Here is a 113,194-nt window from a genome sequence, read left to right as displayed (position 1 = left end):
GGATGCCAAGGCCCACCGCCAGCGACGTCAGGTACTCCCGGCTGCCGATGTCTTTGCCGTGCTCGAAGTGGTCACTGAGCAGCCGCTCCTTGGCGGCGTCCTGCGTGCCGTGCGCGGCAGCGAGGTGGATCAGGCGGTGTGCCGTAAAGCTGTTGGCCACCACCACAGAATCGAAGCGGTAGTCCAGCCCTTCGCCCCTCGCTTCACGGGCTACGTGGTCGAACATCTGTGAAACCTGCTGCGGCGGCATGCCCTTGCGGGTGCTCAGGTAGTCCAGCTCGGTTCCGTCATAGTGTTCAGGAAGGGTTGGGTCGAGCTGGTAGCTCCGCCAGGCCACCTCCACCGCATCCCGGTGCGGAAACGCGGCCAGGGCGGCTTCAAAGCGGCGCTTGCCGATGTAACACCACGGGCACGCGACGTCGGACCAGATCTCAATCTTCATACCTCCGACAACCCGGAGCCGCGCGGCGGCATTCCGGGGCGCGCTGTTAGGTACCTCACGGTAGGGCTTGTGTTGCGGCCCCTGATAGGGCGATAGTCGGATCAAAGGTTAAGCAAACGCCCTCGGAGATCTTGTTCCGAATCGCCATGCGGACTAAAGAACGGGTCCGCTGGAAGTGCCAGGACAACTGGGGATCCCGGCCTGTCGTCCTCATGGAGGCCAGGAATGCGTATAGGACTTGTTGCTGGACCCTGGATCCCGATTCCACCCGTGACCTACGGGGGGATCGAACGGGTCGTGGACAGCCTGGCCCGGGGTTTGGTGGCTGCAGGCCATGAAGTGCTGCTGGCAGCACCCTCGGAGAGTACGTGCCCTGTGCCGATCGTGCCGGGAATGCGGGCGGCAGTGCCCCATGAGATGGGTTCCACGACGTCGGAACTCAGCCACGTGGTCAGGGCCTACGAAGGCCTGGGGGACGTTGACATCATCCACGACCACACGATGGCAGGGCCCCTGTACGTGCATTCGCCCCGGGGAACCCCAGTGGTTACCACCATCCATGGCCCGCTGAACGCGAACGCCGTGGACATTTACCGGGCCATCGCACGGCGGGCAGCCGTTATTGCGATTTCCCGGGACCAGGCTTCGCATGCTCCCGACGTGCCGGTCACCAGGGTTATCCATCACGGCATGGATGTCTCCCCGGTGCCGGTGGGCAGCGGCACCGGCGGGTACTTGTGCTTTGTGGGGCGGTCCTGCCCAGACAAGGGGCTGCTGGAGGCCATCATGGTTGCCCGCGAGGCCGGCCTGCCCCTGCGGATCGCCGTGAAGATGCGCGAACACGACGAAGTCCGGTACTTCCACGAGGTTATTGAGCCTTTGCTTGGACCCAACGAGGATTTCGTGGGCGAAGTGGACGACGCAACGAAGTACCGGTTGATGGGCGGAGCGCTTGCCTTCCTGAACCCCATCCAGTGGTCCGAGCCGTTCGGGCTGGTGATGATCGAGGCACTGGCCACCGGCACTCCGGTCATCGGGACAAGGATTGGCTCCGCCCCGGAAATAATCGAGCACGGACGCACGGGCTTCCTCGGCAAGACCGGCGACCTGGCCGGTTTCGTCGGGGCCGCCGCCGGGCTGAGCAGGGCAGCCTGCCGCAAGGCTGTAGTGGACCAGTTCAGCGTCGAGCGCATGGTGGACCAGCACATCCGCCTATTCAGGGAACTGATTGAAAGCAGACCGGCCGGAGGGGTTCCGCATACTGCGCACGTGCACCAGAATCTTTAAGGGCCGGCGGTCCTCCCGTCCCCGGCAGTATCCCTGAAGGAAGGAGCCCTTCCATGACCGCGTGGAACGAAGATACCGAGGCAGGCGCTGCCGAGTCCGGTTCGGTGACGGTACTGGAGGGATCCTCGTTCTGCATTTCAGCGGGGACCGGGGACATCAGTTCCGACGGCGGCACGAACGGCGCGTTCTTCCAGGACACCCGCATCATTTCCCATTGGGTGCTGCGGGTTAACGGCGCGTTGCGGGAGCCGCTCTCGGCCCAGCGGCCCAAACCCTTCGAAGCCACGTTTGTTGGCAGGGCGAAGTGGCCGGACGGGCGGTTCGACAGCCCACTGGTGGTCCGGCAGGTCCGCCACATAGGGCCGGGCCTGCAGGATGACATCACGCTGGAAAACTACTCGGCGGAACCGGTGGAATGCGAGATTGAACTCCTTGTCGCCGCCGACCAGGCCGACCTGTTCGACGTCAAGGGCGGGCGGATTCCCGCTACCCACGAGACCACCCGGTCTGTCCAGGATGGCCAGCTCGTCATCGAAAACGTCCGTGACGGGCACCAGCGCGGAACGGCGGTCCGCGCCCGCGGAGCGGAGGTCAGCCTGGACGGGCTGCGCTTCCGGGCAACCATCCCGGCCCGCGGCAATTGGGCCACCAGCGTCATCGTGGTACCCCTGATAAACGGCCAGGCGCCCGCCGAGGCTTTCACCGAAACCGGGATTCCGCATCACCGGGAAGGCGTCCGCCGGCACCGCCACTGGGAACAGAACGTTCCGCTGATCACCGTTGCGGACGCCAACCTGCAGGCCACCCTGAACCGCAGCCAAAGCGACCTGGGATCGCTGCGGATCTTTGATCCTCATCATCCCGAACGGGCAGCCGTGGCGGCAGGTGCGCCATGGTTCATGGCCCTGTTCGGACGGGACTCCATCCTGGCCTCCTACATGAGCCTCATGGTGGATCCGAAACTGGCCGCCGGTACCCTGCAGACCCTGGCAGGCCTGCAGGGGACAAAGGTGGACCCTGACTCGGAGGAGGAGCCCGGCCGCATCCCGCACGAGGTGCGGCTTGGCGTGACCGCGGGCCTGGCCGTGGGCGGAACCGCCTACTACGGGACCGCGGATGCAACCCCGCTGTTCGCCGCCCTCGTGGGCGAGCTCAGCCGGTGGGGATTGTCCAAGGACATAGTCCAGCCGCTGCTGCCGCACGTGGACCGCGCACTGGAGTGGATCGACCAGTACGGGGACCGCGACGGCGACGGTTTCGTGGAGTACCTTCGGCCCAACACCCATGGCCTGGTCAACCAGGGATGGAAGGATTCGTGGGACGGCATCAACTTCGCGGACGGAACAATGGCCGAGGCGCCGATTGCCCTGTGTGAGGTGCAGGCCTACGTTTACTTGGCCTTCGTGGGCCGGTCCCTGCTGGCCCACTGGGATGGCGACCGGGACCTGGAGAGCCACTGGGCCAAGCGCGCCGAGGACCTGAAAGCGGCGTTCAACGAGAAGTTCTGGCTCCCGGAGAAGGGCTACTTCGCCGTGGCGCTGGACAAGGACAAGCGGCCGGTGGACGCCTGTACCTCGAACATGGGGCACTGCCTGTGGATGGGCATCGTGGACGAGGACAAGGCACCGTCCGTCGTGGAGCACCTGATGTCACCGCAGATGTTCACGGGCTGGGGGATCCGCACCCTGGGTTCCGACATGGGCGCCTACAACCCCGTCAGTTATCACAACGGTTCCGTGTGGCCCCATGATTCGGCCCTGGTTGCCACCGGGCTGATGCGCTACGGGTTCGTGGAGGAGGCCCGGCTGCTTGCCACCGGCATCCTGGAAGCCGCCGACCACTTCGACGGCCGCCTGCCGGAGCTCTTCTGCGGCTTTGACCGGGGCGAGTTTGAGGGGCCCGTGCCCTACCCCACTGCATGCTCGCCCCAGGCCTGGGCTGCGGCGGCGCCCATACAGCTGATCCGCGCCCTGCTCCGGTTCGACCCCGTGTACACCCGAGGAGTAGTCCACCTGGCGCCCATCCTGCCTGAGGATATGGGCGATTTCCAGGCCGCGAACGTACTGCTCGACACCTCCCGGATCACCATCAGGGCCCACGGCACCGGCGGCAGCATCGACGGACTGCCGCCGGGCCTCAAGATGCTCGCCGAACCCCGGCCGCACCTGGCCTACCCGCCGAAGGTTTATCCGGCCTGAGGCACCCCGCAGGGTAGGACCAGGCAGGGAAGGGCCAGTCAGGGAAGGGCCCGCTCCAGGACGAAATCGTGCTCCACCGTGCTGCCCAGGCTGAAGGACTTGGTTCCCACCTTCCGGAAGCCGGATTTCTCGTAGAACCGGATGGCCCGGGCGTTCTGGCTGTTGACTCCCAGCCAGATGCCCCGGCCGCCCGTTTCCGCCGCCGCATGGAGGCTCGCCTGCATCAGCTCCGCGGCGGCTCCCAGGCCATGGTGTTCCGGGTGCACGTAGCACTTGCTCAGCTCTACCGACGGCAGGATTCCGAGCGCGGAAACGACGTCGGGGTCAACAGCTGGCCGGTTCACCAGCAGGCTGTAGCCACGCAGCCCGCCGGCACCGTCGATCACCAGGATGGTGGTGTCCGGATCGGCCAGGTATTCGCGGAAGTGCCGTTCGCTGAGCTTGTTCGCAAGGTGCGCCGCGATGTCATCCGGTGAGGCCGACGGCGGGCACGCCAAGGGAAAGGTGACGGCCGCCAGCTCAGCCAGCGCACCGGCGTCGTCCGCTGCTGCCTTGCGGATTGAAGAGGTCATGCAGGGATTTTACGTCCCCACCTTCCGAGTTACTGCTGGAAGGCGGCGTCGAAGGAGGTGTTCGACGGCGGGAAGTCGAACTTCTTGAGGGCGGCGAGGGCTTCCGGGGCGCCGTGCAGGCGGTCCATGCCGGCGTCCTCCCACTCCACGGAGATGGGGCCCTCGTAGCCGATCGCGGACAGCGCCCGGAAGGACGCCTCCCACGGGACGTCGCCACGGCCGGCGGACACGAAGTCCCAGCCGCGGCGGGGGTCGCCCCAGGGCAGGTGCGAGCCCATGACGGTGTTCCGCCCCGTCTGGCGGATCTTGGTGTCCTTGCAGTCCACGTGGTAGATCCGGTCCTTGAAGTCCCAGATGAAGGAGACGGGATCGATGCCTTGCCACATCATGTGGGACGGGTCCCAGTTCAGGCCGAACGCTTCGCGGTGGCCGATCGCTTCGAGGGTGCGGACGGTGGTCCAGTAGTCGTAGGCGATTTCGGAGGGATGGACCTCGTGGGCGAAGCGGACGCCGCATTCGTCGAAGACGTCCAGGATGGGGTTCCAGCGGTCCGCGAAGTCCTGGTAGCCGGCGTCGATGACCTTTTCCGGGACCGGCGGGAACATGGCCACGTACTGCCAGATGGAGGAGCCGGTGAAGCCGACCACCGTGTCCACGCCGAGTGCCTTGGCAAGCCGTGCGGTGTGCTGCATCTCCTCGGCGGCGCGCTGGCGGACGCCTTCGGGGTCGCCGTCGCCCCAGACCTTGGGCCCGACGATGGCCTGGTGGCGGAAGTCGATGGGGTCATCGCACACGGCCTGCCCCTTGAGGTGGTTGGAAATGGCCCAGACCTTGAGGTTGTACTTCTCCAGCAGGGCAAGCTTGGACTCGACGTAGCCGGGCTCGTCCCAGCGCCAGGCGTCCAGGTGGTCGCCGGAGACGGCGATCTCCAGGCCGTCGTAGCCCCAGCCGGAGGCGAGCCTGGCAACTTCCTCGAGCGGCAGGTCGGCCCACTGGCCGGTGAACAGGGTAAACGGGCGGGGCATGTCAGGCTCCTTGGGATTCGGCGGCCGGGTTGGCGGGGGCAAGCTGGATGAGGCTGCTCTTCGAAGCGGCGGACTGTTCCACGGCGTCCAGGATGCGCTGGACCGCCAGCCCGTCTTCGAACGACGGCGACGGCGCGGTTCCTGAGCTGACCGCCAGCAGGAAGTCGCGGACCTCGTGCGTGAACGTGTGCTCCCAGCCGATGATGTGGCCCTGCGGCCACCACGCATCAAGGTAGGGGTGCTCCGGTTCCGTGACGACGATCCGCCGGAACCCCTGCTCCCGGGCGGGGGCGGTGGCGTCCAGGAACTGGAGTTCGTTGAGGTTTTCGAGGTCGAAGCGGAGGGCTCCCTTGTCACCGAAAACCTCGAGCTGCAGGGAGTTCTTCCGGCCGGTGGCCACCCTGGATGCCTCCACGGAGGCGATCGCCCCGGAGGCGAGGGACAGCGTTGCCCAGGCGGCGTCGTCGACCGTTACGTCCTCCAGCCCGCTTGCGGGACCACTTTCCGCCGGGCGCCGGTTGACGAAGGTGTGGGTCCGGCCCGAGACCTCCGTGACCCGGTCCCCGAGCAGGAACAGGACCTGGTCGATGGCGTGCGACGCGATGTCACCGAGGGCCCCGGAGCCCGCGGTTTCCTTCTTCAGCCGCCAGGACATGGGCGCCTGGTCATCTGCGAGCCAGTCCTGCAGGTAGGCGGCGCGGACGTGCCTGACCGTTCCTATCCTGCCCTCGGCTATGAGCTCCTTGGCCAGGGCGAGGGCCGGGACCCTACGGTAGTTGAACCCCACCATCGACTGCACGCCCCGGGCCCTGGCGGCGCCGGCGGCAGCGGTCATGGCCTCAGCCTCGGCCATTGTGTTGGCCAGCGGCTTTTCCAGCAGCACGTGCTTGCCGGCAGCCAGGGCGGCGATGGCGATTTCCGCGTGCATCCAGCCGGGTGCGCAGACGTCGATGATGTGGATGTCGTCCCGGTCCAGGACGGTGCGCCAGTCCGTGGCGGTCTCTGCCCACCCGTACTTCGCGGCGGCCTCCGCAACTGCTGCGGCATCCCGGCCCACCAGGACCTTCTGCTCGAACGCGGGGACGTCGAAGTAGCTGGCCACGTTCCGCCACGCGTTGGAGTGCGCCTTGCCCATGAAGGCGTAGCCAATCATTGCCACGCCCAGCGGTGTGGCGGTGCCTGCGTCCGCGCTCATGCGGTGTCCCCGAGGGTTAGGGTTTCCGGTGCCCAGTCTTCGGGGAGGGGTGCCGACGCCGGTGCGGAGCTTGCCACGTCCACGAATGTTCCTGAATCCATGGACTCCGAGATGGAGACCATCGCATCGAGCACGTGGTAAGCCAGGTCGCCGGTGGCGCGGTGGGGGACACCGGCGCGGAGCGAGCGCGCCATGTCCAGGACGCCCATGCCGCGGCCGTTCGCGGGCCCGGTGGCCGGGATGGTGGTCCAGTCCTCGTCGCCTGCCCGCCAGAGCTTGACGTCGCCGTCGAAGTTGTTGGGGTCCGGCAGGGAAAGGGTGGCCTCGGTACCGGTGATCTCCACGAAGCCCATCCTGGTGCGGGGGGACTCAAAGGAGAAGACGCTGTGGGAGGATGCTCCGCCCTCAAACTGGGCCATCGCTGAGACGTGGGTGGGGACTTCCACCGTGAATTCCTCCCCGGCCTTGGGGCCGGAACCGATGACGCGGACGTCCTTGGCCTTGGACCCGACCGCGACCACCTTGCGGATGGAGCCGAACGCCTGGACCAGGGTTGTGAGGTAGTAGGGGCCCATGTCGAACAGCGGGCCCGCCCCGTACTGGAACAGGAACGCGGGGTTGGGGTGCCAGGACTCCGGTCCGGGCGTCTGGAATGTGGTCATGGCCGCCAGCGGGGTGCCGATGTCGCCGCGCTGGATCAGGCGCAGGGCGGTCTGGAGGCCGGCGCCGAGGAAGGTGTCTGGGGCGCAGCCCAGGCGGATGCCTGCGGAGTCAGCGGTTTTGAGGAGCCCCAGGCCTGATTCGCGGTCAAGGGAGAACGGCTTCTCGGTCCAGACGTGCTTGCCTGCGTTAACGGCTGCAGTGGCCACCTCGACGTGGGCTGCCGGGATGGTCAGGTTGACGATGATTTCAACGTCGGGGTGGTGCAGTGCCTTCTCCACACCGCCCCACTCGGCGATTCCGTATTCCTTGGCCCGGGCTTCGGCGGCTTCCTCGAAGAGATCCGCGATCACGTGGACCTTGAGGTCGGGGAAGGTGGTGAGGTTGTCCAGGTACTGCTTGCTGATGTTGCCCGCGCCGATGACGCCGACGCCAACCGGGCCTTTTGCCATGGAGGGGGTGCTCATGCCTGGGCTCCTTCGGTGTTTGCGGCGGCGTTGTTTGTGGTGCTCCCGGCGGCGTTGAGGAAAGCGAGGCTCTCGGCGATGCCCTCGAAGATGTCTCCGGCGTAGTCGTCGAATTCCACCACGCCCACCTCCAGGGAGGTGGCGGCGGCAATGACGTCCAGGACCGGAACCCGGCCCTTGCCTGCAGGCAGCTGCGCTTTGGTGTCCGTGGTGAGGGGCCCGTCCTTGATGTGGATCAGCTTCACCCGGTCACCGAGCCTGGTGAGGATATCCACGGGGTCCTGCCCGCCGACGGACACCCAGTAGGTGTCGACTTCAAGGACCAGTTCCGGATCGAGCAGGCCGGCGAAGTATTCCAGGGCAGTCCGGCCGTCGATGGTGGACTCCAGCTCCCACTGGTGGTTGTGGTAGCCAACGCGGATGCCGTATTCGGCGCCCTTTTTGGCGGCCCCATTCAGCGCCGCTGCCGTGGCCTGGATGTCCTCCGCAGTTTGCCAGCGGTCGGCGGCGATGAACGGATCGATCACGGTGGTGATGCCCAGGTCCCTGGCTGCCGCGAAGATCTGGTCCTGGTCCTGGCTGAGCAGCGGTGCGTGGCCGGAGGGGGCGGTCAGCCCGTTTTCCTTCAGGGCTGCGCCAAGTTCCTTTGCCGTGGCCACGAAATTGTAGGGCTCCACCTGGGTGAAGCCGATCTCGGCGACCCTGCGGATGGTGCCTTCCAGGTCCTCCTGGATGGCGTCCCGCAGGGTGTAGAGCTGTATTGAGTAGGACAAGTTGTCTCCCGGTTGCTTGGCCACGATGGCAAGTGCTGTGATGCAGGTCTACCTGCAAAGCTAGGAGCACTTTTGCCGAACGTCAAGCAAAAGTTGCTGCCGTGACATAAATAAGTAGATCTGCTATCCATGTCCTATGAACAAGACAACCGCCCGGCAGGTTCCCGCGGAGCCCCAGGCGTTGCCGGGACGCGCCGGCGACATTTTCCAGCTGCTGCGGGACGGCAAGGCCCGCACCCGCGCCGAGCTGGCCGGAACCACGGGCCTGGCCAGGTCGACCGTTGCGGCCCGGATTGACGCCCTCATCTCTTCCGGACTGGTCGGTCCGGCCGGTGAGGCAACCTCCAGCGGCGGCAGGCCGCCGTCGCGCTTTGCCTTCAACCCGGCCGCCCGGGTGGTGCTCGCCGTCGACGTAGGGGCCACGCACGTGGCGCTGGCCGTCACGGACCTGGGCGGCTCTGTGCTGGCTGAACGGCGGATGGACCAGCAGGTGGCGGACGGGCCGGAGAAGGTGCTGGGGCTGGTGGTGCGCGAGGCAGCGAAACTGCTGGCGTCGGCATCCCGGGGCGTGGCGGACCTTGCAGGCGTGGGAATCGGGCTTCCCGGGCCCGTGGAGCATGACACGGGGCGCCCCGTAAAACCGCCCATCATGCCCGGCTGGGACGGGTTCGACGTGGTCCGGTTCGTCCAGCGCTCGCTGCCGGTCCCCGTGCTGGTGGACAATGACGTCAACATCATGGCCCTGGGTGAACGAACCGCCCATTGGCCGGACCACGACAACTTCATCTTCGTGAAAGTGGCCACCGGCATCGGCGCGGGCATCATCAGCAGCGGCGAGCTGCAGCGCGGCGCCAACGGCACCGCCGGCGACCTTGGCCATGTCCGCGTCCCCCGCGGTGACGACGTCCTGTGCCGCTGCGGAAACCACGGCTGCCTTGAAGCCCTCGCCTCGGGACCCGCGATCGCCGCAGCCCTGCGCGGCGAGGGGCTGGAGGCGGCGAAGGGCGCGGATGTGGTCCGGCTTGTGGCCCACGGGAACCAGCAGGCAATCCAGGCCGTGCGCCAGGCAGGCCGGGACGTGGGCGATGTGCTCGCCACCGTGGTGAACCTCCTAAACCCCTCGGTCATTGTGATCGGAGGAAGCATCGGGGAATCGGGTGAGCACCTGGTGGCCGGCGTCCGGGAGGTGGTCTACCGGCGCTCGCTGCCCCTTGCCACGTCGCAGCTGCGGGTGGGGCTGTCCCATGCCGGGGACAAGGCCGCCATCCTCGGGGCCAGCCAGCTGGTGACCCGGCATGTCCTTTCCCCGGCAGTTATCGAGGCAACCCTTGCCGGGAATGCCGTGGCGGGCTGAACCCCGCTACGGCGTGATGGTCCGGACAGGCTCGCCGGCCAGCCAGGCGGTGACGTCCTCAAAAGCCCCGCCGTAGAACTGCCGGTAGCTTTCCCGCGTGACGTAGCCAAGGTGCGGGGAGAGCACCGTATTGGGTGTGGTGAGGAGCGGGTGGCCCGCCTGCAGCGGTTCCTGGTCGAACACGTCCAGCGCCGCACCGCGGATCCAGCCCTCGCTGAGGGCCTTCAGCAGTGCGTCCTGGTTGACCAGCGGGCCCCGTGCGGTATTGACCAGGATGCCTTCGGGTCCCAGCAGCCGCAGTTCCTGCTCACCCACGATGTTTTCCGAGCGTGCCGAGAGCCGCAGGTGGAGTGTGGCGACGTCAGACTGGCGGAAAAGTTCGTCCTTGGACACCAGGCGTGCGCCAACCTCCTTGGCTGCTTCAGCCGTGAGGTTCTGGCTCCACGCCAGCACCTCCATCCCGAAGGCCTGCCCGTAGGCCGCGATCCGGCGCCCAATCTTGCCAAGCCCCACCACTCCGAGGGTCTTTCCTGCCAGCTCGAAGCCCACCGACGTCTGCCAGGTGCCGGCGCGCAGGGAGTTCTCCTCGGCCGTCAGGTTCCTGGCGATGGCCAGAAGGAGCGCCCACGTCAGCTCGGGGGCCGCGGTGGGTGAACCAGGGGTGCCGCACACGGTGATGCCCTGTTCGACGGCGGCAGCAACATCGATGGAGGCATTCGCCATGCCGGTGGTCACCAGCAGCTGGAGGCCGGGAAGTTTTTCAAGGACCTCGCGCGGAAAGGCCGTCCGTTCGCGCATGGCAACCACCATGGTGACATCCGCCAGCGCGGCCACCAGGGCCTCGGGCGAGGCAAAAGGTTCGCGGTAGGTAACAACACGTACCCCCTCCGCTTCGAGGGCTGCCCAGTCGGCAAAACCATGGGCTACATCCTGGTAGTCATCAAGGATGGCGAGGCGGTGCTGCATGGCGTTGTCCTTCGTCCCGGATCTCTCTGGCGTGAAGTTCATCGTAAGGCAGCGGGTCCCGCGGGGCCGCCTGAAACGGCGGAACCGCCGCGCGTGATAGCAATGGGAGTGATGAAACCACCCCCAGACCGGTCCTTCGCCCCGTGAGCGGCCGGATCCTCGCCCGGATTCCCGCCAGCTGGATCCTGCTGGCCTGCATCGGCCTGCTCGCCCTCAACCTTCGGGGTCCGTTTGTCGCCGTGGCCCCGGTGGTGGACCTGATGCAGGCCGAGCTCAACTTCACCCCGGTGCTGCTGGGGCTGCTGACCAGCATCCCGGTTCTCTGCTTCTCCCTTGCCGCGCCACTGGCGTCCTTGGCAGCCAGGAAGTTCGGCGCCGAGTTCGCGGTGACGCTGACCATCCTGGGAGTGCTGGCCGGCGTCCTGGTGCGTTCCGCGGGAGGGCCCGTCCTGGTGGTGGCCGGCACGGTTGTGATCGGGCTGGCCATCACGGTGGGCAACATCGCGGTGCCCCTGATTATCCGCCGCGACTTTGCGCCGGCCCGGCAGGGGACCGCGATGGGCATCTACACGGCAGCCCTCAACATCGGCTCGTTCCTGACATCGGTGGCCACCGCACCGCTGGCCAGCATGGCGGGGTGGAGGTTCGCACTGGGATCCGTGGCGGTCCTGGCGGTGGCCGCGGTGGTGATCTGGATCCTGGCGGTAGGTCCGCGAAGCGCGTTTGTGGTCTCGCCCGAAAGCACTGCCGACAGCAGCCTTGCGCCGGTCCGGGGTTCGCGCTGGATTACTGCGGGGCTGACGGCCGGCTTCGCCGGGCAGGCGTTTTCCTATTACGGGGTAACGGCATGGCTGCCCAGCTACCTCAACGACGAGCTGGGAATGTCCGCGTCCGAGGCCGGCGCGGCTTCCTCCATCTTCCAGATCCTCGCCATTGTGGGCGGCCTCGGGGTGCCGTTTGCCGCGAAGTACATGAGCACGACGGCGGTGGCAGTCACCTTGGGTGCCTTGTGGATCATGGTGCCCGGCGGGCTGCTGCTGGCCCCCGGGTTCTGGTGGCTGTGGTCCACTGCCGGCGGTATTGCCCAGGGCGGCGGCATAACCCTCATTTTCATCGCCATCATCCGGCTGGCACGGGACCAGGCTTCGGCAGGACGCATGTCCGCTGTCGTCCAGGGGTCCGGTTATGCGATCGGCGCGGCTGCTCCTCCGCTGCTGGGCTACCTCCACGGGGTGTCCGGCGCCTGGACGGTGCCGCTGCTGGCGATCCTCGTGTCCGTCCTGGCGTTTTTCCTCGGCACCACCCTTTCCGTGCGGCAGGTGCCGAAGGGGCGCTGAGCCAGGCGCCGCCGTCGTACGTCCCTCCCCGCGGACACGCGAAATGGCACTTGGCGGCAATAGTTTCCCAAAACACTGCCATCAAATGCCATCTCGCGGGGAAGGTGCTCCGCCGCCGGGCCGGCCCTCCGGATTTCGGAGGTGCCTGTTGCGAAAGGGCGTGCCGGCCCGGCGAACGGAATTCTGGTTATGCGGCGGCGAGTTCCTCGACCGTGGCCTTCTCGCGGGCTTCGGTCAGGTACCGCGCATAGGCGGGAAGGGTGAGGAAGGACGGGAAGTCCTGGGCCATGGTGACCTCCTCGAAGATGTCGCGGGCGTCTTCGAAGCGGTCGCCGTCGAAGCGTTCCAGCCGCGCGAATTCCTCGTCCAGGAGTTCCTCGATCCAGTGGTGGGTGACGATTTCGCCGCGGTCCGTGATGGCGCTGGCGAACATCCACTGCCACAGTTGCGAGCGGGAGATCTCGGCGGTGGCGGCGTCCTCCATGAGGTTGTGGATGGCCACCGCGCCGTTGCCGCGGAGCCAGGATTCGATGTAGCGGATGCCGACTTCGATGTTGTTCCGGATGCCCTGTTCGGTGATGGTGCCTTCGGTGGCGGCCACGTTGATCAGGGCGCGGTCATCCGGGATCACCTCGTCCCGGGTGCGGTCCAACTGGTTGGGCTTGCTGCCCAGGATGGAGTCGAACACCTCGCGGCAGACCGGCACCAGGTCCGGGTGTGCCACCCAGGAGCCGTCGAAGCCGTCGTTGGCCTCGCGGGTCTTGTCCGCACGGACCTTCTCCAGCGCGTTGGTGTTGGCGGCTTCATCCTTGCGGTTGGGGACGGCTGCGGCCATGCCGCCGATGGCCATGGCGCCCCGCCTGTGGCAGGCGCGGACCAGCTGTTCGGTGTAGGCGCGCATGAACGGTTGGGTCATGGTCACCTGGCTGCGGTCCGGCAGGACGAAACGCGGGCCGCGGGTGCGGAAGTTCTTGATCAGCGAGAAGATGTAGTCCCAGCGGCCGGCGTTCAGGCCCGCTGCGTGGTCCCGCAGTTCGTAGAGGATCTCTTCCATTTCGAAGGCCGCGGTGATGGTCTCGATCAGCACCGTGGCGCGGATGGTGCCCTGCGGGATGCCGAGCAGGTCCTGGGCCAGGATGAAGATGTCGTTCCACAGGCGTGCTTCGAGGTGGTTCTCGATCTTCGGCAGGTAGAAGTACGGGCCCTTGCCCTGGGCCAGGAGGCGGCGGGCGTTGTGGAAGAAGAACAGGCCGAAGTCCACGATGCCGCCGGCGATCGGTTCGCCGTCGATCAGCATGTGCTTCTCCGGCAGGTGCCAGCCGCGGGGGCGGACCACGATGGTGGGCAGGTCACCGGCCGGGCGGAGTTTGTATTCCTTGCCCTCGGGGGAGGTGAAGTCGATGCGCCGCTCCAGGGCGTCGGTGAGGTTCAGCTGTCCCTTGATGACGTTGCGCCACGTCGGAGTGGAGGAGTCTTCCATGTCCGCGAGCCACACCTTGGCCCCGGAGTTCAGGGCGTTGATGGTCATCTTCTTGTCCACCGGCCCGGTGATCTCCACGCGGCGGTCCTCCAGCCCCGGGGCCGGGGGAGCGACACGCCAGGACGGATCGTTGCGGATGTGTTCCGTTTCGCGGAGGAACCGGGGATCCTGTCCGGCAGCGATCTCAGCCCGCCGCGTCCGGCGTGCCTGCAGCAGCTCCTGCCGCCGCGCCGCCGTCGTCCGGTGCAGCTTTGCTATGAAAGCCAGGGCATCCGGGGTGAGTACCTCGTCCTGCCGGCAAATCGGCTGCGCGGTCATGGTGATGCCATTGATGGTGAAGCTGTCAGTAAAGCTGTTCATTTCAGTCTCCTTAAAGACGAAAGGGGAGTTCGACGGCGGCACTTGCCTGAGTGGGTGGGGCCGGAAAGGGACGTCCTCCGCGTGCTATTCCCCATCCCCGTCGTAGGACCTCGCATAGCTCGGTCGACGGCGGGGACAGGGCCCCTTTTACGCACGCTTCCGGATGTCCCTTCCCGGCCTGGTGGCGGTCACACTGAGGTGAGTGCCGCCGTCGTGCCCTTCGGTGAGTCAAGCCAACAATTCACCTTGGGCGGGAAGGTTTTAGTGGAACTGGCCCTCTTCGGTCGATCCGACCAGTGCGAGGGTGGATGCGTTCGGGTTGAGCGCGGTGGCGATGTCGTCGAAGTAGCCGGTGCCGACTTCGCGCTGGTGCTTGGTTGCGGTGTAGCCGCGGGATTCGGAGGCGAATTCCTTCTCCTGGAGTTCGACGTAGGCGCTCATGCCTTCCCGGGCGTAGCCGTGGGCGAGATCGAACATCGAGTAGTTCAGGGCGTGGAAGCCGGCCAGGGTGATGAACTGGAACGTGAAGCCCATGGCGCCAAGTTCACGCTGGAACTTCGCGATGGTGGCGTCGTCCAGGTGCTTGCGCCAGTTGAACGACGGCGAGCAGTTGTAGGAGAGCATCTGGTCCGGGAACTCGGCCTTGACGGCTTCGGCGAACTTGCGGGCGAGTTCGAGGTCCGGGGTGCCCGTTTCCATCCAGATGAGGTCGGAGTACGGGGCGTAGGCCTTGGCGCGGGCGATGCAGGGTTCGATGCCGTTGCGGACCTTGTAGAAGCCTTCGGCGGTGCGCTCGCCAGTGATGAATTCCTGGTCCCGCTCGTCGACGTCGGAGGTGATCAGCGTGGCTGCCTCGGCGTCGGTGCGGGCGATGACGACGGACGGGGTACCGGCGACGTCGGCCGCGAGGCGTGCCGCGTTCAGGGTCCGGACGTGCTGCTGGGTGGGGATAAGGACCTTGCCGCCAAGGTGGCCGCACTTCTTCTCGGACGCGAGCTGGTCCTCCCAGTGAACGCCTGAGGCGCCGGCCTGGATCATGGACTTCATGAGCTCGTAGGCGTTGAGCGGCCCGCCGAAGCCTGCCTCGGCGTCGGCAACAATCGGGACCATCCAGTCCTCGACGGTCTGGATGCCTTCGGAGAACTCGATCTGGTCCGCCCGGAGGAGGGCGTTGTTGATGCGGCGGACCACCGTGGGAACGGAGTTGGCGGGGTAAAGGGACTGGTCCGGGTACGTGTGGCCGGAGTTGTTGGCGTCCGCGGCGACCTGCCAGCCGGAAAGGTAGATGGCACGGAGTCCGGCTTTGACCTGCTGCACGGCCTGGTTGCCGGTCAGGGCGCCCAGGGCGTTGGTGTAGCCGCCGGTCTTGTGCTCTTCGGTCAGCTGCTTCCACAGCTTCTCCGCACCACGGCGGGCCAGGGTGTGCTCTTCGGAGACGCGGCCGCGGAGGCGGACGACGTCGGAAGCCTTGTAGTCCCGGGTCACACCTTCCCAGCGGGGGTTGGCGGCCCACTCGAGCTCCAGGGCGGCGGCCTGCTCTGCGGGCGTCTGCTGGGTGGGCTCAAATGCTGCAGTCATCGTTGATCTCCTTGATTGAGCTCCGGAATCGGTAGGCGGGAACTGCGCCTTTGCAGTTCCCGCCGGCTTCCCGGTGCGGTGTTTCTTTCCGTGATCACTACTTTTCAGCACTTTCAAGCACCTTTCTAGAGAAAAAGTATGGAAAGAAATGTATTTCTTCACGTATCCTTCAGAAATGACGCCTGGAAGCTGGAACAGAGAAGTCTCGCCGCAAGCACCCTCCGCCGCGTCCGCTGGTTTGGACGTCATCAGCCTCGGCCGGCGGGTCAGGCATCTGCGCAAGCAGGCTGGACTGACCCTCGATGACCTCAGCGCCGCCGTCGGTACGGCGCCCAGCCAGCTGAGCCTGATCGAGAACGGAAAGCGGGAACCCAAGCTGGGGCTGCTTCAGCACCTGGCCTCCGCGCTCAACGTCACCATCGACCAGCTTCTTGGTGCCGAACCGCCCAGCCGACGCGCCGCCCTGGAGATCGAGCTGGAACGCTACCAGCGCAGCCCGCTGTACGAGACGCTGGACTTGCCGAAAATCCGCATCAGTTCGCGGCTTCCGCTGGATGTGCTGGAGGCCCAGGTGGGCCTGCTGCACGAGCTGGAACGCAAGATGAACGAGCAGGTGGCCACCCCTGAGGAAGCCCGCCGGGCGAATGGCGAACTGCGGGCCATGATGCGCGAGCGCGGCAACTATTTCCCGGAGTACGAGGCCGAGGCGCAGAAGGTCCTCAAAGCCGTGGGCTACACCACCGGTCCGCTCAGCCAGCACGTCATCGCGGACATCGCCGAGAACCTTGGATTCACGCTCCACCACGTGGGTGACCTGCCGCATTCAACGCGGTCCGTGACCGACCTGAAGAACCACAGAATTTACCTCACCCAGAACCAGCGGACGGACCACGACCCCCGGTCGGTGCTGTTGCAGGCGCTGGGCCACTACGTCCTGGGCCATGAAACCCCGAAGAATTACGGCGACTTCCTGGCCCAGCGCGTGGCAACGAACTATTTTGCCGCCGCGCTCCTGCTCCCCGAGCAGGCCACCATGGAATTCCTGCACAAGGCCAAGGCCGCCAAGGAAATCGCGGTGGAGGACATCCGCGATGCTTTTGCCGTGTCCTACGAAACGGCCGCCCACCGGTTTACCAACCTGGCCACCCAGCACCTGGGCATCACCACGCACTTCCAGAAGACCCACCAGAGCGGGATCATCTACAAGGCCTACGAGAACGACGGCGTGGCGTTCCCCCAGGACCACACCGGCGCCATCGAGGGCCAGCCGTCATGCAAGGCGTGGACGTCCAGGGCAGTGTTCGACGTCCCGGACAAATTCAGTGCCTACAGCCAGTACACCGACACGCCCTCGGGGACATACTGGTGCACCGCCCGCACCGAACGCTCCGCCACCGGGGAGTTTTCGCTGAGCATCGGGGTCCCGTACCAGCACGTGAAATGGTTCCGGGGGCGGGAGACGACTGCAAGGGCCAAGTCCACCTGCCCGGATCCAAACTGCTGCAAGCGACCGCCGGCCGAGCTTGCGTCGCACTGGGCCGGCAATGCGTGGCCTTCCGCGCGTGCCCACTCGCACCTGCTGGCCGCAATGCCGCCCGGGGCATTCCCCGGCGTGGACGAGACCGAGGTGTACAGCTTCCTTCAGGCGCACTCGGGGAGCTAGCCAGCGGGGGCAGCATTGACGACGTTAGCCGTCTCCGCGCCGCCGGGTGCCGAGCGCATGTCCAGGCAGATGATGTCCGTCAGGATGCCGTTTACTGCCCGGTACGATTCCGGCTTGCCGGACCACCGGCCGGAATCGTGGAGAAAGCGCAGGAACGTCGTCAGCGAATAGGTGGCCACGATGCCTTCATAGACGGTATGGATGATGAGGGACGCCAATCTTGCTGCGACCTCGGCCGGGTCGAGGGCAGTGATGGAACGCTTTTCACCAAACTCAGGGTAGAAGCGGAAGAAGAGCTTCAGGCTCGCCAGCACCTCTTCCACGTCTGTGCTGAAGGGGCGCTGGATGTACCAGCAGATGAAGGCCGGGGCCAGGGTTTCCAACTCCCGGACGTTGCCCGATGAAGGGGTGGCCACTTGCGGTGCGGAGGCTTTGAAAGGGTCTCCTGGTTGGTTCCGCACATGGTTCGTTCGTCCCGCCCGTCGGCGCTGGTTCCTGCCCACAGTGATCCTCGCTTCCTTCCTGCTCTCCTGGTCCCCCAAACAGTAGGGAGGAAACTCTCAGCCCTGCGACAGCCTGAAGCGCGTATGTGGATAAGAAGCCGAAACCTGACCCAATGCCTGCCCGCTTGTGGTGGGCTTTCCCGCAACGCGCGCTCACTTTCCAGACGAAAGTGATGGGGCGTTGGCGGATACGCGGCGGGAAGTGATGGGGCTTGGGTCAGCCCTGCAGCGCCCGGTACGCGTCCGCTGCCGCCGGGTGCAGGGGGACTCCGACGGTATTGATGAGGCTTTCTGCGCCGAGGAACTGCACGCCCAGGCTGGACTGGGGGATCAGCTCGGCGGCGGAGTGCACCAGCAACTGCACCCGTCCGCTCCACGGTGGCGTTGTCCAGGTCCCTGCGGCACAGGAGCAGGTTGGGCGCACCCACCGTCCACACGGCCGGCACCCCCGGGTAGCTTCCCTCGGGGATAAGGACGCAGTCGTAGATGCCGCCGTACCGCCGCCGCAGTTCCGGCAGCAGGCCGGACAGGTCCAGGAAGGCCAGCGCGACGTCCTGTTGGGCTGCGGCGATGGCTGCGGTGGGGACTCCGCCGGACCAGAACGGGGCATCCACCCTTTCCGTTTTGAGGGCGGCAATCCCATCATTCAGGCCAGGGTTTTCGACGACGGCCGTTCCACCCGGAGGCGCAGCGCCACCTGCTGAGGTAGCCCGCGCTAAGTGAGAGAGCGTCCGGCGGCGAGGGCGTTCCGCGGGCGGGAGACCGAATCGAGCGCAAAGCGTGATCTTGCCCGCATGGTCCTCCGCCGTCGTCGCTGTTTCACTGGGAGGAGGCGGGTTCCCGCCCGCGGCATGCCGGGGAGGCAACAGAGATGTTTCGTTTTCAGCGGATGATCGCGTGGGGTGCCTTGATGGGACTGGCAGGGTGCGCGGCGCCAGGCCCGTCCCCGGCCCCGGAGCTCCTCACGGCCGACGGCGTCGAGCGGGTCTATGTGGACCGGGAGGAGTACGCCGCTGAACTGCGCTCCTTCCGGGCTTCCGCGCTCTTCCTCGGCGAAGCATTGCTGGCCGACGGCGGCGACGGCGCAAACGGGAACGTAGTGTCCTCGCCCGGGAGCCTCCTAATTGCCCTCGCCATGCTCCGTGCAGGTGCCACCGGTAAGACCGCTGCCGAGATGGACAACATCCTGCAATTTCCTCCCGAGACGCGCGATGAGGCCATGAACGCGGTCCTCCGCTCGCTCGAAAGGTTCGACGGTGACCCCGGTGCGGTGGATGAGGAGAACCCGCCGCAGAAGCCGGTCATGCACTCGGCCAACGGCCTGTTTGTAGATACAGACGTGCCTACCGGACAGCCCTTCCTGGATACCCTGGCCCGGCATTATGGGACCGGCGTTTATCCCGTGGATTTCAGTGATGAGGGTGCAACGAAGCCCGCCATTGATGCCTGGGTGAACAGGAACACCGGTGGCAGGATCAAGGAAGCCCCGGCGGAGTACGACCCCAACAACACTTTCAGCCTGCTCAACTCGTTGTACTTCGCCTCTGCCTGGAGCGCACCGTTCGATCCGAACGCCACCTCTGACCTGCCCTTCACAACAGCGGTTGGCGAGGAAATCATCGTGCCCGCCATGCACAACGAACTCAGGATGAAATATGCGGAAGGCGCCGGCTGGCAGGGTGTGGATCTTCCTTATGCCGACGGTTTCGTCATGCGGCTGGTCCTGCCCGAAGAGGAGTCCGCTCCCGCTGGCAGTCCCGTCTCTGCGGCCTTCGACGTGGCGAAACTTACCGAATTCGCGGACACGTTTGATACCGCCCGGCCCGCGTCAGTCCAAATCCAGCTGCCGCGCTGGGACCACAAGTCCAGTTTTGACCTCCGCAAGGTCTTCGAGGCGCTGGGACTGGAGAACATGCTCGGCACCACGGATGACTTCAACAACATCCAGCCGCAGATGATGATCACACAGGCCGCCCAGGCGGCCAACATCACTGTGGCCGAAAAGGGCACCATCGCCGCCGCGGTGACCCAGATCAACGGCGAGGCCACCAGCGCTCCGCCGGAGCCCGAGCGGACCAGCGCGTTCGACAGGCCGTTCCACTACCAGATCGTCCACGTTGAAACTGGGCTGCCGCTGTTCATGGGAACTGTAACCGACCCCAGGTGAATGAACGTCCCGCGATCGGCCGGCGTTGTCCCCGGCCGTCAGAGGCTCCATCAGCTAATGCACGAAATGACGGAACCCTCCTGCACTCAGTGCAGGAGGGTTCCGGAAAAACGCACATTAGCTGAGAGAGCGTCCGGTGCTGGGTGGCGGGTTAGCGGGCGCCGCCCTGCCATAGCGCATCAAAGGGAGCACCGGACGCGACGCGGTTGCGGATTCCCGCGGTGACAAAGTCCTTGGCTGTGCGGGCTGCGTCGAGCGGAGATGCCCCCTTGGCGAGTTCCGCGGTCACTGCGGCAGCCAGCGAGCAGCCGGCGCCGGAGACAGCCGCCTCGCCCACCTTGGGCGCGCTCAGGACTTCCAGGGTTTCGCCGTCGTAGAACACGTCGACGGCGTCCGGGCCTTCCAGCCGCACCCCGCCCTTGGCGAGTACGGCTGCCCCACTGATCTCGTGGATGCGGATGGCGGCGGCCTTGAGGGACTCGACATCGGTGATTTCCAGGCCCGACAGCGACTCGGCTTCGAAGTGGTTGGGCGTGACAAAGGTGGCCAGCGGCAGGATCTGAGCTTTGAGGGCCTGGTCCGTATCCAGCGCATGCCCGGGCTCCTGGCCCTTGCAGATCAGGACCGGATCCAGGACCACGTTGCCAAAACTGTTGGCTTCCAGCGCACCAGCCACGGTGGCGATCGTGGCGGGGCTGCCCAGCATCCCGATTTTGACGGTGTCCAGCACCGGCCGTCCGGGCACGGACTTCCCGTCTAGGGCCGGCCCGTAAGCGGCCGTGGTGGCTTCCAGCTGGTCCGCGATGACCTGCTGGTCCACGGGGACAAACCGGTGGTTCCAGTTGTCGTTCGGGTCGAACGAGACGATGCAGGTCAGGTTGGCGATGCCAAAGACGCCCAGCTCCTGGAACGTCTTCAGGTCGGCCTGGGCGCCGGCGCCGCCGGTGGCTTCGGACCCTGCAATGGTCAGGACAACTGCCGGAGCAGCAGCGGACTGTGGTGCGTCAACGGAAACGGAAGTCATGGCACCATCCTGCCATCCGCCGTCGAACGCCCGCTTTGTGGGGCCGTACAGCATCTGGACGTGCTGCTGGTCAGGATTCCAAGGCCGGCTGGCTGTGCGGCCGGCTCACCTGGCTTTGGCGATCTGCTGGAGCGCGCGGCCCAGTTCTGGCTGGCTGTAGACGAAGCCCGCGTCCAGCAGCTTCTCCGGCTGGACCCAGCGGCTCTTCAGGACCAGTTCCGTCTCTGTCCGGATCAGTACGGCACCGAGCCGCAGCAGCCAGGCGGGAGTGGGGATGCCGAACCGGGCCCCGTAGGCACGGCGGACCATGCGCATCAGTTCGCGGTTTGTCACCACATCCGGCGAAGCCACGTTCACCGGCCCGGTGATGTCCTTCCGCGCATGCAGGAAACGGACACACCGGTACAGATCCTCCACATGGATCCAGCTGAATTTCTGCGTGCCTGGCCCCATCCGGCCGCCCAAGCCCAGCCGGGCCAGGTTGGCGAACGGCCGCAGCGCGCCGCCTCCGCGGCCTAGGACGATGGCGATCCGCAGCGGAATCTTGCGTGTCCCCGGCGTCACGGCGGCGTCGAGTTCCGCTTCCCAGGCACGGGCAACGTCCACGGAGAATCCCGTTCCGGGTTCGCCGTCACCTTCCGACTGCGGGCGGTCGACGGCGTTGCGGTAGATGGTGCCGGTGCTCGCATTGAGCCAGGTGGACGGCGGCTGCCGGCAGAGTGCGATGGCACGGCCAAGTGCCGCCGTGGTGGAAACGCGGGACTCCAGTATGGCGGCCTTGTTCCGGTCGTTGTAGCGGCAGGAGACTGAGCGTCCGGCGAGGTTGACGAGAAGTTCCGCGCCGTCCAGCACGCGGGCAAGGCGGACGTCGTCGTCACCCCACGCGGCCGACGGTGCGCCCTTGGAACCTCTGCGGCTAATGGTGCGCACGGTCCAGCCGTCCTTCTCGAACCGCGCCCGAAAGTACCTTCCGATGAAACCGGAGGCTCCCGCCAGTACCACCGTTCTGGTGCCGCTCATTTTTCCCCCAATGTGTTTGTTTCGGTTTAGCTGCGGATGCTGCGGCTCAGGCTCAGGAAGTCGTCCAGGATCCTGCCCACGCCCGGCATCCGCACCAGTGAGAGTCCCCGTGTGATCAGCGGGACGGCGCCATCCACCAGCCGCCTGGTCCGCTGCTGCCCTTCGGACGTGTCGTATACCCAGAAGAGGGTGACGGCCATATAACAAAGCCACAGCAGCTCCGGAAGATCGGACCTGAGCTTTTTAGGTGCCGGAGGCTTCGCTGCCTCAACTGCCGTGCGGAAGATGGCCAGCGACGCCTCGCGGGCCGCCGTTGAACCGGCGGCGAAAGGATTTACCGGGGACGTCGGGCGGATGGCCGTAGCTATGAAGTCGCCGCCAAACCGGTGGTAGGGGGCCATGGCGTCCAGGCCTGTATGGAGGGTGGCCTTGAGCCTGCCGGTGAGGTCGACAGCATCCTCGAGCGCTTCGGCGGCCCTGGCCGCATGATCCGCCTGTACCTGCAGATACAGCTCCTGCACCAGGTCATCCTTTGATGCGAAGTAGTAATAGGCGTTGCCCACCGAGACGCCCGCCTCGGCTGCGATGGCCCGCATGGTGGTCTTGGCGAAGCCGATCTCCCGGAACATCCGCAGGGCGACGCCGGCCACCAGCTGACGCGTCTGCTCGCTCTTTACAGTCATGGACTTCCCTCGAATTTGAACGTGTTCAAGAAAAGTACCACAGATTTGAACACGTTCAGATTGAGTTCATCAGGGTGGCCGCACGGCACCCGCTCCCGCAGTGGGAGAATTGGGGGACAGTGCTAATACAGCCGGTGTCCCCGCTCTTCGGGCACCGAGCGAACCACTACGAACGGACCCCGCCATGACCTCAACTCCAGGCCACCACGCCCTGCCCCAGAAACCTTCAGTTCCGGACCGCCCACGGTTCGCCTCGATCGGCTCCCCGTACTTCGGCATCATGCTGGCCGTCATGGCGGTTGTGCTGATCCTGTCCAACATCGGGGCGTCCAAGGGAGTGGCCATCGGGCCGATCATCACCGACGGAGGGTTCTTCCTCTTCCCGCTGGCCTACATCCTGGGCGACGTCATCAGCGAGGTCTACGGATTCAAGGTGGCACGCAAAGCCATCCTCACCACCTTCGGGCTGTCCGTCTTCGCATCGCTCTGCTACTGGGCGATCATTGCCCTCCCCGGCTTCGATGACGAGTTCGGAATCTCCAAGCAGGCCGCCCTGGAGGGCGCGCTCGGCCCGGTTCCGCAGATTGTGCTGGCATCGCTGCTGGCCTTCCTGGCCGGGCAGACCATCAACTCCTGGATCATGGTGCGGATGAAGGCACGCTCCGGCGAGAAGTCCCTGTGGGCCCGCATCATGGGTTCCTCGGTGGCCGGCGAGTTCGTGGACACGCTGATCTTCTGCAGCATCGCCGCCTCGGTGATCGGAATAACGGATGCCGCGACGTTTGTGAACTACGTGGTGGTGGGCTTCGTGTACAAGACCCTGGTGGAGTTCATCCTGGTCCCGGTGACGTCGCTGGTGATCCGGTGGGTGAAGAAGCGCGAACCGAGCTACGGGGTCCCGACGGCAGCGGTGACGAACGCAGCTTAGCCGCCGCCCTTGAGCGTCCCGTCGAGCAGGGCCCGCAGTTCCCGGAAGTGCCGTTCCGTCGCCTCCTCGTGGAAGGCTGACGTGTCAGCCATTGAGTAGCCATGGGATGCGCCGCTGTAGACCTGGTTGGATGACGCAAGGCCCGCCGCATCGAGGGCCTTACCCAGCCGGGCGACGGCGTCGGGGCCCATGCTGTGGTCATGGTCGGCGTGGCCGAACACGAACCGCGCCTTCGCCCTGCCCAGCCCCAGGTGCGGGCTGTCCGGCTCGTCTGTTGCCAGCCCTCCGCCGTGGAATCCGCCACAGGCTGCCATCACTTCCGGGTGTGCCGTGGCGGTGCGCACCGCGAGTCTGGCGCCCATGCAATAGCCAAAGGCGCCGATCGGACCCGGCGCAACGCCGTCGAGCGTTTCGAGGGCCGCCACCCAGGCATCGATGTCCGGCAGCGCCTTGTCCGTGGTGAGGCGGCCCACCCGGGGAAAGGCCGCCTTGCCGGCCGCCTGCCTGCCCTCCGGCGTGGTCATGTCCCCGTGCGGTGCCAGCTCCGCCGCTGTCCCTTCGCGGTAGAAGACGTTAGGGGCCAGGACCACATAGCCCCAGTCGGCAACGCGCTGGGCCATGTCCCCGATGCGCGGCCGAAGGCCAAAGGCGTCCATGTACAGGATGACGCCGGGGAACGGGCCGGTGCCCGTGGACGGGCGCGCCACCAGGGCCTCGGCAGTGCCTTCAGCGGCAGGGATCTCGATCAGCATCGGGTCAGGATACCGGAACAGCTGACGACGGCGGTCCCTTGGCGGCGCGCCGACGCCTGCCTGCCCGTGCGGCCGCTTGCCTGCGCCGGGCAGGCTACGAGTAGTACTGCCCCAGCGTCTCGGCCTTGAAGTCGAAGAACGTCCCGTCCTCGATGGCCAGGCGGGCGTCGTCCACCATCTTCACCACGAACCGTTCGTTGTGGATGGAGATCAGCGTGGCGGAAAGCATCTCCTTTGCCTTGAAAAGGTGGTGGATGTAGGCCCGCGAGTAGTTGGTGCAGGCGTAGCAGTCGCAGCCGTCCTGCAGCGGGCCGAAATCGCGCTTGTACCTGGCCCCGGAGAGGTTGAATCGTCCTTGCGGCGTATAGAAGGCGGAGTTCCGGGCCACCCGCGTGGGGGAGACGCAGTCAAAGGTGTCCGCGCCGTTCTCGATGGCCGTGAAGATGTCGTCCGGTTCGGAGATGCCCAGCAGGTGGCGCGGCTTGTCCTCGGGCAGTTCCTCGTTGCACCAGCGGACAATGGCGCCCAGATTCTCCTTCTCAAGTGCCCCGCCGATGCCGAACCCGTCGAACGGCATCGCGCCCAGGTCCCGGCACGCCTTGCGGCGCAGGTCCTCGTACTGCGCGCCCTGGATCACGCCGAACAGGGCCTGGTACGGCTTCCCAATCCGGGACGACGTCAGCCGGAAGTGCTCCTCGAGGCACCTCAGCGCCCACAGGCGGGTGCGCTCTAGCGATTCCTCCTGGTACCTGCGGGAGTTCTGGAGGGTGGTCAGCTCATCGAAAGCGAACATGATGTCCGCCCCGATCTGGTGCTGCACCTGCATGGAAATTTCGGGGGAGAACCGGTGCCGGTCGCCGTTGAGGTGGCTCTTGAACCACACGCCGTCGTCGTCAATGTGGGCCAGGCGTTCCTTCCCGGGGGCGACGGCGTCATCCGGGCCGGGGGCGCCCGCGGCAGTAACGGTGTTCATGTCGATGACCTTCTTGAAACCCGAGCCCAGGCTCATCACCTGGAATCCGCCGGAGTCCGTGAAGGTGGGCCCGGACCAGTTCATAAAGGCGCCCAGGCCGCCTGCCTCGTCCAGGATGTCAGCGCCCGGCTGCAGGTACAGGTGGTAGGCGTTGGCCAGCACAGCCTGCGCGCCGAGGTCCGCTACGGCCTCGGGCAGCACCGCCTTGACGGTGGCTTTGGTCCCGACGGCGATGAACGCCGGGGTCTGGATCTCACCGTGGGGCGTGGAGATGGTGCCGGTCCGTCCCAGGAACTGGCCGCCGTTGGAGGCAATCTGGGCAGCGGATGGCGGGCAGTTATCACCGAGGCGGGTACCAACCCGGAAGGAGAATTCCGACTGCCGGTCCGCTGCGGCGCCGGCCGCAGTCCACGGGGCCGCTTCCGTCGGGGCAGTTTGAGCCGGGGCGGCGGCAGGGAAGGGAGCTGGGGCAGGGTTGGCTGGCACCGTACAAGTGTGCCAGCATTCCGCCCCGTCCCGGCAACCGCCCGGCAACCGCTCGGCTACCGGCCCGGTCAGCTGACCGGTTCGGACGCGGGGTAGTTCTCAGCCCGCCAGCCATCCCAGGAGGAGCGTACCGATTCGAGCCTTGCGGCGCCCAGGTCGTAGGTGGAAACGATGACCAGGGAGCCTTCACCTTCCGCGCGCACGTCCTTGATCGCGGGATGGTCGGCCACCACCAGGAGTCCCTCCCCATGCTCGGCATAGTTGTGGACAGTGAGCCCCACCTGGTGGCTGGTCCGGTACCAGACCTTGCCGCTGATCTCCTCGCCGGTCCCCAGCTTCACCTGGTAGTTTTCGCCGGGCGCCGGGAGATCGGAAAGCCCAAGCTTTTCGATCGCGGAGCCCTGCCCCTCCGTGAGGTGCAGGAACAGGGTGTGGCGTTTGCCGTGCGGATGGCGTTCCAAGGCAAACCGGAGCTGCTGGAGGAACGTGAGCCATCCCTGGGTGATGTCCTCGTCCCAGGCAGCCCACTCGGAATCGTGGTCCAGCGCCCCCCGGGTCACGCTGACCTGCGTTCCGTTGGGCACGGGTTTCAACTCAAAGACGTCCCCGCCATGGACCGTAAGGCTGGTGTGGTCAGGCGACTCCTGGACATCGCCGGAGAAGTAGATCTCCTTGATCTCGGAGTCCAGGTCCTCTGCCTGCCAGCCATGCCATTGGGCTACCTTGGACGGTTCACGCAGCATGGTCCAGACCTGCGGCGCGTCGGCGTTGATCACTACGCTGAGATTGTTCGTCATAGCCCCGAATGTACAACTCCGGCCCGGCGCCGGGTAGGGGCCAAATTACCTGACCGGCCACCAAGCCATCGGGGAGGCCCGGAGTCAGGCGCGGACGGCCTCAAGCTCGTTGCTGATGCGCCGCTCCAGCTCGACCATCCCGATGGTTTCGGAGCCGCCGTGGGCACGCAAAAACAGCAGGGATTCCAGCCGCAGCAGCCGCCATTCGCGCTCGGCGTCATGGTTGGAGTTGTCGATGGAGCGGAAGATTTCCTTGTCGTACAGGTTGGGCTCATTGAGTGAGCGCTGCCGTACCTTGGCAGCCATCCTGGCCTTGAACGGGTCCGTTTCCTGGTTTTCCGGGGTCCGGATCAGCTTCTCGTACACCTCGGCCCGCTCCGGCTGGCCGTTCTGGCGGCAGATGTAGCTGGAGAGCGCCAGGGATGCCTCCACGGATGCCCAGCGGCCGGGGTTCCCGTCGAAGGGGAGGACGTTGAGGAGGTCCGCCACCGCCAGCGAGCCATCGGCGTCCTTGAGGGTGATGAACAGTTCGTGGGCGAGATCGCTCAGGTCCTTCAGGCAGCTGCCGGACTTGAAATTGACGCCCTTCGCCAGGCGGTCGGAGAGCAGCAGGACGCCCATCGCGTCAGGGTGGGCTTCCGCGGCAGCCTCCACCACGGATTCCGGGGTTCCCTGCGGGGCGGGAATCAGTGCCAGGTCCTCTTCGCTGGGTCCGCTGAGGGCAGGCGGGACCGGCGGGAGGGGAGGCACGACGACGGCGGGAGCGGGGGCAGCGGCCGCCGGCTCTTCGCGGAGCTGCCTGGGCCGCGCCTTCCCTGAGCCCTGCCCAGTCTCCTGCCCAGGGCGGGCTGCACGCGGAAGCTGGGTGACGGCGTCGGGGTTTCCGTCCACAACGGTCACCGTGGTGCCCACGGCGATGCGCAGGGTTCCGCCGCCGGTAAGGCTGGCGAGCACCAGTGCGGGCGCTCCGAAGTCGTCCCGCTCAAGCTCAACCTGATGGACTTCCGCCGTCCGCCCGCCGTCGGGCAGGACTATGTGGGTGCCGGTGGTCAGAGATCCAGCCTGCTGTTCAAGATGGTGCCTGGCGGCTGGTGTTTCGGTCATGGGAGTCCTTAGGTTCTCTTGCGGTCCGCCCTACAGTCTACAAAGGCGGGCGCCTAAAATCGGGGACCCCCAGGTTCCGCGGTATGTGTCAGAAGCCAACGCCGGCGAAGGCCAGCGCCTGGCGGATGAGGCTGCCGCGGCCGCCCACGAACTCCATCTGGACGCCGGGGCTGAGGACTTCCTCGGGGGTCATCCAGGTCAGCTCCAGGGCATCCTGGCGGGGCTCGCATTCGCCCGTTACCGGGATGACGTAGGCCAGGGCCACGGCGTGTTGCCGTTCGTCCGTGAAGCCGGTCTGGGACGGCGCCGGGAAGTATTCCGCAACGGTGAAGGGGACCGGGCTGATGGGCAGCTGCGGGAATGCCAGGGGTCCCAGGTCCTTTTCCATGTGCCGCAGCAGGGCAGCGCGGATGGTTTCGCGGTAGATGACGCGGCCCGAGACCAGCGAACGGACCATGGTTCCGTCCTCGTCCGCCTGGAGCAGGGTTCCTACCTCGTTGACGAAGCCCAGCGGGTCCAGCCTGACCGGCACAGCCTCCACGTAGACCATGGGCAGCCGCCCGCGTGCCTCAAAGAGGTCTTCTTCGGAGAGCCAGCCGGGATTCGGGTCAGGGGTGCGCACGTTCATGGTTAAGTTCTACCCCATGGGACGCTGCGTGACGGGTGGGACTCAGCTGCCGGCGGAATGCGTCGGTTCTTGCGGTCTCTCTGTCATGGGTGCCGCTGCGAGATCCAGAGCGTCGCCGGCACGTGCGCGGCTGCCCCCGCACCGGCATCGGGGTTGGCAACGTGGAGGGTGCGCGCGAAGGCTTCCTCCGTGATGCCGGCCTGGATGCCTGCCGAGGCGAGCCGTTCCCGCAAAGGCTCCAGCCCGCCGTCGTACTCAAATCCCAGGCCGGAACGCGGCGTTCCCGAGGCCGGGCGGACCATCAGGACGCCGCCGTTCTTGGCGGTGAAGTCGGCGGTGTCGTCCTGGTCCGGAACCGGGCGCGGCCGCGCGCCCACCTGGTGCAGGGTGCGGGAGGCGGACGCAGGATCCTCCGTGAACCAGACCCCGACGACGGCCAGGGCAGGATCGGCGTCGGCGCACTGGGCGGCATGGGCGGCTTTGTCCGCAAGGAAGCTGAAACCGTCGGGCGCCGTGATCCGGCAGGATTCGCCATGGTCCGCGGTGACCAGTTCGGCCGGCGCAGCCCCGTCCGCTTCAGCGGCCAGGTTGGTCCGCCGGGCGAACTCCGCCAGGTCTCCCACCTCCACCGCCAGGGCTGTGCTGCCGTCCTGGGCACCCTCGGGAACCGCGTGGAGGGCCAGGCGTCCCGAGCCTGCGTCGAAAACCTGCCAACCGGCGTCGTCCTCGGTCCGGACCATGCCCAGGGCGGTGAGGAGCCGGTCCCAGGAATCCATCCTGGACGTGAAATGGAGGGGGCGCACACGGAGCATCGGTTTTTCCTTAATCCTCGGTAGCCAGGACCTTTAGGCCCATGATGCCACGCCACTGGCCCTTGTGGAGAGGGGCTGCAGTGATGCCCAGGTGCGGGGGCAGAATAGGGTCATGGCCGTTGAACTTGAGGAGTTGCTGCTGCCGGACGCGGCGGCGTGGCGCAGCTGGCTGGAGACCAACCACAGCACCAGCCCGGGGGTGTGGCTGGTGCTGCACAAGAAGGGCGGAAACGCCACGGAACTGGATTACGCCGCGGCGCTGGATGAGGCCCTGTGCTTCGGCTGGATCGATGGCCAGGCGCGCCGCCGCGATGAGCAGACGTCGTTCCAGCGGATGACGCCCCGCCGTCCCAGGAGCCCGTGGTCTGCGAGGAACGTGGGCCATGTGGCGCGGCTGGACGCGGCAGGCCGGATGACCGACGCCGGATGGGCGGCCGTGAACAAGGCGAAAGCCGACGGCCGCTGGGACAATGCGTATGGCGGCCAGGCGGTGGCCGAAGTTCCAGCGGATCTGGCCGCTGCCGTCGCCGCGGTTCCCGCCGCCCAGGCGATGTTCGATGTCCTCACGGGGACAAACCGGTTCGCGATGATCTACCGGGTCAACTCCGCCGTGCGGCCCGCTACGCGCGAGAAGAGGATTGCCGAATTCGTGGCGATGCTGGCGCGCGGGGAATCGCTGTATCCGCAGAAGAAGCGTCCGGAGGGCCTGGGCTGACCGCACGGGGGATCCGGGAATCTGTGCCCGGTTGGGTTCCTGCCGGCATGCCTGTAAAATTGACGGTTCACTTGCGCTGGTGCCGTTCCCCTGCTGGGGAGCGGCACTTGTGCGTTCAGCGACGGATCGAAAACCATGCCCCGAAAAATCCTCGGACCCGTACCTCCTGCCCTTAAACGCCGGCCCCTGATCTGGGTGGGTGCCGCCCTGGCCGCTGCCCTGGTCCTGGTGGTTTCTCTGGTGCTCGCCGGCAATGCCCGGACAGGCCCCGCGGCCGTTGCCGGCCGCGTTCTGGACAGTGTTGCGTCCGCGCAGGAAACGGCCAGGGACGCCACCGGCAGCTATGCGACGCTGTGGCTGGAAGGCGGCGACGCCACACTCACGGACCGTGGGCGTGCGCTCGATGCTGAGGGCGCGGAAGATGTGCGGAGCATTGAATGCGGCGGGGGCTGGCTGGCGGGAGCACGCGTGGACGGCAAGGTTTTCCTGCGAAGCAGCGCGGCCGCGGACACGGTTGCGGATGCTGCAGCGGCGCGTCTTCCGGACTGCGTCAGCACCGAGGCACGCGATGCCCTGCTGGCTGACCTCGGCGTGGACAGGACGTGGCCCGAGCCAGGAGCGGACCGCTTTTTGGCGCCGGCGGGCGAGTACCGCCCGGCCTACCACCTCACCCCGGAACAGCGCTGGATGAACGATCCCCAGAAGCCCTTCTTCCTGGACGGCCGGTGGCACTACTACTACCTGTACAACGCCGACTATCCGGAAGGGAACGGCACCGAGTGGTTCCACGCCACCAGCACCGACCTGGTCAACTGGAAAAACGAGGGCGTGGCCATTGAGAAGTTCCGCAACGGGCTCGGCGACATCGAGACCGGCACAGCAGTGGTGGACACGGAGGGCACCGCCGGATTCGGCAAGGGAGCCGTAATCGCGGTCCTCACCCAGCAGGACGACGGAGTCCAGCGGCAATCACTGTTCTACTCCACGGACAACGGCCACAGCTTCCAGAACTACGATCAGAATCCGGTGATGGACAACCCTGGCGAAGAGCACTGGCGTGATCCCCGCATCGTCCGCGACGACGCCAACAACCAGTGGCTGATGCTGCTGGCCGAAGGCCACAAGATCGGCTTCTACACCTCCCCGGACCTCAAGGACTGGACCTACGTTTCCGCTTTTGAGCGCGAGGGGCTGGGCATCCTTGAATGCCCGGACTTCTTCCAGCTGGACGTCGACGGGGACCCGTCCAAACGGACGTGGGTGCTGGCCGCCAGTGCCAACGGTTCCGGTGAAGGCCGCACCACGGGGCTGGCGTACTGGACGGGAAGCTGGGACGGGAAGAACTTTGCGCCGGATGCCGGAGACCACCAGTGGCTCGACGGCGGAACGGACTTCTACGCCGCCGTCACCTGGGATGACCCGCGCCTGACGGACGGGCAGCGGAAGGCTTCGCGGCACGCCATCGGCTGGATGAACAACTGGGCGTACGCCCGGGAACTGCCCACCGGGGAGTGGTTCGGGGCGGCTTCCGTGGTGCGTGACATCCGGCTGGTGACCGACGGCGGGCGTCCGGTTTTGGTCTCGGCGCCCACCCCTGCGCTGGAGTCACTTGAGGGCAATCCGGAACAGATCCCCGTGGGCACCGTCCGGGAAGGTGCGGGACAGGAGCTGCCCGTTCCGGACAGCGGCGCGTACAAGGTGGACCTGGAACTGGAAAAACCCGCATCCGGCAGCGGCGAAGCCCGTATTCTCCTGCAAAGCGGCGGCAAGGCCTACGCCACTGTGGGCTACGACTTCACATCCGGGCAGGCTTTTGTGGTCCGGGACGGTGACACTGTGGCGCAGGCCGCGGGGGGCCCGGCGGAGGGGTACCGGAAGGTAAGTTCGGTTAAGGGCAGCACCGGCGGGGACACGGTTCGGCTGACCGCCTACATTGACCGGTCGTCGGTGGAAGTGTTCGTGGACGGCGGCCGCGGGACGCTGACGTCGTTGGTCTTCCCGCTGGCGGGGGCCAAGGAGGTCCGGCTTGCGGCGTCAGGCGCTGCTGTCAGCGTCAGGAGCGGCGCCATCACGCCGCTGGCTGCCATCCGCTGATCTGAAAGTTCCCGCGCTGCCCTGCTGTCCAGGAATCGAGCCTGTTCAGGAATCGAGCGGGAAAGCCACGCCTTCGCCTACCACGCGCAGGCACAGCTCCATGCCCGGCCGGGCGATGGACGCGTTCCAGTGCCGGATGGTGATGATCTCGCCGCCGCCGGGGTAGCGGTGGTCGGGGCTGGCGGCCAGCTGCGGCGGGACCGATAGCTTCAGCCGGACGGTGGTTTCCGGGCCAAAGTAGTCCGTGTCCACCACCACCCCGCGGATGGCGGCGTCCTCGGCAATCCGGATCTGCTCCGGCCTCAGCATCAGCTGCACCCGGCCCTGCGCCGGCGGCCTGCGGACGGGGATTGCCCCCAGTGAGCAGGTGGCCAAGGACCCCTCAAGCCAGGCATCCAGGATGACGGCGTCGCCAAGGAACTCCGCCGTGGCACGGTCAGCGGGGCGGGTGTACACCACGAACGGGTTGCCGATCTGGGCGAGCTTGCCGCCGCGCATAACGGCCACCTGGTCTGCGAAGGACAGTGCCTCGGCCTGGTCGTGGGTGACCAGGATGGTGGTGACCCCTGCCTCGTTCAGGACCTTGGCTACGGCACGGCGGGTAGCCACCCTGAGCCCCGCATCCAGTGCGGAGAAAGGTTCATCAAGGAGCATCAGTTCCGGCTCGCGCGCCAGGGCCCGCGCCAGGGCAACCCGCTGCTGCTGGCCGCCGGAGAGCTGGTGCGGGCGGCGCTTGGCCATGGCCGGGTCCAGGGACACCATCTCCAGCAGTTCGCTGATCCGTGCCGCCACTGCCCGCCGGCCGCCCGGCAGGCGGTCCTGGTCCAGTCCGAACGCGATGTTCTGCCCCACGCTCAGGTGCGGGAACAATGCGCCGTCCTGTGCCACGTACCCAATGTGCCGTTTGTGCGCCGGCACCCACACGCCGTCGCCCGCCACCTTGGTGCCGTTCAGAGCGATGCTCCCTGTGTCTGGATGCTCAAAACCGGCAATCAGCCGCAGCAGGGTGGTCTTGCCCGATCCGGAGGGTCCCACAATGGCTGTGGTTCCGCCCCTGGCCACGGAAAGGTTGACGCCCTTCAGGACGGCCTGGTTGCCGAAGTTCTTCGTGACGTCGGTGATTTCCAGGTGGCTGTTCGTGGTGGGTGCCACGGACGGGGCCACCCGGGGCTCCGGCAACCTGGAAGGGGCTTGTTCTGTCACTGTCCGGCTACTTTCTTGGACTGCTGGAAGAGAAGGTACGTCATGGGGGCGGAGAGCAGGATCATCAGCAGCGCATAGGGCGCAGCGCCGGCGTAGTCGATTTCGCTGCTCTTGCTCCAGAACTCGGTGGCAAGGGTGCGCGTCCCGTTGGGGGACAGCAGCAAGGTGGCGGTGAGTTCGTTGGCGATGGCCAGGAACACCAGCGCCGCACCGCCTGCGGCTGCCGGCGCCGTCAGCCGCAGTGTCACCCGGATAAAGGACACCAGCGGCGGCTTGCCCAGCGCCTGCGCCGCTTCGTCCAGTTCCTTGGGTGCCTGTGCCAGGCCGGCCCGGAGGTTGACCAGGGCGCGGGGCAGGAACAGCAGCACGTAGGCCGCCACCAGCACCCCGGCGCTCTGGTAGATGCCCGGAACCACCCGGATGCTCACCGTGACGAAAGCCAGGCCCACCACAATGCCGGGCAGCGAGCTGGTGATGTAGTTGGAGAGCTCCAGCGACTTGCTGAACCAGCCGGGATGGCGGACAGCGAGGTAGGCCATGGGGAACGCCACCACGGTGGTGGCAAGGGCGCCCGCCAGGCCGTAGCCGAGTGTTGTGAGCAGGGCCGGGAGGAATTCGTCCCCGGCCCAGGCGGCCGTTCCGCCGGAAGCCACCCAGCGCAGCACGAAGAACAGGGGCAGGCCGAAGGCCAGCGCCGTGAGCGCCAGCAGGAACAGCTGGGCAGGAAGCTGGTACACGTGCAGCGGCAGGCGCAGCGCCCTGGCCTGGGCTCCGGGGCCGATGCGTGCGTACCGCGCGGTCCCGCGGCTCCGGACTTCAGCCAGCAGCAGGAGCAGGCAGAAAAACACCAGCACGCTGGCCAGCATGTTCCCGGCCGCACCGTTGAAGGTCGACTGGTACTGGACCATGATCGCCGTGGTAAAGGTATCGAAGCGGATCATCGCGAACGCCCCGTACTCGGCCAGCAGGTGCAGGGCCACCAGGAGCGCGCCGCCGGTCATGGCGATGCGGAGCTGGGGGAGGACCACCCGGAAGAAGGTACGCCAGGCGCCGAGGCCCAGCGCGGCCGCGGACTGCTCAATGGCCGGGTCCAGCCGGCTCAGGGCGGCAGCGGCCGGAATGTAGACCAGCGGGAAGTAGGAGAGCGTGGCGATCAGCACGCCGGAGCCCAGGCCGCCAAGGGACGGAATGGCGGAAACCCAGGCGTAGCTGTTGACGAACGCCGGGATGGCCAGCGGTGCAGCCAGCAATACCGCCCAGATGCGTGCACCCCGCAGCGTTGTGCGTTCCACGAGCCAGGCGCCTGCAACTCCCAGGACCAGGCACAGCGGGACGGTGAAAACCATCAGCAGGACGGTGTTCAGCAGCAGTTCGGCCACGCGCGGCCGGAAGACGAGTTCGACGGCGGTGTCCCAGCCGGTTGCCACGGTCATGTAGGCCACGTAGCCCAGCGGGACCAGCGAAAACAGGGCAATCAGCACTGCCAGGGCGGACACCGCAGAAACGCCGAAAGGCGGGCGGGGGCTGCTGCCCCGGCCCGCCGTCGTCGTGCTCCCCCGTGGGGGAGCCGATAGATCAGGTGTCACGAAATCAGAGGAGTCCTGCCGAGGTCATCAGTTCGGTGACCTTCTCCGAGTTCAGCTTGGCAGGATCCACGGTGGGCGCCTGCAGCTCTGCGATGGGAACGAGCTTCTCGTTCGCGGGAACGTCGGAGGCGATGGCGTATTCGAAGGAGGTGCCGTCCTTCAGGATTTCCTGGCCCTTCGTGCCGGTGACGTACTTCAGGAACTCCTGGGCCGCAGCCTGGTTCTTGGAGGTCTTCAGGACGCCGCCGCCGGAAACGGACACGAACGCACCCGGATCCTGGTTCTTGAAGTAGTACGGGGTGACGTTGTTGGAGTTCTCGCCGGTCTTGGCCTGGTCGCCGTAGTAGTAGTAGTGGTAGATCAGCGCGGCATCAACTTCGCCGGCGTTGACTGCCTTCATGGCGGTGCTGTTGCCCTTGTAGGCCTTGAAGTTCTCCTTCATGCCCTTCAGCCATTCCTCCGTGGCGGCCTCGCCCTTGAGTTCCAGGAGCGCCGAGACGATGGCCTGGAAGTCGGCGCCGGACGGGGATGCAGCCCACTTGCCCTTCCACTCCGGGTTGGCCAGGTCCAGCATGGACTTGGGCAGCTGGTCTTCGGTCAGCTTGTTCTTGTCATACACCAGGACGGTGGAGCGGGCAGCGATGCCGGTCCACTTGCCGGTGGACGGGCGGAACTCTTCGGGGACCTGCGTGATGGTGGCTTCGTCCACGTCCGCAAACAGGCCGGCGTTCTCCACCTGGGTCATGGCCGGGGAGTTCTCCGTCAGGAACACGTCAGCCGGGGACGCCTCGCCTTCCTGGATGATCTGGTTGGAAAGCTCGGTGTCCGAGCCCTGCCGCATGGTCACCTTGATGCCGGTCTCGGCCGTGAAGCCGTCGATCCATTCCTTGGTCAGGCTCTCGTGCTGGGCGTTGTACACAGTGATTTCACCGTTGTCCGCACCAGCGGAGGCGGCGGACGAGCCTGTGGCTGCGGGGGTGGTGCTGCCGCCGCAGGCGGTCAGTCCAAGTGCTGCGGTGGCGGCGAGCGCGATGCCGGCCAGGGCGCTGTTGCGGATCTTCATTGAGGGACTGCTTTCTGGGGAAACGTCGGGCGGACGGGGTCCTGGTGGGCCTGGGGGAAGGATGCCCACGCTTGGAACTGTAGGGTAGGCAAACCTAAGCAACAAACCGGAAACCGCTTTAAGTGACAAGAGTCACAACAATTACAAAACTATTGCGTGCCCTAATTACCGGCAATGCAGGGCAGGGTGGCCGCAGCCTCCAGGACCATCCACGCCTGCAGCTGGGTGGAAAGTTCGACGACGGTCCCCGGGGGGTACGTTTCGCCCGCCGTTTTCGCGGCGTGCTGGGAGAAGATGATGGCGCCGTGGTGCTTTCCCGCGCCTTCACCGGCCTGCACCGTGCGCTTCCCGGACCAGAAAGCCCCCGCCGTTTCCGTCACCAGCCGGGCGGCGGTGGCGCGGGTCTGCGCAGGAAGCCTGCTGTCCGTGGCAGCCAGGGCAAGGTAGCGGCACAGGATTCCCGTGAACAGGCCGCCGTCGCCCGAACCCTCGCAGCGCAGCACCCGGCTCCCGCCGCTGGCCACCCGGGCGGATGGGCCGCCGTCGGCCGTGTTTGCCGGTGAGGGAGCCTGTGGCTGCCCCGCGGGGGATGGGACTGTGAGCAGCCGGTCCACCGCATCCACCACCACGGCTGCCCTGGCAAGGTCCGCTTCCCCACCCATTTCCAGGAGGGCGCCCAGCACCGGGCCCTGGTTGTAGGTGTAGACCGCGCGTTCCACCAGCACTTCCCCGGCCGGGCCAAGCCGGGCGCCGTCAAGGTACAGGCCCTGGGCCGGGTCGAAAAGGGTGGCATCCAGCCAGTCCAGCAGGGCCCTGGCCTTCTCCGGCTTGCCGGTCCGGGCAAAGTGGAGCGCTATGGGCGCCGAGGCCGGGGTGTTCTTGAAATCCCGTTTCTTGCTCCAGAAGGCACCGCCGTTCAGGTCACCGGTGCAGGCGGCCTCGAACTGCAGGGTGAGGGACCTGCGGACGCGGGCGTTGCGCCGGCGGCCGCGCCTGCGTGCCTCCCCGGCGAGGGTGTCGAGCCGGTGGGTAGCCAGTGCGAGCCAGGCCATGTCGTCGTAATAGTTATTGACGAACGTAAAGGCGTTGCGCAGGCGGATTCCGGCCACCAGGCGGGATGCCAGCCGCCCGGCGCTCGGGTGGCCGGGGCCGTTGAACCTGGCAGCCGGCGTAGCGCCGTTGTCCAGTTCCCGCCGTCCCGCATCAACCAGGCAGTCGACATAATGCGCCTGCCACCAGTAGTGCCACGGGCCCGCCAGGGCTCCCTTGGGGTCCTGGCGCCAGGCGGGAGAGGGCCACTGCACGGCACCCAGATGGGTGCCCGGCAGGAAAAACAGCCTACGGCCAAAGAGTGCGGTCACTGACCGTGCGGCCTGGTTGGCCCGGTCATCCCGGCGTACAGGGTCCTGGAGGGCGGGGGCAGGGTCCGGGCGGGTCATGGATTCCACCCTAACGCGTGCCTCCAGGCCGGTCCGGAACGGCTGCTGGTGCGGGCCTTCCGTATTTCAGTTAACATTCACTAACTAATACCGGGCGGCCCCAGGCTGCTGCGGGACCGCATCAAGGAGGATGTATGGACGTCAAAGGCGCTGTTGCACTGGTGACCGGGGGAGCCTCCGGCTTGGGGGCGGCAACTGCCCGGCGGCTGTTCCACGATGGCGCTTCGGTGGTGCTGGTCGACCTCCCGTCTTCCGGCGGGGCGGCGCTGGCAGAAGAGCTCAATGCGTCCAGCGGCGCTTCGGGGCGGTCCGCCGTCTTTTCCCCCGCAGACGTGACGAACGAAGCCGAGGTGCAGGCCGCCGTCGGCACCGCCGCCAGCCTGGGACCGCTGCGCATCGTGGTGAACTGCGCCGGGATCGCCACTCCCGGAAAGGTCCTGGGCCGGGACGGCGTGCTTCCCCTTGAAGCATTCAGCCGCGTCATCCAGGTGAACCTGATCGGCACCTTCAACGTCCTGCGGCTGGCGGCGGCCGCGATGGTTGAGACGGAGCCGGCCGTCACGGAACTGGGCGGCCCGGAACGCGGCGTGATCGTCAACACCGCCTCCGTTGCCGCCTTCGAGGGGCAGATCGGCCAGCCCGCCTATGCTGCCTCCAAAGGTGCCGTGGCGGCCATGACCCTGCCAATCGCACGCGAACTGGCCCGCTCGCTGGTGCGGGTGGTCACCATCGCCCCCGGCATCTTTGAAACGCCCATGATGGCAGGACTGCCGCAGGACGCCCAGGATTCCCTGGGCGCACAGGTGCCCCATCCCTCGCGCCTGGGCAAACCGGACGAGTACGCCGCCCTGGTGGCACACATCGTGGACAACACCATGCTGAACGGGGAGACCATCCGCCTGGACGGGGCCATCCGGATGGGACCGAAATGACTGAGAGAACTGCGCCTCAAACGGCCGGGCCTGAAATGACGCCGGACAGCATGCCGGACCTGCCCTCCGCGGACTTCTTCGACTTTGAATCCCTGCTGGACCGGAAGGAACGGGACAAGCTGGCCGAGCTGCGGGAATTCCTGGCGGCGGAGATCGCCCCTTACGCGGGAGACTGGTGGAACAAGGCCGAATTCCCGGCGCACATCCTGCCCAAGCTGGCTGCCCTGGAGCTGAGCACTCCCGCTGAGCGCGGCTACAGCCACCTGTTCGCCGGCCTGGTCATCGCCGAGATGACGCGCGTGGACACCTCGATCGCCACGTTTTTCATGGTCCACCACGATCTGTTCGTCCAGTCGCTGTACGACTTCGGCAGTGAGGACCAGAAGCGGCGGCTGCTGGCCGACGCCTCCAGCCTGCGCATCACCGGTGCGTTCGCACTCACCGAACCGAATCACGGTTCGGACGTCGCCGGCGGGATGGAGACTCGGGCGCGGCGGATCTCGTCGGCCACCGGCGAGCCGGACGACGACGGCGATGCCTGGGTGCTGAACGGGGCAAAGCGGTGGATCGGCAACGGGACGTTCTGCGACTACATGCTGGTGTGGGCCCGCGACGAGGCTGACGGGTCCGTGCGCGGGTTCATCGTGGACGCCACCCTGCCGGGAATCAGCCGGACCCGGATCGAAAACAAGATCGCACTGCGGACGGTGCAGAACGCGGATATTGTCCTGGCGGACGTGCGTGTGGCCGAAGCTGACCGGTTCGCGGACATCAGCAGCTTCGCGGACACCAGGGAGCTGCTGCGGGGTTCGCGGATCATGGTGGCCTGGCAGGCCGTGGGCCAGCAGCTTGCCGCCTTCGACGTCGCCCGGCAGTACGCCGTGGAGCGGCGGCAGTTCGGCCGACCCCTGGCCCAGTTCCAGCTCATCCAGCAGCAGCTGGTGACCATGCTGGGCAACGCCGTGGCCGGCATGGGAATGATGGCCGGACTGGCCCGGCTGCAGGATGAAGGCGCCGCGGACATGCCGCAGGTGGCACTCGCGAAGTCGTACGTGAGCGCACGGATGCGTGAGACGGTGGCCCTGGGCCGGTCCATCCTGGGCGGCAACGGCATTGTCACCGACTACCGGATGGCCAAGATCTTCTCCGACGCCGAAGCCATCTACACGTACGAAGGGTCTTTCGAGATCAACACCCTGATCGCGGGCCGGGCTGTCACGGGTATCTCAGCCATCACCTGACTCAGCCAATCAGCTCAATCAGATGCGGGCAGCTTTTCCCCTGCCTCCACCCTCACATCCAGTGAGTTGTTCTTCACGGGCATGGGGCACGTGCCGTAGGGGGTGAAGGCGCTGGGATAGTTGATGGCCCGGTTGAAATCCAGGACCACGGAATGGTCCGGCCGGGGGCGGGGCACGGCCAGCTTCCGCCAGTCATCCGTGCTGTCCCCGTTGGTCTCGTCATGGAACGTGACGGTCAGTGCTCCGAGCTTCTCCTCTTCCGCCTGCAGCCGGAACTCGTGGCCGCTGCCCGGGACCCGGAACACCACCTCACCAACGGTCCGGTGGACGCCGTCCACCAGGGGGTTGGCGGTGGCGATGGGAACGTCCACGGGTTCGGGATACGGCTCGAACCGGCCCGTCACTTCCCACTCCGGCTTGTATCCGTAGGTGGGGACGCCGGTGAATTCCGTGAGCACCGGCGAGGCCGAGTCCCGCGTCCGGATGGCGTAGCGCCCGGCGCGCATGGCCAGTTCCACCACCACCTGGTCCCCGCCGGGGCCGCCGAACTGCACCCACATCAGGGACTCCTCGTCGGCGAGGGCCGCCGTGATTGTCCCGGCTACAGCTTCGCCTGTCTCCACCAGGGACAGCCCGTCGGCGGGCACTGCGGTGAGTGACGCCGTCGTGCCATCCGTTGACCAGAGGCCGGGTGCCAGTTCGACGGCGGCGGGAGAGTCCTCCAGCCACTGGAACGAGGTGAGGGTGAGCCAGCCGTGGCGGGCGGCGAGGGCCTGGGTGCGGTTATCGCGGAAGCGCTGCCAGCGCTCCACCTTGGCGGCCGGGACGGTAGTCATGGTTCCTTCCGAACGTTCGGGTTGCCCCGGCTACAACCGCATCGCGCCGGAGTTCATTCCAGCGCTTGCCTTGTCCGGGCCGGGGAGTACCCTCGGAACCAGCAGGACAGGTTGCTTCGCGGACCCCGCACCTGCTTTTCACACTACTTTCAAGCTGTCTGCTTTCCAGAGGGGGAGGCCATGAAGATTGCGGTGCTTGGCACAGGCATGGTGGGGCGGACCCTCGCGGGTGCGTTCACCGCGCTGGGGCATGCTGCGGAAATTGGAACCAGGGATCCGGGCGCCACGTCCGCCAGGACCGGGCCGGACATGATGGGTGCGCCTGCTTTCAGCGAATGGCACGCGGCGAACCGCCACATCCCGCTGACGACTTTCGCCGAGGCCACGGAGGCCGCTGAGCTGGTGGTAAACGCCACCAACGGCGCGGGAACGCTGGAGGCACTGGGCTCGGCCGGGGCAGCGAGGCTTGCCGGCAAAGTGCTGATGGACGTCTCCAACCCCCTGGATTTCTCCCAGGGCATGCCGCCCGTGCTCAACCCCGTGAACACGGACAGCCTCGCCGAGAGAATCCAGCGGGCTTTCCCCGGCGCCCTGGTTGTAAAAACCCTCAACACGATGAATGCCGGGCTGATGGTGGACCCACGCCGGCTCGCGGACGGTGACCATTCCGTCTTCCTGTCGGGGGATGATCCGGACGCAAAGTCGGTGGTCAAGGGCCTGCTGGAGGAGCTGGGCCACCGCGATGTGATCGACCTTGGGGACATCACCACGGCCCGCGGCGCCGAGATGCTGCTGCCGCTCTGGCTGCGCCTCTACGCCGCCCTGGGCACGCCTGATTTCAATATCAAGGTGGTCCGCGCGGTTGAATAGGTGCCGTGGACATACTTGCTGGAGTAAGCACCGAGTGGCTCAGGGCCCTGACGTGGATCACGGCCGCAGCCGCCGGGCTGGCTGTCCTGCTGTGGTGGCGGCGGCTTGACCTGGCGGCGCTGGCCGCCGTCGAGGCCTTCCTGGCCGCGAGCCTGGGCGCGGGAATCTATGTCCTGAACCACCTGGGTGACGGACGGTGGGGAGGTGACCAGCAGGCAAAGCTGAGCCCGCCGCCGCTCTCTGATGCCCCGATGGTAGGGACGTTCCTGGAACCGCTGGAGGGCATGCTGGGCGGCGTGACCGATGGCATCAACGAGTTTGGGGACTTCCGCTCTGCCCTGCCGGTGGCACTGGACTTCTTTGCCGCCGCAGGCTGGGCGCTGGCCTTTTCCGTGCCCGTGGCGATGGTTGCCCTGGCGGCCGCCGCCAAGGCTGCCCGGCAACGCAAGGCAGAATTCGCCGTGTATCAAGCGGACGTTGAACAGCTCCGGAACGAGCTGGAACACCTTAAGCGCCACGTAGGTTACCCGGTGCGCGACATTATCTGAGACGGATTCCCCCGAGGCGCCGCACTGCGGGTAGCATCTTTAGCTAGTTACGTGGCTCACAGTATCCAGCGCAGTGTACGAGCCAAGTCCGAACCCTCGAAAGATAGTTTCCATGGCTCACACTGCAACGAATCCCGAAACCGATCTTGCCTCCGAACTGAGGGCAGACGTCCGCCGCGTGTCCACCCTGCTGGGTGAATCGCTCGTCCGCCAGCACGGTCCTGAACTCCTTGACCTGGTGGAACAGGTCCGCCTCCTCACCAAGGAATCCAAGGAAGCCGCCCGCGGCGGCGCCGATGCCACCGGCCCGTGGAGCGCGCACGACGTCGTCGCCCAGGTCCGCGAACTCCTGGGCTCCCTGCCCATCGAACAGGCCACCGACCTGGTCCGTGCCTTTGCCTTCTACTTCCACCTCGCCAACGCGGCGGAACAGGTGCACCGGGTGCGCGGCCTGCGGACCCGCGCCGAAAAAGACGGCTGGCTGGCCAAGACAGTAGCGGACATCGCGGAGCAGGCGGGCTCCGGTGTCCTGCAGGAAGTGGTCAACGGGCTGGACGTCCGTCCCATTTTCACCGCGCATCCCACCGAAGCCTCCCGCCGTTCGGTGCTGGACAAGATCCGCAAGCTCTCCGACGTGCTGGCCCAGCCCAGCGCCGAGGGCACCACCGCACGGCGCAGCCAGGACCGGCAGCTGGCCGAAATCATCGACCAGATGTGGCAGACCGACGAACTCCGCCAGGTCCGGCCCACCCCCGTGGACGAGGCCCGCAACGCGATCTACTACCTGAGCAGCATCCTCACCGATGCGATGCCGGAGATGCTCACGGAACTCTCGGAACTGCTCGGCGAGCACGGAGTCACCCTTGCCTCGCAGGAAGCTCCCATCCGCTTCGGCTCCTGGATCGGCGGTGACCGGGACGGCAACCCCAACGTGACCGCGGCAGTCACCCGCGAGATCCTGCAGATCCAGAACCAGCATGCCGTCCGCATCAGCATCGGGATGATCGATGAACTGATCTCCATCCTTTCCAACTCCACCTCGCTGGCCGGCGCCGACCAGGAGCTGCTGGACTCCATCGACGCGGACCTGAAGAAACTCCCCGGGCTGGACAAGCGTGTCCTGGAGCTCAACGCCCAGGAGCCGTACCGGCTGAAGCTCACCTGCGTCAAAGCCAAACTGATCAACACGGGCAAGCGCGTGGCGGCAAACTCCAACCACGAGCACGGCCGCGACTACAGCGGCACCGGCGAACTCCTTGCGGACCTCGAACTCGTGGAACTTTCGCTCCGGAACCACTCGGCGTCGCTGGCTGCCGACGGGGCGCTGGCCCGGGTCCGGCGCGCCATTGCCTCGTTCGGACTCCACCTGGCCACCCTGGATATCCGCGAACACGCTGACCACCACCATGACGCCGTCGGCCAGCTGATGGACCGGCTGGGCGGGCCGGGCGTGCGGTACGCGGAACTCAGCCGCGGGCAGCGGCTGGAGGTGCTCGGCTCCGAGCTCGCTTCCCGCCGGCCGCTGTCCGGACACCCCATCAAGCTCGACGGCGCCGCCGACGGCACGTACGACGTCTTCCGTGAGATTCGCCGCGCCCTCCGTGCGTACGGCCCGGATGTCATCGAGACCTACATCATCTCCATGACCCGCGGCGCCGATGACGTGCTCGCTGCCGCGGTCCTGGCCCGTGAAGCCGGCCTGGTGAACCTCTTCGGGGAGAAGCCCTACGCCAAGATCGGGTTCGCGCCGCTGCTGGAGACCGTGGAGGAGCTGCGGGCCTCGGCCGAAATCGTGGACCAGCTGCTGTCCGATCCGTCCTACCGCGAGCTTGTGCGCCTCCGCGGCGACGTGCAGGAAGTCATGCTGGGCTACTCGGATTCCAACAAGGAATCCGGTGTGATGACCAGCCAGTGGGAGATCCACAAAACCCAGCGGAAGCTGCGCGACATCGCCGCCAAGCACGGTGTGCGCGTTCGCCTGTTCCACGGCCGTGGCGGCTCCGTGGGCCGCGGCGGCGGGCCCACCTACGACGCCATCCTGGCCCAGCCCAACGGCGTCCTGGAAGGTGAAATCAAGTTCACCGAGCAGGGCGAGGTCATCTCGGACAAGTACTCGCTGCCCGAACTTGCCCGCGAAAACCTGGAACTGTCCCTGGCTGCCGTGCTGCAGGGTTCGGCCCTGCACCGCGATCCGCGCACCTCGGCCGACCAGCGGGAACGGTACGGGCACGTCATGGAGACGATCTCCGACGCCGCTTTCGAGAGGTACCGGAAGCTCATCGATGATCCGGACCTGCCTGCCTACTTCATGGCCTCCACCCCGGTGGAGCAGCTGGGCTCGCTGAACATCGGCTCCCGCCCGTCAAAGCGCCCGGACTCCGGCGCAGGGCTTGGCGGGCTCCGCGCCATCCCGTGGGTGTTCGGCTGGACCCAGTCACGCCAGATCGTGCCCGGCTGGTTCGGCGTCGGTTCCGGTCTCAAGGCTGCCCGCGAGGCAGGCAACGCCGCCCAGCTGGTGGAGATGTGGGAGAACTGGCACTTCTTCCGGTCGGTGCTCTCCAACGTGGAAATGACCCTGGCCAAGACTGACCTGGACATCGCCGGGTACTACGTCTCAACCCTGGTCCCGGAAGAGCTGCACCACATCTTCCGCGCCATCCGCGAGGAATACGAGCTGACCGTGGCCGAGGTCCAGAAGCTGACCGGCGAGAACCTGCTCCTGGACGCCCAGCCCACGCTCAAGCGCTCGCTGGAAATCCGGGACCAGTACCTGGACCCCATCAGCTACCTCCAGGTTGAGCTGCTCCGCCGTGTCCGGGCGGAAGCTGCCGAAGCCGCTGAAAAAGCGGACGGCATCACCGGCGCAGAGATCGACGAACGCCTGCAGCGCGCCATGCTCATCACCGTCAATGGTGTGGCGGCAGGCCTCCGCAACACCGGCTAACCCCGGACGCTCTCTCACTTAATGCCGGTTTTCCACTGACGCTCTATCACCCGTGAGAGAGCGTCAGTGGATTTCCCGCCTTAAGTGAGAGAGGGTTTCAGGCCTTGGGGTGCGGGGAAGCAGCCGGGATAGGCTGGAGGGCATGCCTTCCTTCCAGACCCGACTGAAAATTACCGGGCTGCGGCCGGGCAACCCGCCCGAAGCCGTCATGGACACCGCGGTGGAAGCCTTGGGGACCCGCCACCACGTGGAGGCCCATCAGCTGCAGCTTGCCGGGGGAGTGCCGCAGCTGAACCTGCGCTTCCTTGTGGACGCGACCGAATACAGCGGCGAGAACCGGCAGGCGCGGGATTCGGCAGCCATGATGCGTGACGCCGTCGAACGTGTTGCGCTGACCGGGGCTCTGACCGTGCTGCGCCGCAGCCGCGGCCGGTGGACTCCGGTCTAGCCGGCGGGGCTTGATCCGGCGCTTCAGGCCTCCGGAGCCAGCGGGCCGGGTTCGTCCACGGGGGACGGATTCCCACGCCGGCGCGTGGCAATAACGCCGACGACGGCCCCCACCACCAGGCCGAGCAGCACCCCGATGAGGGAGCTTGCCCAGAAGGGCAGCCCGGTGGCCGAGCCCGTGAAGTAGCCCAGGCCCACCAGCCAGCACGCCCACAGCACCGCCCCGATCCCGGCGCATAGGCTGAAACCGCGGACGGCTACATTGGCGATGCCCGCCGCGGCGGAGGTGGCAAGGCGGCCGCCCGGGATGAACCTGGCGCCGATGATGGTCCCATATGTGGAGGACCGGCCGGCCCTGGCAATGGCGTCGTGGATCCCGCGGTGGACCTTGCGGCCCCAGGCCCAGCGGTCCAGTACGTGGCTCAACCGCCGCCGGAAGAGCTGGAAAACCACCATGTCGCCGATCCAGGACGCCACGGCGGCAAGGAACACCACCAGGAACACGTTGGTCCGGCCGTCCGCAGAGAGCGCCCCGCCGGTGATCACCACCATTTCCGACGGGACCAGGGGGAAGATGGCGTCGCCGAGGACCACGGGGATGATCCAAAAATAGATCGCCGCCCCCCAGCTCTCAGCGCTGCCGAAGTCCATGGCCACAAGGTACCGCAGATTTGGCCGGCCCTGCCCCTACCTTTCGGACTTCAGTGAACGGCTAAGGTGCTGCCCCGCCAGGAAGTACCAGTAGGGCCAAGCGACCCATGCGGCTGCTCCCGCACCGACTCCTGCGCCGCCGATACCGTAGCGGATCCAGCGTGGAAGCTGCTCCGCCCAGGTCAGGCCGGCCACCGGCAGCGCCACCAGCAGGGTGCCTCCGATCGCCTGTCCCAGGCGGCCGAGGTTCCGCGGGCAGGCGCCGGAGGCCAGGAGCGCCCGGTGTGCCAGCAGGAACCACCCTGCCTGGACGGTCATTGCCGCAACCGAGATAACCGTGGAGCTCTTGAAGCCGAGTTTTTTGATTACCAGCAGGAACGAGCTTGCGGATCCGGCCGCGCAGGAAGCAGTGACCACCCATAAGGCCGCCTCCGAGGTCCGCGTCCTCGGCAGCCTTCGGTGCACCTGCAGGATCACGGGGACGGCCGCAAGGTTGAATAAGGAACCTGTGGCATCGTTGATGGTGCCGAAGACGTAGGGGCCGTTGCGGGGTACTTCCACCGCAAACATGGCACCGAGGGTGGCTGCCCCCACTGCGCCGAGGCCTGCGGCGGCATAGGCGGCCCTGGCGGCGGTGCGGTCGCCTGGGATCCAGATCAGTGCGTCCATGACGGTTCCTTGCCTTGCCCCAGCTACCCCTCAGGATAGTCCTGCCCGGGCCGCCCAACCAGGGGGCGCAAGGGTCAGGGCCGGGCCCGGCGCGCCTCGCTGAGGTCCAGCCCGCTGCGGTACTCCACGGGCTTGCCGCTCATGGGATCCACGAACCGGATGCCGCGGGCCAGGAGCTGGAGGGGCCGGGTGTAGTCGTCCGGAGCCTTGTCCAGCAGGTCCGGGTAGAAGGCATCGTTGACGATGCCCAGGCCCAGCGACGCCATGTGCACCCGCAGCTGGTGCGTCTTGCCGGTGTGCGGCTCGAGCCGGTACCGGGCGAGCCGGCCGGGACTGCCCGGTGCCGCGGCAGGGGTGCCGGCGGCACCCGAAGGAGCGCCGGCGTCGAACGTTTCCAGCCGCTCGATCCGCGTTTCCGCGTTCGGTTCGCCGTCAATGACTTCGGCGAGCAGGTAGCTGCGCGACTTGGTCATCCTGTTGCGGACCACCACGGGAAAGTCGACGGCGGGATAACCGTCCGCGGGGCCGGCGGCGGACACGCACTCGTATTCCTTCTGCACCTGGCGCTTTTCGAAGAGCACCTGGTACCTGCCGCGGGTCCGGGGATTGGTGGAAAACAGCAGGACGCCGGCCGTCATCCGGTCCAGCCGGTGCATGGGAATCAGGTCCGGAAGCTCCAGCTGGTTGCGCAGCCGGACGAGCGCGGACTCCTGGATGTAGGTGCCGCCGGGGGTGGTGGGCAGGAAGTGCGGCTTGTCCACCACCAGCAGGTGTTCGTCCTGGTGGAGGATGGTGATGTCCACCGGAATCCGGGTCTCCGGCGGGAGGCTGCGGTAGTACCAGATGAACGTGTGGTCCTGGAGCGGCGTGGTGCGGTCCAGGGGTACCCCGCCCTCGCCAACAATCTCGCCGGCGTCGAACCTGTCCTCGATGCCCTGCGGGTCGATGTGCCCCCAGCGGTGCATCATGTAGTCCATCGCGGTGTCCCACGGGCCCTCTCCGGGAAGGCGCAGGCGCGTGGCATTGACGCCGTCGCGCACGGGGAGGGGGGATTGCATCACCGGACCATTCTACCGGCGGGTCCTGCTGGCTCCGGCGACGCCCCCGCGCTCTAAAGTCGCCGGAACCGACGATAAAAAAGTTCTTGACAATAAAAATTGTCGGTAGCGATACTTGAAGCATGTTGGAGATAGCGGTCATCGAGGACCCCGCAGCGGCCGAGGCGTCGCTGGACCCGATCCGTACCCGGATCCTTCGCGAACTGGTGCAGCCGGGCTCGGCAACCCAGCTCGCCGTGAGGCTGGGCCTGCCGCGGCAGAAGGTCAACTACCACCTCAAGGCCCTGGAAAAGCACGGCCTGGTGGTGCTTGTGGAGGAGCGTCGCAAGGGCAACATGACCGAACGCGTCCTCCAGGCCAGTGCGTCGTCCTACCTGATCTCACCACAGGCGCTGGCTTCGGTGTCCCCGGATCCGGGCTGCTTTTCCAGCCATTTTTCGGCATTCTGGCTGCTGGCCCTTGCAGGCCGGATGGTCCAGGAGATGGGAAAGCTGATCGCCGGCGCAGCCGCTGCCCGCCAGAAGCTGGCCACCTTCGCGGTGGATGGCGAGGTCACGTTCCGCACTGCGGCTGACCGCGAAGCCTTCGCCGAAGAGCTCGGTGTGGCGGTCACCCGGCTGGTGAACAAATACCACGACGGCGACGCAGCCCGCGGACGCCGGCACCGGCTGGTGGTGGCGCTGCACCCCGTTCTCAAACCGGCCAAAGAACCTACAGAAACCCCTTCAGGCAAGGAGCAGGACAATGACTGACAACCGCAACTTCGAGATCGTCTACGATACCGAACTGCCCGGAACGCCGGAGCGGGTCTGGGAAGCCGTCACCACGGGAACCCCGGCATGGATGTTTCCCACGGACCAGTGGCCGGACGTCAAGACCGTGAACGAATACCCCACCCATCTCGTGTCCCGGATGGACGGTCCGGACGGCTGGTTCAACCAGCTGGAGCATGTCCTGGAACCGCTCGAGGGCGGCCGCGCCCGACTGCACTATGTCCACAGCGGCATCTTTGCGGACAACTGGGACGAACAGTACGACGGCGCCAGCCGCCACACGGAGTTCTACCTCCACACCCTGGGCCAGTACCTGGAACACTTCGACGGCAAGCCGGTGGTATTCACCGACATCCAGGCGCCGGCAGCGTCCCAGGCGCCGGACGGCTTTGCGCGTCTTCGCGCAGCGCTAGGGGTGGACTCCGCCGGGCAGGGCACCCACGTTGACGTGGAGCTCGACGGCGTGGGCCGGCTTTCGGGGGACGTGGACTTCTCCAACGAGCACTTCCTGGGCCTGCGCACTTCCAGCGCCATGTACCGTTTCTTTGGCCGCAACGCCTGGGGCGCCCCCGTGGGGATGACGGTGCACGATTTCAGTGGCGCAGGGGACTCGGACGCCACTGCCAAGGCCTGGAGCGGTTTCCTGGACAAGGCCTACGCGTAGGAGTCCGGGACAGGGCGGCCGGCATGGGAATGGCTCCGGCTCACGCAATGGCCACGGCAGGTGCGCTTTTGAGGGTCCGGCGGAGCTGCGGGGCGGCATCGAGCCGGTCCTGCGCTGAACGCAGGGCCAGGACGGCGGCCTCGAGCTTGTCCGGCGGCAGGGTGAAGGGCACCCGGAGATAGCGCTCGAAGGCCCCGCCTACCCCGAAACGCGGGCCTGCCGCCAGCCGGATCCCGAAGTCGGGGGCGATGACGGTCAGCGCAGTGCTGATGGGGGCGGGCAGCCGACACCACGCAGACAGGCCGCCGGAGGGGTAGGCCGCGTCCCACTCCGGCAGATGCCCGGCAAGGAGCTCCAGGAGGGCGGCGCGGCTTTCCCGGAGGACGGTAAGCCGTGCCGGCAGCGGCTCGTCCAAGGCCCTGACCAGGTGGGCGGCGGCCAGCTGTTCCATAAGGGGTCCGCCGAGGTCAAGTGAGGTCCGGGCCGCCGCAAACCGCTGGACCAGTTCCTCCGAAGCCCTGATCCACCCGGTGCGCAGCCCGCCCCAATGGGACTTGCTGAGCGAGCCGATGGTCACCACTGCCGGACTGAAGGCAGCGACCGGTGAGGTCCCGGTGCCGTCGAGGTTAAGCTCGCGGAGGGTCTCATCCACCACCAGGACCGTTCCGGCGGCCGCAGCCGCCCGGACCAGTTCGCGGCGCTGGAAGTCCGGCATCAGCTGGCCTGTGGGATTGTGGAAGTCGGGCACCACGTAGGCCAGCCTGGGCCGCTGCTGCAGGGCGGCCTGCAGCGCGGCCATGTCCCACGCCGGCGCAGCCCCGGCGCCATGGCTGCCGCCCCGGGCATCGACAGAGAACGCCACCGGGACCGGCCGGCAGCCCGCAGCGCGGATGGCATCCAGGGCGTTGGGGTAGCTGGGGTGTTCCACGAGTACCCGGTCCTGCCTGCCGGCCAGGGTGCGCAGGATGATGTTCAGGGCGTGCTGTGCCCCCGACGTCACCAGGATCTGGCTGGCCGTAGTGGGTGCTCCGGCCGCCGTGTAGCGCGCCGCAACTGCCTCACGCAGCGGAAGCAGGCCTATGGCGTCATAGCCAAACCCGGGAAGCAGGGCCGGAAGCTCCGTGAGGGCAGCCGCGAAGGCACGGTGCACCACCTCCCCGCTGGCGGGAAGGGAGGCATAGGCGAGGTCGATCAGTCCCTCCGGCGCAGCCAGCCCGGGGGCGGTCAGCGCGGGATTGTTCCGTGCCGGGCCCGTAAAGAGCGTGGTCCCTGCCGGGGTGATGCGGGGGATCCGTGTCCGGCTCCTGCTGCCCTGGCCGCCGGTCAGGAAACCCTGCTCGCGGAGCAGCCCATACGCGGCAGTCACCATGGTCCGGCTGACGCCCAGGGCTTCGGACAGGGCGCGCTCGCTGGGCAGTGCCGTGTCCAGGGCGACGCGGCCGTCCAGCACCAGCAGGCGTACGACGTCGGCCAGCTCGCGGTAGCCCGGGGTTGCGCCGACATTCCACTCGCCCAGGAGACGCGAGAGGCCGGCAGCAGTGAGGGAGGGCATCAGGCCAGTATCCCAGACTGGCTATATAATTCAATGCCAGTTTTCTGCGAGGGTCGTTTCCATGTTGACCCGCAGACTCCTCCAGCTTTTTATCGGCCTTGCCATGTACGGCGTCTCCCTGGCCATGTTCATCCGCGCCGGGCTGGGCCTGGACCCGTGGGACGTCTTCCACCAGGGTGTGGCCGGCAGGACAGGGCTCAGCATCGGCGCGGTGGTCATCATTGTGAGTTTCCTGGTGCTGCTGCTCTGGATTCCGCTGCGGCAGTGGCCCGGGTTCGGCACTTTGTGCAACGCCGTCCTGGTTGGCGTGTTCGCGGACATCGGCCTCGCCCTCATTCCAGACGTATCCCACCTTGGCGGGCAGATCGGCCTGCTCGCAGGCGCCGTGGTGCTGAACGGCATTGCTTCAGCCTGCTACATCGGTGCCCGGTTTGGTCCCGGCGCCCGTGACGGTCTGATGACGGGCCTGGCCCGGCGCACCGGCTGGTCCGTCAGGTGGTCCCGCACGCTGATCGAAGTTGTGGTCCTGGCCGCCGGCTGGTTCCTGGGCGGCTCGGTGGGCGTGGGCACTGTTCTCTACGCCCTCGCGATCGGGCCCCTGGTCCAGTTGCTGCTCCCGGTCTTTATGGTGCCGGTCCTTCTGGTGCCCGCGTCGGGCACCGCGGACACAGCACCGGATGAGGGCAGCAGTGCCGCAACTCCTGCGCTTGCGCCCCTGGCCGGCACCAGCTGAGGCATTACGCCGGGGGCGGGGACTCCCGGGCCAACAGCGGCTGGCAATGGGGGCAGAAGTAGATGTCCCGTTCCTCGTCACCGTTCAGCTTGCCCAGCACGCCGCGCCGGATGGGCGTTCCGCACTTCAGGCACGGCTGGTGTTCCCGGCGGTAGACCCAGTAGCCCGGCCGTCCCGCCATCCGGCCCACAGGCAGGCCGCGGGCGTTGAGGATGGTGACCCGGCGGCCGGGGCCCAGGTTGACCTCCAGGAGCTGTTTGGCGTCCGTCATCATGGTCCTCACGTCCTGGACCGCGGAGACGGGGGAGGCCGGGTGCACGCCGGACAGGAAGCACGTTTCGCAGCGGTAGATATTGCCGATGCCGGCCAGGTTTCGCTGGTCCAGCAGCGCCACGCCCACAGGGACATCCGGGGCGGACCGGACCCGCCGCTCTGCCTCGTCCAAGTCCCAGTCCGGCCCCAGCAGGTCAGGACCCAGGAACCCCACAATGGAGTCCTCGCTGGCCGTGGCCACGACTTCAACAAGGCCTAAGGAAAATCCGACGGCGTCCGCAGCCGCGGTGCGCAGCACGCATCGGGCGGTGTAGCCGGGCTTCCGCCACCGTCCGCCGGGCGGGTACACCTGCCAGGTTCCCTCCATTTTCAGGTGGGAATGGATAGTGAGCTTTTTGTCGTCCGGCCCCACCACGCGCATCAGCAGGTGCTTGCCGCGGGGCACCACCTCAGCCACGGTCCAGCCGGCAAGGTTGAGGGTTGCAAAGCGGGGCACGCGGAAATCGGAGGCAAGGAGTTTTTGTCCTGCCAGGGCCTGGTGCAGCTGGTTGGCTGCCCGCCAGACGGAATCACCCTCAGGCACGGATCCTCAGTCCTTTCGGGGTGGAATAGGCGCCGGCCGAGCTCAGGGCGGCAGCGACGGGAGTATCCAGGATGCCGTGGCCGTTTACCTTTTCCATGATCAGTTTGTCCACGGCTCCCCGGGTCACCACACCCACCAGGGCAGCGCCGGCGGCCGCCAGGACGGCTTCATCGTCGCTGAAGGCCAGCAGTGTTTTGCCGCCCCGTTCCACATAGAGGACCAGCGCCCCGTCCACCAGCACCACCAGGGCACCTGCCTTCCGCCCGGGACGGTGCCCCGTACCGGCGTCGTCATGGAGTGCAGGCCAGGGGAGGGCCGCGCCGTACGGGTTGGCAGGGTCCGTGGCGGCCAGCGCGAGGGCAACAGGTTCGGGCCTGGCGAGCTGTGTGTCCTCTGAGTAGGAACGCAGCCGGTCAACAGTGGCCGGGACGGCGAACTGGGCCGCACCCAGGTGCTCGATGAAGTAGCCCCGCCGGCAGCGTCCGGCTTCCTCCAGCCTGGCGAGGACCTTGTACATCAGGCCAAAGCCGCCCAGGATCTGTTCCGCCATCACCGAGCCCCTGGTGACCACACCGTAGCGGTCCAGTAGGAGTTCAGCCGTGGCCCGTGCATGGATGGTGGGGTCCAGTTCCGGCTGCGGCAGGGCAGACCAGCGGCCTGCGGCCATCGGGGGAGTTGCCGCGCCGCCGGCGGACGCGCTGTAGCGGCCGCCCGCCAGGCCCGGCGAACCCAGCAGCCCGCTCCCGTGGGACCGGCCCAGCCTGCTGAGCCGGGGCGCCCGGGCCCGGGGCGCGCGGGCCACCTGCCGGTGCGCGGTGTGGCCGCCGGCGATCAGCGCGCGGACCGGGGCGAAGGTATCCCCGGTGATCCGGCCCGCCCAGGCGAGGTCCCAGAGTGCGGTCACCACTTCCTGGTCGCTGAGGACGGAGTCCATGCCGCCGGCGACGTCCGTCAGTTGCCGGAAGAAGTAGCCGCCGCCGTTGTTGCGCAGATGCTCCAGGAGGCGCTGCTGTGCGTCCCCGGGTTCGTATTCGATGGCAGGGTTCAGTGTCAGTTCGGCGGAGTCTGCGAGGTGGAGGCTGATCCAGCCGTCATTTCCCGGCAGGCTTCCGGCACCGGACCACAGGACCTCTCCGGCCGCCATCAGCTCATCGAGCATGGCCGGCTGGTAGTTGGAGACCCTGCCGGCGAGGACCAGCGGCTCCCAGGCCGACCCCGGAATGGGGACTCCGGACAGTTGGTCTATGGCGGTGATGATGCCGTCCAGCCCCCGCAGCGACGGCTGGCCGCGTCCTCCGCCGGGCGTCCTGACGTGCTGCCAGGCGGGCAGGAAGCGTCCGTAGGCCGCACTGTCCACCGGCTCCACTTCCGCGCGGAGGGCTGCCAGCGAACGACGGCGGAGCTTCCGCAGCACCTCGGCGTCGCACCATTCACTGGTTACCGTGTGCTGGGGAAAGCTGGGCGTGGGTGGTCCACTTGCCGGCTGGCTCTCTTCCGGTCCGTCGTCAGGACCGGTGGCGTCACCCGGGGTTTCGCCCGTGACTTCCGGGGCGGTCTCCGGCGGCCCCGCATGCGGCCGGAATTCGCCCTCCACTACACGCCCGTCTGCCGCCAGGCGTTTCAGGGCGGTGCCTACTACTGCCACACCCAGACCGAGCCGCGCTGCTGCCTCGGCCGCGGTGAAGGGGCCGTGGGTACGGGCGTACCGCGAAACAAGATCACTGAGGGGATCGGCGACAGGTTCGATGAACGCGAGCGGGACACCCATGGGCAGCGGTACGCCGATCGCATCCCGAAGCCGCGCGGCATCCTCAACTGCGGCAAACCGTTCCACCCCGCCGATGTTCACCTTGATGGCCCGGTTGGCGCGCTGGAGCGCCACCAGGTGGGTGGTTGCCTCCGCCGCCGGGGCGTGGCCGGCGTCCACGGGGGCTTCAACGGGACCGGTGTCCTCAGAGCCGCTGGCGTCCTCAGCGCCAACGGCGGGGATGCCGGCTGCCTGATCGAGTGCGGCGGGTTCCAGCCTGGCGGCCACTTCCTCGGGCGCCAGGGGGCCAAGGAGCCGCAGCAGGTCCGCCACCCCTTCCATGCCCCGCACACGCCGGTCCGGTGCCAGCCGCTGCAGTTCGCGTTCGGTGGCGTCGATAACCTTGGCGTCCAGCAGTTCCCGCAGCTCAACGCGCCCCAACAGCTCGTTGAGGAGCGTGGAGTCCAGGGCCAGGGCGGCGGCACGGCGCTCTGCGAGCGGGGAGTCGCCCTCGTAAAGGAACTGGGCCACGTACCCGAACAGCAGGGACTTGGCGAACGGGGACGGCTGGGACGTGGTGGTCTGGACAATCCTCAGTTCGCGCCGCTCCACGGAGGCCGCGATGTCCTTCAATGCCGGGAGGTCGTAGACGTCCTGCAGGCATTCCCGGACGGTTTCCAGCACGATGGGAAAGGTTGGATACTTCCGGGCGACATCAAGCAGCTGGGCGGACCGCTGCCGCTGCTGCCACAGCGGCTGCCGTTTGCCGGGGGTCTGCCGGGGCAGCAGCAGCGCCCGGGCGGCACACTCCCGGAACCGCGAGGCGAAGAGCGCGCTGCCGCCCACCTCGGCGGTGACGATCTGTTCCAGCTCCTCGGGATCGAAGAGGAACAGCTCCGCTCCGGGCGGCTCGTCCTCCATCATGGGAACGCGCAGCACAATACCGTCGTCGGCGGCCATCGCCGATCCGTCCAGGCCGTACCTCTGGTGCAGGCGCTGCCCGACGGCGAGGGCCCAGGGGGCATGCACCGGCATCCCGAAGGGGCTGTGCAGGATCACGCGCCAGTCGCCCAGTTCGTCATGGAACCGCTCCACCACCAGCGTGGTGTCGCTGGGTACCACCTCGGTGGCCAGCTTCTGCTCGGTGAGGTACTGGATCAGGTTGTTCGCGGCGAACTCGTCCAGGCCGCTGGCTTTGCAGCGCTCGGTGGCCGGGCCGGCGTCGGATGCCGAGAGTTCGCGCACGAACGCGCCCAGGGCACGGCCCAGGTCAACCGGCCGGCCCAGTGAATCGCCTTTCCAGAAGGGGAGCTTGCCAGGCTGGCCGAAGGCGGGCGAGACCAGGACGCGGTCGTGCGTGATGTCCTCGATCTTCCAGCTGGTGGCGCCGAGCGCAAAGACGTCCCCCACCCGCGATTCGTACACCATTTCCTCGTCCAGCTCGCCGACCCGCCGGCCACCCTTGGGGGCGGGCGCTGGTTTGCCGTCCGTGGAGGGGGAGGCTGATCCTTCCACCTCCGTGCCGATGATGTACACGCCAAAGAGGCCGCGGTCCGGGATGGTTCCGCCGGAGGTCACGGCCAGGCGCTGCGCACCGGGCCGGCCTTCGATGGTGCCCGCGTTGCGGTCCCAGATGATCCGGGGGCGGAGTTCGGCGAATTCATCGGACGGGTAGCGTCCGGCCAGCAGGTCCAGGGTGGCCTCGAACGCGGAGCGGGGGAGGGACGCGAAGGGCGCCGAGCGCCGCACGGTGGCAAACCATTCCTCGACGTCGATGCTGCCCAGCGCGGTGGCGGCCACGGTCTGCTGGGCCAGGATATCCAGCGGGTTGGCCGGGATGCTGAGGCGTTCGATCTTCCCGCCGAGCATCCGTTCCACGGTGATGGCCGTGTGGACCAGGTCCGCCCGGTGTTTAGGGAACAGGACACCCTGGGAGACCTCACCCACCTGGTGCCCTGCCCGGCCCACCCGCTGCAGGCCGCTGGCCACGGAGGGCGGCGACTCCACCTGAACCACCAGGTCCACGGCGCCCATGTCGATGCCGAGCTCCAGGGAGGATGTGGCCACCACGCAGCGCAGCCGGCCGGATTTAAGATCGTCCTCGATGAGTGCTCGCTGGTCCTTGGAAACGGAGCCGTGGTGCGCGCGGGCCAACACAGGGTCCGCCCCCGCAGAGCTTCCGGCCTGCGCCATCATGTGCGCCGGCGTGGCGGTGGAGGCGGGAACGCCGGCCGCCGCTGCCAGCTGGTCCGGGTCATCCCAGCCGCCTCCTGCCGCCACCAGCTGCCGCTCCGCGTAAATCTCGTTGAGCCTGGCGGTCAGCCGTTCGGACAGCCGCCGGGAGTTTGCGAACACGATGGTTGACTGGTTGGCCAGCACCAGGTCGACGATCTTCTCTTCCACATGCGGCCAGATCGATGCCTGCGGCTGGAGGCCGGAAGCGGGCCCGGAGTCAAAAGCCCCCGCGGCACCCTGGAGATCTGACATGTCCTCCACCGGGACGGAGACGGTGAGGTCCCAGTTCTTCTTGGCAGGAGGGGCAACAATTTCCACCGGCGCTGAACCCGCGAGGAACTGCGCCACGAGCTCCTTGGGTTCCACGGTGGCAGACAGTCCAATGCGCTGGGCGGGTTTGGGCAGCAGCGCGTCCAGCCGCTCGAGTGAGACTGCCAGGTGGGCGCCGCGCTTGGTTCCGGCCACGGCGTGGACCTCATCAATGATGATGGTGTCCACTTCGGTCAGCGTTTCCCGCGCCTTGGATGTGAGCATCAGGAACAGGGATTCCGGGGTGGTGATGAGGATGTCCGGCGGGTTGCTCAGCAGTGCGCGGCGGTCGGCCGTCGTGGTGTCCCCGGAGCGGACGCCCACGGTGGTCAGCGGTGCCGGCAGTCCAAGGCGCTTGGCGGTCTGGGTGATGCCGATCAGCGGGGAGCGGAGGTTCCGTTCCACGTCCACGCCCAGAGCCTTCAGGGGTGAAATGTATAGGACCCGGGTCTTGCGCTTCGGCGCCCGGGTACGCTTGCCTTTCGCGGCGGCCTTGGTGTTTCCCGCAACTCCGGCAGCGACCGGTGCTTCCGCTGCTTCCGCTGCTTCCGTGGAGGAGGCCAGCAGCCGGTCCAGCGCCCACAGGAAGGCAGCGAGGGTTTTTCCGGAGCCGGTTGGCGCCACCACCAGGGCGTGCGAGCCCGAGGAAATGGCACGCCAGGCGCCCTCCTGCGCGGGTGTTGGTTCTGAAAAGGCGCCGAGGAACCAGTCGCGCGTGGGCCTGCTGAACTGGGCCATGGGCGCAGCCCCGGTGTCCTTTCCGCCGGTGCCGCCTTCAGTTGCGGTGCCGCCTTCAGGTGGGGTGCCACTTTCAGTTGCGGAGGGCCGTTCCTCGATCATGCCTCCATCATGCCCCAAGGCACCGACACTGATGCCGGACGCCTGCCCGGGCTCACCCCTTGCCCGCGGACGGAAGGTCCTTGGTGGCTGGCCCCTCTAGGAGTTTGCCGTCGCTGCTGAAACGGGAGCCGTGCAGCGGGCAGTCCCAGGTCAGTTCACTGTCGTTCCAGTGCAGGATGCCGCCCAGATGCGTGCAGACGGCGGAGAGCCTGCACGTGGTGCCGTCGACGGTGGAGACGGCCACCGGTTTGGGTCCCTCGCTGTACACCTTGCCCTCGCCTTCGGCCGGAACCGCAGGGGCGGGCGCATGCTCCTTCTTGTCCTTGCGCAGGCCTTCTGCGGCCACCTGTCCCCATCCGGAAGCGAGCTTTGCTGCCACGCCGGCGTTAAGGGCGACGGCGGACAGGGCACCGGAGGGCGAGGTGACCCTGCGGTGGATGGTGTCCGCCCAGGGAACGTTTCCGCCGAGGATGTCGGCGGAGATGCCGACGGCGGCCGCCACCGCGTTGGTCATGCCCCACTTGCTGTAGCCGGTGCCGAAGTGGATGTGGCCCCGGCCCCGCGGGAACCTGCCGAAAAAGGGCATGAGGTTGGTGGGGATGTAGTCCTGCGCAGACCACGTGTGGGTGGCAACGGCGCCGGGGTAGTGCTGTACCGCCCAGTCCAGGAGGCTGCCAAGATGGTGTTTTTCGGACCTGGCCCGGCCCACGTGGTGCCCGTGGCCACCCACCAGGAGCAGCCGCCGGCCGTCCGCCTCGTAGTCCCTCAGCGAATGGGTGGGCTGCTCCACGGAAATGTACATGCCCCGGGGAGGAGCCTGGTCCTCCTGCAACTGCAGGGCTGCCGCGTAGGAGCGGCTGGGCTTGAGCTTGGCGAAGTACAGCCCCCGGTCCAGCACGGGAATGCCGGTGGCGAGCACCACCTCGTTGGCTGTGACGGTGCCGTGGTCGGTGTGCACGGTCGCCGGCCCGCTGCCGGTGACGTCCTGCAGCCGCACGCCGCCCACCAAGGATCCTCCCCGGCCCCGGATATCGGACACCAGCGTCTCCAGCACCCTCACAGGGTGGATCTGTGCCTGGTCCGCCAAGCGTACGGCACCGTGGACGGGAAACGGCAGGCCGGCGTCGCGCACGTATTCCAGGTCCAGCCCGGCCGTGGTGCCGGCACTGACTTCCTCGCGGAGCTTTTCCGTCCCCTGGGCGGAGGCTGCATAGGTATAGGCGTCCCTGCGCTGGTACGGCACGCCGTGTTCGTCGAGGTACCGCAGGAGCCAGGCCTGGCCCTCCCGGTTGGCATCCACGTATGCCTGCACCTGGCTCTGGGAATACTGGCGGGCGAGCTGTGAGAGGAATGTCCCCTGGAGCAGGCTGACCTTGGCGGTGGTGTTTCCGGTGGTTACGGCACCGGGGTACCTGGCCTCCAGGACAAGCACGTTCTGCCCGGAGCGTGCCAGCAAAAGTGCGGTCACCAGGCCGGTGAGTCCCGCACCGGCCACCACGGTGTCGTAGGTGCCTCCCGGCTCGAACGGATCAGTTGTGAACGGTTCCCTGCGATCCAGCCAAATGGACGTCATCCCTGCTCAGCCTGCCTTCGCTCCAGGGCCAACGGCCCAGTTTGTGATGGGTCTGTTATGAACCCCAACCCAGATACAGCGCATTTGCTAAGTATACTTACGATGTCGGGGATTAAGTCTATGGTCAGGTGGCAGCCCGGCAGCCAGTGAACATAAACGACAAACATCAGGAGAAGTCATGACAAGCATGAGTTCCGACGGCCGCACACTAGGCCGGACCACCATCCAAACAGCAGCCCTTGCAGTGGGAGCTGTCTTCCTTCTTGTGGGCATCCTGGGGTTCATTCCCGGTATCACCACCAACTACGAGACCCTGGGTTTCGCCGGCCATGAGTCCGAGGCGCTCCTGCTGGGCATTTTCCAGGTGTCGATCCTCCACAACATCGTGCACCTGCTGTTCGGTGTGGCCGGTATTGCCATGGCACGCAGCGCAGCCCAGTCCCGGAACTACCTCATTGGAGGCGGCGCCGTCTACCTTGTCCTGTGGATCTACGGCCTGCTGATCGGCAAGGACACGGCGGCAAACTTCGTGCCGGTAAACACGGCGGATGACTGGTTGCACTTTGTCCTTGGTGTCGCCATGATCGGGCTGGGCGTCGCCCTGTCCCGCGGCACGGCCCGCACAGGCCGGACCACCACGGCCACCAGGTAACCCGGGCCCCGACAGGTCCCACAAAGAAACTGCAGGCGGTCCGGCATCTTGCCGGGCCGCCTGCAGTTTCTTTGTGGAGTTGCGTCGCCGGGGAATCAGGCGGGCTGGAACGGGCTGATTGTCAGCAGCGTAATCGCGCCGTTGCTGCAGGCCCTGGTGGGCTGGGGAAGGAACAGGGAATCCGTGTCCTCCGGCGGATAGATGCGGTAGCCGGCCGCGTCCACCATGGCGCAGTCGGAGTAGTTGCCGGCCTGGGTGTAGCGCAGCACGGCCGTGCCGGTTTGCCCGGGGGCAAGGAGGACGTCCGCAACTGCCGTTGATTCGTCGCGGACCGCAGGTGCGCCAATGGGAGCGCCGGCAGCATCAGCAGTCAGGGACACCCCGGCATAACCGCGGAGGATGCACGGCCCGGTGCCGGTGTTGGTGAGGTTGAGCTTCATGTACACGCTGCCGGCTGCTCCGCCTCCTGACGCGTCGGTGGCCGCCGTGAGCCCTGAGGCCTTGCAGAGGGCGGGATCTCCCGGTGCGGGAGCCGCGGAAGACGTGGACGTACCGGTGGCCGACGGCGTCGCAGACGGCGTTGGCGCCGCGGACGTGGTGCCCGGGCTGGCTGGGCTGCTGGCAGAGCCGGTGCCTGTGTTTGCCGTGGTGGGCTGCGCTTCTGGCTGGCTTGGCCCGCAGGCACTGAGCATCAGTGCCGCCGCCGCGGCCGCCGTGGACATGACCAACCCCTGGAAAATTCGCTGAGACCTCATGGCACCACCTTCGCGGCAGCAGGTGCCCGCGTCAACGCCGCAACGGGCCGCCACGGCATTTTGATGCCCGGATCGTGATGATCCGGGCATCAAAAGCGGCGGCTTCGGCTGGGCTGGGCCTCCTTTGGTGCGGCGTTGCGGGGCTGTGGCCCTACTTCGCCGCGGGTTCTGCCGTGCTGCGCCGTGCTTTGCTGCGCACCAGTGCCGTACCGCCCAGCACCAGCCCGCCGACGCCCGCTGCCAGGCCGGCCCAGCTGCGCGCTTCCGCCCCGCCATCGGTGACAGCCGAGGCCTGTTCGGTGGAGTGGGACGCGGCCGCAACTGCCCCGTGGCCGCCAGTGCTCGCCGCTTCCGTCACCGTGACTGACGGCGCGGGCGTCTTCAGGGAACGGGGGTCCTGGCCGTCCGCCGGAATCTCGGACCAGTCCGTCTGGCCTGTTTCGCAGGTCTGCAGGGTGGGGAAGTAGAGCGTCGTCCCGGCCGCGTCGGGCAGCTTCGCGGAGAGGACCAGGGTGTCCCGGAGCTGGTGTTCCAGGGGCGCCTTGGCGGTGTAGACGATCTGGCTGGTCCGCTTGGTGATCGAGGTCCCGTCCGCGAGCTTCTTCGGTTCAGCGAGCTGCTCGGTCACCTTCTCCACGGTCCAGTTCGGGTTGACCGTCGGCTGGGCATCGTTCAGCTCTGCGGGCAGCGTGATGGCCACCTTGGTGGTGCCGGATTCTTCGCAGCCGTGGGGAACCGCGAACGTGAGCAGGGCTGAGGAATTGGCCGAGGTTTTGTCCGGCGTGACCCCGACGTGGGCGGCGGCACCGCCCGCGGCTGCCAGCAGAAGCGCCGCGGCGCCTCCGGTTGCTGCTGCCGCTGCCAGGGAACGTCGAAGGAGGGAGGTATGCATGGGTTGCCTTTCTGGCGCACGCCCGGGTACGGGGGTGCTAAAAGTTTGTGGGCCCGGTGCCGCAGGACGCGGAGCGGGTTAGGAGGAAAGCACGACGGCGGAAGGCGGGCCGCGCCGGCTGTCCTGCCGCAGGTTGCGCCAGGGACGCAAAGGGACGGCGGCAGGTGGAAAAGCGACGACAGGCGGGGTGCCGTCGTCGCACGTCACTGGCTGGGGGAGCGCAACCAGGGGCCGAAGCCACGCGGCAAGGGCCCACAGCGCAACCTCGCCTTTGGCGAGCAGCAGTGCGGACGCCAGCGTCGCCAGGATATGAGCAGAGAGCATCAGGGGCCCGGCTGTTTCCGCGGCCCCGGCCAGATGATCCACTGCCGGGGCCAGGATCCCGGCTCCGGCAAAGTGGCTTTCATGGGGCGCCGCGGTACCGGAACCTTGATCCGTGCCGGAAGAACTGAAGGCCGAGAAGACCTCATGCAGGGCCAGCTGCCCGCCGCCCAGGAGCGCCGCCAGCGCGGGAAATCCCAGGCGCAGCCGCGTTGCGGCGGTGCTGCCCAGAGCGGTCAGGGACAGCACGGCCAGCATGATGGCGGGCGCCGGGAGCTCCCCGCCGGCAGCAAGGTGTGCCCCTGCGGCAAGCATCAGGATGACGGTGGCCACGGCCGTGGCACGGAGGAGGTGGAAGGGCGTACGGGGACGATGCGCCGGCACGGACGGTCCCCCTCCCCATGACGGAACGGGCAGCGGACAGCGGCGCCGTTTTGAATGATGGCCGTTCAGATTCTACCGGTGGGAGGGGCTGCCCCGCGCTCCGGGGGCGGCCGGTGCGGCCCCGCCCGAGGGCTATGTACCGCCCATTCGGGTCCGCGTAGACTGCGAGCGTAACTGCCAGGCGATCTTGAGGAGAAGTTCATGGACTACACCGGAAGCCAGTCAGAAAAGTCCGTCCCCGCCGGTGAGCTTGACCGCGGCCACGTGGGCCACACGGTCAGCTTCCAGCCGAACGAGTTCACCGTTGTGTTTGGCAAAATCGCGGGGATAGCCCGCACCGAGGCCATGGTTTACCTGTCCCTGGATGGCGTCTCCGGCGGCACGCACCTTAAGGATGAGTACGATCTCCCGGTTGGCCATCCCGTATACCTGCAGGTGGATGTCATCTCCAACGCGGAGTCCACCATCAAGGACCTGTTCGGCAAGGTGCAGGAGAACCTCCGGGGCTCGGGGCACAAGGGCGGCGAGGAACGGACCGACCGCCTGTAGCTGCCCGGCCTCCGGGCGCAGTTGGGGAGGGAAAGGCTGGGATCCGAGGGTCCCGGCCTTCTTTCGTCGTATGAGGAAACCGACGATCAAGCCGAAAAGTTGTTCAACAATACCTTGCGCTGATTGTTCAACAACCTGTATCGTCATTCAGGACGACCACTGTGACTCCAGTCACCCTAAGCAATGGACGGACCCATGGCAGACACCGGCATAAAACTGAACCTGAGCTCCTCGGCTCGGCGCACAGCCCTCATGGGGGCGATGTTCCTGATGGCCACCAGCGCCATCGGGCCCGGCTTCATCACGCAGACCACAGTTTTCACGGCCCAGATCGGTGCGTCCTTCGCGTTCGCGATCCTGGCCTCGATCCTCATCGACATCGCCGTCCAGATGAATGTCTGGCGCGTCATCGGTGTTTCAGGCCTCCGCGCCCAGGAGCTCGGCAACAAAGTCATCCCGGGTATCGGCTGGTTCCTTTCCGGCCTGGTGTTCCTCGGCGGCGTCGTGTTCAACATCGGCAACATCGCCGGAACAGGACTTGGCGTCAACGCGATGATGGGCGTTGATCCGAAGGTGGGCGGGCTGGTATCCGCGGTCGTCGCCATCCTCATTTTCGTCAGCAAGAAAGCCGGAATGGCACTGGACCGCATCGTGGTCCTGCTGGGCGCCGTCATGATCCTGCTGATGATCTACGTTGCCATCGTCGCCGCCCCGCCGCTCGGCGAGGCCCTGAAGAATACGATCCTGCCGGAGACGGTGGACTTCCTCATCATCACCACCCTGGTCGGCGGAACCGTGGGCGGCTACATCACCTACGCCGGTGCGCACCGCATGTTGGATTCCGGCGCCACCGGGGTCAAGCACGTCAAGGAGATCACCCGAAGCTCCATCCTGGGCATCATGGTCACCGGCCTCATGCGGGTCCTCCTCTTCCTGGCCATCCTCGGCGTCGTGGCTGGCGGCACGGTCCTCAGCAGCAACAACATGGCTGCCGAAGCGTTCGGCGCCGCAGCGGGCGAAATCGGCCTCCGGATGTTCGGCGTGGTTCTCTGGGCCGCCGCCATCACCTCGGTGATCGGAGCAGCGTTCACCTCCGTCTCCTTCATCACCTCGTCCCGCACTCCCGAGCGCAAGCGCAACCTCATCACCGTGATCTTCATTGCCGGCTGCGCCACCGTGTACGCCTTCCTGGGCCAGGCACCGCAGCAGCTGCTGATCTTCGCCGGCGCCTTCAACGGGCTGATCCTCCCGGTTGGCTTCGCGGTTCTCCTCTGGGTGGCCTGGCGGCGCCGGGACCTGCTGCACGGCTACGTGTATCCCAAGTGGCTGCTGCTCATCGGCGTCGTCACCTGGTTCGTCACGCTGTTCCTTGGCTGGAACTCCGTGATGGGCCTGGCGAAGCTGTGGTCATGACCAGCCGCGCGTCCATCCTTCCCGCAGAAGCCCGGGAGGCCTTCCGCGCCGGACTCGTGGAGCCGACGTCGGGCTGGTCCCGCGGCTATGCGCAGGCGAACGTTCTGTCGATTCCGCGTGAGCATGCCTTCGACCTGCTGCTGTTCGCCCAGCGCAACCCCAAGCCGTGCCCCATCCTGGGCATCCTCGAACCGGGCCAAACAACCGGGCCGCTGCTGGCCGGCGGGGACATCCGCACGGACGTCCCCAAGTACACCGTCTATAGGGACGGCGAAAAAGTGGACGAACCCACGGACATTACCGGCTACTGGCAGGACGACCTGGTGACGTTCCTGATCGGCTGCTCCTTCACCTTCGAGTCTGCACTGCAGGACGGCGGCGTCCGGATTGCGCATATCGACCAGGGAGTGAACGTGCCCATGTATCGGACCAACCGGCCCTGTGCCCCGGCAGGAGCAATGGCCGGGCCGATGGTGGTGTCCATGCGCCCCGTGCCGGCGTCCCAGGTTGCGGACGCGGTCCGCATCACCTCGCGCTACCCTGCCGTCCACGGCGCCCCGGTCCACGTGGGCAACCCGGAAGAGCTGGGGATCGCCGACCTGGGGCGGCCCGACTTCGGCGACGCCGTGGAGATCGCGGCTGGCCAGATCCCGGTGTTTTGGGCCTGCGGGGTGACGCCGCAGGCGGCAGTGATGCAGTCGCGGCCTCCGCTGGCGATCGGCCATGCGCCCGGCCACATGCTGATCACGGACGCCCGGGACAGCGACTACCTGGTGCCGTAGGCGCCGCTGAGCAAAACGTGGTGCCGTAAGGCGCTGCTTACAGACAACCTAAACAACAAATGTGGGGCAGGAGAAATCTCCTGCCCCACACTTGTGTGTTCCGGCTGTGTGCTTATCCGGCGCGCTGCCCCATCCCGGACCGGCGGTCCTGCTCCGCGCCCAGGTGCACCAGAAGTTCCGCCTCGGCCTCGTCCAAGTAGGCGCGCAGCCCCTCTGCAGCCTCCTGGCGTTCGCCGGCGCGCAGTTGCTTCACCAGCGTCACGTTGCGGTCCACGTAATGGCTGTGGAAGTCCGGTGCTGAAGCCATGGAGTGGAACACCAGCCGCATTTCGGCCAGCACCCGGTCCATGAGTTCCTGCAGTGAAGCGCTCCCGGTGAGGGCAACCACGGCCCCGTGCAGTGCCTGGTTGGCGTCGGCCATGGCAGGCACGGATCCGCTGTCCCGGGCCTGCTGCGCCCGCTCCACGATGGCTTCCAGCCCGTCCAGCACCTGGGGCGTCAGCTCGCCCCACAGGACGGCGGCAGGCTCGATCATCCGCCGGACGCGGTAGATTTCGCGTACTTCCGCCACGCCGGGCGAGGCCACAAAGACGCCCCGGTTTGGAATGCGCGTCACGATGGATTCGCCGACGAGGGTGGTGAACGCCTGGCGCAGGGTGTTGCGGGAAACGCCCAGCGCTGCGCACAGCGGCTCCTCGGACAGCTTGGAGCCCGGGGTCAGTTCACCTGCGGCGATGCGGGTGCGCAGCACCGACGCGATCCAGGCCGTGGTGTGTGCGTGTTCGGCTGTACCGTCTGCCGGAGTGTTCATTGGTTTCCCCCATTCCCGTTCGACTAACGATGCTAGCCGACAGTACCCAGCACTTCGCCGCGGGCCACAGCGGCGCCCGGTTCCTGGCCGCCGCGCCGGAAGGTGCCGGTGGCAGAGGCAACCACCACGGTTTCCATCTTCATGGCCTCCAGAACGGCAACAGGTTCCCCGGCGCCAACCCCGGCGCCGTCACCGGCCACCCACTTGACCAGGTTCCCGCCCATTGGAGCGGTGACCTCGCCGTCCGCGTCGGCGGCCTCCGGGCCGGAGGAAGGCTCGACGGCGGCGCCTCCGCCATGGAGGAGGGCGTGGAAGACCTTGGCGGGCAGCCCGAGCTGGACGGCCTTCCCGTCGATTTCGACGGTCAGGGTTTCCCGCCGGGCCACGGGGCCCTGGGCGCCGCTCTGCAGGGAGGCAGCCAGGCGGCCGGCGAACTCGGTCTCAATCCAGGTGGTGAACACACCCAGCCGGTCCGCGCCGGTGAAGTCGGGATCGCGCACCACCGCGCGGTGGAACGGAAGGACTGTGGGGACGCCCTCGATCCGCAGCTCGTCCAGGGCGGCACGGGCGCGGCGCAGGGCCTGCTGGCGGTCCTCGCCGTGGACAATCAGCTTGGCCATCAGGGAGTCGTACTCCGCGGGAATGACGGAGCCGGACCGGACGCCGGAATCGACGCGGATCCCGGCTCCAGTGGGCGCCTCGAAAATGTCCACCGGCCCGGGGGCCGGGAGGAAGCCCCTGCCGGCGTCCTCCGCGTTGAGCCGGAACTCGAACGCGTGGCCAGTGGGCGTGGGGTCCTCGGTGACGGACACCGGCAACCCGTCGGCAATGCGGAACTGCTCCCGTACCAGGTCCAGCCCGGACGTCACTTCGGTGACGGGGTGCTCCACCTGCAGGCGGGTGTTCACTTCTAGGAAGGAGATCACGCCGTCGGGGGCCACCAGGTACTCCACCGTGCCGGCGCCGGTGTAGCCGGCCTCGCGGCAGATGGCGCGCGCGGACTCGTGGATCCGGCTGCGCTGTTCCTGCGTCAGGAAGGGCGCCGGGGCCTCTTCCACGAGCTTCTGGTTGCGGCGCTGCAGTGAACAGTCGCGGGTGCCCACCACCACCACGTTCCCGTGGGTGTCGGCCAGGACCTGGGCCTCGACGTGCCTGGGCCGGTCCAGGAAACGCTCCACAAAGCACTCGCCCCGGCCGAACGCCACGGTTGCCTCACGGACCGCTGAGTCGAAGGCGTCGTCGATGTCCTCCATCCGGTGCGCGATCTTCAGGCCCCTGCCACCGCCGCCGAAGGCCGCCTTGATGGCCACGGGAACACCGTATTCCGCGGCGAAGGCACGCACCGCGTCGGCGTCCGGCACCGGGCCGTCGGAACCGGGGACCAGGGGAGCGCCTGCACGGACCGCGATTTCGCGCGCGGTGACCTTGTTGCCCAGGCTGCGGATCGCGTCCGGCGAGGGGCCCACCCACGTCAGTCCGGCGTCGAGCACTGCCTGCGCAAAGTCCGCGTTCTCGGAAAGGAATCCGTACCCGGGGTGGACGGCGTCGGCGCCGGACCTGGCGGCGACGGCCAGGATTTTCGGGATATCCAGGTAGGTCTCCGAGCTGGCAGAACCACCCAGCGCGTAGGCCTCGTCGCTGAGGCGCACGTGCAGGGCGTCCGCATCCGGGTCCGAGTACACGGCCACGGATACCAGGCCCGCGTCGGTGCAGGCGCGGGCAATCCGGACGGCAATTTCACCGCGGTTGGCGATCAGGACTTTTTTCATCGTTACTTCTTTCGCGTGCTCGGGAGAGGGGCCAGGGGCTGCAGCGTTTCGGGGTCCACTTCCACAAAGCGCAGGGTGGCACCCGGGGGAAGCTGCGCTGCGGCAGGAAGGTCTTCGGGAATAACGGCACCGATCACGGGATAGCCCCCGGTTACCGGATGGTCGGCCAGGAACAGGACAGGAAGGCCCGACGGCGGGACCTGCAGTGAGCCGGCCACGACGCCTTCGCTAGGGAGTTCTCCCTCCCGTGCCCGTTCCAGCGGCGTGCCGGCATCCGCGCCGGGCGTCGCCGACCCGGTGCCGAGTCGGACGCCGATGCGGTTCGATTCGGCGGTCACCGTCCACACCTGCCCGGTGAGGGCCTCGAGGGAGCGGGGCGTGAACCAGTCGTGGCGGGGGCCCGTGGTGATGCGCAGCACCACGGGCTTGCCGCCGGCGCCTGAAGAGAGGTCTTCCGGCAGGGCAGGCGGTTCGGCGTGGCCCACTGCCCGGGCGCTGTCCACGGCGCCGACGGGCAGCACCGTTCCGGCGGCCAGCGGGGCCGGGCCGATGCCGGACATCAGGTCGGTTGAGCGGCTCCCCAGCACAGGAGGAACATCGATCCCGCCGCGGACGGCGAGGTAGGTGCGCAGGCCTTTTTCCGGCACACCGAGGTGCAGGCTTTCGCCGTCATGCAGTGGGAAGGGGGCGTACAACGGCGCCTGCCTGCTGACGCCGTTGCTGTTGGGGCCATCGCTGCTGCTGCCCTGGCTGCGGATGTCCGCCGTCGTGGCCGCACCGCTGAGGGCAACCGTGAGTTCGCCCACTGCCTGGACGGAAAGGCCGCCCATGACGTTTTCGATGACGGCGTCGGTGGGCAGGTTTCCCACCAGCCGGTTCGCCTGGCGCGCGCTCGCAGTATCTGCAGCGCCGGCGGGGGAGACCCCCAAATCGCCCAGGCCCGGGCGCCCGAGGTCCTGGATGAGGGCCTGCGGCCCTGGTGAAAGGACCTCCAAGGCAGGGCCTGCGGGAACAGGCGGCTCCGCAGCTGCAGCATCGGCCTGGCTGCCCTCGGCCTGGTTCGACTCCGCCCAGCCCAGTTCGATGAGTTCGCGCACCGCGACGTACTGGACGGTGGTGCCGGGGCGCACCAGGGCAGGCTGCTCGCGCTGGAGGTCCCACATCCGGGTGGCGGTATGCCCGATCAGCTGCCAGCCCCCGGGTGACCGCCGTGGGTACACGGCGGAGAAGTTGCCGGCCAGGGCCACCGATCCGGCAGGCACGGCGGTACGCGGGGTGCCGCGGCGGGGAACGTTCAGGGCGTCCGTTTCCCCCACAAGGTAGGCGAACCCGGGCGCGAACCCGCCGAAAGCGGCAGTCCACAGCTGGCCGGTATGGGCGGCGACGACGCCCTCCGCCCCCATGCCGGTAAGTTCGCCCACCTCGGCAAGGTCCTCGCCGTCGTACACAACCTCAATGTGCACCGGCTTGTCCGCGGGGGCCGCGGCGCCTGCCGGCATGCTCCCGAGCCGTGCCAGGTGCCCGCGGGCCTTGCGGGCGCTGGCGCGGGAGTCGAAGACAACCAGGACGGTCTGTGCCGCGGCGAGCACATCAACCTGGCCCGCCACGGGATCCTCCCTGAGGCGGGAGTGCAGGGACAGCACTGCGTCAAGGGACTCCAGCTCCAGGAGCAGCGCCCGCGGCCCGGCCCAGCGGATCTCCGGGGAACTCACACGAAACTCCTGATGTCCACGCCGGCTGCTTCCAGTTCGCGGCGGACCGCGGCTGCCATGGAAACGGCGCCGGCGGTATCGCCGTGAAGGCAAATGCTTTCGGCGGAGGTCTTGATGGTGGATCCGTCCCTGGCAACGATGGTGCCCTCGGTGGCAAGCCGCACCATGTTGGCCGCAACAACGTCCTCGTCATGGAGGACGGCGCCAGGTTCGCGGCGGGACACCAGTGTTCCGTCCGGGTTGTAGGCGCGGTCCGCGAAGGCCTCGGCCACTCCGCGCAAACCGGCGGCCTCGGCAGCGGCCAGCGCCACCGAACCCGGCAGCAGCAGCATCGGCAGGTCCCCGCCGAAGGCCTTGACCGCATCCACCACTGCCTGCGCCTGCTCCTGGTGGGTCACGATGGTGTTGTACAGCGCGCCGTGGGGTTTGACGTAGCTGATCCGGCCGCCGGCTGCCCGGGCAATCCCTTCCAGGGCGCCCAGCTGGTACAGCACGTCATCTGCGAGTTCTGTGGGGGAACAGTCCAGGAAGCGGCGGCCGAAGCCTGCCAGGTCGCGGTATCCCACGTGCGCGCCGATGCTGATGCCAGCGGCGACGGCGTCGCGGCAGGTCCGGGCGATCGTGGACGGATCACCGGCATGGAAGCCGCACGCAATGTTCGCGCTGGAGACGGAGCGGAAGATGGCGGCGTCGTCGCCCATGGTCCAGTTGCCGAAGGATTCCCCGACGTCGCTGTTGAGGTCAATGAAGGCCATAGTGATTCTCGTCTCGTTGAAGTGGTCTCTTTAGGATGCATGAGAATCACAGATTGTTCAACAATATTGGCCAAATTGGTGCGCAGCACCTTCGCGGCCGGGCATTCCCGGCCGCGCACCCAACAGGAGGAGCGGAGGAAGGGGGAACCTCCGCCGTCGTCCGCTCCTCCTTGCGTTAGGGCTCAGTAAGCCTTGACGCGTTGCTCCACCACGAGGTGAACCAGCGCAAAGACGCCGTCCCGGTCAATCGCCGCAAAGGCGGCGTCCAGCGCCGCAGGAACGTCCCTGTCCTCGGTAACAGTGATGCCGAAACCGCCGAAGGCCCTGGCCATCAGGCCAAAGTCGGGATTCCTCAGTTGGGTCCCGGAGACGCGTTCCGGGTAGTGGCGCTCCTGGTGGGTGCGGATGGTGCCGTATTCCTGGTTGTCCATCACCACCACCAGCGGGGTGGCCCCGTACTGGGCGGCGGTGGCCAGTTCCTGTCCGTTCATCAGGAACTCGCCGTCCCCGGCAATGGTGACCACCCGCCGTCGTGGTTCAGCCAGGGATGCCGCGATGGCTGACGGGACGGAGTAGCCCATGGAGCCGTTGCGGGCGCTGATCATGGAGGCGTAGCGGCGGGTGGGGAAATACCGGTGTGCCCAGTTGGTGTGCTCGCCTGCGCCGAAGGTCACCATGGCATCCTCCGGCAGCCGCGGCACCAGGTTTGCCATCAGGGTGTCCATCCGCGCCTGGCCCGCCGCAGGGGCCGCCGGAGGCAGTGCGGCGAACCTTTGCTGCTCGGTCCGCATCCTTGCCGTCCAGGCCTTCCATTCTTCCTTCACCGGCAGGCTGATGCCGGCGAGGTCGCGGACGAAGGCTTCGGGCTTGGCCAGGATCTGCCGGGACACCGGGCCGGACCGGCCACGCAGTGACGGGTCCGGCGTGACCAGGAAGTTCTGCTTGTTCCAGTCCTGCCGGCAGAGAAACCCGTCCGTGATGACGTCCCCGGGAACTGTCCCGACAAAGACCAGGAGATCGGTTTCCTCCAGGAGGTCGTAGGTGGGGCGCGGACGGCCGTAGCCAATGGGGCCAACGTAGGAGGGCGAGTCGAAGGACACGGTTCCCTGCGTGCGCCATTCAGCCGCCGCCGGGATGTGGTGCCGCTCCAGCCATTCCGTCAGCTGGTCCGCTGCTTCCTGCGTCCAGTCGTTGCCGCCGGTGACAAAGAGCGGCTTTTTCGATTCCGCCAGGGCAGCTTCCAGCGCGGCGGCGTCGGTGTTGCTCATTCCGCCGGCGGCAACGGGGATGGCGGGGTGCAGGGCCGGGTCAATCTGCTGCCGGATGATGTCCTCCGGCAGGCCCACCACCACCGGACCCGGCCGGCCGCTCATGGCTGCGAACATCGCCTCGGCCACGATCTCGGACGCCCGCTCCGCATGGTCGAGGACCATCACGCGCTTCGCCCCGGTATCGAACCAGGCCTTGATGTCGAACTCCTGGAATGCCTCACGGTCGCGGTGCGCGAACGGGATCAGGCCGACGAACAGCAGCATGGGGGTGGAGTCCTGCCATGCGGTGTGCAGCCCAACGTGGGCGTTCGCGGCGCCGGGCCCGCGGGTCACCATGGCGATGCCCGGGCGCTGGTTCATCTTTCCGTCTGCCTCGGCCATGTAGGCGGCGCCGCCCTCGTGCCGGCAGACGATGGTGTCGATGCGGGAGCCGTGCAGGCCGTCCAGCACGTCCAGGAAGCTTTCTCCCGGAACCACGTAGGTGCGTTCCACCCCGTGGGCCACCAGCGAATCGACAATGACGTGCCCGGCGGATTTGAGTACGGGCGGGGCGTCGGCCGTGGGCAGGGGAGGCCGGCCTGGCTGTATGCCGGCTTCTGCAGGGCGTGCGACGGCGGTTGGCAGGGTGGGGGATGTTGCTTCGGTTTCCGTTGTCATGGGCTTTCTTTGGCGGTTCGGACGGCTTTGGTCAGGGTTGTTCTTATCTGAAGGTGTTGGCGGGTGGGTTGGCGATCACGGGGGAGATTCCGGTGTGGCCTTCGCGGGTTTGGGCGATTTCGCGGATGCGGGTGCGGCAGGCGTACCAGCCGGCGACCATGAGGGCGGAGGCGATGGCGGTGACGAGCATGGTGAGGGGGGATTCGATGAAGACCATGATGAGGACGCCGGCGAGGAAGAGGAGGGAGAGGTAGCCGGTGTAGGGGGCGCCGATCATGCGGAAGGAGGGGCGTTCGAGCCAGCCTTTGTTGGCCCAGCGGTGGAGTTGGATTTGGCACAGGACGATGGTTGCCCAGGTCATGATGATGCCGACGGAGGCGACGTTGAGGACGATTTCGAAGGCTTGGGCGGGGACGAGGTAGTTCAGGGGGACGCCGAGGAGGGAGACGCCGGCGGTGATGGCGATCCCGCCGTAGGGGACGCCGGCTTTGTTCATGCGGGAGGCGAACTTGGGGGCGGAGCCGTTGACGGACATGGAGCGCAGGATCCGGCCGGTGGAGTAGAGGCCGGCGTTGAGGGAGGACAGGGCGGCGGTGAGGACGACGAGGTTCATGATGACGTCCACACCCTGGATGCCGATGGAGCCGAAGAACGTCACGAAGGGGCTGACGCCTTTTTCGTAGGAGGTGTAGGGCAGCAGCAGGGCCAGGAGGATGACGGAGCCGACGTAGAACACGGCGATGCGGAAGACCACGGAGTTGATGGCCTTGGGCATGATCTTTTCGGGGTTTTCGGTCTCGCCGGCGGCGGTGCCGACCAGTTCGATGGAGGCGTAGGCGAACAGGACGCCCTGCATGAGGATGATCATGGGCAGCAGGCCGTTCGGGAAGACCCCGCCGTTGTCCGCGAGGAGACTCAGGCCGACCTGCTGGCCGTCCACGGGGGTGCCGAAGATGACGAAGTAGGTGCCCACGATGAGGAAGATGACCAGGGCCGCGACCTTGATCAGGGCGAACCAGAATTCCATTTCGCCGAAGACTTTCACCGAGACCAGGTTCAGCGCCAGGACCACGACCAGGGCGATCAGGGCCCAGGCCCATTGCGGGACCGCCGCCATCCAGGGGATGTAGTTGCCGAAGAAGTTCATGTAGAGGGCGGCGGCGGTGATGTCCACGATGGTGGTGGTGGCCCAGTTGATCCAGTAGAACCAGCCGGAGACGAACGCGGCTTTTTCGCCGAAGAATTCGCGGGCGTAGGAGACGAACGAGCCTGAGGAGGGCCGGTGGAGGACCAGTTCGCCCAGGGCCCGGAGGATGAGGAAGGCGAAGAACCCGCACACGGCGTAGGCGATGACCAGGGACGGGCCCGCTGCGTTGAGGCGGCCGCCGGCGCCCAGGAACAGGCCGGTACCGATCGCGCCGCCGATCGCGATCATCTGGATCTGCCGGGGCTCCAAATTCTTGTGGTAGCCCTTGTCCTCGGCATGCAGCGCCGATTCAGAAGCATGGGCATGACCGCCGTCAATGACGTGGTCCGGTGCAATATTGGGGTCCTGTACAACCTCGTCATTGGGGTTGATGGGCATAGTTGATCCTTTCGATACGGAGAAGATCCTGCTGGTTGGGGGAGGGTGGGAGTTTCAGTTGCGCGTGGGCTGGAAGCTCGTGGGTTAGAAAACGGACCAGCCGGTGCGGTCCGAAAGATCTGCGAGGGCGGCGGTACCGGCCAGTGAGTTGCCTTTGGTGTCCAGCCGCGGACTCCAGACGCAGATGGCGCACTCGCCTGGAACGATGACAAGGATTCCCCCGCCCACCCCGCTCTTCCCTGGGAGGCCCACACGGTAGGCGAACTCGCCGGCGGCGTCGTACATGCCGCACGTCAGCATGATGGAACCGACGCGTTTCGCATTGCTGGGGGAGAGCACGGGACCCAGCGTTCCCCGTCCGGCCCGGGCCAGGAACAGCCCGGCCTTGGCCAGGTCGGCGCAGGTCATCATGATGGAACACTGGCGGACGTAGTTCTCCACCACTGCTTCGGCCGGCTGGTGCAGGTTGCCGAAGTTTTTCAGGAAGTGGGCCAGTGCCAGGTTCCGGCTGCTGTTGGCCAGTTCGCCGGCTGCCGCTGCCTCGTCGATGTAGGGCCCGCTGCTGGCAGCCTGTGCGGTGAGGAACTGCAGGAGCCGGGTGGCGGCGTCGGGCGCGTTGTCCATCAGGTGGTCCGTCACCACCAGGGCGCCGGCATTGATGAAGGGGTTCCGGGGGATGCCATGCTCCACTTCCAGCTGGACCAGGGAGTTGAAGGGCGTGCCGGAGGGTTCGCGCAGGACCCGGTGCCACAGCGATCCTGAGCTGTCACCGCCAAGGGCCATAGCCAGGGTGAAAACCTTGGAGATGCTTTGGATGGAGAAGGGAACGGCCGCATCGCCGGCGGCGAAGACTTCTCCGGATGTGGTGGCCACGGCGATGCCGAACCTGTTGAAGGGGACCGCTGCCAGCAGGGGGATGTTCCCCGGGATGCTGCCTGCTTCCCGGTCCGGCCGGTGGCGGAGGACGATGTCCTCGAGGAGCGCTCCCAGCGGCGGTGCCTGGAGTGTTGTTGTCATTTCCTGCCTGAAAGTTTGTTGGAAGGGGTTCCGGTCCACGCCTGGACGTGGAGCAAGGCCACCAGTGCGTCGCGGGGGTTGCTGAAGTCCAGCCCGGTGACGCGCGAAGCCTTGCTGATCCGGTAGTAAACGGTGTTTTTGTGCAGCTGCATCCGGCGCGCGCAGACTGCCACGTCAAGCGAGGCGTCAAAGTACGCCCGCAGGGTTTCGGCCAACTCTCCGTCCTCCCTCAGCAGCCGCGAGAGGCTGCGGTGGCGGAACGTGGAGGTCGAGAAATTCCGGACTGCCTCCCGGAACAGGATCTCGCCCTCGAAGCCGTCCACCGTGCCTACAGACGTATCCCCGGCCTGGCCCACGCAGCTTAGGAGGGCCTCGGTCAGGCCGGTGACCGAGTGGATGGACAGCAGGTCCGGAACCACCGGGCCCACGGCAGCAAAGGGGCTGATGCCCAGGTGCTTCCGCGCGTCCTTGATGATGGACTCCGCGAGGCTTCGCAGCCCGGGTTCGGCCGCGGCAGACTGCAGGCCGGGAATGATGACGGCGGTATCGCCCTTGAATTGGCCCACCACGGCGGACGCTTTGTAGGCGGCGGCGTGGATGGATGCCAGGTTGGCGAGTTCGCCGTGCTTCAGTGCGGCGTCATCGGCCTGCGCGTCAGCCTCCGACATGCCAACCAGGATCAGGGCGGCCGGGCGCTCCGCCGGGAGTTTTTCACTGTGTGCGCTGGCCGCGGCCTCCTCGGGGCCGGACAGGATCCGCGCCACGCGGTCTTCCCGCATGTGCACGGACTGCTGGTTGCGGTACCGGATCAGTTCGGCGGACGTACGTGCCGCAGAACCCTTCAACACGTGGTCGACGTCAGGCCCGAACCCCGCCCCCGTCTCCTGGAGCCAGATGTAGCCCATGATGCGGTCGCCGGCAAAAAGTGTGATGGCCACGCGTTCGCGCAGCCCGTCCTGCGGCCGGGCCGGAACCCGGACGGGCAGGCGGGTCCCGTGCAGTTCGCGGTACGCGCCAAGGTCCTTGAGCAGCAGCTCGTATTTGCGGGGGCCGCGACGCGCCAGGATGGAGGCCTTGCGGAGTTCGTCAATGTCGTTGGAGACGGTGGAGTAGGCCAGCACCTTGTTGGCCGCGTCCTCGATGACCACGTGGCTGGACGTGAGCCTCGCCGTCGTTTGGGCGATGGCGAAAAGGTCCTCTTCCAGCAGCGTGAGCACTTCACGCTGGTAGCTCGGCGGCTGGATCCTGTCCTTTGCAATAGAGAGCAGCCGGTCCCAATCCGCGCCGGGGTCCACCAGCAGCAGGCCCGTACCGGCATCGCGCAGGAGTTCCTCGGCTTCGGACAGCTCCTCCCGGCTTCCCTTCACGGCCACCACCGGGGGAGGGCTCTTCTTCAGGAGCCGGCGCAGCGCCGGCAATGCTGACCGGCCGCGGACCCCGATCAGCAGGACGAAGGCGGCTGCGGCGTCGGACGTTTCATCCTCTGCGTCCACGATCAGGAACCGTTCAATGGCGGGGCTGGCCGACGCCGGCCGCAGGACCAGGGTGGCGAAACCCAGGGGGAGATCCGCAAGGATATCGTCCACCGTCACCGCAGCCATGAGTGTCCTTCTGCATCGATCGCACCGGACGGCTCTGTCCGGTCAACTCATGGTATCCAGCGGGAATTGGCGGAAATATGGAAGAGGACCCAAAACTTACGCGGCTTTTTCAGCCCGCCGCCCAAATCACCGGGTGCGCACCGCAGCCGTGGAGCCGCGGAGTGTCGGGTCAATACACCTGGGCTGAGTCCACGCCTGCCGTCCCGGGGCACTTTGGCGCGGACACGCGGGGAAACTAGCGGCCGCCGTCGTGCGTCATGCCCAAAGTGCCCCCGGACGGCGGGCACTAAGACAGGAGAAAGCCGGGCCCGTGGCCGGGACGCCGCGGGAACCGCGGCCCGCAACCCGATCGACGACGGCGGGCAGCGGCCCGGCGATGACCGTCGGGTCCGCAGCACCCAAGTCGCCCAACGCCAGCAGGACGGCGACGGCGTTCCATCCCTTACTCCCAAGCGGGTTGCCGCAGCCTGCGTCAGGGTCTTGCAGTTGGCGGAGGACGCTCTTTCTGAATAGCTCTACAAATAGCTGAACGTCAGGCCTGGACACTGTCCCGGGCCTGAGGTTCCTCGGCCGCCGCTGCCTTCCCGCCGTCGTCCACCCGCCTGCGGGCTGAACCTGTCAGGTGGGTGAACTGGTTAATTGGCCGATGTGCCCGTTTGGCTGTAGAAGCGACCGAACCGCTGGAGGTACAGGAACATTCCCAGGAAAGCGATGACCCCCAAGAGTGGCCCGGCCCAAATGGCAACCGGCGTGCCCCGGACAAGCAGTGCCCCGGCTCCGAGAATGCTTCCTGCCACACCAACACCGGGGCTGGCCGTGGCAAGCGTGCCTTGGATCTTCCGGCCGACTTGGCGGTACCGGAGGCTGTGCAGGACAACGAAGAGGATGAAGGCTCCGCCCATGAGGAGGGGCCAGGGCCAATCTGCCATTGCTGCAACGCTCAGTGTCAGCCCGTACGTGGCGGCCAAGGCCAGCCAGTAGTTCCTTGCGGTCGTTTTGGTACTCATCGGCATCCCCCTGCGACGTCCATGCGGTAAAACATACCTGCCCCGCCGCGGAGTTCGCCCGCGCTGGTGGGCACGTGAACGGCAGCGCCCGTGGCCAGTGCATCCCGTTGAGCGCAAAGCAAAAGGCCCTGCCTTCCTCAGTTCTCAGGAAAGCAGGGCCTCGCTACGTGGCGGTGACGGTGGGATTTGAACCCACGTTGGCTTTTACACCAAACAACATTTCGAGTGTTGCACCTTCGGCCGCTCGGACACGTCACCAACCTCAATAGGGTACCGGAGCAAGGCGCGCATCCCCAAAACGGGATTGGTGGGAGGGGCTCCCGCTGGCCACCCGTGAGGGCCTGAAAAGATTTTCAAAATTCTTTTTAGCAGGGGTCCACTGAGCCCCTTAAATGTCAGACCCTCCCATGAGGATGGATTCATGGAAGGCAATTCGGCGGTGGTGGAGGCGGAGGCGGTGGTTGACGCTTCGGTGGCTGCTTTTGCGGCGGTGCTCGCGGGCGGCGGCACGGCTGTTTCCGGTCATGGCGCCGCTGGGCCTGATGCCGGCGCTGGCGGGGCTGATGATGATCCGTTGCAGCGGGTTGCTGATGGGGCGTTGGATGTTCTGGCCGGGGTGGCCCGGTCCGAGGCGAAGCTGGCGGCGTTGAAGGCGCAGGCGGTTCAGGTGCTCGCTGCCGCCACGAGCCTGCTGAACGGTCCGCCGTCCTCACCGCATGAGGCCACGGCCCAGGAGCGGAGCCTGGTGGCCGAGGTGGGGTGTGCGCTGGTGATCGGTGACCGTGCCGCCGGTGCCCTGCTGGCCGAGTCCCACGCCCTGACCACGTCGCTGCCCCGGACCCACGCCGCGTTGGGGTCCGGGACGATTTCCTGGGCTCATGCCCGGGAAATGGTGAACCAGGCCGTCGGTCTTGACCGGGCCGGGGCAGCGGCCCTGGAGAAGCACTTCCTGGACCCGGACACCCCCAGGCCCGCCGGAGCGGCCACGATCGGGGAGATGCCCGCCTACCGGTTCAAGGCCAAGGCCAGGACCTGGCGCGAACGCCACCATCCCGAATCGATCGAGAAGCGCCACGCCAAGGGCGTAGCCGACCGGCGGGTCGACTACCGGCCGGACCAGGACGGCATGGCCTGGCTTTCGGCCTGCCTCCCCGCGCACCAGGCCATGGCGGGCTGGAACCGGCTCAACGCCCTCGCCCGGGCCGCACAGGGACCCGACGAGCCCCGCACCCTCACCCAGATCCGGGCCGACGAGTTCGCCGAAGCGATCCTCACCAGCGGCAGCAGCCGCGGCACCGGTCGCGGTAATGGAGACACTTCCAGCCTCCATGCAGGCAACAGCGACTGGGTGAGTACAGGCAACGGCGACGGGTTGGGTACCAGCGACGGGGCGGGTGCAGGGATGGATCCCGCCGGGCTGTCGTCGGCGGTCCGGGCGCAGGTCCTCGTCACGGTCCCGATAGTCGCCCTGATGGGAGTGACCGATGAGCCGGCCATGCTCGACGGCTTCGGGCCCATCCCGCCGTCCATGGCAAGGGACCTGGTCGCGAACGGTGCCGATTCGTTCCACCGCGTCCTTGTCGATCCGCGGGACGGGGCGCCGCTGGAGATCGGGCGGACCAGCTACCGGGTCACCAAAGCCATGCGGAACTGGCTGCGGATGCGGGACGGCAAATGCCCCTTCCCCGGCTGCAACAACAACTCACTGGATAACGAGGCCGACCACCTCCTGGCCTGGCAGCACGGCGGCACCACCGGGATCAGCAACCTCGGACAACCCTGCCCGAAGCACCACAAACTTCGACACAGCAGCGGGTGGACACCAACACCAGCCACCCACAACGAACCACCCGGCTGGACCTCACCGTCCGGCCGGGACTACAAAAGCGAACACCAGGACTGGGAGCCACCCCACTGGCCCGAATCTGTCCTGTCCGCCATGCCGGCGGGGTTGAATCCGGGGGAGCATCACACCGGGCAAGCCCCCGGCGTACTGCCCTACCCGCGGATGCCCGCTGCCCAGGCCTGCCCTGCCGCAGACCTCCCATACCTGGAACCTCCACCGGAGGAACCTGACGATGACAACCTCATAGACCTGGACGACATACCCGCGGACGACCCCCTATGGGACGACTTCTACGCCCTCCCGCCCGTCCTGCCCCAGGACCCCATGAGTGACTGGGACCCCATCAGGGACCGGGACCCGGCACTGACCTAGCCGGCACCAAATGCCCACAGACACGGGCAGCCCAGCGCACGGGGGTCAACAGCCCTGGGTCGGGAAAACCACCCAACCTCAGACCGGGTCGGGAAGACGGCCCAAACAAACCGAATTGGGGAGGTGGTCCAAGCACAGCCCCAAAGCCCAGGAACCCGAACCAGGCAATGGCCAACTTTTGCGGTCCACGCCGGGCGGGCTAGATTCATCAGCAAGATGACTAATCAAACCAGTCCCACGCACGCAACCGCCTACTGGACGACGGCCAAGGAACACGGCGAACTCCGTACCGAGGACCTTTCCGCCCCCGGCCCAGGCGAAGCCCTGGTGCGCACCCTCTATTCCGGCATCAGCAAAGGCACCGAGATGGTGGTCCACGCTGGCGCCGTCCCGCCGCGGGTAGCCGAAGAGATGCGGGCACCCCGCCAGGAAGGCGAGTTTCCAGGGCCGGTGAAGTTCGGATACCTGTCCGTGGGTGTTGTCGAAGAAGGTCCGGAGGGGTGGACGGGGCAGCGGGTCTTCTGCCTCAACCCCCACCAGGACCGCTACGTGGCGTCCATCAGTTCACTCACGAAAATTCCCGACGACGTCCCGTCCCGCCGGGCCGTGCTGACCGGAACCGTGGAAACCGCGGTCAATGCGCTGTGGGAGGCCGGCCCGAGGCTCGGTGACCGGGTTGCGGTAGTGGGCGCAGGCCTCGTGGGCGGCATGGTGGCCACCCTGCTTCGGACCTTTCCGCTGGAACGCCTGCAGCTTGTGGACCTGGACCCGGGCCGGAAGCAACTGGCGGACACCCTGGGAATAGACTTCGCCCACCCGGATGACGCCCTCGCCGACTGTGACATCGTGTTCCACTGCTCCGCCTCCCAGGAAGGCTTGGAGCGCAGTCTGCAGCTGGTTGGGGACGAAGGGGACGTCATCGAAATGTCCTGGTACGCCAACCGCCAGGTAACCCTGCCGTTGGGTGAGGACTTCCACGCCCGGCGCCTGTCCATCAGGGCAAGCCAGGTGGGAGTGGTGGCACGAGCGCGCCGGCACCGCAGGACGAACGCCGACCGCCTGAACCTCGCAGTATCGCTGCTCAAGGATCCGGTATTCGACGCCTTCCTGACAGGTACTTCGCCGTTCGACGAACTCCCTGGCGTGGTGCAGGACCTCGCCCATGGCAACCTCGAAGCCTTATGCCACGTCATCGAGTACCCCGGCGCCGAAAACTCCAAGAATCCAACCCGAGAAAACCAGAGGTAGTCCATGTTCAGCCTGACCGTACGGCGCCACTTCATGATCGCCCACAGCCTCCCGCGCGAGGCCTTCGGCCCGGCCCAAGCCCTGCATGGGGCAACATTCGTCGCGGAGGTGAGCTTCCGCCGTCGGACGCTCAACGAGGACGCGATTGTCCTGGACATCGGCGCCGCCGGCACCATGATCGAGGAGGTGCTGGCAGGCCTGAACTACCGGAACCTGGACGAGCACCCGGACTTCGCCGGCAAGCTCAGCACCACCGAGGCGCTTGCGGAATACATCGCGCAGTCCGTTGCCGAAAAGCTGAAGGATGATCCCGACGGCGGCCAGCTCACCGGAATCGACGTCACCCTGCGCGAAAACCCGGACGCCTGGGCCACGTACACGCTGGACCTCCCAGTCGCCTGATCCCATGGATCGCATCCGGTTGCTCGTTCCCGGCAACATCCACCATCATTCCGGTGGAAACATCTACAACGCACGGCTGGTGGAGGGGCTGAAAACGCTGGGAGCCGCCGTCGACGTGCTCCCCGTCGACGGCTCCTGGCCCTACGCCAGCGCCCACGCCCGACGCCGGTTGGGCAACCTCTTGGGGGCGTGGGAACAGGTGACTGAAGCGGAATCAGAAAACGCGGTAACCCTTGTGGACGGGCTCGTCGCCATGGGCGCACCGGATGAAATGGAATTCGCGGCCAAGGCCGGACGCAAGACATGGGTGTTGGTACATATGCCTGCCCCGGCACGTCTGGAGCTTGAAGCACGGTCCCTCCGGGCTGCAAGTGGCGTGGTGTGCACCAGCACCTGGGCCAGCAAAGTCCTGGAAGAACGTCACGGACTTCATGGGCTCGAGGTTGCCCTTCCCGGCACGGACCCGGCGCCGCTGGCCCACGGATCCACTCCGCCCCACTTGCTTACGGTGGCCGCGCTGCTGCCCAACAAGGACCAGTTGCTGACGGTGTCCGCCCTGGCGATGCTTCAGGACCTTGACTGGACCGCATCGCTTGTCGGATCAGACCAGGCAGACGGGGACTACGCGCAAAGAGTTAGAGCGGCAGTGAGCACGCACGGGCTGGACGGACGGATCCTTTTCACCGGGGAGCTGACTGGCGAGGCACTGGAGAACGAATGGCGTCGCGCGGACCTCAGCCTCCTGGTGTCCCGCGCCGAGGCTTTTGGCATGGTGGTTACCGAATCACTGGCGCACGGAATCCCGGTGGTGGTGCGCGGCGGGACAGGCGCCGTTGAGGCCTTGCGCCTGGGAACAGCGGGGAAGGACGACGACGGCGGCACGCTTCCGGGAGCGAAAGTTGCCTTTCCGTCGGATGATGATCCTGCGAACCCCGCCATGCTCGCCCAGACCCTGCGGCGCTGGCTGGAAGATGCCGGGACCAGGGATGACTGGCGGGCCCGGGCGCTGGATGCACGGAGCAGGCTGCCGGGCTGGGAGCAGCCAGCGGCCCGCGTGCTGGCCGTGATCAGGCAGGTTCACTGACAGCCCCAGGTTCGCAAACAGCCCGGGCGTGAGTCAGAGCCGCCAGCGGTGCCCGGCGAAGAACTCACGCAGCAGGGCGGCGCACTCGGCTTCGCGCACGCCCGGATACACCTCAACCCAGTGGTTCAGGCGCCTCTCACGGAGCACATCGAAAACCGACCCCGCAGCCCCTGCTTTCTCGTCCCAGGCACCAAAGACCACCCGGGGAATTCGTGCCAGGACAATCGCTCCAGCGCACATGGCGCAGGGCTCAAGGGTGACCACCAGCGTGCAGTCGGCGAGCCGCCAGCCGTCTCCGCTGCCGCCGTCGAGCATGGAAAGCTTTCGCAGGCGTTCCGCCGCCTCGCGGATGGCCACTACCTCGGCGTGGGCAGTGGGGTCCCCCAGCTCTTCTCGCTGGTTCCGCCCGGAACCCAGCACTGCGCCGTCGGGCCCAATGACCACCGCCCCGATGGGCACGTCCTCCGTGTCGAGGGCGCGATGGGCCTCGGCGAGGGCAAGGCCCATCCACGCGTGGTGTTTCTTATCTGCGGAGACCATGGCTCAATGATAGTTTCGAAGGATACCCAGAGCCCGTGACGCACATCCGCCGGGAGGCACAGTGAGCACAGTCCGAGACCGCGTGGACAAGTGGATCAAGCCGTACGCCGCCTTGTGGCTGACCATGATCATCGGCGGAACGCTGGTGATCGCCCTGGCCCTCCTGGGCGCCGAGGTCTACTCAGACGTCGTGGATGAGGAAGGCCTGGCAGGCCTTGATATTCCTGCACTGGAATACTCGCAGTCGTTGCGGAACCCGGAGGTGGACGCTTTCGCCACAGGTTTCACCAACGTGGGCGGCGGGATCGGCATGCCCATCCTGGCGAGCATCCTCACCGCCTGGCTGACCTTCCTGAACAGGACATGGCGGCCCATCGTCCTGGTGGGCGGAGCGGCCCTTGTTTCCACCTTGGCCACTACTTGGGGCAAGCGGCTGGTAGGCAGGACACGTCCGGACCACTCCGAAGCCGTCCCGCCGTTCGAGACGTCGCCGTCCTTCCCCAGCGGTCACACCCTGAATACCACTGTGGTGATAGGGGTCCTCATCTACCTAATGTGCCTGCAGTTCCAAGTACTGTGGGCCCGGATTGCAGCCATCACGGTGGGTACGCTCTTCATCGTCGCCATGGGGCTGAGCCGGGTTTTCCTGGGACACCACTGGATGACCGACGTAATGGCTGGCTGGTTCCTGGGGCTGGCGTGGGTGGGCATCGTGATCCTGGCCCACAGGCTGTTCCACCTGATGCGGCGGCGTGAGCACGCCGGCCCGGCGCCCACGTTCGAGCATCCCGTCCTGCGCGAGGACCACACCGGGGAAGCGGAACGTACAGCCCTGGAGGAGAACGGCGGCGTTGCCTCGCCAAGGGCCGGCGACGACGCTTCGCAGTCCGGCACGGGCGGCGGACGGCAGGGGAGTGGCCCGGCAGCCGGGTGATAGTTTTGACCCATGCGCACTCTCGTTGTGGACCACCCGCTGGTCGCCCATAAGCTCACCGTCCTGCGGGACAAGAACACTCCGTCCCCGGTCTTCCGGCAGCTGACGGAGGAACTGGTGACCCTCCTGGCCTACGAGGCCACGCGGGAAGTCCGCACCGAGCCCGTGACCATCGAAACCCCCGTCAGTACAACTGTGGGCACGGCGTTCACCAAGCCCACTCCGCTGGTGGTGCCCATCCTCCGTGCGGGCCTGGGAATGCTCGAGGGCATGACTAAACTGGTCCCCACGGCTGAAGTGGGCTTCCTGGGCATGGCCCGCGACGAGGAAACGCTGGACATCATTACCTACGCCGAGCGCCTTCCCGAGGATCTCACCGACCGGCAGATCTTCGTGCTGGATCCGATGCTTGCAACCGGCGGAACACTGCGCGAAGCCATCAAGTTCCTGTTCAAGCGCGGCGCTTCGGATGTCACGTGCATCTGCCTGCTCGCCGCGCCGGAGGGCCTGGCCAAGCTGGAGGAAGAACTTTCCGGCGCAAACGTCACCATCGTCCTGGCGTCCATCGACGAGAAGCTCAACGAGAAGTCCTACATTGTCCCGGGCCTGGGCGACGCAGGCGACCGCCTGTACGGCATCGCCGGCTAGGACTCAAGCCTTTCCCGATCCCCGCGCAAGGTTTAGCCTGTGCGCATGGACTGGAAACTGGAACTCGTTTTTGTCCCCGTGTCCGATGTAGACCGGGCCAAAGACTTCTACGTCGACAAGGTGGGCTTTAACGCCGATTTCGACGAGCGGCCCAGCAGCTCCATCAGGTTCGTTCAGCTGACGCCGCCGGGCTCAGCCTGCTCCATCTGCATCGGGGAAGGCCTCACGGATGCTCCCCCTGGCACCGGTTCGAACCTGCAGCTTGTGGTCTCTGACATCCAGGCTGCGCACCGGCAGCTCAAGGCCAACGGGGTGGACGTCAGTGACGTGGACGTGCAGGACTGGGGCCACTTTGTGTACTTCGCCGATCCTGACGGCAACCGCTGGGCGGTCCAGTACATCCCCGGCAGGGACGTACCGGACCGCCAGGGCGAAGCCGCTTCTGTTTAGTACCAGTTGTTGGCGTAGTGGAAGTTCAGTGCTCCACACGGGGACTGGTAGCGCTCCTGGATGTAGTTCAGGCCCCAGTTGATCTGCGTACGGTAATTGGTGAGGTAGTCGGCGCCGGCGCTGGCCATCTTCTCGGCCGGCAGGGACTGCACAATGCCGTAGGCGCCGCTGCTCGGGTTGGTGGCCGTGGTGGTCCAGTCTGATTCCTTGGTCCACAGGGTCTGCAGGCACTGCATCTGGTCAGGGGCCCAGCCGTAGGAGGCCAACTGGCCGGCAGCGTAGGCCTGGGCACCCGCGGGGTCGTTGACGGCGGCGACCGGTGCCGGCTCGGGAGCGGGGGCAGGTGCCGGCGCGGGTTCAGGCTCCGGGGCGGGTGCCGGTGCGGGCTCAGCGGCGGGAGCCGGGGCCGGCTCGGCCGCCTGCGGGACAACGTTGATGGGCTCTGCTGCAGGCGCCGGAGCAGGGTTTTCCTGGATTTCGCTCTTCTCGATGCTCAGCTTCGACTGGGCCTCAACGGCCTGCGTTTCTGTGGCTTGAACCTGCACTGCGGTGTCGGTGGCCTGGCCTGCTGCCCCAACGCCGACAAGGAGGGCGCAGGACGTTGCGAGGATGGCGGCGCGCTGGCCGAAGGAAGGAATTTTGCCTGGCGTGCGCGGTGCACGGGCGTCGTGGCCTGGTTTCGGGCGTGCTTTAGTAAGGAACTTAGACATGATGGATCGCCTCTCACACCTGCGGAGTTAGCTGTCGGGTTCGGATGAGGGCATCCGGCCACACGGAAAATCACGCAGTGGCTTAACCCCAAGGGCAATTGCGTGCCCGGGACTTCTGGGTCCCCCGCCTCTGCCTATGCTCAAGCGGAATCCGGGAAGCGGCAGAGCTTGGCGTCATCCGGATATGCGGCCCGAACGGGAACCGCACCCAATCGACGGTACAGGAGTTGAGGCCTTAAGTCACATTTTGGTAACAGGGATCACTACGACGGCGCGCCGCCTTGCGGCATCCGCTGCGGGAGGGGGAGTTGCAGGGCAAACTGGGTGCGGCCAGGCTGTGATGTCACCGTGACCTTGCCCCCATGGGCCTCGACAATGGATTCGACGATTGAGAGGCCCAGGCCGCTGGTTCCTTCAGCGGCAGGTGCGCCCGGTCCGCCGGCGGTGCCTGCCCGGGCCGCGTCTGCGCGGGCGAACCGCGCGAAAACCTGGTCCAGGAACTCGGGTGGAATGCCGCCGCCGTCGTCCGTTACCGTCACCACCGCGGCGCCCTCCGCCGTCTTCCCGACCCCGGTGACCACCGTGGTTCCCGGCGGTGTGTGCTTGCGGGCGTTGGACAGCAGGTTCATCAGCACCTGCCGCAGCTGGGACGGGTCGCCGTTCACCACGACTGGTTCGTCGGGAAGCTCCAGCCGCCAGGTATGGCCGGGCGCCATGACCTTTTCGTCGCTGACGCCTTCCACCACCAGCTGGTTCAGGTCCACCTCGCTGAGCTTCAAGGGCTGGCCCTCATCAAGGCGCGCCAGCAGCAGCAGGTCCTCCACCAGAGCGGTCATCCGCTGGGACTGGCTTTGAACCCTCGCCAGCGACTTCTCCCCGTCCGGAGTGAAGTTTTCCGTCATCCGCATCAGTTCGGTGTACCCGCGGATGGCGGTCAGCGGCGTGCGGAGCTCATGGGAAGCGTCGGCCACAAACTGCCGGACCTTGGTTTCACTCTTCTGCCGCGCCTGCAGCGCGTTGGCCACGTTGTCCAGCATGAGGTTCAGGGCATGGCCCACGCTTCCAACCTCCGTACCGGGATTGGAGTTCGACGGCGGCACGCGCACGGCAAGCGCCACCTCGCCGGCATCCAAGGGCAGCCTGGAGACGCGGGTGGCAACCTCGGAAAGCTGCTCGAGGGGTTTCATGGTGCGGCGGATCAGGACAGTTCCCACCAATCCGACAAGCAGCAGGCCGCCCAGGGAGACGAAGACGAAGGTCCACACCAGGGACGCCAGCGTACTATCCTTGGCGGCCAGGGGGAGTCCTGTTACCAGGACGTCACCAAAGCTGGTCTTGACGGCGAGCAGCCGGTAGTCGCCGTTGGAGAGTGCCCTGTTGACAGGTTGGGCGTCTGCGTCCAGAGCCAGCAGGACCTGTTTGTCGTCCGTGGACAGCTGGGAGCGCGTGGTGTTGGAGGTGAGGAATCCGCCGCCGCTGACCTGGCCGTTGAGGATGCGCGCGTTGAGGGTTCCAACGCTCTGGCCGCGGGCATCCAGGGGATCCCTGCCGTTGAAGCCGCCCGAGGGAGGGCGGCCAGGATTGTTGGAACGGTCTGCGGCCTGGCCCAGCTGTTCGTCCAGCTGCCGGGTGAGGAACGCGTCCATCGAGGCGTAACTCGCCACGCCCACAGCCCCGCAGATGGCAATCAACAGCGTCATGGCCAGGAGGATCAGTCGGGTCCGCAGGTGCCACGTGCCGGGCTTCAGCCAGCTCCGGGGCTGCGGTGCCGCCGTCAGGTGCCGGGACGCCATGGCGTTCCTACTCCGCCGGCTTGATGACGTACCCGGCGCCACGCACGGTATGGATCATGGGCGGGTGGACGGCATCCACCTTTTTGCGGAGGTAGGAGATGTAGAGCTCCACGATGTTGGCCTGGCCGCCGAAGTCGTAGTTCCAGACCCGGTCCAGGATCTGCGCTTTGCTGATGACGCGCTTGGGGTTTTCCATCAGGTATCGGAGCAGCTCGAACTGGGTTGCCGTCAACTGGAGCTCCTCGCCTGCACGGGTCACCTCACGGGTGTCCACGTTGAGGACCAGGTCTCCAACAACCAGCTCAGCGGTGTCCATGGCGGCCACACCGGACCGCTGGACCAGACGGTGCAGGCGGAGCAGGACCTCTTCCATGCTGAATGGCTTGGTGACGTAGTCGTCACCGCCGGCCGCGAGGCCAACGATCCTGTCCTGGACCGCATCCTTGGCGGTGAGGAACAGTGCGGGAACCTCAGGCGCAAAAGCGCGGATCCGGTTCAGGACCTCGACGCCGTCGAAACCGGGAATCATGACATCCAGGACCAGCACGTCGGGGCGGAAGTCCTTGGCCACTTTCACGGCTTCCGGACCGTCAGCGGCGATCGCCACGGACCAGCCCGCCATGCGTAGGCCCATGCTCATGAGCTCGGAAAGGCTGGGCTCGTCATCCACCACCAGAGCCCTGATGGGGGAGCCGTCCGGGTGGGTGAGCTGTGGGAGGTTGTTGGTCATGGAGTGCGAGGTGGCCATGGGACAACTCTCCGATCGTTGGCTAAAGCCCGGCTTTGGCGTTCCTGTGCGCAAGCTGTGAATCCCAGCCTAGCGAGCTGGGTCCGCGAAAAATGCCCACAACCTGTACCCCGTGTGCTGCGCGCAGCCCTTCCCAAGGGGTTGAAATCTCGGAGGGAACCGGATCCCCGAAGCCCAATTAAGCGCTGAGTCGGCAAATTTTTCTGTCCAAAAACAGGACCGGCTGGACACACTGCTGAGGTGAAGACCGAGATTCCACTATCGGGCACTCCAATGAACGAATCCACGGAAAAAGGAATATCTGCCGAATAATATTCCGCGGAGAGGCCCGAACCGGCCCATGAACAAGATAACAACCGTTATTTTTTACAGAGCCCAGAATTGTGATTTGGAGCACTTTGGCTAAATTCGTCTCATTATGCGGACGATCGCGTCCATTGTTACTTGCAAGTTGCCATTGTTACGCTGCACACTTCCAATGTGAACAAGAACTCAACAGCACCTGCAGCCGCAGAATATTGGCCCAGCACATCCGCTGCTGCCGACATGCGCTGTTGTCGAATGCACGCCTGACCTTCCCACCCTCCGAAGTTCTTAGGCATTCGCCCCCAGCCCAGCGTCGGGCGCCCCTCCCCAGTTCGCATTGCGGGGATTCCCAGCATTCGGGCCGCGATGACGGCCATTCACATTGAGGTAAGCATTCCATGTCAGTTGCATCCGGATACGTCCACATTTCTGTCCGTAACGCCGCCAAAGCCGGCCAGCCCTCGGGCCTGCGCCCCGGGTTTGGTCCGCGCCCCGCCCTGGCCCCATCATCATCCGGAAGCAGCTTCCCCTCCCAGGGCTACGCGCCGCAGGGGTTCAACCCCAATTCCTACGGGCAGCTCCGTGCCGTCCAGCCCGCGGAGGCGGCACCCCTGACAGCCCCCACTCCGGTGGTGGCTGGCCCCAATACCGTCCGGCCCGTAGCCAACGACACCGTTGCCCGCGGATTCGTCCTCTACATGGGCATCGATGAGGAAACAGCGGCAGCGGCCGGAACCTCCATCGCCAAACTGGCCCAGGAGATCCGCGCCTACGCACAGTCCCTGGTGTCCGGCGCCGAAAGCTATGCAGCCGTTGCCGTTGCCCCCGCCGGCACACCCGGTTCCGCGCTCGACGTCGTCCGTTCCACCTTCGGTGACCCCACCGTCAACGCCCGGCAGCGCACTGAGGCCCCGCGTCCGTCGCAGGCACAGGAGCCGCGCCCTTCCGGCGTCCTGATCGACCTGGCACGCCGTGAAGTCCACCTGGACGGCGAGTCGCTCAACCTGACCTTCAAGGAGTTCGAGCTCCTGAACTACCTCGTTGAGAACGGCACCCGCACCGTGGGACGCGACGAACTCCTCGAGGGGCTGTGGCGCAATGCCGAAGAGGTGCCCAACGAGCGAACCATCGACGTCCACATCCGCCGGCTTCGCTCCAAGCTGGGCCGCCTTGCCAACACTGTGCGTACAGTCCGCGGCCAGGGGTACCGGTTCTACGAGCACCCCGAAGTTGTTGTCTGGGCCGCTCCGGAATACTCGATCTAGCACTCACTCGAAAGCGCCTGTCCCGCTGGGCCGGGCGCTTTCGCTGTCGCGGCACGATCCCTCTGCGCCTGCGCTCGTCCCTCGCGCGACAACGGCGCTTTCGGGATGTGCCGCTTCGCTACAGCGCCCTACGCGAAATGCCGCTGTCACGCGTTCGGGCTCTCCTGGCATGTGCCTCCGCGACTGTCGGAGGTCCGGGGCGCACCTCGTTTGGTCCCCGACTAGGCTTGGGGCATGAGTGAGCACCATCTTCGACGGCTTGTGATCATGCGGCATGCCAAGGCCGACTGGCCGGGCGGAATTGCTGACCACGAGCGTCCCCTGGAGGAAAGGGGCCACCGCGAGGCGCCCCTTGCCGGCCGGTGGCTGCTCAAGCACAACATCGTGCCGGATTTCATCCTCTGTTCCAGTGCCCTGCGGACCAGGCAGACCTGCACGTGGGTGTGTTCGGAGCTGGGGGATAAGGCCCCTACGCCCAAGCTTGAAGACGGACTGTACGCGGCGTCTGCGCTCCGGATGCTGACGGTCATTAACCACGTTCCGGATACAGTCACCACGCTGATGCTGATCTCGCACCTGCCCGGCGTGCAGGACCTTGCCATGCACCTTGCCTCACGCGACTCCGACCACGACGCCTACATGGACGCCGCCACCAGGTATCCCACCAACGCCCTCACCGTCCTTGAGACCGAAAAGTCCTGGGCGGAGCTGGACGGACAGGACGCTCGCATCACCAGGTTCAAGGTCCCACGGGCGCACTAACCAGGAACCTGAAGTGCCGGCTGCGGTCAAGCCGGCGGGGTCACCGCCGGGGCGCGGCCTTAGCGCCCGTTGCCGACGACGGTTTCCCGGCTGGAGAGGCCGACGACGGCCGCCTGGCAGGCGCGGAAGGCATCCGCGCGGGTGCACGGAGACCGCCGGCGCCCTGACTGCCGGTGCCTGCACCGCCTGCGCGCGCTGCCGGCCTGCGCTGGGCCGTGCCCTTGGCAGCTGGCCTGCCCGCCGTCGTCGTGCGTCTGTTGCCCCGAGCGCCCTGGCCCGCAGCCCTGCCCTTGCCGGCCGCACTTCGCAGACGGCGCCCCCGCGGCCAGGCCGCACCGAGGAACAGGATAAAGAGTGTGGCCAGGGCCGCAGCGGCAGCACCGAAGAAGTAGTTGTCCGGATCTCCGGTGGGGAGCGGGGTGCCAAAGAATGAGGGCTCGCCGGCAAAGGCCAGCTCCCACGTGCTCACAAACGCGAGCGAAAAAGCGACGGTGAGGCTGGTTCCGGCACCGGCAGCCAGCAGGGCAACGCGGCGCCCCCGGTTCAGGAGTTCAACGATGCACGCCAGGCACGCCAGCGCCAGGACACCGAGGAACGCCAAGAACACCGGTTCGGCGAGCGTCATCCCGGTCAGTACCAGCAGTCCGGCCGCCACAATGCCGGCAATGACCGCCAACTTCCCGCTTTTCCCCATACGCTCCATCATCTCCGAGGATCGGGCTGCTGCAGCACGTAGCCGCGCATGCTGGCCATGATTGCCGCAACGCTTTGGTCACGGGTGCGCTCAGGGTTGTACGTCTGCCGGTCGAGCCCCACAACGAAGCAGGCGCCGAAGATGGCGGTCTCCAGGCTGCCCCGCGAAACGGTGCTGTCCACGGGGTAGGCCAGGGCCACCTTTTCCACTGCCGCCCCGATCACTGCCAGCAGCTCGCCCCTCAGGACGGCGAACGTGCCCTGCCACTCACTGGGCGTACGCCAGTTCTCGCTGACCCAGAGCCGGGCGAAGGACGGGTATTCGGCCATGAAGTCCAATGCCTGCCCGATCATTGCCTCCATGGCGAGCAGGGGATCCCCTGACGTAGCAGCCGTCATGTCCCGTACTTCGCCCGCATCCTGGCCGGGAGAGCCTGGCTCTGTAGACGCCTGCAGGCGCGCCTTCAGGATGTCCACACCGTGCCGCAGCAGCTGTGCAATAAGCTCCGATTTGCTGCCGAAGTTGTAGTACACGGTTCCCTTGGAGACGCCGGCTGCAGCTGCAATCTCGTCAACAGTGACTCCCGCTGCCCCGCGCTCGCCAATGAGCTCCATGGAGGCATCAAAGAGCTTTTGGCGGGTGGCGGTGGTCCGGGCGGGGCGAAGGGTCTTCACGGCTCCGGCTGGTTCGGCGGTCATACCGCGATCTCGGGCTTCAGCGTCTTCAATGTCCAGTACTTGTTCCTGCGCACGGCCAGCGTGGACATGGCCACGCCCAGTGCGGTGTAGCCCGCCAGGCCCAGGGCGGTGGGGGCAATCAGGGACAGGTCAGCGCCATAGATGAGGTGCCTCATGCCGGACACCACGTAACCCATGGGAAGGATTTCGTGTGCTGCGTGGAGCGGCTGCGGAGTGGTCTGCCACGGAAAGGTCCCGCCCGAGGACACCAGTTGCAGGACCAGCAGGATGAGTACCACGAGTTTGCCTGGCGACCCAAGCAGCGCAACAACGCCCTGGATGATCGCACTGAACGCCATGGCCGCGGCAAGCATGAACAGCCACATCAGCACCGGATGCGCGGGATCGAGGCCCAGTGCAAGGTTCACCACCAGGGTGAGGAGGCTCGCCTGCACCACCGAAACCGCAAGGAACGGCAGCCAGCCGCCCACCGCGATCTTCCAGGACGGGGCGTTGGAGGCCAGGGCCCGCTGGGTAATGGGCCGCATGACCTGGACCAGCATGAAGATGCCGATCCACAGGGCGAGGGTGAGGAAGAACGGCGCCAGCCCGGCACCGTAGGACTCCGCCTTGGCCTGCGAAACATTGCTGACCGCAACGGGGTCGGCCATGACGCGTGACAGGTTGCTCTTCTGGGCGTCATCCGGGTTGGGCACCTGCCCGGCGCCCTTGCCGATCTCATCCGCCAGGGTCCGCGAGCCGTCCGCCGCGGTGCCGGCACCTTCCGCCAGCTGGGCTGCCCCCTCGTCAACTTTACGGGCTCCTTCTGCCAGCCGGCCTGTGCCGTCGAGGGCCGCCTGCCCGCCGGTGGCCAGCGCGGCAGCCCCGGTGTGGAGCTGGTCTGCGCCGGAGGAAGCCTGGGAGACGGCGTCCCTCAGCGCCGGCGTGCCCGCAGCGAGCTGGGCAGCGCCGGTGCTGACGGCTTCGGCTCCGGAGGCCAGTTGCTGGATCTGCGCTGCATCTTCCTGGATCTTGGCCCTGGCGGCCGCTACCTGGCTCGTGCCCGCCGCGGCGTCAAGATCGGCCAGGATTCTGTCCGCCTGCTCCTGCGTCAGGATGCCTTCCGTGACGAGCCTGGTGTTCGATTCAACCACCCGTGCCCGGAGCCCCTGGTCAGCGGCATCGAGCTGGGCTGCTACGTCCTGCACCTTGGCGTTCAGCTGCGCGTTTCCGGCAGCAACCTGGGCTGCCCCCGCAGCGAGCGTCTGGGAGTCGGTGGGCAGCGTGGCGGTCTTGTCCTTGAGCGTGGACAGGCCGCTGCTGAGCTGGCCCGCGCCGTCGGTCAGCTGGCTGGCTCCATCCCGCAGCTTGACCTGGCCCGCGTACAGCTCACCGGCTCCGCTGCTCAGGGCTGAGGTGCCCTCGTGCAGGGTGGCAGCCCCGTCGCGAAGGCCCGCAACGCCGTCGGCCAGCTGGCCGGCGCCCTCCGCTGCCCTGACCATCTGCGCATGGATGGTCCCAAAACCCGTCAGCAGCTGGTTTGCCGTTTCCTCGCCCACCTCCGTGGCCACCGTGTTGTGCACTGCGGTGGTGAGCTTGTCCACGATGGTGCTCAACAGGTAATTGTTGGCATCGTTGGTGGTGACGTTGAGCATGGCCTGGCTGGCGGAATCGAAGCTGCCGGGGGATACCAGGTTGGCCGAAAAGTCCTGCGGGATTTTCAGGGCGAACGCGTAGTCGCCGCTGCTGACGCCCTGGTCCGCCTCCTGGGTTGTGGCCACCGGAATCCAGTGGAAAACGTTGCCGTCCACCAGGCTCTCTGCCACCTTTGCCCCGGCTTCGAGGCGTGCACCGTCGCTGGTGGTGGCACCGGCGTCTTCCACCACCAGGGCCGCGTCGAGGTTGTCCAGGTTGCCGTAGGGGTCCCAGTTTGCGTAGAGGTACACCGCACCGTACAGCAGCGGGACCATGGTCAGCGCAAGGATTGTAAGTTTGGGCATTAGCCCTGCGGTCATGCGCTTGAGTTCAGAGCGGGCCAGCCGCAGTACCGTCACGTGGCAACCTCGGTTTCGAATACAGTAATGTCTGCGGTATCCGGTTCCCCGCCATCCGCCTGCCCGGGGGATTCGCGGGGGACAGCATTGCCGATTGCAGCGGCGGGGCCGTCCCACGACGGCGGGAGGGAACCAACAGTGGCGACGACGGCGAGCGGCCGTCCGGCGTCGGACGCCAGGCGCTGCAGTCCCGGCAGCCAGTCAGCGGGGTCGGGGCTGTGCCGTTCAGGGGAGTCGGCCACCAGCAGGTCCGTGTGCGGGTTCGCCAAGGCCAGTGCTGTCAGGAGTTCCAGCCGCCGTGAAGGGTTCAGTTGTTCCGTCCACAGGTCAGCGATGTCCTCGAAGCTGTTCACCTTGAGCCACGGGCCGCCCACCAGGGCACCCCGGTAGCGGCGGGGGATCAGCGCCAGGTCCTCGGTGACCAGGTCGCGCACGCTGAGGTGCTGCTCCGGTTCGTTAACGCCTGGGGAGTCCACCAGGGCGCTCGCCAGCCGGAGCGCCTTGGGCCGCTCGCTGCCGTCCCAGCTGACACGGCCGTCGGACGGCTTCATTCTGCCGCTGAGGAGCAGGGCCAGGGCGGTCCGGTGGTCCTGCCGCCTCCCGGTCACCAGCAGGAGCTCGCCGCGCTGGGCCTGGAGTGATGTTGCCGGGAGGAGGGGATTCCTGCGGCCATGGGCAGAGAGCCGTTGTGCTGATAGCAAGATGGGCCTTTCGCGGGATGCATCTGCTTCCAGTCTAACTAGACTGACCAGTCAGTTCAAATAGGACCGCGGCGTTGGGCTGCGGGTAAATGCCGGCGGCTGCGCCTCAGAGGCCGTACTTCTCGAGGAGCCGAAGCCAGACCTCGCTGATGGTCGGATAGGAGGGCACCGCATGCCACAGCCGGCTCAATGGCACTTCACCCACCACGGCGATGGTCGCGGCATGCAGGAGTTCGGCCACATCCGGCCCGGCGAACGTGGCTCCTAGAAGCACCTTCCGGTCCTCATCGATAACCAGTTGGGCCCAGCCCTGGTAGTTTTCCGAATGCAGCGAAGACCCGGCCACCTGGATGGGGAGCTCCACCGACGAGGCGTTGAAGCCGTCCTGGCGGGCGGTCTCCAGCGTGCGGCCCACGGTGGCAAGTTCCGGATCGGTGAACACTATGTTCGGCACCGCGTGCTGGTTGGCTGTCTGGGAGTACCGGCTCCAATCCTCCGGTGCGCCCTTCAGCTCACCCTTGGCGCGGGCGGCAATGGCGTCCCCGGTGGCCCTCGCCTCGTACTTTCCCTGGTGCGTCAGCAGGTTCTTGCCGGCGGCGTCACCGGCCGCATACAGCCAGGGCACGTCACCCGCCACACCCTGCACCACGCCGGAAGCGTCCGTACTGATGGCGAGCCGGCCGTCATCATCGGGCTCGATGCCGATACTTTCCAGGCCCAGCCCTTCCAGTGCTGGATGTCGGCCGGTGGACACCAGGACCTTGTCGGCCGTGACGGCGGTGCCGTCGCCCAGCCGCAGGCTGAACGTGCCGTCGTCGCTATGGCTGATGCTTTGTGTCGCAGTGTGAAGGCGGAGCTCCACGCCGTCCGCACGCAGTCCTGCGGCCACAAGGCTGGCAGCCTCCTCCGGGAATTTGCCCAGCAGCCTGCCGCGCGCAACGAGTGTTACCGCGGAACCCAGGCGGGCGAATGCCTGCGCAAGCTCTGTGCCGGCAACGCCGCCGCCCAGGACTGCCAGCCGCTCGGGCACTTCCCTGGCGGACGTGGCCTCCCGCGTACCCCACACCTGCAGGTCCTCGAGCCCTTCAACCGGGGGAGTGTTGGGCACGGATCCGGTGGCCAGCACCACTGCGTGGCGGGCCCGGAGCTGGTGCGATGTTCCGTCGAGGCCCGCAACCTGGACGCTTCTGGCGGCGGTCAGCCAGGCGTGGCCCCTGATGAGTTCTATTCCGGAGTCCTTGACCCAGGCGACCTGGCTGTCATCCTGCCAGTTGGACGTGAAGTAATCCCTGCGCTTGAGGACGGCTGCGGCGTCAAGCGTCCGTGTGACAGCTTCCTTGGCGCCCGGCGTTGTTTGGGCCGCGTGCAGCGCAGTCCCGGGCCGAAGCAGCGCCTTGGACGGCATGCACGCCCAGTATGAGCACTCTCCGCCCACCAGTTCCGCCTCCACCAGCACCACCGAAAGGCCGCCTTGCGCCGCGCGGTCCGCAACGTTTTCTCCAACGGCGCCGGCGCCGATAATAACAACGTCAAATTCCTGTTCCACAGGCTCGGGCATCATGGGGAAAGCCTACGCCCGGGGTGGGGTGCCGTTGGGCGTGTACCGGGGTGCGGCTGGCCGCACCGGTCCGGCCGGCCGCAGCGCTGCTTAACGCAAAAGGTCCGCTCCGGCGAACCGGAGCGGACCTGATTGGTGCGCCCAAAGGGATTCGAACCCCTGACCTTCTGTTCCGTAGACAGACGCTCTATCCAGCTGAGCTATGGGCGCATCTCGTGTTCCTGGAGAAGAACCGCTCTCCCTGAACCTCGAATTACTTTACGCGAGGGGTGGCTGCCATGACAAATCGGGAGGCATGTAATCTCCGCAACTAGACCGGTATAGGTGACCTTTGTCACTTAAATCTCTATTTGGCGCGTGAAATTCCTTGATTTCGCGCGGAATTCCATTTTTGTGGCTTCGAAAGCTCAGCCTACGTCCAAAAAACGGGAGTGGTCCGGACCATAGCATTTAGCACACACCGATGTACCCCAAGAAAGGGAACCGAAATGGGCGATCTGGCGCAGAAGCCGTTGCTTGAGAAAGCACCCACCACACATGCCGGCCTGCTGGCGTGGGTCGAAGAGGTTGCAGAGCTAACGCAGCCGGACCGTATCTATTGGGTGGACGGGTCCGAGGAGGAAAACACCCGGCTGACCGACGAGCTCGTGGCGGCGGGGACTCTGACCCGGCTGAACCCGGAACTGTTCCCCAATTCCTTTGCAGCCTTCTCCGATCCTGCCGACGTAGCCCGCGTCGAAGAGCAGACCTTCATCTGCTCGGAGAACAAGCGCGACGCCGGGTTCACCAACAACTGGATGGCACCCGCCGAAATGAAGGAGAAGCTGCGCGGCCTGTTCTCCGGGTCCATGCGCGGCCGCACCATGTACGTCATCCCGTTCGTCATGGGCCACCTCGATGCCGAGGATCCCAAGTTCGGCGTCGAGATCACGGACAGCGCCTACGTTGTGGCTTCAATGCGGATCATGGCCAACATCGGCACGGCCGTGCTGGACAGGATGACCCAGACGAACGCGTTCTTCGTCCCCGCCCTGCACTCCCTGGGTGCGCCGCTCGAAGCCGGCCAGGCGGATGTTGCATGGCCGTGCAACCCGGACAAGTGGATTGTCCACTTCCCCGAGGAGCGCTCCATCTGGTCCTTCGGCTCCGGCTACGGCGGCAACGCCCTGCTGGGCAAGAAGTGCTACGCCCTCCGCATCGCCTCCGTCATGGCGCGCGACGAAGGCTGGCTGGCCGAGCACATGCTCATCCTCAAGCTGACCTCGCCGGAGAAGAAGAACTACTACATCTCCGCGGCGTTCCCGTCCGCCTGCGGCAAGACCAACCTTGCCCTGCTCGACCCCACCATCGAAGGCTGGGAGGTGGAGACCCTCGGCGACGACATCACCTGGATGCGGATCGGCAAGGAAGGCGAACTGCGTGCCACCAACCCGGAGGCCGGCCTGTTCGGCGTCGCCCCCGGTACCGGCTGGGGCACCAACCCGAACGCCATGCGTGCCATCGCCAAGGGCCACAGCATCTTCACCAACGTGGCATTGACCGACGACGGCGGTGTCTGGTGGGAGGGCATGACGGACGAGGTGCCCGCGCACCTGACCGACTGGCAGGGCAACTCCTGGACGCCTGACTCCGACAAGCCGGCAGCCCACCCCAACTCCCGGTTCTGCACCCCGATCTCGCAGATCGACATGCTGGCCGAGGAGTACTACAGTCCCGAGGGTGTGGAGCTCTCCGCCATCCTCTTCGGCGGCCGCCGCAAGACCACTGTTCCCCTGGTGACCCAGGCCCGCAGCTGGACCAACGGCATCTTCATGGGCTCCACGCTCTCCTCGGAGACCACGGCAGCCGCTGCCGGACAGGTCGGCGTGCTGCGCCGCGATCCCATGGCCATGCTTCCCTTCATTGGCTACGACGCAGGCGACTACCTGAAGCACTGGATCAGCGTCTCCGGCAAAGCCAACCCGGAGCGGCTGCCGCACATCTTCCTGGTGAACTGGTTCCGCCGCACCGCCGACGGCGGCTTCGCGTGGCCCGGCTTCGGCGATAACGCGCGTGTGCTCAAGTGGGCCATCGAGCGTCTCGAGGGCAAGGCAGACGCCGTCGAGACTCCGATCGGCTTCGTGCCGACAGGCGACTCGCTGGACCTTACTGGCCTGGATCTCACCCACGCCCATGTGGAAGAGGCCGTCCGGGTGGACCGCGAGGAATGGGACGCCGAGCTGGCCTCCATCGAGGAGTGGTACGCAAAGTTCGGCGACTCACTCCCGGACGCCCTGCGCTCCGAGCTCGACGCCCTCAAGGCGCGGATGGCTGACCACAGCTGACCCGCCGCGGACAAGCAGGCATAACGACGGCGGCGCCGCACCTTTTCTGGAAGGTGCGGCGCCGCCGTCGTTCCCGCTATCGATTGCTCCGTACTTGTCGTTTTCAACCTTCAAAACGACAAATACGGAGCAGTGGATCAGCTGGCCAGCCAGATGTCCGGGCCGAAGACTTCGTAGTGGATCCGCGTGGCGGGGATGCCCGCGTTGATGGCCTCGTTGCGGATGTTCTTCATGAACGGCAGCGGGCCGCAGAGGTACAGCGATGCGTCGGCGGGAAGGTCCACCTCGCGCAGGGACATGAAGCCTTCCTTGGCTCCGGCCACCGGCTGTTCAAGCCACAGCTGCAGCTCGGCGCCGTCAAGGCGTTCGACGTCGTCCGTCATCTGGCTGCGCAGCGCCCAGCTGTCCAGGGTGCTTTCCGCGTGGAGCACCAGCACCTGCCGGCCTGATCCGGCCTCCGCCAGGGAACGGAGGATGGACGCGGTGGGGGTGCAGCCAATGCCGGCGGACGCCAGGACCACCGGGCCGTCGCCGTCCTTGAGCGTGATTTCGCCGTAGGGGTTGGAGATCTCCAGGACGTCGCCCACCTGCACGCTGTTGTGGAGCACGGGGGAGACCTCGCCGCCGTCGTCGAGCTTGGTAGTGAAGCTGCGGCTGGTGCCTGCCTCGCCGGACAGGGAGTACTGGCGGACCTGGCGGAGGCCTTCCGGCAGGGTTACCTTGACGCTGATGTACTGGCCGGGCAGGGCCTCGGTGACGGGGGTGTCGTCCGCCGGTTCGAGGGTGAAGGTCATGGAGCCCGCGCCGGCTGGGGTCTTGGCCGCCACCCGCCACGGCATCCACATCTTGTCATTTGCCTGCGAAGCGTAGAGGCCCTTCTCGAGCTTGATCAGGGCGTCCGCCATCAGCCAGTACACCTCGGTCCAGGCTTCGGCGATCTCCGGGGTGATGACCTCGGCCAGGTCCTCGGCGATGGCAGCGAACAGGTGCTCGTAGACCACCTGGTACTGCGGTTCAGTGATGCCCAGGGAGGCGTGCCGGTGGGCGATCCGGGACAGGACGGTCTCGGGGAGCGTTCCAGGGTTGTTCACAAGGTGGGTGGCGAAGGCGGCGATGCTGCCCGCCAGCGCCTGCTGCTGGTTGCCGGAGCGCTGGTTGGAGCGGCTGAAGACGCCGTCCAGGAGTTCGGGGTGGGCGGCGAAGAGGCGGGCATAAAAATTGGGCGTGATGGCGCCGATCCGTGAACCAACAAGGGGCAGCGTTGCTTCAATGACGGGACGGGATTTTTCCGAGAGCATGGGAACTCCTGAGGTCGTGACCGGGGCCTTCGTCCGGCCTTCGCGAATACCTGCATGGGATATGCCGGTTTTCTTACCTCAAGTTCTACAGCGTGTAGAAAATTGATGCAAATCGTGTTGTAACAGGAGTTCCTGAAGGTGTCGCGCCGCGGGAGCAGGTCCCGCAAAATGTCCCCCGAGTCAGAGGCCTGGGCGCAGCCCGATCATGTGGAAGACCGGGGCCATTTGGCGGGAACCCGGCAGGTCCGCGATGACGACTGAATCGAGTTCCCGGTAGAAGGCTTCGCGGGCGCGGGCCAGTGCAGCGCGGAGCCTGCATTCGTTGATCAGCGGGCAGTTGCCGCCAGGAGCCACGCAGTCCGCCGGATCTGTCCGGGTATCGAGCTGGCGCAGGACCTGCCCCACGGTGGCAACGCGGCCGGCATGGCTGAGCCGGGAACCGCCTGTCCGGCCGCGGACCACCTCAATCAGTCCCAGGCTGCGCAGTTTCGTCATTGCTTTGCTGACGTGGTTGTAGGGAGTCCCTACCGAGTCGGCAATGCTCTGTGTTGTCAGCAACGCACCGCCGGGTGCCGCCGCCAGCACCATCAGCGCCCGGAGACTCACATCGGCAAAAGCGTTGATCTTCATGGGGAGCCGCCGGTCTAGTCCACCCAGATGGCGGGTTCACTGGCATCGGCCGCCAGATCACCAAATTCCCACGTCTGCGTCCCGGCATTGGCCGAGTAGGGCAACACGGCTGCGAAGACGGAGCCGTCGCGGTGCTCAGCCGCCACGTGGATGGCGTCCGAGTCCTCCTCAACCAGCAGGATGTCGCACACAACCGCGGCGGCCCGGAAGTCCTCCCGGTTCTGCCGCAGCAGGGCGGTGAGATCACTGATCATGGCTTCGGCGTCGAAGTCCCCGTCCGAACCTTCATCGGCATCCGCCGGGGAGACCGCCACCAGCCGCACCTCGCCGTCGTTCTGTACGGTCAAGGCGAAGGGCAGGAAACCGCCGTTGCGCTGGAGCTGCTCCTGGGCTGCGCTGACGCCTGTGCCCAGGAGGTTCTCCAGGTCGGTTGCGGTGGCGTCGGGCACCGAGTCACGCCAGGACTGCTGCTGGCCGGAACCCTGTTCTTCGGTGGCGGGCCCCGTGCTTTCCGTCATACTGACCTACGCCCGGACAAGCGCCAGGACCCGGTCCCGGATGCGTTCCATGGTGGCTCGGTCAGTGGCTTCCGCGTTGAGCCGGAGGAAGGGCTCGGTGTTGGACGGCCGCAGGTTGAACCAGTAGCTGCCGTCGTTGGCCGTGAACGTGCTGCCGTCCAGGGTGTCGATGGTGACGTCTTCGCTGGCGAAATCTGTGCGGACACGTTCCACAGCAGCGGGCTTGTCATCCACTTCGGAGTTGATTTCGCCGGAGCTGACGTAGGGCTCGTATTCCCGGCCCAGCTCGGATAGGGGGCCGTCCTGTTCGCCCAGGGCGGCCAGGACGTGCATGGCCGCCAGCATTCCTGTGTCCGCGTTCCAGAAGTCGCGGAAGTAGAAGTGGGCCGAGTGTTCCCCGCCGAAGACCGCGCCTTCCTCGGCCATGACGGCCTTGATGAAGGAATGGCCCACGCGGGTACGGACGGCCCGGCCGCCGTCGTGCTCTACGAGCTCTGACACGGCGCGGGAGGTGAGGAGGTTGTGGATGATCGTGGGGGTCTCTTCACCCTGTGCCTTTGCGCGGGCAATCTCGCGGCGCGCCACCATGCCGGTAATGGCCGACGGCGAAACGGGGTTGCCCTTCTCGTCCACCACGAAGCAGCGGTCGGCATCGCCATCGAAGGCAAGGCCGATGTCTGCGCCGTGCTCCACCACTGCCGCCTGCAGGTCGCGGAGGTTTTCCGGCTCCAGCGGGTTGGCGGGGTGGTTGGGGAAGGATCCGTCCAGCTCGAAGTACAGGGGAATGATGTCCAGGGGAAGCTTGGGGAGCAGGGTGTCACCCAGCACTGCTGGCGTGGTGAGGCCAGCCATGCCGTTGCCCGCGTCCACCACTACTTTCAGCGGACGGGAGCCGGAAAGGTCAACCAGTTTACGGAGATACTCGGAGTAGTCCTTGAGTACGTCCCTGACGCCGATCTGCCCGCGCTTTTCGGCAGCCGGCATGGAGCCCGCATTGAGGTACTGCTCGGCCAGCGCCTGGATGTCCTTGAGCCCCGACTCGGAGGAGATGGGCACTGCGCCGGCTTTCGACATCTTGATGCCGTTGTAGCCGGCGGGGTTGTGGCTGGCGGTAAAGGTGGCGCCGGCACGGTCCAGGTAACCGCACGCAAAGTAGAGCTCATCGGTGGAGATCAGGTCCAGCAGCTCAACGTTGGCGCCGCGGGTGGCCGCGCCGTTGGCGAAAGCCTTGCTGAAGTCGGGGGAGGAGGGGCGCATGTCGCCGCCCACCAGGATGGTCTGGCCTTCGAGTTTGAGGACGTCCACGAAAGCGGCCCCCACGGCTTCGACGATTTCGGCGGTAATGGACTCGCCTACGATGCCCCGGACGTCGTACGCCTTGAAGGATGCCGAAAGGTCAAAAGCCGTTGTCTGTTCGCTAGTCACGGGCTTTATCTTACGGTGAAGCCGGAGCTCGGCAATTGAGGGAGGGCTATGTTTGTGGATAAACACATCCGCAGAGCCTGAGGCTGATGGCCTGCCGACGTCGAAATCCACATAACGGCCGCAGCGCGTTCCCGGGTGTCGGACGTGGCTGGGATACTGAATCAATGGTCGATAACCAGCACGCCACCGCTCTTTCTGAAACCGCATTTTCTGAACCAGCACTTTCTGAACCAGCACTTTCTGAAACCGCCGTCTCTGACCCTGCAACTACTGAGGTGCCTCCCTCCACGGCCACGCACGCGCAGGCCCTCGAGGTCCTTCGCGAACTGGTCGGCAACCCGGCGGCCGGCTTCCACGAGGGCCAGTTTGAAGCAATCGAGGCATTGGTCGACGGCGGCCGGCGGGCCTTGGTTGTCCAGCGCACCGGCTGGGGAAAATCGGCAGTATATTTCGTGGCTTCCCTGCTGTTACGCCGCAGGGGCGCTGGCCCAACCCTCATCGTTTCGCCGCTCCTGGCCCTGATGCGGGACCAGGTGGCTGCCGCCGCCCGTGCCGGGGTGCGCGCAGTGGCCATTAACTCCGCCAACCAGTTGGAGTGGGACAGCGTCCGCGAACAGCTGGCCGCTGACCAGGTGGACGTCCTGCTGGTGTCTCCGGAACGGTTGACCAACCCTTCCTTCCGTGAAAACCAACTGCCGGAGCTGATCCGCCGGACCGGCCTGCTGGTGATTGACGAGGCCCACTGCATTTCCGACTGGGGCCACGACTTCCGCCCGGACTACCGCAGGATTGCGGACCTGATCACCCAATTGCCGGACACGGTCCCGGTGCTCGCCACCACCGCCACGGCCAACTCACGGGTTGTGCACGACATCGAAGAGCAACTGGGGGCCGGCGTCCTGACCATTCGCGGTGCACTTGGCCGGGATTCATTGAGGCTGGGCGTGCTGTCCCTTCCCGACGCCAAGCAACGCCTGGGCTGGCTGCTTACCCACCTGGCTGACCTTCCAGGCAGCGGGATCATCTACACGCTGACGGTGTCCGCAGCAGAGGACACTGCCCGGCTGCTGGCCGAGGCCGGCCACGAAGTGCTTGCCTATACGGGCCGCACCGACCCCGCCGACAGGGAGCGGGCAGAACAGCTCCTCAAGGACAACCAGGTAAAGGCCCTGGTGGCCACCTCGGCACTGGGCATGGGGTTCGATAAACCTGATCTGGGTTTTGTGGTCCACCTGGGCGCGCCATCCTCCCCTGTTGCGTACTACCAGCAGGTGGGGCGGGCAGGCCGTGGGGCAGCCAACGCCGATGTCCTGCTGCTTCCCGGCCCGGAGGACCGCGACATCTGGCAGTACTTCGCCACAGCCTCCATGCCCTCTGAAGAGAAGGCCGCGGCCGTCCTTACCGCCCTGGCAGAAGCCGGCACTGCACTTTCCACAGTTGCCCTGGAAGCACGGGTTGACCTTCGCCGCACTCCGCTGGAACTGCTGCTGAAAGTCCTTTCGGTGGACGGTGCGGTGGAACGTGTGGGCGGTGGCTGGCGGTCCACCGGCCAGTCCTGGATTTATGATGCCGAGCGGTACCAGCGCATTTCCGAGGCCCGCGTGGACGAGCAGGACTCCATGGTGATTTACCAGGACACGGCCGGGTGCCGGATGGAATACATCACCTCGGTCCTGGACGACGAGACCGCGCACGCCTGTGGCCGGTGCGACAACTGCGCCGGGCAGTGGTTCCGGGCAGATATTGCTGAACAAGCCACGGCCGCGGCCAGCCAGACCCTCAGCAGGGCAGGCGGGCCGCTGGAGGCGCGGCTGCAATGGCCCAGCGGAATGGACCGTCTGGGAGTTCCCGTGAAGGGAAAGCTTAAACCGGGCGAAGGGCTGGCCGAGGGACGCGTCCTGGCGAGGCTGACCGATCTTGGCTGGGGCGGCGCACTGCGCGAGCTGTTCGCGGCCGGCGCGGCGGACCGGGCGGTTGATCCAGGCATGCTGCAGGCGTGCGTCCAGGTCCTGCGCGAGTGGGGCGCCGGAGACTCGCGCAACCCCGGCTGGAGCGGTGTGGGGCGCCCTGCCGCCATCGTCAGCGTCCCCTCGCGCGGCAAGCCGGAGCTGGTGGGTTCCCTTGCCAAGGGCATTTCCGAGATTGGGCGCATCCCGTACCTGGGCGAGCTGCAGCTGGCCCATGGGGGGCCCACCGGAGGCCGGGGCGGCAATAGCGCCTACCGCCTCGCTGGTGTGTGGGACCGCCTCGTGGTGGGGCCCGAACTTGGGGAGGCACTGGGCTCCCTGCAGGGCGGCAGCGTGATGCTGATAGACGACATCGTGGACAGCAGGTGGACGCTCACGGTTGCTGGCCGGGCCCTTCGCCAAGCCGGTGCGGGAGCTGTCCTTCCCCTGGTCCTGGCGCAGGCCGGCTGACGGGAGCTCGGCTGACGGGGCTCGGCTGACGGGGCTGGCTGGGGACAGGGTGGATAGCGCCAGGCCGCCTAAGCTCAGGGGCGCGACCTTAAGCCGGGCCTCAAGCCCTGAGACTAAGCCGCCCGACCTCAAGCGCCGGCTTCAAGCATGCGGACGGCAAAACCGAATAAACACCCCGGCTCATGGCTGCTTCAGGCCGGCTGGGTTTTGCGCTGGCTGACCTCCGCCCCGGCATGCCGGGGCAGGAACAGGCTGTCCGCGGTGCTCGCCAGCATCAGCACCGCCATGGCGAGGAATGCCCCGCGGAAGGGGCCGGCGGCGTCGGGAAAGCTGCCGAGCCCATCGAACAGCCGGATGAGCAGGGCACCCACGGCGATGCCGGCAGCAGCGGCGAGCTGGACCAGGGTTGCTGATACTACGTTGGCCGAGGTGAGCTGCGCAGGGGCGATGTCCGCATACTGGACGGAGGCGTAGGCAGAGAAACCGATGGAGCGGAAAGCCCCGCTGCAGACCAGCAGTGCGAAGGTCAGCGGCTCGGGAGTGTCCGCGGTCAGCAAGGCACAGAGGGCGAAGGTGGCTGCGGAGGCCAATGAGGCAAACACGAGCATCGCCTTGAAGCCAAAGCGCCGGATCAGGGGTGTTGTAGCCGGTTTGATGCCGATGTTGCCGATGAAGACCGCAGCCACCATGGCGCCGGCATGCAGCGGGGACCAGCCGAACCCGGCCTGGAACATCAACGGGAGCAGGAACGGGACGGAGCTGATGGTCAGCCGGTAGGCGAACCCGCCGGTGGCCATTGCCCGGAACGTGCGGGCGCTGAACACCCCAAGGTCAAAAAGCGGCGTGCGGGCCCGGCGCATCCAGAGCACCGCACTGGCCAGGGCAACCGCACCGGATCCGGCACTCAGGGCAGCCCAGGGAGTGTCCGGGTGGGTGCTGGCCAGTTCCAGGCCCACCACCAGTGCCCCCACGCCGAGAGTGGTGAGGGCCAGCCCCGGCCAATCCAGCCGCCGCCCGCCGTCGCCCGCTTCTGCAGGCACCAGCCGCAGTGCAGCCAGGAAGGCGGCCGCACCCAGGGGAAGGTTGATCAGGAAAATCCAGTGCCAGGACAGGTACGTAGTCAGCGCACCGCCAACCAGTGGAGCCAGGCCGGGTGCAAGCAGCCCGGGCCATACCAGGAACGCTGTGGCGCGCAGCAGGTCGGCCTTGGGCGTCCCGCGAAGGACCACGAGGGTTCCGACGGGAACCATCATCGCGCCGCCGAACCCCTGGGCGATCCTGCTAAGGGTAAGCGCGGTGAGGTCCTGGCTGAGCGAACACGCGAGTGACGCGGCCGTGAAGATAGCGATGGCAAGGCAAAAGACCCGGCGGGCGCCGAACCGTTCTGCAAGCCAGCCACTGAGCGGAATGCCCATGGCAACGGTGAGCAGGTAGGCCGTCATGGTGATGTTGACGTCCGGGGCCGGCACCCGGAAGTCGGCAGCGATATTGGGGATAGCCGTGGTCAGGACGGTGCCGTCGAGGAACTCCATAAAGAAGGTGGCGGCCACCAGGAGGGCCAGGCGCGGACTCCATGCCTGCGCGGCCCCGGGCGTCCCATCCGCGGTGTTGCTTGCTGCCATCCGTTCATCCTGCCACCGGCAGAACATGCAGGGCGCCCGGTGTCCGTACCCCGGACGAACCAGGAGGGAAATCCCCGGAACGCAAGAGCCCGGAAACAAAAAGCCCGGGAACAAAAAGCCCGGGAACGCAAGAAGGCCCCGGTCCAGGACCGGGGCCAAAACGCGGAGACGGGGGGATTTGAACCCCCGGTGGAGTTGTGCCCCACACTTCATTAGCAGTGAAGCCCATTCGGCCGCTCTGGCACGTCTCCAATTGCTATTCCTAGCCCACCAAGGATACGCAGAACGGGCCATGCAGTGCAAAACGGGCCACCGGCACTGCTCACAGGGCTTAGCGGTTCCCCGCCGCCGGCGTCCTGCCTGCCTTACTGCCGGGCCTGCCCGCCGCGGACCATCCTGATTTCGCGGAGGTGTTCCCAGTCCGGGATCGTGTCCGCCGCCCCGTCGGGTTCGAAGCCGAAGTGCCGGTAGAAGCCAATGGCCTGCCCGTTGTCCGCTGCCACCCACAGGCTCGCCGCGCTGATGCCCAGGGCGGCTTCGAGGAGGCGGCGTCCCAGGCCCAGCCCCTGGTGTGAGGCCAGCAGGTACAGTCCCCAAAGTTCCAGGTCTCCGGCCGACGGCGGCGGGGCAGCATGCGTTGCATCCCCGGCAGGCACGCGGCGGACGCCCGCAAATCCAACCAGGGTGCCGCCGTCGCACGCCACCCACACAACGGCCGGTTCGGCCGACTCCAGCAGGTGCCGCCAGAGAGGCAGCCGGTCGGCCGGGACCCGGGAGGCGAGAAACGCGTCGGACAGCATCCCGCGGTAGGTCTCCTGCCAGCAGCGGACGTGGATCTCCGCCAGCCGTTCAACGTCAGCAGGCTCCGCCCGCCGCAGGTCCAGGCCCACCGCTACCCCACACCGCCTGCCAGGGCTTTCCACAGGAAGTGCTGGCTCCGTGCCTGGAGGGCGGCTGCCTGCCGGTTGTCTGACGCCCCGGCGTGCCCTCCCTCCAAAGCTTCGTGGAACCAGACGTTTGGAATGCCCATGGCCAGCATCCGCGCGGCCATCTTGCGGGCCTGGACGGGACCAACCCGGTCATCGGAGGATGCGGTCCAGATGAACGTTTCCGGGTATTCCACTCCATCCTTGAGCAGGTGGTAGGGGGAGAAGGTCCTGATGTATTCCCACTGCTCCGGGACGTCCGGATCGCCGTACTCGGCAATCCAGGAGTGGCCGGCGGACAGCCTCGTGTAGCGGCGCATGTCCAGCAGCGGCACACCGCAGGACACGGCACCGAACAGCTCCGGGTACCGGGTGAGCATGTTGCCCACCAGCAGCCCGCCGTTGGATCCGCCCACGCAGCCCAGCCGTTCGCGGGAGGTGACGCCGCGGGACATGAGGTCCCGGGCAACGGCGGCGAAGTCCTGGTAGGCCTTGTGCCGGTTCTCCTGCAGCGCCGCGCGGTGCCAGGCCGGCCCGTACTCGCCTCCGCCGCGGATGTTCGCCACCACGTAGACCCCGCCGCGGGAATGGGGAGCATCTCCGTCGGCGCCGGCCGGCATCGAGGTCCGGCGCTCCAGCCATGCCCTGCCTACTGTGCCGCTGTAGGCCGGCGTGCGGGACACCTCGAACCCGCCGTAACCGGAAAGCTGCGTGGGATTCTGCCCGTCCAGCGGCAGGTTCCGTGGGGCCACCTGGAAGTAGGGGACTCGGGTTCCGTCATCGGATACGGCGAAATGCTGCTGCACTTCATAGTCGCCGTCAGCAAAGAACGACGGCGATGCCTTCACCTCGGCGTGCCGGCTCACCACGTCGTTTGTCCCGTCAGTGGTCCGTTTCAGGGTGCCCCGCATCAGCGTGGTGGGAGTGGTGAACCCGGTGGCGACGAGCCAGAAGTCGTCACCCGCGCCGCCGTCGGACGCTGCCTCGTCCTCATCGTCCACCGCATAGGCGTTCACGTCATGCAGCGGCGGGCAGGCATCAAGAAGGGTGGAGGCCCAGGCGCCTCCCGCCCCGTCCGCGGGGCGGGAAGGATCAAGGACCCGGATTTCGGACGAAACATCCTTTAGGAGGTTGAGCAGCAGGAAGTTCCGGGTCCAGCTCCAGGACTGCAGTGACGTGCGGGCGTCCGGGGTAAACAGCACCGCCAGGCCCCGTGCGCCGGCCAGGTAGTCCTCGAACCCGCAGGCAAGCAGTGAGCCGGCCGGATAGGTGTTTCCGTCAACCACCCAGTCCTGCTGCGGCCGGAACAGGAGCCATTCCCGGTGCGCGCTGACGTTTACGTCGGTGGGCACGTCGATCTGCACCCACTCTCCGTCCCGCAGCACCAGGTTCTTCCGGTTGAAGAAGTCGATGTAGTCAACGGCGAAGGTCCGTTCGTATCCGGGAGTGGAGTCGTGCGCCACCACTGCCATCATGTGCTGCTCGGGGACCTCAAACAGCAGGGGCGCACCCGCCAGCGGGGCGCCGCGCTTCAGCGTGACCGCCGTCCGGGCGTAGGAAGAAGCGGTCTTCGGCAGCCCCTCCGCGGTGGAGGCTACCAGCAGCGTGTCCGCGTCCAGCCACGAAACGTTGCCCTTCGCCGTCGGCAGGTCAAAACCGCCCTGGGCCGGGTCCACGAACGTCCGGCTCTCCACGTCGAACTCCCGGTACCGGTTCGCATCGCCGCCGTCGGGAGAGAGCGCCAGCAGGGCCAGCCGGTAAGGCTCGCCGGCATTGGGACGGAGGAAGGTTGCGCCGTGGAACACCCACTCCTGGCCCTCCGCTGCAGCCAGCTCATCGACGTCGAGCAGCACGTCCCACTCGGGGGAATCCGTGCAGTAGCTCTCCCAGGTAGTGCGCCGCCACAGGCCCTTGGGGTTGTGGCGGTCCTTCCAGAAGTTGTAGTACCAGTCCCCGCGCTTGCCCACCATGGCGATCCGGTCCGTGGAGTCCAGCACCTCCAGGATGCTTCCTTCCAGGTAGGCGTAATCCGCGTCCTCCAGCAAATCTTCGGTGCGGGAGTTTTGCTCCTTGACCCAGGCAAGCTGCTCTTCGCCGTAGATCTCCTCCAGCCAGACATTCTCGTCGACGGGCTCGGGCGCAGCGCCGGAGGTGGCCTGGCCGGAACCGGGGACGGACGCTGAATCAGCTGCAGTGGTGGTCATTGGGCCATCCAAACAACTTAGCTGCCGGCGGGCAAGTCACGCGTTCAGCCCGTACGCTGGATGCCGTGGAAAAAACGCAGAGCATCCGGACCGCCATCATCGGTTCGGGTCCCCGGGGCACCAGCGTTCTGGAACGTTTGCTCGCCAACACCGCCGCGCTCGCCGAAACCGGCACCGAGCCGGCGCGGCTCCACATCGACGTCATCGATCCTTACCCGGCAGGGCCCGGGCACGTGTGGCAGCCGCAGCAGTCACGGCTGTACCTGATGAACACGCAGTCCTTCTACCCCACGCTGGTGCCTCAGGACCCTGCCCTGGCCGCGCCCATCGCCGGGACCACTTTCGACCAGTGGCGGGTGCGGCAGCAGGCACACCCGTCGCCGTCCCTCACCGCCGATGAGCGGGCTGAACTGGCCGTCCTCGAATCCAGCGACTTCCCCAGCCGGGCCCTCTACGGCCGCTACCTCCGCTGCACACTGGACGAGCTGACGGAACAGGCACCCGACGGCGTCACCATCGAATTTCACGAAACGTCCGCGGAGTCGGTGCGTCCGGCAGCGGACGGAATGTACGACGTCGGCCTGGCAAGTGGCGCCACGCTCCACACCAACGCCGTGGTGCTTGCCCTGGGGCACGTCCCGTCGCGGCTCAACCCGGAGCAGCGGGAGCTGCAGGGCGCGGCTGTGCAGCTCGGCCTGCGGTACCTGCCGCCGGCTGTGCCGGCCGACGTCGACTGGACCGCCATTCCCGCCGGTGAGCCCGTGCTGGTCCGCGGCATGGGCCTGAACTTTTTCGATGCCATGGGACAGCTCACCGAGGGCCGCGGGGGGAAGTTCGTCAGCAACGGCGGGAAGCTGACATACGAACCATCCGGCCAGGAGCCGCTGATCATTGCCGCCTCACGGCGCGGGACCCCCTACCGGGCCAAAGCGGCGCTCGCCGGCTACTACCCGTCGTCGGTCACCCTTAGGTATCTCACCGAAGCTGCCCTGGAGCGCTTCCGCGCCGCCGGGATCCGGCCGGGTTTCGACCACGACCTCTGGCCGCTGCTGCACCGCGACACGCTCTGGGCGTACTACTCAACCCTGGTGCGCTCGCAGCTTGGGGCGGTCCCTGATGCCGCTGCTTTCCTCGCTGCGCTTGAAGAGGCGCTGCACCCGCATGCCCACAGCGCTGCCAGGTGGGAGGACAGTGTTGAGAGCGTCCTGGCCGTGCATGTGGGCCCGCGCCACCGGCTGGACCTGCCCGGGCTGGCAGCCCCGCTGGCCGGGCGCTCCTTCGCGTCCCGCGCCCAGCTGGACGCCGCCGTCGTCGAATACCTGCTCGACGATGCCCGCCGCTCAGCCCTGGGCGAGGATGATCCGGTGAAGATGGCCATCGGCGCCCTGCACCGCGGCCGGGCTGTCCTGAAAACAGCAGTGGCCGACGGCGGCATCACCGACGAATCATGGGTCGCCGGACTGCGTGGCTGGTTCGAGTCCTTTGTGGAAGGGCTGGCCAGCGGGCCGCCGGCGCTCCGCTCGGAGCAGCTCGCTGCGCTCGCAACCGCCGGAATTGTCAGTTTCGTAGGGCCCGACCCCAAATTCGGCGTCGACCGCAGGAACGCCATGTTCACTGCCACGTCCCCCTGGGTGGACGGGCCGCCCATGACGGCAAAGACCATGGTGGAGGCGCTCGCCCCCGGCAACAGGGTGTCCGCGACTGATTCACCCGTGCTTGAACAGCTGCTCGCGGACGGGCTCGCCAGGCCCCGGCTGATGATGACGGCGGAGGGCGCACCCGTTCAGTCCACGGGCCTGGATGTTGTGCCCCACCCCTACCGGCCGGTGGCGGCCAACGGGTCGGTGACCGGGAACCTTTACGTGCTGGGCCTGCAGCTCTCGTCCTCGCAGTGGGGAACAGCCATCGCCGCTGAAGCCGTGCAGCCCGGACAGCCTGCCTACCGGAGCGGCCAGCGGACGCTCCGGGACGCCGACGAGATCGCCCGGGCCATCCTCGGACTGTAGCTGCCCCGGACGCTCTCTCACTTGATGTGCTTAAAGCCCAGATGCTCTCTCACACGTGAGAGAGCATCTGGGGAAATGGCGCCTTAAGTGAGAGAGCGTCAGTGGTTTTTTGGACCTTTCACACTTCGAGGCGGGGGCGTCAGCCGCGCAGGCAGGCCCGGTAGGCGGCCATGGCCTGGCCGTAATTCAGCTGGCCGGCCAGGTCCGCAGGCCGTGAAGGCTTGACCGGTTTGGTGCAAACCGGTCCAGCAGGCTCGGTGGCTGCCACTTTGACCTCTACCGTGACCTTGGTACCCGATTCCGCAGCGGTGAGGACCAGTGTTCCCGGCCCGGCAGCGGCACTTGAGGGGACGGCCAGGTTCACTGTTGCGGAACCGGCCGTGACGGGCACGGACCCTAGCTCGGTCACAACACCGGCGGTGTCCGTAAACACTGCCGAGAGGGTCTTGTTGACCGGGCTGCCCAGGGAGGTCAGGTCCAGCTTGGAGACCGAGAGGCTGACCGGTTCGCCGGGCTTGACCTCACTGGCGGTGGTGTTCGTCACGGCCACCGATCGCCGGGCGAAATCGGGCGAGACCGGGCTGCTGTCCTGCAGGTAGCCGATCCACGCGTCACGGTCGACCAGCCCCGAGTCCTTGGTGTTGGCACCTTCGGTGAAAACGCGGAAGTTGTCGCCCCCGGTTGCCAGGAAGCTGAATGTGCCCACCCGGTAGGACCTGGCCGGATCAAGCGCAGCCCCGTTCACACGGACGGAGGTGATGCGGTCACCGGCCGGCCGGGCGGCGTCGTACGTGTAGTTCACGTTCTTGGACAGGCCCAGCTGGATGTAGGCGCGGCTGGGAACCGTGCCGTCCGCGTTGGTCTGCCATTGCTGCTCCAGCAGCGTCTTGAACTGTGCACCGGTCAGGGACGTGGTCCACAGGTTGTTGACGAACGGAAGCACCGCATTGGCTTCGGCGTAGGTAATGGTGCCGTCCGGGGCGAAGTACAGCTCGTTCCGCAAGCCGCCGGCATTGACCACACCGATTTCGGCGCCGCCCAGTTCGGCGGGCTGCAACGAGTTGAGCAGCGAGTCCGCCACCAGGTTGCCCAGCGTGGATTCGCTGCTGCGGTCATCACGTTTTGCCACTCCGGCGGCGTCCGTGGTGAATGCTGTGGTGATGTCCGCCGTGACGGCACCAACAGGCTGGTTGCCGACGACGGCGGCATCCGCGAGTGCCCTCTTCACGATCGCGTCGACGGCGGCCACACGCGGGTAGGCGGTAACCAGGTCTGCGGCAGGATCTGTGGTGCGCTTCACATTTCCGGCCTTGTACGCGGTAACCTGCTTGGTGGCGGTGTCCACGGTGAGCTGGACCTGGCCCACGTTCTCGCCGTAGTTGCCTGTCTGGACAATCGGCCGGGTCTTGCCCTCCGCGCCGGGAACCGGTGCGTCCCAGGCGTACTCCTTGTGGGTGTGCCCGGTGAAGATGGCGTCAACGTCCGGGGACGTTTCGGTGACCAGCTTCGCGAACGGGCCGCCGGCTGCCACTTCCTCCTCCAGGGTGGAGCCTTCCACCGTTCCCGAACCGGCGCCGTCGTGGTTTTCCACGATGATGACGTCGGCCAGGTTCTCCGCGGTGATCCGTGCGGCCGCCCGGTTGATGGCGTCCACGGGATCACCAAACTCAAGGTCGGCAATCCCGGCGGGGGTCACCAGGGAAGGAACTTCCTGCGTGACCGTGCCGATGACGGCCACCTTGATGCCGTTCATGTCCAAAACGGTGAACTCTGGCAGGGCCGGCTCGGTGGTGCCCTTCTTGTACACGTTCGCACCCAGGTAGGGGAACCTGGCGTTGGTGCCGCCGGCGATGACGCGGTCCTGCAGGTCCGCCCAGCCGCCGTCGAACTCGTGGTTGCCGACGGCCGAGGCCCGAAGCTCCAAGGCGTTCAGCACATCGATGGTGGGCTGGTCCTTGGCAACCGCGGAGGCAAACAGCGACGCGCCGATGTTGTCTCCGGCTGAGAGGAAGGCGGTGGAACTGGGTGCGGCCGCCGCACGTAGTTTCTCGATGGTGCCTGCGAACAGGACCGTGTTGGTGTCGATCCTGCCGTGGAAGTCGTTGATGCCCAGGAAGTTCAGGTCAACGGTGGCGGGAGCGGACTGCAGGTCCAGGCCGACCACCACGGGATCGTGGTCGCTGGCGCGGAACTGGTCCGGTGCGTAGTAGTTGGTGACGTTGTTGTTGTAGCGGCTGTATTCCAGGGCTACAGACTCAACCGAGTTGATGTTCCAGATGTCAGCGCC

96 protein-coding genes, 3 tRNA genes, 1 pseudogene and 1 riboswitch (2 of these 101 only partly in view) are annotated in these 113,194 nt (G+C 66.8%); of the genes and pseudogenes, 35 read left to right on the top strand and 65 right to left on the bottom strand.

The annotated features are described in order from the left end of the window. Positions 1-442, bottom strand: partial view of a DsbA family oxidoreductase gene (locus WHH00_RS15745; RefSeq protein ID WP_406634230.1) — the 5' portion only. Its footprint begins 257 nt before the window's first position; the window shows 442 of its 699 coding nt (coding positions 1-442); the start codon lies at positions 440-442; its stop codon lies off the left edge, out of view. A 225-nt stretch (positions 443-667) separates the two neighbouring features. On the opposite strand from WHH00_RS15745, the gene WHH00_RS15740 reads away from it, so the two are divergent. Beyond that, positions 668-1,729 (top strand): glycosyltransferase family 4 protein, encoded by a 1,062-nt coding sequence (locus WHH00_RS15740; protein ID WP_406634228.1) that lies wholly within the window; start codon positions 668-670, stop codon positions 1,727-1,729. A gap of 53 nt (positions 1,730-1,782) precedes the next feature. After that, complete coding sequence (locus WHH00_RS15735; protein ID WP_406634226.1) at positions 1,783-3,927, top strand: glycogen debranching N-terminal domain-containing protein; 2,145 nt, start codon at positions 1,783-1,785, stop codon at positions 3,925-3,927. Positions 3,928-3,965: 38 nt separating this feature from the next. Here the strand turns inward: WHH00_RS15735 and WHH00_RS15730 are convergent, their stop codons facing one another. Genes WHH00_RS15730 through WHH00_RS15710 form a run of 5 tightly spaced genes read right to left on the bottom strand, consistent with a single transcriptional unit; the run spans position 3,966 to position 8,619 of the window. Then, a complete protein-coding gene (locus tag WHH00_RS15730; protein ID WP_406634224.1) occupies positions 3,966-4,499 on the bottom strand; it encodes a GNAT family N-acetyltransferase in 534 nt (177 codons plus the stop codon). Positions 4,500-4,528: 29 nt separating this feature from the next. Further along, a complete protein-coding gene (locus tag WHH00_RS15725) occupies positions 4,529-5,524 on the bottom strand; it encodes a sugar phosphate isomerase/epimerase family protein (RefSeq protein WP_406634222.1) in 996 nt (331 codons plus the stop codon). A gap of 1 nt (position 5,525) precedes the next feature. Beyond that, positions 5,526-6,719: a Gfo/Idh/MocA family protein gene (locus tag WHH00_RS15720; protein WP_406634220.1), complete on the bottom strand. Its 1,194-nt coding sequence runs from the start codon at positions 6,717-6,719 to the stop codon at positions 5,526-5,528. Further along, a complete protein-coding gene (locus WHH00_RS15715; RefSeq protein WP_406634218.1) occupies positions 6,716-7,846 on the bottom strand; it encodes a Gfo/Idh/MocA family protein in 1,131 nt (376 codons plus the stop codon). Before WHH00_RS15715 ends, WHH00_RS15720 begins: the two co-directional genes overlap by 4 nt. Then, positions 7,843-8,619: a sugar phosphate isomerase/epimerase family protein gene (locus tag WHH00_RS15710; RefSeq protein WP_406634216.1), complete on the bottom strand. Its 777-nt coding sequence runs from the start codon at positions 8,617-8,619 to the stop codon at positions 7,843-7,845. Before WHH00_RS15710 ends, WHH00_RS15715 begins: the two co-directional genes overlap by 4 nt. Before the next feature lie 136 nt (positions 8,620-8,755). Here WHH00_RS15710 and WHH00_RS15705 point away from each other — a divergent pair, with 136 nt between their 5' ends. Next, entirely contained in the window at positions 8,756-9,973 is a 1,218-nt protein-coding gene (locus WHH00_RS15705; protein WP_406634214.1) for an ROK family protein, read from the top strand. 6 nt (positions 9,974-9,979) lie between these two features. Here the strand turns inward: WHH00_RS15705 and WHH00_RS15700 are convergent, their stop codons facing one another. Further along, positions 9,980-10,939 (bottom strand): D-2-hydroxyacid dehydrogenase family protein, encoded by a 960-nt coding sequence (locus WHH00_RS15700; RefSeq protein WP_406634212.1) that lies wholly within the window; start codon positions 10,937-10,939, stop codon positions 9,980-9,982. A 143-nt stretch (positions 10,940-11,082) separates the two neighbouring features. Between WHH00_RS15700 and WHH00_RS15695 the strand changes: the two genes are divergently transcribed. Then, a complete protein-coding gene (locus WHH00_RS15695; protein WP_406634210.1) occupies positions 11,083-12,276 on the top strand; it encodes a CynX/NimT family MFS transporter in 1,194 nt (397 codons plus the stop codon). A 187-nt stretch (positions 12,277-12,463) separates the two neighbouring features. On the opposite strand, the gene aceB is transcribed toward WHH00_RS15695, so the two are convergent. After that, positions 12,464-14,116 (bottom strand): malate synthase A, encoded by a 1,653-nt coding sequence (aceB, locus tag WHH00_RS15690; protein WP_406634208.1) that lies wholly within the window; start codon positions 14,114-14,116, stop codon positions 12,464-12,466. Positions 14,117-14,377: 261 nt separating this feature from the next. Further along, entirely contained in the window at positions 14,378-15,694 is a 1,317-nt protein-coding gene (gene aceA, locus WHH00_RS15685) for an isocitrate lyase (protein WP_363938360.1), read from the bottom strand. Between the two features lie 148 nt (positions 15,695-15,842). Between aceA and WHH00_RS15680 the strand changes: the two genes are divergently transcribed. After that, complete coding sequence (locus WHH00_RS15680; RefSeq protein WP_406634206.1) at positions 15,843-17,357, top strand: helix-turn-helix domain-containing protein; 1,515 nt, start codon at positions 15,843-15,845, stop codon at positions 17,355-17,357. On the opposite strand, the gene WHH00_RS15675 is transcribed toward WHH00_RS15680, so the two are convergent. The 3 genes and pseudogenes from WHH00_RS15675 to WHH00_RS15665 all read right to left on the bottom strand — a co-directional run. Then, positions 17,354-17,773, bottom strand: coding sequence for a hypothetical protein (locus WHH00_RS15675; RefSeq protein WP_406638711.1), 420 nt, complete (start codon positions 17,771-17,773; stop codon positions 17,354-17,356). The two genes, WHH00_RS15680 and WHH00_RS15675, sit on opposite strands and share 4 nt — an antisense overlap. 304 nt (positions 17,774-18,077) lie before the next feature. After that, entirely contained in the window at positions 18,078-18,224 is a 147-nt protein-coding gene (locus WHH00_RS15670) for a hypothetical protein (protein WP_374152892.1), read from the bottom strand. A gap of 70 nt (positions 18,225-18,294) precedes the next feature. Continuing rightward, positions 18,295-18,474 (bottom strand): annotated as a pseudogene (locus tag WHH00_RS15665) (C4-dicarboxylate ABC transporter substrate-binding protein); the annotation flags it as partial. A gap of 257 nt (positions 18,475-18,731) precedes the next feature. On the opposite strand from WHH00_RS15665, the gene WHH00_RS15660 reads away from it, so the two are divergent. Then, a complete protein-coding gene (locus tag WHH00_RS15660) occupies positions 18,732-20,027 on the top strand; it encodes a serpin family protein (protein ID WP_406634204.1) in 1,296 nt (431 codons plus the stop codon). Positions 20,028-20,178: 151 nt separating this feature from the next. Here the strand turns inward: WHH00_RS15660 and WHH00_RS15655 are convergent, their stop codons facing one another. From WHH00_RS15655 to WHH00_RS15645, 3 genes are all read right to left on the bottom strand, one after another. Next, the gene (locus tag WHH00_RS15655; RefSeq protein ID WP_406634202.1) at positions 20,179-21,051 is read right to left on the bottom strand and encodes a hydroxymethylpyrimidine/phosphomethylpyrimidine kinase; all 873 of its coding nucleotides are present in this window, start codon (positions 21,049-21,051) and stop codon (positions 20,179-20,181) included. Between the two features lie 105 nt (positions 21,052-21,156). After that, positions 21,157-22,071 carry a TIGR01777 family oxidoreductase gene (locus WHH00_RS15650; protein ID WP_406634200.1) on the bottom strand — a complete coding sequence of 305 codons (915 nt, stop codon included), beginning with the start codon at positions 22,069-22,071 and terminating at the stop codon, positions 21,157-21,159. Between the two features lie 26 nt (positions 22,072-22,097). After that, positions 22,098-22,754, bottom strand: a complete 657-nt coding sequence (locus WHH00_RS15645; RefSeq protein ID WP_406634198.1) for a TetR family transcriptional regulator — start codon at positions 22,752-22,754, stop codon at positions 22,098-22,100. Positions 22,755-22,938: 184 nt separating this feature from the next. Here WHH00_RS15645 and WHH00_RS15640 point away from each other — a divergent pair, with 184 nt between their 5' ends. Then, positions 22,939-23,682, top strand: a complete 744-nt coding sequence (locus WHH00_RS15640; RefSeq protein ID WP_406634196.1) for a queuosine precursor transporter — start codon at positions 22,939-22,941, stop codon at positions 23,680-23,682. On the opposite strand, the gene WHH00_RS15635 is transcribed toward WHH00_RS15640, so the two are convergent. The 6 genes from WHH00_RS15635 to WHH00_RS15610 all read right to left on the bottom strand — a co-directional run bounded on the left by WHH00_RS15635 (position 23,679) and on the right by WHH00_RS15610 (position 29,234). After that, the gene (locus WHH00_RS15635; protein ID WP_406634194.1) at positions 23,679-24,434 is read right to left on the bottom strand and encodes a dienelactone hydrolase family protein; all 756 of its coding nucleotides are present in this window, start codon (positions 24,432-24,434) and stop codon (positions 23,679-23,681) included. The two genes, WHH00_RS15640 and WHH00_RS15635, sit on opposite strands and share 4 nt — an antisense overlap. Before the next feature lie 94 nt (positions 24,435-24,528). Continuing rightward, the gene (gene tgt / locus WHH00_RS15630; protein WP_406634192.1) at positions 24,529-25,893 is read right to left on the bottom strand and encodes a tRNA guanosine(34) transglycosylase Tgt; all 1,365 of its coding nucleotides are present in this window, start codon (positions 25,891-25,893) and stop codon (positions 24,529-24,531) included. A 68-nt stretch (positions 25,894-25,961) separates the two neighbouring features. Continuing rightward, on the bottom strand, positions 25,962-26,690 hold the full coding sequence (locus WHH00_RS15625) for an SRPBCC domain-containing protein (protein ID WP_406634190.1): 729 nt from the start codon (positions 26,688-26,690) through the stop codon (positions 25,962-25,964). Positions 26,691-26,774: 84 nt separating this feature from the next. Further along, on the bottom strand, positions 26,775-27,794 hold the full coding sequence (locus tag WHH00_RS15620; protein ID WP_406634188.1) for a DUF6707 family protein: 1,020 nt from the start codon (positions 27,792-27,794) through the stop codon (positions 26,775-26,777). 88 nt (positions 27,795-27,882) lie between these two features. Continuing rightward, entirely contained in the window at positions 27,883-28,422 is a 540-nt protein-coding gene (locus WHH00_RS15615) for an NUDIX hydrolase family protein (RefSeq protein WP_066273708.1), read from the bottom strand. A gap of 83 nt (positions 28,423-28,505) precedes the next feature. After that, positions 28,506-29,234, bottom strand: a complete 729-nt coding sequence (locus tag WHH00_RS15610) for a VOC family protein (RefSeq protein ID WP_406634186.1) — start codon at positions 29,232-29,234, stop codon at positions 28,506-28,508. Positions 29,235-29,346: 112 nt separating this feature from the next. Between WHH00_RS15610 and WHH00_RS15605 the strand changes: the two genes are divergently transcribed. Beyond that, positions 29,347-29,949 (top strand): YdeI/OmpD-associated family protein, encoded by a 603-nt coding sequence (locus WHH00_RS15605; RefSeq protein WP_406634184.1) that lies wholly within the window; start codon positions 29,347-29,349, stop codon positions 29,947-29,949. 135 nt (positions 29,950-30,084) lie between these two features. Then, the gene (locus tag WHH00_RS15600) at positions 30,085-32,043 is read left to right on the top strand and encodes a glycoside hydrolase family 32 protein (RefSeq protein ID WP_406634182.1); all 1,959 of its coding nucleotides are present in this window, start codon (positions 30,085-30,087) and stop codon (positions 32,041-32,043) included. 45 nt (positions 32,044-32,088) lie between these two features. On the opposite strand, the gene WHH00_RS15595 is transcribed toward WHH00_RS15600, so the two are convergent. From WHH00_RS15595 to WHH00_RS15580, 4 genes are all read right to left on the bottom strand, one after another. Next, a complete protein-coding gene (locus tag WHH00_RS15595; protein ID WP_406634180.1) occupies positions 32,089-33,246 on the bottom strand; it encodes an ABC transporter ATP-binding protein in 1,158 nt (385 codons plus the stop codon). After that, positions 33,243-34,832: an ABC transporter permease gene (locus WHH00_RS15590; protein ID WP_406634178.1), complete on the bottom strand. Its 1,590-nt coding sequence runs from the start codon at positions 34,830-34,832 to the stop codon at positions 33,243-33,245. Before WHH00_RS15590 ends, WHH00_RS15595 begins: the two co-directional genes overlap by 4 nt. A gap of 4 nt (positions 34,833-34,836) precedes the next feature. Beyond that, positions 34,837-35,895 carry an iron ABC transporter substrate-binding protein gene (locus tag WHH00_RS15585; RefSeq protein WP_406634176.1) on the bottom strand — a complete coding sequence of 353 codons (1,059 nt, stop codon included), beginning with the start codon at positions 35,893-35,895 and terminating at the stop codon, positions 34,837-34,839. 161 nt (positions 35,896-36,056) lie between these two features. Beyond that, positions 36,057-37,334, bottom strand: a complete 1,278-nt coding sequence (locus WHH00_RS15580) for a glycoside hydrolase family 76 protein (protein WP_406634174.1) — start codon at positions 37,332-37,334, stop codon at positions 36,057-36,059. A 134-nt stretch (positions 37,335-37,468) separates the two neighbouring features. Between WHH00_RS15580 and WHH00_RS15575 the strand changes: the two genes are divergently transcribed. Continuing rightward, the gene (locus tag WHH00_RS15575; protein ID WP_406634172.1) at positions 37,469-38,266 is read left to right on the top strand and encodes an SDR family NAD(P)-dependent oxidoreductase; all 798 of its coding nucleotides are present in this window, start codon (positions 37,469-37,471) and stop codon (positions 38,264-38,266) included. A gap of 50 nt (positions 38,267-38,316) precedes the next feature. Next, on the top strand, positions 38,317-39,507 hold the full coding sequence (locus WHH00_RS15570; RefSeq protein WP_406638640.1) for an acyl-CoA dehydrogenase family protein: 1,191 nt from the start codon (positions 38,317-38,319) through the stop codon (positions 39,505-39,507). Between the two features lie 14 nt (positions 39,508-39,521). Here the strand turns inward: WHH00_RS15570 and WHH00_RS15565 are convergent, their stop codons facing one another. Further along, a complete protein-coding gene (locus tag WHH00_RS15565) occupies positions 39,522-40,343 on the bottom strand; it encodes a DUF1684 domain-containing protein (protein ID WP_406634170.1) in 822 nt (273 codons plus the stop codon). Between the two features lie 180 nt (positions 40,344-40,523). Between WHH00_RS15565 and WHH00_RS15560 the strand changes: the two genes are divergently transcribed. The 4 genes from WHH00_RS15560 (at position 40,524) to WHH00_RS15545 (ending at position 45,153) form a co-directional block, all read left to right on the top strand. After that, positions 40,524-41,213 carry an NADPH-dependent F420 reductase gene (locus WHH00_RS15560; RefSeq protein WP_406634168.1) on the top strand — a complete coding sequence of 230 codons (690 nt, stop codon included), beginning with the start codon at positions 40,524-40,526 and terminating at the stop codon, positions 41,211-41,213. 5 nt (positions 41,214-41,218) lie between these two features. After that, the gene (locus WHH00_RS15555; protein ID WP_406634166.1) at positions 41,219-41,761 is read left to right on the top strand and encodes a hypothetical protein; all 543 of its coding nucleotides are present in this window, start codon (positions 41,219-41,221) and stop codon (positions 41,759-41,761) included. 112 nt (positions 41,762-41,873) lie between these two features. Next, positions 41,874-44,705 (top strand): phosphoenolpyruvate carboxylase, encoded by a 2,832-nt coding sequence (gene ppc / locus WHH00_RS15550; protein ID WP_406634164.1) that lies wholly within the window; start codon positions 41,874-41,876, stop codon positions 44,703-44,705. Between the two features lie 142 nt (positions 44,706-44,847). Further along, positions 44,848-45,153 (top strand): hypothetical protein, encoded by a 306-nt coding sequence (locus tag WHH00_RS15545; RefSeq protein WP_231457070.1) that lies wholly within the window; start codon positions 44,848-44,850, stop codon positions 45,151-45,153. Positions 45,154-45,176: 23 nt separating this feature from the next. On the opposite strand, the gene WHH00_RS15540 is transcribed toward WHH00_RS15545, so the two are convergent. From WHH00_RS15540 to WHH00_RS15530, 3 genes are all read right to left on the bottom strand, one after another. Continuing rightward, a complete protein-coding gene (locus WHH00_RS15540; protein ID WP_406634162.1) occupies positions 45,177-45,803 on the bottom strand; it encodes a DedA family protein in 627 nt (208 codons plus the stop codon). Positions 45,804-45,839: 36 nt separating this feature from the next. Next, the gene (locus WHH00_RS15535) at positions 45,840-46,472 is read right to left on the bottom strand and encodes a hypothetical protein (RefSeq protein ID WP_406634160.1); all 633 of its coding nucleotides are present in this window, start codon (positions 46,470-46,472) and stop codon (positions 45,840-45,842) included. A 74-nt stretch (positions 46,473-46,546) separates the two neighbouring features. Further along, on the bottom strand, positions 46,547-47,530 hold the full coding sequence (locus WHH00_RS15530; protein WP_406638638.1) for an RluA family pseudouridine synthase: 984 nt from the start codon (positions 47,528-47,530) through the stop codon (positions 46,547-46,549). 122 nt (positions 47,531-47,652) lie between these two features. Between WHH00_RS15530 and WHH00_RS15525 the strand changes: the two genes are divergently transcribed. Next, positions 47,653-48,282: a helix-turn-helix domain-containing protein gene (locus WHH00_RS15525; RefSeq protein WP_406634158.1), complete on the top strand. Its 630-nt coding sequence runs from the start codon at positions 47,653-47,655 to the stop codon at positions 48,280-48,282. Next, complete coding sequence (locus tag WHH00_RS15520) at positions 48,275-48,967, top strand: SRPBCC domain-containing protein (RefSeq protein ID WP_406634156.1); 693 nt, start codon at positions 48,275-48,277, stop codon at positions 48,965-48,967. Before WHH00_RS15525 ends, WHH00_RS15520 begins: the two co-directional genes overlap by 8 nt. Positions 48,968-49,007: 40 nt before the next feature. Here the strand turns inward: WHH00_RS15520 and WHH00_RS15515 are convergent, their stop codons facing one another. Further along, positions 49,008-50,522, bottom strand: coding sequence for a PLP-dependent aminotransferase family protein (locus WHH00_RS15515; RefSeq protein ID WP_406638636.1), 1,515 nt, complete (start codon positions 50,520-50,522; stop codon positions 49,008-49,010). A gap of 58 nt (positions 50,523-50,580) precedes the next feature. Between WHH00_RS15515 and WHH00_RS15510 the strand changes: the two genes are divergently transcribed. Continuing rightward, a complete protein-coding gene (locus tag WHH00_RS15510; protein WP_406634154.1) occupies positions 50,581-51,252 on the top strand; it encodes a YczE/YyaS/YitT family protein in 672 nt (223 codons plus the stop codon). A 4-nt stretch (positions 51,253-51,256) separates the two neighbouring features. Here WHH00_RS15510 and WHH00_RS15505 read toward each other — a convergent pair whose 3' ends face one another. The 3 genes from WHH00_RS15505 to WHH00_RS15495 all read right to left on the bottom strand — a co-directional run bounded on the left by WHH00_RS15505 (position 51,257) and on the right by WHH00_RS15495 (position 58,812). After that, positions 51,257-52,108, bottom strand: a complete 852-nt coding sequence (locus WHH00_RS15505) for an Fpg/Nei family DNA glycosylase (protein WP_406634152.1) — start codon at positions 52,106-52,108, stop codon at positions 51,257-51,259. Continuing rightward, positions 52,101-57,137, bottom strand: a complete 5,037-nt coding sequence (locus WHH00_RS15500) for a DNA glycosylase AlkZ-like family protein (RefSeq protein WP_406638634.1) — start codon at positions 57,135-57,137, stop codon at positions 52,101-52,103. The genes WHH00_RS15505 and WHH00_RS15500 overlap by 8 nt, the downstream gene beginning before the upstream one ends. A 154-nt stretch (positions 57,138-57,291) precedes the next feature. Continuing rightward, positions 57,292-58,812, bottom strand: coding sequence for an FAD-dependent oxidoreductase (locus tag WHH00_RS15495; protein WP_406634150.1), 1,521 nt, complete (start codon positions 58,810-58,812; stop codon positions 57,292-57,294). A 178-nt stretch (positions 58,813-58,990) separates the two neighbouring features. Between WHH00_RS15495 and WHH00_RS15490 the strand changes: the two genes are divergently transcribed. Continuing rightward, positions 58,991-59,464: a DUF4383 domain-containing protein gene (locus tag WHH00_RS15490; protein ID WP_406634148.1), complete on the top strand. Its 474-nt coding sequence runs from the start codon at positions 58,991-58,993 to the stop codon at positions 59,462-59,464. Positions 59,465-59,559: 95 nt separating this feature from the next. Here WHH00_RS15490 and WHH00_RS15485 read toward each other — a convergent pair whose 3' ends face one another. Continuing rightward, positions 59,560-59,910: a DUF4232 domain-containing protein gene (locus WHH00_RS15485; protein WP_308192128.1), complete on the bottom strand. Its 351-nt coding sequence runs from the start codon at positions 59,908-59,910 to the stop codon at positions 59,560-59,562. On the opposite strand from WHH00_RS15485, the gene WHH00_RS15480 reads away from it, so the two are divergent. Continuing rightward, the gene (locus WHH00_RS15480) at positions 59,903-60,211 is read left to right on the top strand and encodes a hypothetical protein (RefSeq protein ID WP_406634146.1); all 309 of its coding nucleotides are present in this window, start codon (positions 59,903-59,905) and stop codon (positions 60,209-60,211) included. The two genes, WHH00_RS15485 and WHH00_RS15480, sit on opposite strands and share 8 nt — an antisense overlap. 159 nt (positions 60,212-60,370) lie before the next feature. Here WHH00_RS15480 and WHH00_RS15475 read toward each other — a convergent pair whose 3' ends face one another. Together WHH00_RS15475 and WHH00_RS15470 are read right to left on the bottom strand one after the other, a co-directional pair. After that, positions 60,371-61,111, bottom strand: coding sequence for a YcnI family protein (locus WHH00_RS15475; protein ID WP_406634144.1), 741 nt, complete (start codon positions 61,109-61,111; stop codon positions 60,371-60,373). Between the two features lie 78 nt (positions 61,112-61,189). Then, a complete protein-coding gene (locus WHH00_RS15470) occupies positions 61,190-61,816 on the bottom strand; it encodes a hypothetical protein (RefSeq protein ID WP_406634142.1) in 627 nt (208 codons plus the stop codon). A gap of 201 nt (positions 61,817-62,017) precedes the next feature. On the opposite strand from WHH00_RS15470, the gene WHH00_RS15465 reads away from it, so the two are divergent. The 3 genes from WHH00_RS15465 (at position 62,018) to WHH00_RS15455 (ending at position 64,560) form a co-directional block, all read left to right on the top strand. Beyond that, a complete protein-coding gene (locus tag WHH00_RS15465) occupies positions 62,018-62,365 on the top strand; it encodes a hypothetical protein (protein ID WP_231457083.1) in 348 nt (115 codons plus the stop codon). A 195-nt stretch (positions 62,366-62,560) separates the two neighbouring features. Beyond that, positions 62,561-63,778 carry an NRAMP family divalent metal transporter gene (locus WHH00_RS15460; RefSeq protein WP_406634140.1) on the top strand — a complete coding sequence of 406 codons (1,218 nt, stop codon included), beginning with the start codon at positions 62,561-62,563 and terminating at the stop codon, positions 63,776-63,778. Continuing rightward, on the top strand, positions 63,775-64,560 hold the full coding sequence (locus tag WHH00_RS15455) for a putative hydro-lyase (RefSeq protein ID WP_406634138.1): 786 nt from the start codon (positions 63,775-63,777) through the stop codon (positions 64,558-64,560). Before WHH00_RS15460 ends, WHH00_RS15455 begins: the two co-directional genes overlap by 4 nt. Positions 64,561-64,672: 112 nt before the next feature. On the opposite strand, the gene WHH00_RS15450 is transcribed toward WHH00_RS15455, so the two are convergent. From WHH00_RS15450 to WHH00_RS15405, 10 genes are all read right to left on the bottom strand, one after another. Continuing rightward, positions 64,673-65,371 carry a GntR family transcriptional regulator gene (locus WHH00_RS15450; RefSeq protein WP_406634136.1) on the bottom strand — a complete coding sequence of 233 codons (699 nt, stop codon included), beginning with the start codon at positions 65,369-65,371 and terminating at the stop codon, positions 64,673-64,675. A gap of 32 nt (positions 65,372-65,403) precedes the next feature. Beyond that, positions 65,404-67,140 carry an acetyl/propionyl/methylcrotonyl-CoA carboxylase subunit alpha gene (locus WHH00_RS15445; RefSeq protein ID WP_406634134.1) on the bottom strand — a complete coding sequence of 579 codons (1,737 nt, stop codon included), beginning with the start codon at positions 67,138-67,140 and terminating at the stop codon, positions 65,404-65,406. Between the two features lie 2 nt (positions 67,141-67,142). Further along, on the bottom strand, positions 67,143-68,852 hold the full coding sequence (locus WHH00_RS15440; protein WP_406634132.1) for a 5-oxoprolinase/urea amidolyase family protein: 1,710 nt from the start codon (positions 68,850-68,852) through the stop codon (positions 67,143-67,145). Further along, the gene (locus tag WHH00_RS15435) at positions 68,849-69,607 is read right to left on the bottom strand and encodes a LamB/YcsF family protein (protein ID WP_406634130.1); all 759 of its coding nucleotides are present in this window, start codon (positions 69,605-69,607) and stop codon (positions 68,849-68,851) included. The genes WHH00_RS15440 and WHH00_RS15435 overlap by 4 nt, the downstream gene beginning before the upstream one ends. A gap of 182 nt (positions 69,608-69,789) precedes the next feature. Further along, a complete protein-coding gene (locus WHH00_RS15430) occupies positions 69,790-71,535 on the bottom strand; it encodes a thiamine pyrophosphate-dependent enzyme (protein ID WP_406634128.1) in 1,746 nt (581 codons plus the stop codon). Between the two features lie 43 nt (positions 71,536-71,578). Beyond that, entirely contained in the window at positions 71,579-73,120 is a 1,542-nt protein-coding gene (locus tag WHH00_RS15425; RefSeq protein WP_406634126.1) for an amino acid permease, read from the bottom strand. 84 nt (positions 73,121-73,204) lie between these two features. Further along, positions 73,205-74,137, bottom strand: a complete 933-nt coding sequence (locus WHH00_RS15420; protein ID WP_406634124.1) for a glutaminase — start codon at positions 74,135-74,137, stop codon at positions 73,205-73,207. Continuing rightward, positions 74,134-75,738 (bottom strand): PucR family transcriptional regulator, encoded by a 1,605-nt coding sequence (locus WHH00_RS15415; RefSeq protein WP_406634122.1) that lies wholly within the window; start codon positions 75,736-75,738, stop codon positions 74,134-74,136. Before WHH00_RS15415 ends, WHH00_RS15420 begins: the two co-directional genes overlap by 4 nt. Before the next feature lie 635 nt (positions 75,739-76,373). Further along, positions 76,374-76,745 carry a hypothetical protein gene (locus tag WHH00_RS15410; RefSeq protein ID WP_406634120.1) on the bottom strand — a complete coding sequence of 124 codons (372 nt, stop codon included), beginning with the start codon at positions 76,743-76,745 and terminating at the stop codon, positions 76,374-76,376. A 168-nt stretch (positions 76,746-76,913) separates the two neighbouring features. After that, positions 76,914-77,003 (bottom strand) — tRNA-Ser (locus tag WHH00_RS15405). Positions 77,004-77,166: 163 nt separating this feature from the next. On the opposite strand from WHH00_RS15405, the gene WHH00_RS15400 reads away from it, so the two are divergent. The 4 genes from WHH00_RS15400 (at position 77,167) to WHH00_RS15385 (ending at position 81,697) form a co-directional block, all read left to right on the top strand. Then, positions 77,167-78,963 carry a DUF222 domain-containing protein gene (locus tag WHH00_RS15400; protein ID WP_406634118.1) on the top strand — a complete coding sequence of 599 codons (1,797 nt, stop codon included), beginning with the start codon at positions 77,167-77,169 and terminating at the stop codon, positions 78,961-78,963. A gap of 216 nt (positions 78,964-79,179) precedes the next feature. Next, on the top strand, positions 79,180-80,211 hold the full coding sequence (locus WHH00_RS15395; RefSeq protein ID WP_406634116.1) for a dehydrogenase: 1,032 nt from the start codon (positions 79,180-79,182) through the stop codon (positions 80,209-80,211). Positions 80,212-80,214: 3 nt separating this feature from the next. Then, the gene (locus WHH00_RS15390; protein WP_406634114.1) at positions 80,215-80,613 is read left to right on the top strand and encodes a 6-pyruvoyl trahydropterin synthase family protein; all 399 of its coding nucleotides are present in this window, start codon (positions 80,215-80,217) and stop codon (positions 80,611-80,613) included. A 4-nt stretch (positions 80,614-80,617) separates the two neighbouring features. After that, entirely contained in the window at positions 80,618-81,697 is a 1,080-nt protein-coding gene (locus WHH00_RS15385) for a glycosyltransferase family 4 protein (protein ID WP_406634112.1), read from the top strand. Positions 81,698-81,730: 33 nt separating this feature from the next. On the opposite strand, the gene WHH00_RS15380 is transcribed toward WHH00_RS15385, so the two are convergent. Next, positions 81,731-82,237 carry a nucleoside deaminase gene (locus WHH00_RS15380; RefSeq protein WP_406634110.1) on the bottom strand — a complete coding sequence of 169 codons (507 nt, stop codon included), beginning with the start codon at positions 82,235-82,237 and terminating at the stop codon, positions 81,731-81,733. Positions 82,238-82,298: 61 nt separating this feature from the next. Here WHH00_RS15380 and WHH00_RS15375 point away from each other — a divergent pair, with 61 nt between their 5' ends. From WHH00_RS15375 to WHH00_RS15365, 3 genes are read left to right on the top strand one after another with little or no spacing between them, the layout of a single operon-like run. Further along, entirely contained in the window at positions 82,299-83,171 is an 873-nt protein-coding gene (locus WHH00_RS15375; protein ID WP_406634108.1) for a phosphatase PAP2 family protein, read from the top strand. A gap of 12 nt (positions 83,172-83,183) precedes the next feature. Next, entirely contained in the window at positions 83,184-83,819 is a 636-nt protein-coding gene (gene upp, locus WHH00_RS15370) for a uracil phosphoribosyltransferase (protein WP_013599856.1), read from the top strand. A 45-nt stretch (positions 83,820-83,864) separates the two neighbouring features. After that, on the top strand, positions 83,865-84,269 hold the full coding sequence (locus WHH00_RS15365; protein ID WP_406634105.1) for a glyoxalase superfamily protein: 405 nt from the start codon (positions 83,865-83,867) through the stop codon (positions 84,267-84,269). Here the strand turns inward: WHH00_RS15365 and WHH00_RS15360 are convergent. The 3 genes from WHH00_RS15360 to WHH00_RS15350 all read right to left on the bottom strand — a co-directional run bounded on the left by WHH00_RS15360 (position 84,266) and on the right by WHH00_RS15350 (position 87,520). Then, the gene (locus tag WHH00_RS15360; protein ID WP_406634103.1) at positions 84,266-84,979 is read right to left on the bottom strand and encodes a hypothetical protein; all 714 of its coding nucleotides are present in this window, start codon (positions 84,977-84,979) and stop codon (positions 84,266-84,268) included. The genes WHH00_RS15365 and WHH00_RS15360 overlap by 4 nt on opposite strands. Positions 84,980-84,984: 5 nt before the next feature. Further along, a riboswitch (cyclic di-AMP (ydaO/yuaA leader) is annotated at positions 84,985-85,146 on the bottom strand. A 96-nt stretch (positions 85,147-85,242) separates the two neighbouring features. After that, positions 85,243-86,772, bottom strand: a complete 1,530-nt coding sequence (locus tag WHH00_RS15355) for an ATP-binding protein (protein ID WP_406634101.1) — start codon at positions 86,770-86,772, stop codon at positions 85,243-85,245. A gap of 7 nt (positions 86,773-86,779) precedes the next feature. Beyond that, positions 86,780-87,520: a response regulator transcription factor gene (locus tag WHH00_RS15350; RefSeq protein WP_406634098.1), complete on the bottom strand. Its 741-nt coding sequence runs from the start codon at positions 87,518-87,520 to the stop codon at positions 86,780-86,782. 704 nt (positions 87,521-88,224) lie between these two features. Here WHH00_RS15350 and WHH00_RS15345 point away from each other — a divergent pair. Both WHH00_RS15345 and WHH00_RS15340 read left to right on the top strand, forming a co-directional pair. Next, positions 88,225-89,091 (top strand): winged helix family transcriptional regulator, encoded by an 867-nt coding sequence (locus WHH00_RS15345; RefSeq protein ID WP_231457318.1) that lies wholly within the window; start codon positions 88,225-88,227, stop codon positions 89,089-89,091. Between the two features lie 234 nt (positions 89,092-89,325). After that, entirely contained in the window at positions 89,326-89,853 is a 528-nt protein-coding gene (locus WHH00_RS15340) for a histidine phosphatase family protein (protein WP_231457316.1), read from the top strand. A 40-nt stretch (positions 89,854-89,893) separates the two neighbouring features. Here the strand turns inward: WHH00_RS15340 and WHH00_RS15335 are convergent, their stop codons facing one another. From WHH00_RS15335 to WHH00_RS15310, 6 genes are all read right to left on the bottom strand, one after another. Beyond that, positions 89,894-90,547: a hypothetical protein gene (locus WHH00_RS15335; protein ID WP_406634095.1), complete on the bottom strand. Its 654-nt coding sequence runs from the start codon at positions 90,545-90,547 to the stop codon at positions 89,894-89,896. Between the two features lie 8 nt (positions 90,548-90,555). Then, complete coding sequence (locus tag WHH00_RS15330) at positions 90,556-91,245, bottom strand: TetR/AcrR family transcriptional regulator (RefSeq protein WP_406634093.1); 690 nt, start codon at positions 91,243-91,245, stop codon at positions 90,556-90,558. Further along, a complete protein-coding gene (locus tag WHH00_RS15325) occupies positions 91,242-93,278 on the bottom strand; it encodes a YhgE/Pip family protein (protein ID WP_406634091.1) in 2,037 nt (678 codons plus the stop codon). The genes WHH00_RS15330 and WHH00_RS15325 overlap by 4 nt, the downstream gene beginning before the upstream one ends. After that, positions 93,275-93,979, bottom strand: coding sequence for an ABC transporter ATP-binding protein (locus WHH00_RS15320; RefSeq protein WP_406634088.1), 705 nt, complete (start codon positions 93,977-93,979; stop codon positions 93,275-93,277). Before WHH00_RS15320 ends, WHH00_RS15325 begins: the two co-directional genes overlap by 4 nt. 106 nt (positions 93,980-94,085) lie before the next feature. Then, positions 94,086-95,540 carry a dihydrolipoyl dehydrogenase family protein gene (locus tag WHH00_RS15315; protein WP_406634086.1) on the bottom strand — a complete coding sequence of 485 codons (1,455 nt, stop codon included), beginning with the start codon at positions 95,538-95,540 and terminating at the stop codon, positions 94,086-94,088. 130 nt (positions 95,541-95,670) lie between these two features. Further along, positions 95,671-95,747 (bottom strand) — tRNA-Arg (locus WHH00_RS15310). Between the two features lie 278 nt (positions 95,748-96,025). On the opposite strand from WHH00_RS15310, the gene WHH00_RS15305 reads away from it, so the two are divergent. Beyond that, positions 96,026-97,861, top strand: a complete 1,836-nt coding sequence (locus WHH00_RS15305) for a phosphoenolpyruvate carboxykinase (GTP) (protein WP_406634084.1) — start codon at positions 96,026-96,028, stop codon at positions 97,859-97,861. Positions 97,862-97,998: 137 nt separating this feature from the next. Here the strand turns inward: WHH00_RS15305 and WHH00_RS15300 are convergent, their stop codons facing one another. The 4 genes from WHH00_RS15300 to WHH00_RS15285 form a co-directional block, all read right to left on the bottom strand. Beyond that, positions 97,999-99,159, bottom strand: a complete 1,161-nt coding sequence (locus WHH00_RS15300) for a globin domain-containing protein (protein ID WP_406634082.1) — start codon at positions 99,157-99,159, stop codon at positions 97,999-98,001. Positions 99,160-99,339: 180 nt separating this feature from the next. Then, positions 99,340-99,789, bottom strand: coding sequence for an RrF2 family transcriptional regulator (locus tag WHH00_RS15295; protein WP_406634080.1), 450 nt, complete (start codon positions 99,787-99,789; stop codon positions 99,340-99,342). 14 nt (positions 99,790-99,803) lie between these two features. Beyond that, positions 99,804-100,307: a hypothetical protein gene (locus tag WHH00_RS15290; RefSeq protein ID WP_231457798.1), complete on the bottom strand. Its 504-nt coding sequence runs from the start codon at positions 100,305-100,307 to the stop codon at positions 99,804-99,806. Between the two features lie 6 nt (positions 100,308-100,313). Next, on the bottom strand, positions 100,314-101,732 hold the full coding sequence (locus WHH00_RS15285; RefSeq protein ID WP_406634077.1) for a phosphomannomutase/phosphoglucomutase: 1,419 nt from the start codon (positions 101,730-101,732) through the stop codon (positions 100,314-100,316). A 164-nt stretch (positions 101,733-101,896) separates the two neighbouring features. On the opposite strand from WHH00_RS15285, the gene WHH00_RS15280 reads away from it, so the two are divergent. Beyond that, positions 101,897-104,149 (top strand): RecQ family ATP-dependent DNA helicase, encoded by a 2,253-nt coding sequence (locus WHH00_RS15280; protein WP_406634075.1) that lies wholly within the window; start codon positions 101,897-101,899, stop codon positions 104,147-104,149. Between the two features lie 191 nt (positions 104,150-104,340). On the opposite strand, the gene WHH00_RS15275 is transcribed toward WHH00_RS15280, so the two are convergent. The 4 genes from WHH00_RS15275 to WHH00_RS15260 form a co-directional block, all read right to left on the bottom strand. Continuing rightward, positions 104,341-105,771: an MFS transporter gene (locus WHH00_RS15275; RefSeq protein ID WP_406634073.1), complete on the bottom strand. Its 1,431-nt coding sequence runs from the start codon at positions 105,769-105,771 to the stop codon at positions 104,341-104,343. Positions 105,772-105,934: 163 nt separating this feature from the next. Beyond that, positions 105,935-106,022, bottom strand: a tRNA-Ser gene (locus tag WHH00_RS15270). Positions 106,023-106,136: 114 nt separating this feature from the next. After that, positions 106,137-106,661 (bottom strand): N-acetyltransferase family protein, encoded by a 525-nt coding sequence (locus WHH00_RS15265; protein WP_406634071.1) that lies wholly within the window; start codon positions 106,659-106,661, stop codon positions 106,137-106,139. 2 nt (positions 106,662-106,663) lie between these two features. Beyond that, entirely contained in the window at positions 106,664-108,901 is a 2,238-nt protein-coding gene (locus WHH00_RS15260; protein WP_406634069.1) for a prolyl oligopeptidase family protein, read from the bottom strand. A 65-nt stretch (positions 108,902-108,966) separates the two neighbouring features. On the opposite strand from WHH00_RS15260, the gene WHH00_RS15255 reads away from it, so the two are divergent. Next, positions 108,967-110,907, top strand: a complete 1,941-nt coding sequence (locus WHH00_RS15255) for an FAD/NAD(P)-binding protein (RefSeq protein WP_406634067.1) — start codon at positions 108,967-108,969, stop codon at positions 110,905-110,907. 139 nt (positions 110,908-111,046) lie between these two features. On the opposite strand, the gene WHH00_RS15250 is transcribed toward WHH00_RS15255, so the two are convergent. Continuing rightward, positions 111,047-113,194 carry the 3' end of an ExeM/NucH family extracellular endonuclease gene (locus WHH00_RS15250; protein ID WP_406634065.1) on the bottom strand. 2,376 nt of this gene lie beyond the right edge of the window, so the window shows 2,148 of its 4,524 coding nt (coding positions 2,377-4,524); its start codon lies off the right edge, out of view; its stop codon occupies positions 111,047-111,049.

Source organism: Pseudarthrobacter quantipunctorum, from assembly GCF_045291495.1.
Classification (GTDB): Bacteria; Actinomycetota; Actinomycetes; order Actinomycetales; family Micrococcaceae; genus Arthrobacter; species Arthrobacter quantipunctorum.
Note: the sequence above shows the minus strand (reverse complement) of the source record. Positions and strands in the feature narration are given on the sequence as shown.

What these genes read in the sequence shown, in the direction of transcription:
- WHH00_RS15455 (WP_406634138.1), top strand. Translation starts at nt 63,775, where the DNA reads ATGACCAGCCGCGCGTCCATCCTTCCCGCAGAAGCCCGGGAGGCCTTC.
- WHH00_RS15740 (WP_406634228.1), top strand. Translation starts at nt 668, where the DNA reads ATGCGTATAGGACTTGTTGCTGGACCCTGGATCCCGATTCCACCCGTG.
- WHH00_RS15315 (WP_406634086.1), bottom strand. Translation starts at nt 95,540, where the DNA reads ATGATGCCCGAGCCTGTGGAACAGGAATTTGACGTTGTTATTATCGGC.
- WHH00_RS15520 (WP_406634156.1), top strand. Translation starts at nt 48,275, where the DNA reads ATGACTGACAACCGCAACTTCGAGATCGTCTACGATACCGAACTGCCC.
- WHH00_RS15720 (WP_406634220.1), bottom strand. Translation starts at nt 6,719, where the DNA reads ATGAGCGCGGACGCAGGCACCGCCACACCGCTGGGCGTGGCAATGATT.
- WHH00_RS15365 (WP_406634105.1), top strand. Translation starts at nt 83,865, where the DNA reads ATGGACTGGAAACTGGAACTCGTTTTTGTCCCCGTGTCCGATGTAGAC.
- WHH00_RS15535 (WP_406634160.1), bottom strand. Translation starts at nt 46,472, where the DNA reads ATGGACGCACTGATCTGGATCCCAGGCGACCGCACCGCCGCCAGGGCC.
- WHH00_RS15570 (WP_406638640.1), top strand. Translation starts at nt 38,317, where the DNA reads ATGCCGGACCTGCCCTCCGCGGACTTCTTCGACTTTGAATCCCTGCTG.
- WHH00_RS15435 (WP_406634130.1), bottom strand. Translation starts at nt 69,607, where the DNA reads ATGGCCTTCATTGACCTCAACAGCGACGTCGGGGAATCCTTCGGCAAC.
- WHH00_RS15345 (WP_231457318.1), top strand. Translation starts at nt 88,225, where the DNA reads ATGTCAGTTGCATCCGGATACGTCCACATTTCTGTCCGTAACGCCGCC.
- WHH00_RS15635 (WP_406634194.1), bottom strand. Translation starts at nt 24,434, where the DNA reads ATGCTGATCGAGATCCCTGCCGCTGAAGGCACTGCCGAGGCCCTGGTG.
- WHH00_RS15425 (WP_406634126.1), bottom strand. Translation starts at nt 73,120, where the DNA reads ATGCCCATCAACCCCAATGACGAGGTTGTACAGGACCCCAATATTGCA.
- WHH00_RS15300 (WP_406634082.1), bottom strand. Translation starts at nt 99,159, where the DNA reads ATGCTCTCGGAAAAATCCCGTCCCGTCATTGAAGCAACGCTGCCCCTT.
- WHH00_RS15400 (WP_406634118.1), top strand. Translation starts at nt 77,167, where the DNA reads ATGGAAGGCAATTCGGCGGTGGTGGAGGCGGAGGCGGTGGTTGACGCT.
- WHH00_RS15490 (WP_406634148.1), top strand. Translation starts at nt 58,991, where the DNA reads ATGACAAGCATGAGTTCCGACGGCCGCACACTAGGCCGGACCACCATC.
- WHH00_RS15735 (WP_406634226.1), top strand. Translation starts at nt 1,783, where the DNA reads ATGACCGCGTGGAACGAAGATACCGAGGCAGGCGCTGCCGAGTCCGGT.
- WHH00_RS15545 (WP_231457070.1), top strand. Translation starts at nt 44,848, where the DNA reads ATGCCTTCCTTCCAGACCCGACTGAAAATTACCGGGCTGCGGCCGGGC.
- WHH00_RS15530 (WP_406638638.1), bottom strand. Translation starts at nt 47,530, where the DNA reads ATGCAATCCCCCCTCCCCGTGCGCGACGGCGTCAATGCCACGCGCCTG.
- WHH00_RS15650 (WP_406634200.1), bottom strand. Translation starts at nt 22,071, where the DNA reads ATGAGCGGCACCAGAACGGTGGTACTGGCGGGAGCCTCCGGTTTCATC.
- WHH00_RS15395 (WP_406634116.1), top strand. Translation starts at nt 79,180, where the DNA reads ATGACTAATCAAACCAGTCCCACGCACGCAACCGCCTACTGGACGACG.
- WHH00_RS15420 (WP_406634124.1), bottom strand. Translation starts at nt 74,137, where the DNA reads ATGACAACAACACTCCAGGCACCGCCGCTGGGAGCGCTCCTCGAGGAC.
- WHH00_RS15600 (WP_406634182.1), top strand. Translation starts at nt 30,085, where the DNA reads ATGCCCCGAAAAATCCTCGGACCCGTACCTCCTGCCCTTAAACGCCGG.
- WHH00_RS15715 (WP_406634218.1), bottom strand. Translation starts at nt 7,846, where the DNA reads ATGAGCACCCCCTCCATGGCAAAAGGCCCGGTTGGCGTCGGCGTCATC.
- WHH00_RS15560 (WP_406634168.1), top strand. Translation starts at nt 40,524, where the DNA reads ATGAAGATTGCGGTGCTTGGCACAGGCATGGTGGGGCGGACCCTCGCG.
- WHH00_RS15575 (WP_406634172.1), top strand. Translation starts at nt 37,469, where the DNA reads ATGGACGTCAAAGGCGCTGTTGCACTGGTGACCGGGGGAGCCTCCGGC.
- WHH00_RS15335 (WP_406634095.1), bottom strand. Translation starts at nt 90,547, where the DNA reads ATGGGGAAAAGCGGGAAGTTGGCGGTCATTGCCGGCATTGTGGCGGCC.
- upp (WP_013599856.1), top strand. Translation starts at nt 83,184, where the DNA reads ATGCGCACTCTCGTTGTGGACCACCCGCTGGTCGCCCATAAGCTCACC.
- WHH00_RS15500 (WP_406638634.1), bottom strand. Translation starts at nt 57,137, where the DNA reads ATGGCCCAGTTCAGCAGGCCCACGCGCGACTGGTTCCTCGGCGCCTTT.
- WHH00_RS15655 (WP_406634202.1), bottom strand. Translation starts at nt 21,051, where the DNA reads ATGACTTCCGTTTCCGTTGACGCACCACAGTCCGCTGCTGCTCCGGCA.
- WHH00_RS15290 (WP_231457798.1), bottom strand. Translation starts at nt 100,307, where the DNA reads ATGACGGAAAGCACGGGGCCCGCCACCGAAGAACAGGGTTCCGGCCAG.
- WHH00_RS15540 (WP_406634162.1), bottom strand. Translation starts at nt 45,803, where the DNA reads ATGGACTTCGGCAGCGCTGAGAGCTGGGGGGCGGCGATCTATTTTTGG.
- WHH00_RS15645 (WP_406634198.1), bottom strand. Translation starts at nt 22,754, where the DNA reads ATGACTGTAAAGAGCGAGCAGACGCGTCAGCTGGTGGCCGGCGTCGCC.
- WHH00_RS15380 (WP_406634110.1), bottom strand. Translation starts at nt 82,237, where the DNA reads ATGGTCTCCGCAGATAAGAAACACCACGCGTGGATGGGCCTTGCCCTC.
- WHH00_RS15260 (WP_406634069.1), bottom strand. Translation starts at nt 108,901, where the DNA reads ATGACCACCACTGCAGCTGATTCAGCGTCCGTCCCCGGTTCCGGCCAG.
- WHH00_RS15275 (WP_406634073.1), bottom strand. Translation starts at nt 105,771, where the DNA reads ATGGCAGCAAGCAACACCGCGGATGGGACGCCCGGGGCCGCGCAGGCA.
- WHH00_RS15610 (WP_406634186.1), bottom strand. Translation starts at nt 29,234, where the DNA reads ATGCTCCGTGTGCGCCCCCTCCATTTCACGTCCAGGATGGATTCCTGG.
- WHH00_RS15700 (WP_406634212.1), bottom strand. Translation starts at nt 10,939, where the DNA reads ATGCAGCACCGCCTCGCCATCCTTGATGACTACCAGGATGTAGCCCAT.
- WHH00_RS15585 (WP_406634176.1), bottom strand. Translation starts at nt 35,895, where the DNA reads ATGAAGATCCGCAACAGCGCCCTGGCCGGCATCGCGCTCGCCGCCACC.
- WHH00_RS15525 (WP_406634158.1), top strand. Translation starts at nt 47,653, where the DNA reads ATGTTGGAGATAGCGGTCATCGAGGACCCCGCAGCGGCCGAGGCGTCG.
- WHH00_RS15385 (WP_406634112.1), top strand. Translation starts at nt 80,618, where the DNA reads ATGGATCGCATCCGGTTGCTCGTTCCCGGCAACATCCACCATCATTCC.
- WHH00_RS15445 (WP_406634134.1), bottom strand. Translation starts at nt 67,140, where the DNA reads ATGAAAAAAGTCCTGATCGCCAACCGCGGTGAAATTGCCGTCCGGATT.
- WHH00_RS15640 (WP_406634196.1), top strand. Translation starts at nt 22,939, where the DNA reads ATGACCTCAACTCCAGGCCACCACGCCCTGCCCCAGAAACCTTCAGTT.
- WHH00_RS15660 (WP_406634204.1), top strand. Translation starts at nt 18,732, where the DNA reads ATGTTTCGTTTTCAGCGGATGATCGCGTGGGGTGCCTTGATGGGACTG.
- WHH00_RS15725 (WP_406634222.1), bottom strand. Translation starts at nt 5,524, where the DNA reads ATGCCCCGCCCGTTTACCCTGTTCACCGGCCAGTGGGCCGACCTGCCG.
- WHH00_RS15730 (WP_406634224.1), bottom strand. Translation starts at nt 4,499, where the DNA reads ATGACCTCTTCAATCCGCAAGGCAGCAGCGGACGACGCCGGTGCGCTG.
- WHH00_RS15280 (WP_406634075.1), top strand. Translation starts at nt 101,897, where the DNA reads ATGGTCGATAACCAGCACGCCACCGCTCTTTCTGAAACCGCATTTTCT.
- WHH00_RS15465 (WP_231457083.1), top strand. Translation starts at nt 62,018, where the DNA reads ATGGACTACACCGGAAGCCAGTCAGAAAAGTCCGTCCCCGCCGGTGAG.
- ppc (WP_406634164.1), top strand. Translation starts at nt 41,874, where the DNA reads ATGGCTCACACTGCAACGAATCCCGAAACCGATCTTGCCTCCGAACTG.
- WHH00_RS15460 (WP_406634140.1), top strand. Translation starts at nt 62,561, where the DNA reads ATGGCAGACACCGGCATAAAACTGAACCTGAGCTCCTCGGCTCGGCGC.
- WHH00_RS15330 (WP_406634093.1), bottom strand. Translation starts at nt 91,245, where the DNA reads ATGACCGCCGAACCAGCCGGAGCCGTGAAGACCCTTCGCCCCGCCCGG.
- WHH00_RS15565 (WP_406634170.1), bottom strand. Translation starts at nt 40,343, where the DNA reads ATGACTACCGTCCCGGCCGCCAAGGTGGAGCGCTGGCAGCGCTTCCGC.
- WHH00_RS15415 (WP_406634122.1), bottom strand. Translation starts at nt 75,738, where the DNA reads ATGGCTGCGGTGACGGTGGACGATATCCTTGCGGATCTCCCCCTGGGT.
- WHH00_RS15340 (WP_231457316.1), top strand. Translation starts at nt 89,326, where the DNA reads ATGAGTGAGCACCATCTTCGACGGCTTGTGATCATGCGGCATGCCAAG.
- aceA (WP_363938360.1), bottom strand. Translation starts at nt 15,694, where the DNA reads ATGACTGCAGCATTTGAGCCCACCCAGCAGACGCCCGCAGAGCAGGCC.
- WHH00_RS15410 (WP_406634120.1), bottom strand. Translation starts at nt 76,745, where the DNA reads ATGAGTACCAAAACGACCGCAAGGAACTACTGGCTGGCCTTGGCCGCC.
- WHH00_RS15295 (WP_406634080.1), bottom strand. Translation starts at nt 99,789, where the DNA reads ATGAAGATCAACGCTTTTGCCGATGTGAGTCTCCGGGCGCTGATGGTG.
- WHH00_RS15680 (WP_406634206.1), top strand. Translation starts at nt 15,843, where the DNA reads ATGTATTTCTTCACGTATCCTTCAGAAATGACGCCTGGAAGCTGGAAC.
- WHH00_RS15305 (WP_406634084.1), top strand. Translation starts at nt 96,026, where the DNA reads ATGGGCGATCTGGCGCAGAAGCCGTTGCTTGAGAAAGCACCCACCACA.
- WHH00_RS15350 (WP_406634098.1), bottom strand. Translation starts at nt 87,520, where the DNA reads ATGGCCACCTCGCACTCCATGACCAACAACCTCCCACAGCTCACCCAC.
- WHH00_RS15495 (WP_406634150.1), bottom strand. Translation starts at nt 58,812, where the DNA reads ATGACGTCCATTTGGCTGGATCGCAGGGAACCGTTCACAACTGATCCG.
- WHH00_RS15480 (WP_406634146.1), top strand. Translation starts at nt 59,903, where the DNA reads ATGTACACGCTGCCGGCTGCTCCGCCTCCTGACGCGTCGGTGGCCGCC.
- WHH00_RS15605 (WP_406634184.1), top strand. Translation starts at nt 29,347, where the DNA reads ATGGCCGTTGAACTTGAGGAGTTGCTGCTGCCGGACGCGGCGGCGTGG.
- WHH00_RS15625 (WP_406634190.1), bottom strand. Translation starts at nt 26,690, where the DNA reads ATGACGAACAATCTCAGCGTAGTGATCAACGCCGACGCGCCGCAGGTC.
- WHH00_RS15615 (WP_066273708.1), bottom strand. Translation starts at nt 28,422, where the DNA reads ATGAACGTGCGCACCCCTGACCCGAATCCCGGCTGGCTCTCCGAAGAA.
- WHH00_RS15475 (WP_406634144.1), bottom strand. Translation starts at nt 61,111, where the DNA reads ATGCATACCTCCCTCCTTCGACGTTCCCTGGCAGCGGCAGCAGCAACC.
- WHH00_RS15355 (WP_406634101.1), bottom strand. Translation starts at nt 86,772, where the DNA reads ATGGCGTCCCGGCACCTGACGGCGGCACCGCAGCCCCGGAGCTGGCTG.
- WHH00_RS15450 (WP_406634136.1), bottom strand. Translation starts at nt 65,371, where the DNA reads ATGAACACTCCGGCAGACGGTACAGCCGAACACGCACACACCACGGCC.
- aceB (WP_406634208.1), bottom strand. Translation starts at nt 14,116, where the DNA reads ATGAACAGCTTTACTGACAGCTTCACCATCAATGGCATCACCATGACC.
- WHH00_RS15390 (WP_406634114.1), top strand. Translation starts at nt 80,215, where the DNA reads ATGTTCAGCCTGACCGTACGGCGCCACTTCATGATCGCCCACAGCCTC.
- WHH00_RS15705 (WP_406634214.1), top strand. Translation starts at nt 8,756, where the DNA reads ATGAACAAGACAACCGCCCGGCAGGTTCCCGCGGAGCCCCAGGCGTTG.
- WHH00_RS15580 (WP_406634174.1), bottom strand. Translation starts at nt 37,334, where the DNA reads ATGACCCGCCCGGACCCTGCCCCCGCCCTCCAGGACCCTGTACGCCGG.
- WHH00_RS15510 (WP_406634154.1), top strand. Translation starts at nt 50,581, where the DNA reads ATGTTGACCCGCAGACTCCTCCAGCTTTTTATCGGCCTTGCCATGTAC.
- WHH00_RS15430 (WP_406634128.1), bottom strand. Translation starts at nt 71,535, where the DNA reads ATGACAACGGAAACCGAAGCAACATCCCCCACCCTGCCAACCGCCGTC.
- WHH00_RS15360 (WP_406634103.1), bottom strand. Translation starts at nt 84,979, where the DNA reads ATGTCTAAGTTCCTTACTAAAGCACGCCCGAAACCAGGCCACGACGCC.
- WHH00_RS15620 (WP_406634188.1), bottom strand. Translation starts at nt 27,794, where the DNA reads ATGACCGAAACACCAGCCGCCAGGCACCATCTTGAACAGCAGGCTGGA.